Source organism: Oscillatoria nigro-viridis PCC 7112 (genome assembly GCF_000317475.1).
In the GTDB taxonomy this organism is placed as follows: domain Bacteria; phylum Cyanobacteriota; class Cyanobacteriia; order Cyanobacteriales; family Microcoleaceae; genus Microcoleus; species Microcoleus nigroviridis.
This window is the reverse complement of sequence record NC_019729.1, coordinates 7,203,970-7,319,312: the sequence shown is the minus strand read 5'-3', so window position 1 is coordinate 7,319,312 and position 115,343 is coordinate 7,203,970. Positions and strand designations below refer to the sequence as shown.

Here is a 115,343-nt window from a genome sequence, read left to right as displayed (position 1 = left end):
TATGAGGACTTGCATTCCTCGCTGCGTACCCATAATGCTTAAATTACTTGACATGATATTACGCGATCGCGATCGCACAAACCTAGTTTTTTTACCCGGTTCAAGAACTGCAACGAGGTCTTTTCGTTCATCAAACCCCGTTTCTGTCTCCAACACGCCTAAGCGAGATTGATATTACTACAGCAACGGCCCAAATGGTTCCTGTTCAGTTTTTTCCTTCTTCCTTCTTCTTTCTTCCTTCTTCCTTCTTCCTTCTTCCTTCCGTCGTTATTAATTACTGCCGCTATGGCGAGTGCGTAACTTTCGTCCAGCAGCCAGCATAGCGCCTCCCGCCATCAAACCCCCCACAGTCATCGGTTCGGGAACTGGCTCAGGTTGAACTGTCCCCACAGAACCGCCTTTAATAAATACAGCAGAATCTAAATTGCCATCGCCCACATCTTTAATGCGGATGCTGAGAACATTCGTCTGATTTTGCTTGAGCAAACCCTCAAAACCTAAAACTTTAGTAAAACCGTCGAGCTTAACGATGTTAGCAGCAATACCTGTCAAACTGGGGTTGTCAATATAGTCTGGGTGATCCTTAGAGCGATTATATGGATCTGGAACAAGATTATTAATCGTAACTGTTTTTCCGTCGCTCAATTTAGCCAAATTAGTGCCGTTCAGCAGCAGTTCAAAATCGTCATTATATTGAGAACCGCCGAACTCAGGAAACTCCTCAGAAGCAAATACATATTCAAAGAACAACTTTTGAACCGTGCTATCAGCAAAAAAGCTGAGATTTAGCTGAGTCAAATCCCCCTGTTCACCCTTAGCCCCAAAGTCCGTGTTTAAATCGCTGTCCTTTGTCGTGAAGTTATCTTTCCGATTTTTACCCGGTATATCGGCGACTTTACCAGTGCTCAGAACAACACCCGAGCTCAAACCGAAGGGATCATTAGTGAAAGTACCAAAAGCAGCAGAATTACCCGTAATTGAAACAGAGAAATTACTCAACCCCGCTGTTTTAGCACCCAATAAATTATTTTTTAAAGTCTCGATGTTATTAGTTGCCCCTACCGAAAATGCCATTGCTGGCGCTGCCAACAAACTCAGAGCAGTAGTTAATGTAGCTGTTAAGGCAGCATTTTTGTGAGTAATTATCATAAATTTTTCCTGGAAGATACAAACCTGATTCTATGCACAACTTAATTTTTACATGATATAACTATTAATGTCTAGTGCCTTTACAATAACTTTACACATAAGTGTATCTACGCTTTTTGTGGTTAACTTTTTTGGTAGTTCTTGGCAATTAGTCAGCCGATAAACCTCAGCGCAAAAATACGGAGGCAAAAATACACGTACAGAGACTAATAATTTCAGGACTTACGCAGTGGAGACAAAATAAACCGGGTTTTGATACCGTTGGCCATCTCCAAAATGACTAATGACTAATAGCTAATGACTAACGACTAATGACTAATGACTAATGACTAATGACCTACCCCAAAAAAACCCTACAAACCCCCGATTCCTGTGGTAGAGGGATCAAAATTTTTGACCCTAGTTCAACATCCCAGATTCATCTCTGGAGTAAATCTAAAATTTTTCGACTGAGGGCGACTCGACGGATCGCCGAAGTCTAAAATCTAAAATCTCTAATCGACTGACTGTTGACTAAAACCCCCTTGCTTCTCCTTCGCCGCGCCGATCGGCAGCCGCTTCTAACCAACCGTCTGCAGTCAGGACGATCGCATTGGCATTGCCCCAGCCGTCACCTTCGACAATCAGGTGTCCCCGCCGCCGCAACTCCGAAAGCGTCGCAGCCTCAAAACCCCCCCGTTCCACCATCAGGCGATCGGGCTGCCACTGGTGGTGTACGCGAGGTGCAGACACAGCATCGCCGACATTCATGTCGTAAACCAATACGTTCAGTACAATTTGCAACACCGTGGTAATAATCGTGCTGCCTCCGGGAGCCCCCGCAGCGAGGCGAAATTTGCCATTTTCTGTCACGATGACCGGCGTCATGCTCGATAAAGGAGTTTTCCCCGGGGCGATCGAATTTGCCTCAGAGCCCACCAAACCAAACAAGTTCGGCACTCCCGGCGCCGCTGCAAAATCATCCATCTCGTTGTTGAGCAAAATTCCCGTACCCGCAGCCACGACTCCAGCCCCAAAACCCCCATTCACCGTAAACGTCAAAGATACCACATTGCGCTCTTTGTCAACTACCGTGAGGTGGGTAGTTTCGGGAGACTCCCACAGGAGACGGCTCAAAGTTTCAGCGTCAACAGCTTTTACCTCGCTGGAAGGTCTGGCTTTTGACATTTGGATTTGCGATCGTCTCAATTTGACATAATTGCTGCTAGTCAGAGCTTTGACCGGTACACTCACAAAATCCGGGTCGCCCAAATACTCAGCCCGATCGGCATAAGCAATCCTCATGCTCTCCGCCAGCAAGTGCAAAGTATCTGGACTTTGCCTCCCCAACCTTTTGAGATCCGTATCTCCCAAAATATTTAAGATTTGCAACAAATGAACGCCGCCGGAAGAAGGAGGCGACATGGCGCAAATTTCGTAGGTGCGAAAGTTGCCGCAAACCGGATTTCGCCAAATCGGCGTATAGTTTTTCAAATCTTCGAGAGTGATAATGCCGCCGTTTTTAGCCATGTCGGCGGCGATCGCCCGCGCAATTTCCCCGGTATAAAAACTTTGCGGATTTTGTGCAATCTGCCGCAAAGTCCGCGCCAAATCCCGCTGCACCAAAAGCTCACCCGGCTGGTATAAAATGCCACCGCGAGTAAAAACCTCCCGCGCCGCCCGGTTTTTTTTGAACACATCCTGTCGTCGCCCGGTAGCCGTGGTAAAGCGCGAACTTACCGGAAAGCCTTTTTCAGCCAGGGCGATCGCCGGCGCCACCACCGCAGCCCAAGGCAACTTACCATACTCGCGGTGCACCGTATAAAGTCCAGCAACAGTACCCGGAATACCCGCCGCCAAATGCCCGTCCAGACTTGCCCTTGGGCGCACCTTCCCTTGCTTGTCGAGGTACATATCCCGCGCCGCCCGTTTCGGAGCTCGTTCGCGGAAATCCAGCGCTTGCACAGTACCCGTTTCCGCCCGCCGCAGCAGCAAAAAACCCCCGCCGCCGATACCCGCCGAAAAAGGCTCCACCACCGAAATCGCCAAAGCCGTAGCAGCCGCCGCATCCACTGCATTGCCCCCCTGTTGCAGCAGGGCCAGCCCCGCAGCGCTCGCCAGAGGGTGAGCCGAAACTGCCATCCCCTGTTTGCTGCGCTGCTGTTGCAAATTTGGCTGTAGCTGCTGCTGGCAGCCACCCAACACCAAGACTGTTAGGCAACAAGTAGAAATTTGCACTTTGCTCGAGAACTTTGGCAACATTTTTTTACGGGTGAGGATTTTTTACAGTATAATTTTACGATCGTCTTCCCTAAAACCTAGCGCTACTAAGTTCAACCGCAGATAAATTACCTGTTATGGCAGACGAAAAAACGATTTGACCCTAAGAGGCTCTCGCGGTACAATAGCAAGAGAGAAATCAGGGAGAGCTTATGGCAATTTAATAATTAAACAAGTTTGAAAAAGCATCTTTTTTGAGAAAATACAGATTTCAAAAAAGCTGATGAACGCAGAAAAACGGTGTTGCCGATCTACGGTAGGAAAAACTAAAGACGCAAATCATATAAACCCAAATTCACAAAGCTTCTGAATTTTCACATTATTTTTGTTTCATAGCCCGATCGAGCAACAGCAAAACAATCAGTATTTTAGGTGATGGCTATGGTAATGCAACACATATAGCAATCCTTGCAGGAGCCGTAAATTTTTTACCCCACCCCAACCCTCCCCGAACCCGCTCGGAGTCCGTAAGAAATTCACCAATGATGCGAGGATTGCTATGGCAGACTTATTAAGTTTTTTGGCAGGGGTTTCATTCGATCTAGGGGCAATCCCCCGTGGCTGCCCCCATGTCTGAAACTTGTGAAATCGTCTGTGGGGGGTAGGTACGGGCACTACCCCTACAAATTCGCGATTTTCGTGAGAATTAAACCGCCCTGCCTTTTTGGGTAGTTGTTCGACTGGTTAGTCGATCGATAGAACAGGATTTACTGACTCTTAATATTGAGGTTGATTAAATAATTATAATTAGGTTTGTCATAAATTATCAAACTCCTCACTCCACGGTTTTGGCGCACTAAAAACCATTTTATGATAAGCGATTAACCGGAAGAGAACTGAGTCACAAACCATTTTTTTATAGCTGTATAGCGATCGAACCAATAATTTTGGGTGATTCCGGGTTTTTCTAGGTAAGTCCTATTTAAGTAAAAAGATGCGATCGAATTTAGGACAACTCCAGTCCCCGGAAAAAACCCTCAATCCCTCGCAGCCGTCGCCTTTGTTTTATAAAAATTGCCCGCGAAATAATAGTCTGCACTCCGGTTGCTAACGGCTGTCCCCTCCTTACGGTAGATAACACAGAGGTCGGTAAACCTGTTATAGTGGCAGTATTTAGGCAAGTTTCCTGACTGCAGGTACTTGCACGTAAAGGAGTCAGAGTGTCTGCTTAGAGACTGTACTTCGGCGAACAACTACCAAACCACACCTAATGCAAGTTATGAACAGCCAAAAAGTCAGCGTCATCATTCCTGCATTCAATGCTGCCGACACTCTGGCCGAGACAGTTGCCTCCGTACTCAACGGCACCCACAAGAATCTAGAAATTTTAATTGTTGATGACTGCTCTACTGACGCTACTGAAAAAGTTGCTGCTAAGCTGGTCGAGCAAGATTCGAGAATTCAATACTTCAGGAATCCCCAAAATTACGGGGTTTCTAAGTCGAGAAATTTAATGATATATCGCGCCACAGGCGAGTATGTAGCGTTTATCGACAGCGACGATACCTGGGAACCCAATAAGTTAGAAGTTTGTTTGAAGATGCTCGCAGACAATCCCGAAGTCAAAGCTGTCGCTCACGCTTTGCGATATTTAGACAAGCACGGTAAGAAGTTGAGTTATATTCCCACCTATCCTACAACTAAAGCAGAAATGCAGGCGATTAAGGAGACAGGCGAAAGCCCTTGGGTTTTCCCGTCTTCTGTTGTAGTCGATCGTTCCATTCTTGTCGAAGAAGGCGGGTTTGCAGAAGATTGGCAGGTAGGAGAAGATACAGAGTTATTTACCAAACTTGCTCAAAAGTATGGCTTGCTAGCGGCGACAGAACCTTTGGGAAATTATCGAATTAGAGGGAACTCTCTCACAGATAAGCACTGGCTGAAGAAGCGCATAGCTTCAGATTGTGTCAAGGAAAACCAACTGCGGCGCTTGCGGGGAGAAAAAGAGTTATCACTCCAGGAGTACGAAGAGTTATGTTTTAAGAATTTGCCGCTTTTGCAAAGGCTTAACAAATTTCGAGAAGTTTTGGCAATGCACTACATGAGAAAGCTGGGACAAAGTTGGTTAAATCGGGAGGTTTTGCCTACTATTGTTTACGGCGTGGCTACCACGTTGCTCAATCCTCAAGCTACTGTGCACAAGTGGAAATGGATGAAGACTCACGAAAAGTTGAGTCATCAAACCGCAGAAGGTATCAGTCATTCGCCACAATTAAACCGCGAGCGATCGTCTGAAATCGGGGGGCTGCCCTAAAGGATGTTATAGTTGTATGCGGGTTGAGTCAAGAAATTAGGTGCTGCCAATAACGCCGAATCGAAGCCGATCGCCCTTGGGCGGATTAATACGCGATATTGTGGTTTTGAGGGGTATTTGACTGTTCATATTCTGTCGGGTCAATCACCCGCAAAACCAGCTACAGCCGCTTGCAGCCGTGCGGTAGGACAGTATATACAAATCTTTGAAACCTGCGATCGGATGTCAGCCTTGATTTATTCGGCCGCCAGCTTCAACCCTATACAGGGCGAAAACAGCAGCGATCGCCAGCCGTGCTATTTGCCTTCACAACAGTTAGAATAAATAATGTATAAGTAAAAAGGAAAGTTTTTTGAATGAAAAAATGGGTAGCAAACCCCTTTTTGAAGCAGAAAATAAAAGCAAAAATTTATAAAACATTCTGCCTCCTACCTTCCGAGGACGATCGCCTTTTTACTTTGAATTAGATTGAATTTATGGACTGGCAAGAAATTTCTGGCAATTGGGTATTCATTCCCTCTAAACCCATCGCGATCGTACATTTTCTCGGCGGCGCATTTGTGGCGACAGCACCGCAACTCACTTATCGCTGGCTGTTAGAGGCTTTGGGGAATCAAGGATATGTTGTAGTAGCAACGCCGTTTGTCAATACTTTGGATCATATTGCGATCGCCCGCGATGTCCTCAACAAATTTGAAAATGCCCTCGATCGCCTGCGGGCCACTAAATTGCTCAAATCTTCCTATCTCCCCATTTACGGCATGGGACACAGCATGGGATGCAAACTTCACTTGCTGATCGGTTCTGTTTTTGACGTAGAAAGGGCAGGCAATATTTTGATCTCTTTCAACAATTATGCAGCATCCGAAGCCATCCCGATCGTCGAGCAAATTTCCCCCGTCTTTAACGTCGAGTTTACCCCTTCCCCGCAAGAGACTAATCGCCTCGTCCAAAATAGCTATCAAATTCGGCGCAATCTTTTAGTCAAATTTAACGGCGACAACATCGACCAAACCCTGCTGTTGACCAAACTGCTAAAAGCACGATTTCCCGACATGATTACAGTTCAGACTCTGACTGGCAACCATCAAACGCCCTTGGGGCAAGATGTTAGCTGGCCTGTGGGTCAAATTTTTACACCCTTCGACGCGATCGGGCAATGGGTCAAACAAGAAGTGTATCGAGAATTAAATCAATTAAAACGGACAATTCTGCTGTGGCTTAATCCTCTGTCAAAGGATTTTAAATCTTAAAGTTCAGATTTTAGCTTGGTGACATTAAATTGAACAATTACGCATAAACACTATTTGTAGTGCTTAGGTTTTACCTAGTCGCTACCAATAGTGTTTAAAATTCGTTGGCGTAAGTCCTAAAACTGCCAAGGGATGTCTCAGCTATGCACTCATAGCGGCGACGATCCTACTTTTCCGACTTTTCCGACTAGAAAGATCCGACTTTTCCGACTGACTTGAGCCTGAGTGGTGAGTCAACATAGCGATAGGTGCATCTGAGGCTAGGTAAATTACTGCCTAAATTAATCGCAAGTAGTTTGTCCACTTAGAGTTTCAGGCTCCACTGATGTTAAATTGTAGTTCTGCATCAATTCCTTGCTCAGGCACTCAAGATATAGATTCAGCTTTTTGGAAAAAATGGCAGGATAATCAAGATTATCTTTACCGTTGCTGTCGCAAGTGGATGGGCAACCCAACCGATGCTGAAGATGCCCTCAGTCGGGCGATGCTGAAAGCTTGGGAGAAAGCAAGAGATGGTACGGATGATATCAAAAACTTTAAGGCTTGGTTAACCAAACTGACTTATAACCTGTGCGCCGATATCCATCGAGAGCGCAACAGGGGTACACTAGGAGTTGACAGTTTAGACACCATTGCTATAGGAAACGAGACCGAATTAATTAGCCAAGAGGAAACACCTGTTCGCGCTGCTATGCGGAGAGAAGTCGAATTATTTTTTCGCGCCGCAATAGATGAGTTGTCTGATAGATTGCGCGAGACTTTTATTCTCCATTTTGAATCAGGGCTATCTTATCAAGATATTGCCGAACAGCTTGGTATATCTTACGATAACGTCCGCAAGCGCATTTCCCAAGCGCGGGCAATTTTGCGTCAGCGGTTCCATGAAAATTTCGGGGAAAATGGGACTGACTCTAATTTGTCTAATCCTAAGTCGAGGGTTTCTCCTCAGTCCATAAAAGGGAAAAAGTCTCAGAATATTGTTGAAAAAAAACCGGTTACAGAGGAGATTGAAGAAAGAGAAATTGTTGCCGGTCGGGAAATTCAAGAGCCGGTTTTAGTGAATGCTCAATCAGATGGGGACATAGGAGAAAGAGAAATTGTTGCCGGCGGGGAAGTTCTAGAAGCGGCGGTGTGTGTTTTGCATCTAGGTGCGAACGATGATTCGCCGCTACGTATCTTGGCAAATAGTCTGGGGGATGACAGCGAAAAATCGATCGCGCCTAACGCCTACAGCGGATTGCTTTCGGAGTCTTGGGAAAGCCAAAAAGCTCTTGGTGTGCAGGCATCATTAATGCAGCCCTCACAGGGCTGTTGTACCATCAGCGACTGCAATCCGCTGTATTCCCAGTTTCTTAACAGAGAAAACCCATACTTGACCGATGTTCGATCGCCAGAAATGCGATCGGGCCAGCGTGCAGGAGGCATATCGCGCAGCGTTGCCTCTTATGTATCGCTTTTTCTACTGTACTGGAGGATGTGGGCAGACAGTGGCGGCTGCTGGCTTTGTTCCATCTGAAAAATAGGCAGGCAGAAAATCGCTTTAAATCAGTAGTGCGTAGGTTGGGCCCGTGGAACGAACCCTCCGTTTCACTCCGCCCAACATTTTCCTTAACCCAAGCGTATTGGGCATTAATGCTGCCGCGAGCTGCAATCCCCTATATTCCCGCTTTCTCTATGACCCAGCCCAAAAACTGATACCGTGCCACGTACTTAAGTCCTGGAAACATAAAAATTTTAGACCCTAGTTCAAGATCCCAGATTTATCTGTGGGGTAAATCTAAAATCTAAAATCTAAAATCTAAAATCGATTGACTGGCGCTGGGCGCGATATGGCGCTAGGCAGAATTTGGCATGGAAAAATTCGGCATCCCTGGTTTCGTCAATCTAGATTTTCAGGAAGAGATAGACCAATACGCTTGGGTTAAAACTATTTATTGCTCGGAGATCCCCTTAAATCCCCCGAATCGTTGCGGGGACGCAAGAGTAAGTTCTTGTCCCCCCCTTTGTAGGGGCGGTGCCCCCGTGCCCGCCCTAGGCGCCAGGGGGATCGAGCTTAACTGAACCGTATTGAGAGATCGACTGCGTAGCAGGAATTGGTCAAATCCTCCCTCGAACCGCGTCACCTCCCAAAAGTCAGATATGTCATCTATCTAAAGACTGAATTATTCACAAATCGCCTTCGGGAAACGTCTAACTAATAGAACACAAAAAACCAACCCTGGAGTTGAAAAATGATGATTCGTCGTATTGCTTTCGTTAGTGGTCTCGTTATTCTCAATGCTTTTGGTTTCGCTACCGTAGCCCGTGCCGGTGAAGGTGGTGTGGCAGGTTCTGCGGCTTTCACTGTTACCAACAATGCGGTTACAGGTGTGGCTGTCTCGGCTGCTGTCGGTAAAGAAAACGCTTCTGCTGCTGCTTTCAACTATGGTAATAACTTCTTTGGTAATAGTAATCTACAGAACTCAGCTTGGGCTCTGGGTAGTGCAGGGACACAGAATTTTCAGGCTGTCGGCGACCCGAATGGTTTCAACGTTACGCCCAATGCTGACGGCAACAGAGGTCTTGCACAAACCAATACATTTAGTGCTGGAACTGTCACCGTGCAGCTTGGTACCGCTACTGGCAATGCTGTTGTTAAGTCTCCCACTCCCTAGAACGGTTGTGAAAGGTTAGCAGGCTAGCTAACCTCGCCCATCAATCAATTTGATCTCGTTTCAGATATCTGATCAGGATCTCAGCGACCCTCCAGCCAGTTAGTCAGCCGAGATCCTTATTATTAATAGGGTGTTTTTATCCGCAATACCTTGTGATGAATAACAGGACACTCCCCAGAGGAAACCCCATGCTCAATACTTCAAAAACTATCAATCCAGCCACCAGAATTGTTTTTATCGATGCCGGAGTAGAAAACGCCGATCTACTCATTGAGGGTGTCATTTCCACTACTGAAGTTTTTGTCCTAGATGGGACGGCCGATGGCATGGAGCAAATTAGCCTGGTTTTACAACACCGTCAGAATATCGATGCCGTTCATATTATTTCCCACGGTTCCCCCGGTTGCTTGTATCTGGGAAATAGCCAACTGAGTTTAGATACCCTCAACGGCTACGCGACTCAACTGCAACAGTGGAATGTTGCCAACCTCGTCTTCTATGGCTGTAAGGTTGCAGCCGGAGATGCTGGCCAAGAGTTCATCGCACGACTCCACAAACTAACAGGCGCTCAAATCGCTGCCTCTGCCCTACCCATTGGCAGTGCCGCAGGACTCGGCGATCGTCTGTTGCTCAATAGCGCTGTGGTGAGGACGAACGGTATTAGCTTCCGTAACAATTCAGCAATTGGCGGCCACGGCGGCAACTTCTGCGACTTTTTTGCACGCTGACCTCTGTAACTATTTCACCGCCAAGTTTTCAGGTGTGTATGGAGGTAAATTATCTCTTCGCTACTTTGACGCAAATTCACTATTTTCAGGAGAAATTATTTCATGGAAGGCAATAGCGGCTCACTAGACCCAATAATCAAGCACCCCTTTTATAATCCAATCTCCGGTACACCCAATAACGACATTCTGCGGGGTACTGCGACTGATGACCAAATCGACGGTTTTGCAGGGAGCGATGCCCTCTATGGTAACGCCGGAAACGATGCCATTGATGGCGGCGACGGCAACGATATTGTCTATGGTGGCAATGATAACGATGTGCTGTTGGGGGGTAATGGCAGCGATCGCCTTTATGGAGATGCCGGTAATGACGAACTCCTCGGTGGTGACGGTGATGACATCCTCTATGGGGGTGATGGAAATGATATCCTCAATGGCGGTGCAGGAAGCGATCGGCTTTATGGTAATGCAGGGTTTGATACCTTTGTTTTGGCATCGGGAATGGGTCTGGATTCCATCTACAATTTCCAAGATGGCGTAGACAGAATCCGATTAGATGGAGGTTTAACTTTCGGCGCTTTACAGATTGCCCAAAGTGGCACTTCCACCTTAATTAAAATTGCATCAACAGGAGAAACCCTCGCTTCTTTAATTAACACGAATTCCGCCTTGATTGGGGCGGCTGATTTTAGCAGCGCTAGCGCGATAGACGTTACCTAATTGTCTCTATTCTGAAATTATCAGGTGCGTTAACTTCCGTTAGCGCACCTTTGATTATAATTTTAGAATTATTAAAAATTCAAAATATTCATGCAATAAACATTTTTTTATTGCATCTATAGCGAGCCTAAATAAATTGTGTAATTCTTGTAGGGGCAAACCCCCCGTGGTTGCCCCGATCGGTGGGTAGGCACGGGGGCGCTACGCCTACATATTTGTACCAATGATTTAGATGCACTATAACAATATTAAAGCCAGAAATTTAATTGTTATTAAATCATCAGGATCTCAGAGTTAAATCACTGTATTAACTCATATATTTCATCCCTACTTGCCGCGCTTTTAATGATGATTAACCTCCTCAAATTTATCGTTAACCCTACTGCGCTCCTCTCAACAGCATACAATGGTAGTATTGTCGGTTTGACTCTCCTGAGCATCGCTTACTCAACCCCAGCTATAGCAGAAACTCGCTCCAATTTACTCGACACATCCAATCAACTGGAGTCCTCTGCTGCGAGTGTTTCCGACCTTCCAGAAACCAGCCCTTTATCAGAAATACCCAACTGGTTTACTTCTGCTACAAAATTGGAACCCTCATCCCAAAATTTAGCCTCTGAACCTCAACCCACAGAACCCCAATCAACTAACAATCCTAGCGGATTGCCCCAACATTCAGCGCCATCTACTGACTCCGATTACATTATTCCACCACGAATTGCTCCCAGTGTTTCCCACCTTCCAGAAGCCAGCCCTTTATCAGAAACACCCAACAGGTCTACTGATGCGACAAACCTGGAACCCTCATCCCCAAATTTAGCCCCTGAACCTGAACCCAAAGAACTCCAATCAACTAACAATCCTACCGGATTGCCCCAACCTTCTGCGCCATCTACTGACCCCGATTACATTATTCCACCTCGAATCGCTCCAAGTGTTTCCGACCTTCCACAAGCCACCCCTTTATCAGAAACACCAAACTGGTCTACTTCTGCTACAAACCTAGAACCCTCATCCCCAAATTTAGCCTCTGAACCTGAACCCACAAAACCCTCATCAACTAATAATCCTAACGGATTGCCCCAACCTTCTGCGCCATCTACTGACCCCGATTACATTATTCCACCTCGAATCGCTCCAGACGAAAAAATTAGCCCATTCACGACTACTTTACCTCTCAATGACATTCCTATCAGCCATCTAACTGAATGGGAGTTTAGTGGTTTCCATACTTTTGCTGACACCACAGACAGCGATATTTTTTTTAATGGCACTCTCAAACTTAACAGTCGAGTCAGTGAAAGCTTAAGCCGAAATAATATTTATAGAGTAGACCAAAAAGGCACTTATTTTCAACTGCGGACTGTTCCCCTAGAACGAACAATTACAACCACAACTACCGCACCCCAAACCATGACGGGGTTAGAAATTCAAATGAGTTTAACGGGGGCTTGTATTTTTCCCAATACTCCCAGTGACCAACAATGTACTTATACCCCAGGTTTAGTTATCGATCGCAATAGTATAGATCCAGAGTTTTTCGTACCTACCCGCGTCTTTCAAACGTCTCAGGTTGGGGAGGTTGTCAAACCGGAAACTTTGGCTTTTATGCAGCTTCCAGGCTTTCAAGGGGGAACCAGCAGTCAACCGATTGGCGTCGATTTTTATTTTCCCAATTCTGGTGCTTATCCGGGAAACAGCCAATCCCAAAAAACAAAAGTTGAGAGAAAAGAAGAAGTTGACTATACGATTGCAGGTACTGTTTCCCGAGTTCGTCAAGTTGTTAAAGCCAACGATCGAGAAGCCGTTTTAGGACGAACGATTCGAGGCTTTACTCTCTTTGTTGATGATGAAAATCGCTGGCTCAATACGGCAATTCAAGCGGGGGCGCAAATTTTACCCGATGTCATTCCTAACCTACAAGGCAGTAAAAATCCGGTCAATACTAATATCAACCGCAACTTATTTCTAGCGGCTAATAATACTCGTTTACCCAGCAGTAGTTTTACGATATATTCCGCCGGAGTCGGACGGGCAGAAAGTTTAACGCCTAATGTCACCAGCTTAAATCAAGTTCCTAGAGCCAATTATAACAGCCTTTGGCTCGGTCTTTCTCCCGTGATCGATCGCAATATTGAAGATGGTCGAATCTTTTACGATCCAACAGGGCCACAAGTCACCCTTGTGGATGCTGGTGCAGAAGGTGGAGCAAATACCAATGTACAGTTATTCTCTGCGGTTAACCAAAATCAGTATTCTACTGCCAATTTGCAGAATTTTTATGCCCAAGTTTATTTAGGTTTTTTACAGCAAGATGTCAATTTTGTTAGAGAAAGTATCTATCGGGAAAAAAGCCGTTACTATCCTCATCTCAGCTTTACCGGAAACTGGACGGGAGGTGAAGATATCCTGCGATACTATACGGGTGTGATTGCTTCAGAAAAGCCCAAACTCTACCTCGGTGCTGATTACACGAGAAACACGCTAAACAATTGGAGTTTTCGGGGCGGTGCGATTGGTTATCTCAACCCCGATCGCGATTATTACAGCCAACTTTGGGGGAGTGTCGCCAAAACCTTTCGCTTCAGTAGGCGGGCAAATTTAACCTTATCAACTGGCTTCAATTATGCTCTCGATCGAGAAACAAGAATTGGTGATGTAGTTAGTATTTCACCAGCTAGTGAAGTAGCCCTTAGCGCTCGCCTGAATTGGGGAATTTTTTCTCTGGGTTTGACCAACTATTTTGGTGATATCCTACCCAATTCCTACGACGATCGGTTACTGGCTGAATTAACCATCCGTCCTCTAAGCACTCTCACTCTGTCTGGTTATATCGCCCCCATCGATAAAAACTCAACTCGCTCTCTCTACGGTGCTAGTGTAAGTTGGCAACTGGAAAATAACTACAACAGTCCTACCCTATCCCTCAATTGGCAAAATAAGCAATATGATTATGGTGATGATGTTTTTGGGAATCGTTTATTATTGAATGATAATGTTTTTACGATCCTTTTTCGCATTGGTTCTCCAGCTAATCCACTCTCTCGTTAATGTTACCCATATTAGAAGCCAACTAATTTGCTAAAATAAAAAATCAGACTTCTGCCTCATCCCCGCCTCTGAAACGTTTGAGAACATCTAGACCAATATAAATTCTCACCGAGATTACCTCATTTGCGAGTTAATCTGCTTCGGACGGCAGAACCATAATGTTTTAGCACACTAAGTACGGAAGAACCGGAAATACCGATGCTATGGGAATTGCCAGTATCTAGGGAAGGAGTCAAATCAAAATATAATCAAGTGCTACGCAGCTTTAAAGTCGCGCACTGTTCTTAGGGGGCGGGAAGATGGGCTACCCTCAACCCTTCCCCGCTAAAAATATTAGTGTTATTTTCGATCGTCGATACAGGGCGAATAATTTTTGACCATCGACAAACAGTTCCGTCCATCAGCCGTTCTCTCGTAACTAATACTGTCTGCGATGTCTTTGATCAATTTTAGACCCCGCCCGCCCGGAGAATGAATATCGACTTTTTCCGAAATATCTTGGATTTTTTTCTCTAAATCAAACGGATCGCCCCAGTCCCAAATTTTAATCTCTAAAGATTCAGCTAACACCGCCACCTGAATGTCAACAGGCAAATCCGCTGGTTTGCCCTTGTGGGCGTGACGCACCGCATTCGTAAAGCCCTCAGCCAAAGCTAACTGACACCGTATCCACACACTTGTAGGAATTCGCGAGTCGTACAATTGTGCAAACCACGACAAAACCCAGCTTAATCCATTCAGACCTGTATTGACTTGAAGATCCGCTTTTTTTAGCATCGGCAACTTTTCGGAACCCTTTAATTCAATCACGCTCACCACAGAAGTTCTTCATCGGCCAGCGGGCAAAATACAACGAGACACAATACAAGCAGATAAAATACAACGAAGCCAAGTATAACTGCGGCAAAATTGAACGGTAGTTTGAGGATACTAGCTTTGGAGGGCCGTGGATCGATGTCTAATCCACTAATCGGTTAGCCACTATACCATAAATAGCACTTCCATGTCAACCAGCGCCTGTGGCAAATAAAAGTCTATAAAAATTTATATTCTGAGTATAAACTGAGTGAAGTTCGATCGCGCCAAATTTCCATCAAATTTTAACGTAAATTGAACTCAACGACCCGCCCTCAAAAGCAATTACCTCGAAAGCGATGTCAATAAACTATACTCAATCTCAGACAAGGGCGCTGACAGGATATATTTTAAATGGCCCCCAGACCTTGAAAAACTTGTAGTACCTAAGTGCCCATGTTTCAAATTCTGGTTATTGACGATGATACGGCTGTTCAAGAACTGCTGAGAAGAACCCTGAAAAAACAGGGTTACGAAGTAACAGTAGCAAGCAATGGCGAAGACGGTGTAGCCCAGGCGCAAAAATTGCGTCCGGCCCTGATAATTTGCGATTGGATCATGCCGCGCTTGACCGGCATAGATGTCTGCCGTCGAGTTAAGGCAGATCCGGATCTGTCAACTACACAATTCTTTTTGTTGACTTCTTTGGGTTCGATCGCCGATCGAGTCAAAGGGCTCGACGCCGGTGCCGACGACTTTATCTCCAAGCCGATCGAACTCAACGAATTACAAGCGAGAGTACGCGCCGGATTGCGGCTGCACCAACTCAGCCGAGATTTGAAAATAGCCAAGCAAAGTCTGGAAGCAGAGTTAGCCGAGGCCGCCGAGTACGTACAATCGCTGCTGCCAGATCCGATGACGGAACCTATCAGCATCGAAGCAAAATTCATTCCCTCCCGGCAGTTGGGGGGAGATTGCTTTGACTACAACTGGCTGGATGCCGATTATTTGGCGATTTACTTGCTCGACGTAGCCGGTCACGGTTTGCGGGCGGCGCTGCCTTCGGTGGCAGTTTTGAATTTGCTGCGATCGCGCGCGCTCCCCAACATAGACTACTACAAACCCAGCGACGTTTTGCGAGCCCTGAACACCACCTTCCAGATGAGCTACCAAAACGACAAGTATTTCACCATCTGGTATGGCGTTTACAACCGCATTTCTCGCCAGCTAGTTTATGCTAGCGCCGGTCATCCACCGGCCGTGTTGATTTCCCAGTCCCCTGCGAGCACCGCTAAAATCCAGCGATTAAAAACCCCCGGAATGCCGGTCGGGATGTTCCCCGACGCCCCCTATGTCGATAATTGCTGCGATGTCGAGGATTTGAGCACTCTCTACATCTTTAGCGACGGGGTATACGAGATCCACCAACCTGACGGCAATATCTGGGGGCTTGACCCTTTCATCGACCTGTTAGCAGCTTACAACGGTGCAAGTGCCGACCAGTTAGAGCTGGTTTTGAACTACATTCAAAAGTTGAACGCTAAAGCAGTTTTTGATGATGATTGGTCTTTACTGAAGGTAAACTTTGGCTAGCTGACCTCTTGCAGCACATCTGCGACAAAATAGCAAGAAGGCAGCCGCCAAAAGATTTAGTTAGTTGAGAGAATTTTGCTATTAAAAGCATCGCGGGTTTGAAATATCTCGAAAACTCGATCCATGCTGGTGAGTTCAAATAAGATGCGGATTTGCTCGTTGATAGAACAGACAACTAATTGACTCCCAGCGGCCCGGACTGTTTTGAGTGCCAAGACTAAAGCGCCCAAACCAGAACTATCCATAAATGTCACATCAGTGAAGTCTATCAATACCACATCGGCTCCCGCTTCCACTAGGTCGCTAATCTCTTGGCGGAATTGACTTGCCTTGGTGCCGTCTAAAATGCCAGAGGGCTGAATAATTTTAACTACAGGACTCATATTTTGCGGTGGGAATGTCAGAATTTCTAGCCAGACTAGGCTAGTATAGCTGCGAGATGGACTCCGAGCCAAATAAGAGAGGGGGAAAGTGCCAGAGCCTGAGAGCGGGAGAATTGTTTTGAGTGCAAAAGATGGCGATCGTCGCGGATCGTAACGCCGATCGCAGTCGCAGCGCTTCGCCGGGAGTGAATTTTGAGAGAGGGACAATATTTGTTCTGCCGAATGCCTTCTGGTATTCATCAAACTGGGCTAACTTTGGCGCGGTAGAGCAGTTTGTCGCCTTGTCTGTAGCCTGTGTAGCGGACTTTGACGGGTTCTCCGGGATCGGCTGTTCCTTCCATGAGCTGGTGCTGTTGGGGGTTGTAGGGAATCTGGGCTCCGACTGGGGCGATCGACTCCACTCCCCAATGCTCTAATAACTGCTCGACGGGCCGCAGCAAGGGCAGTAGTTTCTGAGCCCGCAAGTTGTGATTTTCCTGAGCTTTGCTCGCAGCAGTCGGCCACTGCAACATCCAAGATTCTAAAATTTGCACGCTAGATAGCTGGAATTCCTGCATCAAAGATTCTCGCTGCTGTTCGATCGAAGCTTGCAGGCGCTGATATTCTTGTTCTAGGGCTGTCGGTGGTGTCTTTTCTAACTCTACATAATTTGGCGCCAAGGTTGCGAGCAGTTCGGGTAAGGAAATTTGCAAAGCTTGACTAATTTTGAGGAGGATGTCGGCTCTGGTTTGCAGGGCTAAACCGCGACGCAGGCGACTTAGCTGGATCTCGGAAACTCCTGCTTTGTTGCTGAGTTCTCGATCGCTCGAAAGCCCCGCCTGTTGCATCAGGCGTTGCAGTTGAGGAGCATAATCTGGAGTATTGGCAGTCACGAAAAATTCATCCAAATTAATAAATGGACATATTCTCGATCGTAAACTGTCACGAGCCTTAAGGAAATACATCTGTGGGGCGGGCTCGGGCGCCCACCCCACAACTTTTTATGTGGCTATTTGACGGCAACTTTTTCGGCTGCGGCTGTTGCAGTTGTCGCAGAAGCTTGCAAATGGGCTTCTAGGAACCACAAACGCTTGTCAATTGTCCGCGAAATTTCGGTGTACAGATCCGCTGTATCGGCATCGCCGAGTTCGCCTGTTTTGTTGATGGCGACTCGCAGGTGTTGGGCGTAGGGTGCGTAGCGATCGGCTAAAGCCGTCACGTATTCTTTCCCGTCTAAAATGTCGAAAGGAAATTCTGGCAAAATCGAATCTGCGGCGGCTGTGCGGGCTGTTCCTACAGCCAAACCGCCCAAAGCTGTAACCCGTTCGGCAACCGTATCAACGTATTCTTCGAGTTCTGTTGCCATTTCGTCAAACAGCAAGTGCAACTGGTAGAAGTCCATGCCTTTAACGTTCCAGTGAGCTTGCTTGACTTGAGTTTTTAAGTCCAGAGTCGTTGCCAGCGTGGCGTTGAGCAGCCCGACTACTTGAGAGCGGGTGGCGGCTGACATATCGATGCGGGTGGGGTAAAGATGTTGTTTGTGGTTGTTGGCAGTCATAGGTTTTTAGCTTGTTATTAGTGATTGTCGATCGAATATCTTTGCCTGTCGTGAATTTCTGTTGAGAGGCTCAGGCTAAGTGCATCTGCAACACGGCACGGGTAGCTCGGCGTACTTTACAGCGGATAGTTTCTAAACCGAGACGCTGGCAAGCTTCGTATCGGTGGCAGCCCGAAAATCCGTAATACCGACCATCTACTTCTAGCACGTCGATGGGTTCGTTTAAACCTACCTCGCGGATGGATTCCATGAGGGCGGCTACTTTAGTTTGGTCGTTGACTCGCGGCAGGGGGCGGCGAATCTGGTTGAGGGGTATTTCTTCAATCCTCATGGCGTTGGTCTGTTTTGCTTCTTATTAAATCATACTCGTAATGACTTCGACTTGGCAACAAAAATTAGGAATTACGCAAAAACCTGCTTTCGAGATGATTACTCAGTAAGATGGAGACGAACAAAGCAACTTACAGGCAACCCCTGATGAACTCAACGACTGGCTTGTTAACTCGCATTACCCAAACCCCCGGTCAGTGTGGTGGTCGTCCCTGCATTCGAGGAATGCGAATTCGAGTCACCGACATCTTAGAAATGCTGGCTGAGAACGTCAGCGTTACTGAGATTTTAGAAGATTTCCCGGACTTGGAGCTTGCAGATATTCAAGCTTGCTTACTGTTTGCTGCACGACGTACCGATTTCCCAAGACTGACGGCATGAAAATGCGGTCTACACTTTTCAATTTTCGAGCTTTCAAACTATATTTTCCCTTGTCAATTGTCTATTGACTAAAAAGCGTTCTCATCTTCATTGAGATGCCAGGCAGCTACACTGTATGGATAATCATTTTGCTCAACATCTACCCCAATAACCACAACTCGGCTCACATGAGAAATGCTCCTAGCTTCATCCACAGCATTTTCCATTGTTCGATTTCTTTTTTCTTCATCAATACGCTTATAGGCGAAGCCAGCCACTACGGCGCGCTCGGGACTTGCTTCACTAATGAATATACAAGTATTATTGTGATCGGGTAGTTGCCAAAACTTATTGACAATTTTTTTAATTCGTTTGAACTGTTCTTCAAACTTTATTTGCTCATCATGAGTAAAATTGAGAAGTACACAACCAATTTCAGTCCAACGCTCAGGCTGCTGTGCTTCAATATGCTGGATAATGCTTCTCCACCAATGTGTTAATTTAGGCTTCGGTTTAGGAGTTTCACTTTTAGGTAATTCTCTCAGAAAAAATGGATTAAAAATGTTTGACAGTCCACGTAAGCGAAGACGCTGTTGAGCGAACTCAGTATTTAAGATATTAAACCCTGTATCAAGATAGAAGGCAAGTAAATCAATCTCCTCACCACTATAATTAGAATTTTTCTCAAATTCTGTACGCTGCCCTAAGTAGTGTAGTTTGTCGCAATTTCCCTCTAAAATTTCAAAGATAATTTCGAGATCAGCAAGAGACATAGTTGGAGACATTTCAAGATCAGATGCAATTAAACCCGCTTGTTTCAGGTCGGTTGAACGACAAAAAAGAGTACCTAATGACTCTAAAGTAATACTCAATCGAACCACCTCACGTACTTGGGAACAGTCAACTTCATTTAATTCGCCTTTGCGATTCTTCAACTGATGCAAACCTGGATTTTTTATCAGGTAATCACAAAATCTTTTCGATTGAATGGAGGGTTCTACCATTAATTTTTTGACAATCTTCTTTAGGCTCTCAAATGCCCCACGCTTTGTCGCTTCAGTCACTCTACCTGATTTAGCCTCCACAACTAGCAAATAGGAGTCGAGTAAAACCAGAAGGTCAGTTTCAAAAGTCTGCTTGGTTGTAGGATCGAACCATTCGCTACCTTGATAAACCTTGGCAGATGGGAAAGCTTTTTGGAAAAGCTGATAAATCTCTTGCTCCAAAAAATTTCCCCTACGCTCTTCATATTTTTTATAAATGTCAGCATGAGGTTTAATAATAGCTTCCATAATATCTATGAAATAATTTAAGAATAGTGTTATAATTGGGCAGAAATAAGTTCCAACCTCAAGCTTGATGAGAGGTTTATGCCAAACAGGATTGCCAAGAAATAAATGTTCTGGATTCCAGTCTGATAAATCTCCGAAAGATAGCGACCATGCATTCAGGACATCTTTTAATGCTTCTGGATTAACAGCTTTTGGGTAAGCATCTACAAACGTATCGAGTGTTAATGTGTAAATATGTTTTAGTCGTAGATCACTTTGACTGAAAATCATAGCTCTTAAGCCGTCAAGAGTTAAACCTTCCTCTTGAACATAGGCTGAGAGGTCTTCTGGAGATGAAGTAAGATCGGGAAAAGCTTGATAATATTTTTTGATAGCAATTTTGATACTTTTGGCTCGGAGTGAAGGCAGAGTTAAATTCCGATGCTGATTAATTCTGTACTCAACAATATCGAGTATTTGGAACCACATTTCAACTAAACAACCAACTCGAACTCCAATTCTTTGCTCGATCGTATCATCCAGGCTTGAGAATAAATCCGAAACAATCCGCTTAACTTGTTGCGGATATCCCCAGTTACGTACAGCTTGAGTATCTGCCCTGATCCCTTCTACTGTGATAAGCTTCTGATGCTGCTCTATGGTTGTCGATGGATCTGCTAGGGATAAAGATTTCATGTTAAATCCCCGTGTGACATCCTGAACCAGTTGGCGAAATTCAACAAAGTCTTGTGGTAGAGCCGGTCTGAAATCAAATGAATCTTGTGAATGCTGAAGAAGAAGACCTTGTAGAAATTCTACATGATGTTGAAGGATTGGATTTTTTTCAGTCCATTCACGATTTATACCGGGTGAAGTAGTTAAATCGTAGTAGGCAAAAAACGATAGTAAAGAACAAGGCTCAACCTGAAAAATTTGTTTTTGCAATGTTTCAAAAGAGGTCTCAAATTGTTGCTCGAAGTTTTCACCTAATTTCTTAATAAATTCAACTCTTTCGTCTTCAGTCATTCCCTCCAACGGTGATGACATCTTGTGATAAGTGAATCCAGTAAATTCTTTTTCGACGCGACGAGTGGCAAAACCTTTAGACTGGTTTTTATTATTGGCTTGGGCAGAGGTTTTCTCTTTCTTCCGTTTCTTCTTACTCACTGTAAAACTCACCTAAACCATGATACTTAGTTCTCCATCCCAATGATAGCAGGACTTTATTAAAATACTCAACTCGGACAGATAACTTGGATAGACCGCCCCGATCTAATCTAAGCAGTCGAACTATTATTAGCGTGAAACTTTCCGCTGCGACAGAATCATCTCAACTCAATCCCGCAATAATATTGACGCTCATAGCCAGAATAGCGGTGTTAAAAAAAAACGACAGCACGCTGTGAAAAAGCACGAGATACCTCGTGGAACGAGAAGTGATCTGCACGTCTGCAACTTGGCAAGTCATGCCAATACCAAAAGAGAAATATAAAAAATCTTTGTAATCTGGTTCCTCGTCGCCCGGAAAATCCAAACCCCCCGCCTGCGAGTAGCTGCCGTGCTGCTTGCTGCGGTTTTTGTAGTAGCTGCGGGCATAGTGCATGGTGAAGATAGTGTGTACCTGCATCCAAGACCCAACAATTGTGAGGACAGAAAGCCCCAAGTGCAGAAAAAGCAAATTAGGCGACAGGCCTTTGGTGTCGCGCAGCAGGAAGAAGATAGCTAACAAGCTAGCACAAGCGGCTGCCACGATCGTACTTAAGATTGTTAAGCGGCCAGCATCCAACTGCTGAGCGTGGTGGCGCATCATTTCGGGAGTGCCTTGCAGCATCAGCATCCAAGTCAAAATCAGAAAACTGACCGCGCCCGCGTTCCAAATGCACAGCGTCCGAGTCAGGGGGAGATAATCAGGCGGCAGCAACACAGCAACTGCCATAGCAAACAGAACAGAGACAAACAGGCGGTGCCGGACGCTCCAGATCCAGTGCATTTTAGGTTGGGAAACATTTTTCACAGTAATCTAGTGTAATTTAGGCACAGTCAGGGTTAGAAAATCTCAACTACTGCCATCTTCGCAGGAAATTCCATAGAAATAGCTATGAATTGGCAACACTCAGCACAGGCAGGATTTTTCATGCCTTTCGATAGATCGATCGACCTCAACCTTCTAGGTAAAGTGGGAGAAAAGATAAATTGCGGTTTGAAATTATGGCATCCTCCCAACCCCTCAAAGGCATTGAATTGATCGACTGCGCCAAAGCAAACGCCCAACAAGGAATCGCCACAGCCGCGAAGTTTTGCGGCTACGGAGGCGACCTCAACACCTTCGAGCGGGAACTGAAACAGGCTTGCCAAGACATCGGCGTCGAAGTCAAGGAGTTAAACGACTTGATTACGAATCAGCAGATGATGAAACAAGGAATGGGCATTGAAATCGCTCCAGATACTCCCTCAGAACTCTAGCCTCAATCTCCACCGCACCAGTTTTAGAGCTAAGATTGCCCTGAGACCCGTATTTTGAGTCTGCTAGCTGAGGCAGGCTAGAATGTTTTGCATGGGAGCTTCCGACTCTGGGCAGGAGTCGCGTTTTCTCCCGCGAACAGGGTGCTTTCTGGAGGGTGCACAGATTGTTAGGAGGACTGTCGTGTCAGATCAGCAAGACCGAATTATGCGTTTGTTTATAGAGGAGGCTAAGGAGCACCTCGATACTCTAGAAAATGGTTTAGTGGATTTGAAGTCCACGATGAAAGACCCCGAAAGCGTCCAAGAGATGTTTCGAGCCGCCCATTCCGTGAAAGGAGGGGCGGCTATGCTCGGCTTAGATAGTATTAAAACAACCGCTCACCGCTTGGAAGATTGTTTTAAGGTGCTCAAGGACGGGCCCGTCAAGCAGGTTGACCAAACGGCAGAATCCCTATTTTTAAAGGGAGTTGATACGCTTAAGGACTTGCTGGGGCGACTGGAGGGGCCTTTCGGCTTGAGGAATGAGGAGGGAGAAAAACTCGTGCACCAGGTTATGCCTGTTTTTGCTCAACTGGAAACTCACCTCAATAAATTGGCGTCGGGCAAAGTGCAGGCTGCTGGGTCTGGTACCCCCGCCGCTCCAACAGCGGGCGCCGTACCGGCGAATTTTGCTGTTGAAGTGATGACTTTACTCAAAGAAATGTTGCAGGTGTTCAAGCAGAAAGAATCGGCTGCTAGTCGCTCTGAGTTGACGGCTGTGTGCGTTCGCCTCTATAAGTTGGGAGGTAAAATAGAGACTTGGCAAAATTTAGTAAAAACCGCTAGAGCGGCGATCGTCAATCCCAAAAACTCTTATAAAGTCTTAGCTCCGCTGATTATCAAAGAACTCAAGGAAGCTGGCGATTTAGTACAAGTGGGGAAAGTCAAGACGATCGTTCCGAGTAAAAATTTGCTACTTTTGGCAGCAAGCCCAAAACCAGCAGAGGCAAGCCCCGCAGCAGCCCCAGCCGCAGCGTCGAAGCAAGTAGCACTTCCCGCCGAACCGAAGGCGGTAGTCAAGCTTTTGCTCAAAACTTTCAACAAAAAGCAACTCTCGGAAATCGCCAAGTTACTGGTTAACGCCATCAAATCCTCGAACTAGGAGTTTTGGCAGTAGAAGATAGATTGACACTCCTGGGCCTAAAGGCGTGAGGATTCTTCGTTCATTGACTCAACTTGCCCAGACAAGATTTCTCCAGCCTGAGTAGAGGTCGAATCTCCCGAAGCGTTCGGATTTAAAATCCAGGTTCCTACATGACCTGTAGTACCCAAGGCTAGATTCAGGATATTTCTAGCCGCATTCCAATCTCTATCTAATTCAAGTCCACATTCGCAAATGTGGGTTCTAGTAGATAGAGATTTTTTTACGACCGTGCCACAGTTAGAGCAGTTTTGAGTAGTGTACGCAGGGTTAACAGCTACCGTTATTTTCCCAAGTTTAATTCCAAAATGCTCTAACCATTTCCTGAATTGATACCAACCTGCATCATTAATCGACTTGGCAAGACAATGGTTTTTAACCAGGTTTCTAATCCTCAAGTCGACCTAGGCGACCAAATCGTTAGATTGGATTACGCAACGCGCTATTTTCTTAGCGTGTTCTTGACGCTGCCTACTTATTTTGAGGTGTGCTCGCCCTAATCGATTAATGGCTTTCTTTCGATTGGTAGAACCTTTCTTTTTGCGAGAAACCCGGCGCTGTCGAGACTTCAACCGCTTCTCACTTTTTCTGTAAAATCTAGGGTTCGGTTCGCTATGACCGTTGCTATCGGTATAGAATTCTTTGAGTCCAACATCTAAACCGATTGTTCTACCTGTGGAATTTGTATCGACCTGGAAATCGAGCCTTATTACAAATTGGACGTAGTAACCGTCAGCACGGCGAACTAATCTCACCCTCTTGATTTGGTCTATTTGGTAGAAGTTTAAATCCCAAGTCCCTTTCAGTTTCAACTTGCCAATACCCTTTTTGTCGGTAAAGGTAATTTGCTTGCGCGTCTCAGAAAGCGCCCACCCCGAAGTTTTGTACTCAACTGAACGAAAGTTTTTCTTAAACTTTGGATAGCCTTTTTGACCGGGAACCTGGCGCTTGCAATTGTCGTAAAACCGAGCAATTGAATTATAAGCCCGCTCAACCGAGGCTTGACAAGCATGGGAATTCAAAGTTTTGACAAACGGAAATTCAGCCCTCAGCGCTGTATTGTAGCGATAAAGCTCTTTCTGCCCAATGCCTCTGTTGTCCATCCAGTAACGGATGCACTTGTTGTCGGGTAGGAGAGCATACGTCGCCGCATCTCTCCCCCCTAAGAACCGTACTTGACACTTTCGCATCATACGGCTCAAGCCTCCAGAACCTCAGAACTTTTACCCGTATGTACGTGCTTGTGGCAGGTGAGGTGTAGGTGGACTAGGTTGTTTTCCCTATTAGTTCCCCCATCTTTCACTTGCATTTTGTGGTGGGTGTGTAGCTTTTCTCCATTGAACAGGTGTTCACCGCATACGGGGCATCTCCAGCTTTGGCTCTGGGCTACATTGAATAGCTTTGAACCTTTGGCAAAATATGTTTTTCCGTAGTTAGTTCTACGTTTTTCCCAGTATTCGGTAAGGTTGGGGTCATCAGGGGACGCCGTTCCTTTGATTTTGACGTGGCGGGTTATTGGTAAGTCTCCGAGTTTCGTTAGGATTAGGTTTTTCTTCCTCCCATTTCTGTCTTCAACTGCTGCATGAAAGTTCCATTTCCTGCCATTGACAGTGATGAAATACTTTCCTGCCACCCACTTCTTCCCCTTGTTTGGATGTCTGCTTAGTGACCATTTCCAGATTGCCTGAAAAATTTGGTGGTCAACATAGCTGAACACTTCGCTACTTACCCCGTGCTTATAGTAGTTTCCCCACCCCCTGATTCGGGGGTTTAGGTATTGGATAACTGCTTCCGGGCTGGCGTGTTTATTGGTTTTTAGCCATTCCCGAATTTCTCTAAGGAATAGTTTGACTTTTTCCTTTTGAGGTTTTACTAGACAGCTTTCCTGGAAGTGTCGGACATTAAATCCCAGAAAGTTGAATCCTTGTTCTATATGAACAATATTGGTTTTGTCCTCATTTAATTCCAGTCCTCTTGTCTTGAGGAGTTCCTTTACCGAGGGAATTATTTCCTCAATATCCTCTTTTGTTTCGGCGGTGATAATTAAGTCGTCAGCGTATCTGACAAATCCATATTTAGGCGCTCTAGGAGACTTGTTCTTCCCTTGCCTTTTCTTAAATTGACTTAGGAATTGTTCTATTCCGTCCAGCGCTATATTAGCTAAAAGGGGTGAGATTATCCCCCCTTGTGGTGTTCCGCTTTTCGTTTCGTGGAATATCTCAGATTCTACATAACCTGCTTTCAGCCACTGTTTAATTAACTCTCTGCCTGGTATTTCTCCAATAGTTTTGAGTATGAAGTTGTGGCTGATGTTGTCGAATGCGCCTTTGATATCTGCGTCTAATACCCACCTGTCATTCCCTTGTTTATTAAGGCGAATCCAAGAGTGTTCTATGGCATCATGACAGCTTCTACCTGGTCTGAAACCGTAGCTGCTACCCTCCATTCGGGCTTCCCAACTAGGTTCCAGTGCATTCTTGATTACTGCTTGTGCTATACGGTTTTTAACTGTTGGAATCCCTAATGGTCTTTGTTTTCCATTGGCTTTTGGAATATATACCCTTCTAGCGGGTTGAGCTTTCCACAGGGTGTAATCCTTCATTTCTTTGACGAGTTTTACTCTTTCGGAGGGGGTGGTTGCCGTCTGACCGTCTATGCCAGCCGTCTTTTTCCCCTCGTTTTCTTGAGTTACTCTCCGCACTGACAGTAGTAGGTTGGAGTAGCTACATATCATCAGTTTCATAAGGCTGCGAACCTTATTCCACTGTCCGTTCTGGGTTGCTCGATAAATTCTCCGTCTCAGGTTTTTAATCCGTCTATTCACAAGTTTCCAGTTGATGGATTCCCATGTTCTCAACGGTTCCTTCGTTCCGATGTCATTACTGACCCTATCTTTCACGTCGGTTCAATTCCTTTACTTTGATTTATCGCTGAAGACCTACCAGAAGTCTGCCACCTTTTGGTGAGAGGCAAATTTTGAACCCCTATCCAGGGCGTTACCCTTGGCTTTCGCTTTTTCTGGCATCCTTTACCCCCTCGGCAGTTCCGTCTTCCTTACGGTTGACCTACTTGGGCTTTCGACCTTACCCAAGAGCTAGTGGGGTTTACCGTGTTTCGTGTATGTGACCTGCGAGAGGTTCGGGTTCCATCTATACTCCGACAGGGGTTTTACTCCTTCATCGTTGATGTCCGAACTTCAACGACTTACCTGCTTGCCTTTTGGCATGGCGTATCAGCTCATTTCGCCATTGTCATTTCACGGAGCTTACGATGATTCACTTTCGTTAACCCTTACCTCCCTTTCCCTTGCCGGATATATCAAACGAGCTGTCCGTATTCCAGCTTTTGTGCCTTGCATTCCCTTAGTTTCATTACTTACTATCTCGGTAGGCGGGGTACTTGACCCTTTTACATGGGAATATGGGGAAGGAGTCCCATAGAGGAGACGGCTCCTCAGTCTTTAGTGCTGATGCACCTACACACGACTTTCACGTCGCACGCGGACAAACTGAGCCGTTCTAATCGCCTCATCTATTGCAGCGTATTGAGTTGTTTTTCCTTTGACTTTAAATTCCAGAACGATCGTTTGACGTGGAAAAACTCTACGGCAATAGTCTAGCACAAAAAAGTCGCCCGCTTATGGGCGAGGCTTGAAACCCATTTTTTGGTCAAAGCAATATTTCTGAGGGGGAGAAATTTATGGTGGGTGCTGGCAGCCGCCCGCCCTCGCAGCAACTCGAAAAAATTCACTCATTCGAGATTTTTGCCCTCTACCTTCTACTGTTGGGCAACCCTGCGTTAGAATTAGTGGATATGTAGGCGTGCAATATTGTACCAGAATTAAAAATCGAGCAGGCTTTATAAGGCGGTAGCTGTGAAACAAATTCGTTCATTAGAAGATGCTTTAAACCGCTGTCAGGCGATAGGAATGCGCTTGAGCCGCCAGCGTCGATTGATTCTAGAACTTTTGTGGGAGGCAAAAGAACACCTCTCCGCTCGCGAAATTTACGATCGCCTCAACAAACAAGCGCATTCGATCGGTCATACTTCTGTGTATCAAAATCTAGAAGCTTTGTCGAGAGAAAGGATTATTGAGTGCATAGAACGCTCGGAGGGACGCTTGTACGGCAATGTCAGCGACTCTCACTCTCACGTCAATTGTCTTGATACGGCTCAGATTCTGGACGTTCATGTGGAACTGCCGATCGACTTGATCGAGCTCATCCAAGAGCAAACAGGTGTCAAAATTGTAGACTACCGGATAGATTTCTACGGATATCGAGCGGCAGAGTCCGCCACGCAAGAAGCATCGAGTGTCAGCGATGCGCCAAAGGCTTCGTAACGGATACAGCACCGGCTGTTGGAAGCAAAACCGATCTTTGCGCTCGGCCTGTCGGTCGTATAAAATGATTTAAGTATTTAGCTGCGCTCGATCGGTTTTTTTGCCGTCGCCAGCCGGAATTCGGCACAGTCTAAAAAAATGAAAACAGAAAAATGAAACTCGATCGGCAAGTTTGGCGATCGGGAATAAAATTTACGACTAAACCCAAAAAATCAATCCTACCCCCTCCAGGTACAAAGTGTAGACCAAATCCGGCTTTAATACCCCCTTTATTTTTTAATCGGCTTGGAGTGGAGCAAAGTTTGTGTAATTGGGGTTTCAACCGCTGAGTCCGATCGGGGAATTTCAGACCCGGATTTAATAGGAGAGCTTAGTTGAATCCCTCCCCCAATTCATGTGCAGAGTCAATTCTAAAATCTAAAATCTAAAATCTAAAATCTAAAATCGATCGACAGACGGGGCTTTATACTGTTTTTTCTGCTAAACGGCCCCGGGATCTGTCAATAACTGTTTGATAACTGGTATGATTTACGTGCTTCGAGAGCCTAAAATACTCGGAAGCAACCAGTGGGGCCAGACACAAACCTCACTATAAAACGCCGTAGAGGGAAAGATTGCCAGTACCTTGAAGGAAGTTCTCGATCTCCTTAACAGGAGTTAGAAGCCGACATCACAATCTATGATTTGATGTGGGAGTGTCACGTGAAGAGTGCGCATTACAGGACAGGCTGAAGTAATGGCGAGACGACAATCTGACCAATTCCACACACCACCGCAATACAACCCATCCCCCAAACCGACGGCACAGTTCAGTGCAGAGGCGACAGGCGATGCGAGTTCCTTCGTAACGGCCGGGCCGACCGAGGGAAAAAGAACTTTTTGGCAGTGGCAGCTTATCTGGCTGAGTCTCCTGGTGGGATTTGGAGTAACCGGTGCCGCTGCATTTCTGTGGTTGCTGACGATGCCGCCACCGCCGAATTGCCAGCAACTGTCGCCGCTGGCGGCGGATGGAGAGCGACTTTACTGCGCTCAACAAGCTGCTAAGTCGGGCAAGCTAGAACAGCTAGAATCGGCAATGGCATTGGTGCAGGCTTGGCCGAAAGAACATCCGCTATACTCGCAAGGTCAACATTTGATAGGGGAATGGTCGAAAGCCATTCTGGCATTTGCGAGGGCAAAAATTGAACTGGGCGATTTGAAAGGCGCTCTGGAGATTGTGGCGAAAATTCCGAAAACCAGTCCGTCTTACCCCGAGGTAGAAGAGGCTGTGACTGCTTGGGAAAAAAATTGGCAGGAGGGCCAAAAACTCTACGATACAGCCCTAGCAGCTTTGAAAAGTGAGGATTTAAGGAAAGCCTGGGATTATGCTCAAGCTCTATTTAAGCTGGAAAATATTTTCTGGAGTCAGAAGCGTTACAACGAGCTGATCCAGCAGATTTCTTTGGAAAGAAACGGCTGGCAGCGCTTGCAAGAGGCTAGAGATTTGGCGAAGGACGGAACTCCGCAAAAGTTCGCTGAGGCGATCGTCCTGGCTCGTAAAATAGACTCGCAGCTTTTTGCCCGTGCTAAAGCTGAGAAGGAAATTGAGGGCTGGAGCCGGACTTTGCTGGCAATGGCTACTAAGCGGTTGGGGGCGAAAGACCTGCCGGGGGCGATCGAGGCTGCTTCTGTTGTGCCGCAGGATTCGCTACTGTTTGCGGAAGCTCAAGATTTGATGCAGTTGGGTAGGGCTCAGGCAGTGACGTGGAACCAGTCGATATCAACTCCGCTGCCGCAACACATTTTTAGCTTGCTTGAAGGGCAGGGGGCGGCTAGCCAAATTGCTCCGGGTCGCCCTCTGTACAAGCAAGCTCAAGTTCAAATTGAAAATTTGCAGGTGCAGTTTCAAGATCTCGTGCGGCTGCAAGTGGCGAGTACGATCGCTAGTTTCGGTCAGATAGGGACGTTTAGACTCGCGATCGAGCAAGCGCAAACCATCGGACTCAAGCAGCCGCGGCGGATTCACGCTCAAACTTTGGTGGCTTCTTGGCGCCGGGAAATTCAGCGGATCGAAGACGAATCTTTTCTGACTCTGGCCAAGCAGTTGGCAGAACCGCAAACCGTTGAAGGACTGAAGGCGGGCATCGCTCAGGTAGTTTTGATTGCTCAAAACCGCCCCCGCAGGATAGAAGCGCAAACTCTCTTGGCTCAGTGGACGAAACGCATAGAAGTTATTGAAGATCAGCCTTTTTTAGATGAAGCGATCGCGCTGGCGAAGCAAGGAAAACTTAGTGCTGCTATTGAAAAAGCTTCGGCAATTAAGAGCGGTAGGACTTTGTACGCGAAAGCTCAGGATAATGTTTATCAGTGGGTGAGCGAACTGCAAGTGGCTCAAGACCGACCGATTCTCGATCGAGCTGCGGAATTGGCATCTCAAGGCAGTCTAGGAGCGGCGATCGATACGGCTTCCCAAATCGGTTACGGTAGGGCGCTGTATTCAGAGGCCGCAGGTGCGATCGGGCGCTGGAGTGCTGAACTCAGAGCAAACAGTGCGCCGCCGCCGGAACCCGCTCGCGAATATGCGCCGGAACCCGCTCGCGATTACGCGCCAGCTCCCAGACAGGAGGAGTACGCGCCAGCTCCCAGACAGGAGGAGTACGCGCCAGCTCCCAGACAGGAGGATTACGCGCCAGCTCCCGAGCCTTACTATCCGCCTGCGAGACAAGAGGCCCCGGCTCCGGAACCTTACTATCCGCCTGCTAGGGAGCCGGAACCTTACAATCCGCCCGCGAGGGAACCGGAACCTTACTATCCGCCCGCGAGGGAACCGGAACCTTACAATCCGCCCGCGAGAGAAGAGGCCCCGGCTCCGGCTCCGGAACCTGCTCCTCCTCCGGCTCCGGCTCCGGAACCCGCACCCCCCTCGATTCCTGAATCGGCTGGGCCTCCTGATGCTAATTTGATCCCCGAGTAATTGGGTTTTCGCGCGATCGAGCTCTAAAATCTCCAATCTAAAATCGAGTGAGTAACTTTCAACTGCTGTCGATCGATGCCGACCCCATTTTCCGGCTGGGGCTGAGAGTCGCTTGCGAGCAGTATCCAGACTTGCAAGTTGTTGCAGAGGTTTCAACGGGAAACGAGGCTTTGCGGGTTCTAGAGGCTCGCTCGATCGGCTCTGAAACAGCCAAGAAGCCTTCTGATTTGGTCATTTTGGCTGTTGAGACCTTAAATTGGCGATCGGGTCAAATAGAGGCGCTGGCATTTTGTCGCGAACTCAAAAGTTTGTACCCCAATCTGCCCCTGTTGCTGCTAGGCGGGCCGCTGACACCGGAGCTGTTGGCGGAATTACAGGCTGCGGGCGCTAATGGCTATTGTCCTAAAGGTAGAGATATTTCCGTGACCATCGAAGCTATTCGCGCGGTGGCATCTGGTTGCACTTATTGGGCGGCAGATACGGCAGCTAACTCCGGAATAGAAATAAATGCAGCGGGGGTTCAAACAGTAGAAAACTCCGCAGCAATTGCAGATAAAAATGCAGATGAGCCGACAGTTGATACGCCAGTACACAAAAAAATGCTGGCTTATTTTTGTGTTTCTGGACTGCGGGAAATAGATGCAGCTTTGGCGGTTGTTCAAGGTGATTTACAAGCACTCAGAGCCACAGATCCGACTGATTTGCCCTCTATTTTAGATGGCGTTGTACTCAGCGGGCGCCGCAGAGAATTGCTGGCAGCTCGCTGGATTGTCAGTCAGTTATTATTTGAAGGCAGAAGGCAGAAGGCAGAAGGCAGAGAAGAAAGGGGAGAAGGCCGAGGGGAGAAAGAAGAAATTAGAGGGGAGAATTTGTTAAATAATTCTCAATCGCAGTTAGCGAATTCCCAAGTTTCGGCTGAATCTTTGGTGGTTGCAACTAATTGGCAAGGTAGCTTGTTTGACTCGGTGGCGGCTAAATTGCAGTTTGAGTTGGTGAATGTGACTGGTTTGCCTTTGGAAATCGATATTTTGCGATCGCCCAAAAAGCGCGAGTTGATGAGTTCCATCCTGCGGAAGTTAAAGGATTTGCTGGAGGAATTGCGCTTTTCGCAAGTGCAGCAAACTCAATTGTCGCAAAAAATGCCTGCTATTTTACGGGATTTGTGGGAGGCGACAATCATAGATTTTTTTGGCAGATACTATACACTGCAAACGGGAGAAAATCTGGTTTTTGAGGGCAGTCAAACAAGCTTGAACTTGGGAGAAAGTCAAGGGGGAAGCGCTGCTTATATCTTGGCAGGCAGCGGCGTCGAAGTTGTGCCGATGCTGCTGGCAGATGCTGATGTAGTTGCAGCAGAAATCCTTGACAAAATACCGATGACAGTTGATTTTTTTGCACATTTGCTATTTGAAATTCCGCTAACAGTTGACAATATTTCTTGTGTTGCTGGCAGCCCGGAAGCGATGCAGCGAGCTGAAGCTTTGTTAGAAAATTTAGCAATTCAAGTTGCTAGCGGAGTTGTACAGCCTCTGCTAAATAATTTGGCTAATATTGAGGAAATCAAGCAAATTTTTTACGATGGTAAGTTGATTTCGACGCGAGAAATTGAGCGGTTTCGGAATGATTTGTCGTGGAGATATAGCTGGGATAGATATTTTGTGGAACCGAAAGCTATTTTTGAAAGCAGGTTTTGGCTGTTTGTTTTGGGCGATTCTGGAATTAAGAGAATTTCTATTTATGCTCCGAGAAATCTGGAGCTAGCACAGTTGTCTGGGTGGCAGTTAGCCTTGACGTTGGTGCTGGAAACCAGAGATGCGATCGCACCTAGAGTGCGCGCGGTTATTTCGCTGTTGGGGACTGCTGTTGTTTACGTTTTGACGCAGGTTATAGGGCGGGGAATTGGTTTGATCGGGCGGGGAATTATCCAGGGGATTGGCAATTCTTTGCAGGATAGCAAGTTTGGGAAAAATGGGTAATTGGGAATTGGGCATCGGCCAAACAGGGCATCGGGCATTGCTAATTGATAATATTGATAATTGGACATTGGTAGTGATATTATAGGTGGGATATATATGAGATGTGATACCATTCTCAATAACCTGTAGGGGCGGGTTTTTCCAACAATATTTGGTTGAGATCGATAGTCTCATAAACCCGCCCCTGCTGCCCAACGGTAAATCGCGGTCGATCGACCGGATTTGATATAAATTACTGCTATAGGGTTGACTTTTTATGAGTATTATGATATCGATAGATGCCGATCGCATAAACAGTTTAGATTTGTCTCCGGTGCGGACTGCGATTGAAAAGTGGCTGGCCGAAGGAGCGATCGCCCAAAACGAACAACAGCTAAAATTTGAAATTGAGTATCCGCGCGAAGAGTTAGATCCGCGAGAAATTTCGGAAATTCCCGAAGTGCGGCTGTGGTTTATTCGCTTGGATGCTTGTTATCCTTGGCTGCCATTTTTGCTGGATTGGAAAGCGGGAGAATTGGCGCGCTATGCCGCCATGTTGGTGCCGCACCAGTTTCACCCCACCCAAGGTATTCAGTACAATCCTGAAGCTTTGGAAATGTTTTTGATGAACAAAATTTTTGTGTTGACTGATTGGTTGAATCAGCAGGGAATTCCCAGTAAATCGAAGTTGATGGCGATGTCGCAGATGTTTGGTTATGATTTGGAGGATGCTTTTTTTGATGTGATTGTGCCGCACAAATAAGCATCGCACTCAAATTAACATACTCCTAATTAGGTAGGCGACTCTATACCTAAAGACTAAGTAGAAAGGTAGAAATCCGGTTTCTTCCCTTGTGGGGCGGGCTTTCCAGTCCGCCTCCGAAGCTGTAAGTTCGATCGGCAACAGGTTAATTAACCTTAACAGCAACCGGAATCAGACTTTAATACAGTCATTAAACCAGCGCGCCTCAAAAAATTGTTGGTGGACTTCAGAATTTTCTCAGAATTGAGAGTTAGTTTAAATAGACAACGATCGCCCGATTCAATCGATCGAGGAAATTTCCCATGCAAACAGATTACCTCATCGTCGGCAGTGGTTTATCAGCACTGGTTTTCGGAGCTTTGATGGCAAACTCCGGCAAAACCGTACACATCCTCGAAGCTCACGAGCATCCCGGAGGCTTTGGTCACACCTTTACGATGGCCGACAAATACACCTTTAATGCCCAATTCCACTACGTTTGGGACTGCGGCGAAGGACATACAGTCAATCGAGTTCTCAAAAAACTCGGCCTCGATCGAGATGTCACCTTTGAACGGTACGATCCGAATGGCTACGACCACATGAGAATGCCTGGATATGCACTGGATATTCCCTCGGAACCAGAGGAACTGATCCGCAGATTGTCGGCGCTGTTTCCCGAAGCGGGCGAGAGAATTCGCCAATTCGTCAACGAAGTCGAGAAAACAGGCGAGGGACTCAGAAAACTCGCTCCTCCCGTCAAACCAATTGAATTGCTCAAAAATTTCGGTGACGTATTCTGTGCCGTCCAACACCTCAACAGTACACTTCAGGACGTTTTCGACAAGTTCCAACTCCCGCAAGCCGCCCAAACCCTATTAGCCCTGCAATGGCCGGACTTTTTGCTGCCCCCAAATCAGCTTTCTTTCTATGCTTGGATTGCCTTGTTTAGAGGCTATCAAGAAGGCGCATTTTACCCGACGCAGCATTTTGAAGATGTCATCAATTCTTTAGTTAATGTCATTGAATCCAACGGGGGGAAAGTTCTATTAAACCATGAAGTCACGAATTTTAGGGTGACAAACAGAACAGTAACTGGTGTTGAAGCGATGGATTTGACCACCCATCAAACCCGTGAATTCACGGGCGACACGGTGATTTGCAACCTCGACCCGAAAAGAGCGGCCAAGATGATTGGAGAGGAACTGTTCTCTAAAAAAGTGCGGCGGAAACTCAACTATGAGTATTCTGCATCTAACTACATGGTGTACTGCGTTGTCAAAGATATCGATCTCCGAGACTATGGATTTGGCAAGTGGAATACGTTTCATTCCGAACATCTGGATCTGAATGAAGCCTTTGCTCAAATGTACGATCGAAATGATTTTTCTCGTCCTAGTTTTGCAATTACAACGCCAACTTTACTGACGGAAGCGCGGCGGGATTGTCCAGAAGATTGTCAAATTGTAGAATTTCTGACAGTTGCTAATTACAGCTATTTTAAACAACTTTGGGAGAGCGATCGCAAAGCTTACAGACAGAAGAAACAAGAGATTCTGGACTCGATTTTAGATGTTGTTGAAAAAGACTATGTTCCGAATTTCCGCAAACACATGGTCTTTCATATTACCGGAAGTCCGACGACTAACGAGCGCTTCTGCTGGTGTCCTAACGGTAATTCCTACGGTTCCAGCCTGACGCCGCGCAACATGGGGGTCGATCGGCTAAATCATGAAACATCCCTCAACAATTTCTATTTCTGCAACGCCTCCTCGGGCTATCCAGGCTTTGCGCCGACATTTTGGACGGGGGCGCTGCTTTATCAACGTTTATCCGGCGATGCGATTTTAGGCTAGGAGGAATTGGTTACTCGGCGATTGAAATCGCTACTACAGAAACGAAGTCTGCCTCCGCAGACTAAAAAATAAAAAGGGCATCACATCCAACCTGGCAACGAGAGAAAGCTAGAAAAAGGTTCTTGTCCCCCCCTTATTAAGGGGGGTTAGGGGGGATCGGATCGTTTCTCCAACAGCTCTTAAGCATTCGATGATTAATGTTCCATTCTATCAATCTAGGAGTGAACTATGAGAATTGCAATTGTTGGGGGCGGAGCCAGTGGTATGGCAGCAGCCTACTGGCTCAATAAACAGGGGCATCACGTCACTGTGTTGGAAAGTCAGCCAATTTTAGGCGGACACATTCGGACGCTGAACAAAAATGTTGTACCCAATCAATCTGAGTGCAATGAAATATTAGAAAATGGGGTGCTGGAATTTCCCACTGTATTTTACAATTTCGTGGCTTTGATGCAGGAACTCGGCGTTGAATTAGAACCTGTGCAGATTGGTTCCGCGCTGTTTTTTAAAGATGGCACTCACTTTTTGTCTGCGGTATCTATCCGAAAAAATTTCACCGGAATCCAACGCCTGCTCGAGTATTTGCGGCTGGATAGTCTCTACGCTCGTTCGGCTGGATTTATTTTAAAGATGCGGTTTGCTAAACAGCACGATTTCTACGATGTGTCGCTTTCTGAGTCTTTGAAAAGCTCGTGCGTCCGCAATTATTGGCTGAAGTTGCTGACGATGTACAGCTACTCGATACCGTTTGAATTGCTCGACAATTTTCCGGCGGAATTAGCGATGCCTGTTTTGCGCGAATATGCCTCGGTCAACTGGGTGAGGATTAAAGGCGGGGTGTATTCTTACATTGAAAAGATTTTGGAACGGTTTAAGGGCAATATACTGCTGAATGTGGAGATTGCCAATATTTCTAGAAGTGCGGATTCTGTAAAAATTGTGCTTTCTGATGGGGAAATCCAGGAATTTGATAAGGTGGTTTTTGCGATGCCACCAGATCGAGTTATGAGGTTACTGTCAGATCCGACTGATGCGGAAAGGAAGCGGTTTTCGGCGTGGAAAGCCAATTATGCAACCACTGTACTGCATTCTGATACATCAATGTACGATCGCTACGGTATCCGCAAGTTATCAGAATTTGATTTTTTCGAGACGGACAAGGGATGGGGATATAATGCGAGCTTGAATCAGCTTTGCGGCATCTCCTCGCCACGAGAGTACAGTTTAGCTTTTCAACTGGAGGAGTCGATCGACAAAAAGCACATTATTCACATTCAGAAACATCACACGCCGCTGTACACTGTCGAGTCTTTTCGATATCGAGATGAAGTTATAGAGACTAATGGCGAGAACAACACTTATCATGCGGGAGCTTATTTGGGGGATGGTTTGCACGAAGGAGCAATTACCTCTGCTTTGCGAGTCGCGAAATTAATCGGGTAAGTTCAATTGTGATGCTACAAACTCTCGCAAATATCAGTAAATTTCTTGCCGGTGCAGCACTCTCACAAAAGTAATGATGTCTGCATCAAAAGTTAAACCAATGCGAGAGTCGTCCACTCGGATGCGACATTAATTTTTGGCGTTGCCTAAGCTGCGACACCACCTGCTGCAGTTAAGTAGACATCATTGCTCAAAGATGGTGGCATTGTCGATCCGGCTAACTGAGTACCCTCAAAGTTGGTTCCCGTCAATGTTGCCCCGCTCAAGTCGGCTTCGCTCAAGTCTGCATAGCACAGCCTAGCCCAATCGAGGTTTGCCTGCACCAAAGAAACTCCCACCAGATTTGCCCTGGTTAAATCTGCTCCCATCAACTTGACGCCCCGCAACTGAGCCCCGCTGAGATTGGCAGCTAACAAGTTCGAGCCTTCCAGGTTTACCCCGTTCAGTTTGGCTTCGCTCAGGTTGACGCCATTGAGATCCGTCCTGCTCAGGTCGATGCCGTTGATGTAAGCTTTCCTGAGATAGATGCCTGTTAGTTGAGTGCCAAAAAGCTTTGCACCGCTGAGTTTTGCCCCTCCACAGTTTGCCCAGTTGAGGTTGGCTCCCGTGAGGTTGGCGCCCCGCAGGTTGATGAATTGCATGTCGGCTGTACACAAATTGGCGTTCCAGAGGATGGCGCTCCGCAGGTTGCTACCGATGAGTTGGGCGCCGCTCAACTTTGCCCTCGGCAGTTTTGCTTTGACGAGGAAAGCTCCGCTGAGATTGGCTTTTGTCAGTTCTGCGTCGGCTAGTCTGGCTTGGCCCATTTTGGCAAAACTCAGATTTGCCCTGTAAAGGTTTGCGCCGTTGAGTTCTGCTTTGGTCAGATGCGCCCGACTCAGGTTAGCTCCCGACAGGTTAGCCCTCGAAAGGTTTACGCCAACTAATATAGCTCCGCTGAGGTTTGCTCCGCTGAGGTTTGCGTCAGCAAAGTCTCTGTTTCCATTTTCGTATTCTTTGAGCAGCTCGGTTACTTCCATACGGGTCACATTCCTTATAGCGGAAATTAATCTAGAAATAAACACTCTTTATAAGTATTTTATCTCAAACGGAGCGGACTGGATCGCACTTTCAAGAAAGCTGAGAATCAACTTTATATTTATACATATACTTTGTGCTTTTTCCATAGTCCCGATCGTTTTGAGATCATAGTCTGAAACCCTTGATTTATCGTGGGTCTCTAGTGGGCTTCGGCAACCGTTGCGATCGTACTGAGATCAGTGAAACCGTTATTCTCGGTAGGTAAGCCATCAAACACTGTCCGAAGTGGTGATTAATAGTAAAATCAATATTCTTATTGTCCACTGTGGTTAACAGCTTTTTTAAACCGAGACTGCAAATTTGTTGTTGTTTTTGCGCCCGGTGTCCCGAAGGCTGGCATGGTCATAGCTGCATATTTTATCTACTGTCATTTTTCATGAAAATTAGATGTGGAACAACAGCTTAATCAGCGATAATTTTTCTCGATTGTCTCGCAGCAGTTAGACGATCGCGCTTTTGCATATTTCCTTGAGTCGATCGGGGTGAAAAGTAATTTCAGACATTGTACTTCTGAGGAATTTATCGATATGCCTAACGGTAGAGGGGATTCGTTCAAAACCTAGTGGATAATATATTGCAGATTGTACAAAACTAACAGCGAGTAATATCTGTATAAAATCACCCCCTCTACTGGCAGTTAGGCAAATGTGTCAATCTATGTTATGCTGAGTCAAAATTGAGGAATAATCATGTCAAAAGAAAGAAAAAGCAATAAAGAAATCAAAAAGCCAAAGAAACAACCTGATGGTGTTGCTAAGCCGAAGGATGACAAAAAAAATTATGGTAGCACCGAGGGCCGCAAGTAGAGATAGCTGCCACTCTCGGAATTGCGATTAATTTTGTTTAATTGTCATTACTATCGATTTTTAACATCTTTAACTATCCTATTTTGGGATTATCCGAAAACAGGTTTATTATATCTAGGGAATATGCAGTGCTAAACCCAAAGTATAATGAAATCTGTTTTTAGTCATGAATATGAAACATTCTGTCGCCGATCGAATTTAAGACCGTCTATTTAGACTTTATTGAAAAAAAATATAGTTCGATCGCCCAAATCCACCAAATCCATCAAATCCCATCACAGCGATATCTCAGTCACTGCAATATTACCCTCAAAACACACGTCCACATCAGTCCCAGGCGCCCGATCGCGCGAGCCATATTCTCCGGCATAATAAAAGTATTCTCCCGACCTCCGGTAAACGACTGGCAGCGGCTGCGTCGAAGGCTGGCAAAACACAATTTCCGGTTCCGCACTTCCGGGCGCTAAATGCGGCAAATTCACATTCCAGAAACACCCCGACTTTGGTTCCCGGTTCAGCAAATGGGCCAACACTCGCGATGTCCAGCGAGTAGCGACATCCCAGTCTATTTCAAGCGGCCTTTTAATCCGGTGGGAAATTGCGATTCCCGGAATACCGTGCATGGCTGCTTCGCGCACAGCCGCCACCGTACCCGAAATATAAACGTCAACCCCCAAATTGCCGCCCGCGTTAATACCCGAAAGCACCAAATCCGGCTTCGCACAAACGTGATGAAGAGCAATACGCACGCAATCGGCCGGTGTTCCCCCTACAGCATATTCCACGGACGATCGCCGATCGACATGAATCCGACTGTGAGCCGTCACTTGATGCCCGCAGCCGGACAATTGCCCCTGCGGAGCCACCATAATTGTTTTGCCGCTTACTGCTTGCAAAAGTGCTTGAATGCCCGGAGCATCGATGCCGTCGTCGTTGGTTAAAATTATCGTCATTAAAAATGTGTCGGTTTTATAGAACCGATTTGAGAGCGCAGATGCTGGCAACCTTCTGGTAGCTCTAGCCCAAATTGGTTGTTAGTTGGTGGCGATCGTCAGTATGAGCATTGCCACACATTTATATCATGGCATTAATTGAACAGTTGCCGCAGAAATGTGGCGCCCCACATTTTAGCCGAGTCGCACCTTGATATGACAGCTAAAGCGACTTGTTACGCTTGTCCCAGTGCAGCATTCATGACATCAGTGTCGATGCAAACATCAATTAATCACATAATTTTTTCCTCGGCTCTCCCCGATGCTTGGTGTTAAAAGTAGCAGATGATACTAACTATCTGAGACTGAACGTTGAAACCCTCGATCGTGCTAAATTATTAGCTTACGTTATCACCATAAGTACGAGAGAGCCACACTGGAGAAGAAAATATATGATATAATTATAATTCACTATTTAAGTCGAGTTGATTTTCGCTGAATCGCTTACGGTGACTAATAACGCAAGTTTCTAGTTATAAACTGCGGTGTTGCTAATTGCCAGCTTGCTAATCAAGTTTTTGACTCGAATTAGCCATTAGCAGCCTGTTTGAGATAACTAGCAACTTAAGTTAAGAGCAATTAGTGCAGGTGTTATTCATCTCAAATTTAACCCCTATAAAAACTATGAACCAATCTGTACAAAACGAGGATAAGGTTGAAAAAAAATAGTAGTTTTCCCAGATCAATATTGTCAGTTAGTCGAGTAGAATTTGGGCTAAAACAAGATAATCCAGAAGCCAAGTATCCCCCGCTAAAACTGCTAGTAAAGGACGGAAAACAAATACCGTCAGGATTGCAAGGCCACGTATTTATTATTTCAGCTACAGGCTCTGTAGACTCTAAATCTCGCGATGATAACAAAGATATTGTATTTCCTTCCAGTGATGGTTTCACGCCATTCTACAACGGCGACGGGATGGTTTATCGCTTTGATTTTGACAATCTTGAGGAAGGAGTATTTCTCACAACTAGAATTGCTAAAACCCCCTGTTACTATGCCGACGCAGCCACAAATAAGTGCAAGCCTAACCTGAGATTTAAAAATCGCGGCATCATGCGAATGTCTGACCAGTTAGGGATTCGCAATCAGCTAAACACCGGCTTTCTGCCCATGAAATTTCTTCAGGAAGACAACGAAAGACTGCTGATAACTTGGGATATAGGGCGTCCCTACGAAATTGATACAAAAACGCTGGAAGCAGTCACGCCCGTGGGTTGGGATCGAGATTGGAGAGCCTTTAATCCGCTATTAGCTAAGCTTCCCTTACAACCGCCTTTTCCGTTTAAATTAGTTCAGACTTCAGCCCATCCTTGTTTTGACGAGAACACAGGGGAAATGTTTACTGTCAACAGCGGGCGATCGCTCTCCACTTTTATTGCTCAATTGTGTCCAGTCCTCTATTGGGCTTTTGGTTTAATTGACAGCATCAGAAATCGATCCCAGCGACGATTTCAGCAAGTTCCCGACCAAAAAAACTTTTTCCAAAAATTAGCAGACGCCTTGAAAAAAACAATTCATTTATTCTGGAGTCTGCTGCAAAGATTTAATATAGCGGTTCTCGTGCGAGTGAGGTACAGACAGGTCTTGCGGAGCAAGGATTTCAGTCCTCAATCTGCACCTCATCTACTTGAGAAACGCGATATATTTGCCAACTTTGTCTATGTGATTTCCTGGGATGGCAAAGAAAAGATTAATAAATGGCAGGTAACGCACCCCAATGGTTGCCCGATCGCAATTAAACAGAGTATGCACCAGATAGGATTGACTGAAGACTACGTGGTGCTGATGGACACGGCCTTTAAATTCTTACTAGAAGAAATACTTCCGGCGCCAAACGAGCCAAAATATGAAGAAATAGAAAAATGGCTGAGAAACTTAATCGATCGCCCGCAATTACCCGACAGTACCATCTACATTGTCCGCCGCACTGACCTGAAATCAGATGTCAAGAAAGTGGTAGCGCGACAGGTTGTCATTCCCCGCGAAACCACGCACTTTCTCACAGACTATAAAAATCCGAACGATCAAATCACGCTGCACTTAGCGCACGTATGCGCTTGGGATGTAGCTGAATGGATTCGCAAGATCGATTTCAGCAACTCAGACAACAATGGAGGCTTACCCCATATGTTTGGGATGACAGTAGGGCCATTAGATATTAGTCGCATAGGATGCTACGTACTCGATGCTAAGGATGCCAAACTAATCGAAGTTGTCAGAAGCGATTTGACCGGAGTTTATGCAGACAACCAGCCTAACAAATATTGCCAGGACACTCAGAGCAACGGTAAAGAATATTGCAAATACACTTGGGGACCAGCACTTTATGCTTACCGTGAAAATCCGCCTTCTGGACACTTTGACAATATCTACTGGAGCTTTTTTGGATGCTGGGAAGATATTTTCACCGAACAAGGATTCAAAATGTATCAAAACTATAAATATCGGGAAATACCAGCCGATGAAGTGCGCCTGTTGACCAAAAAAGGCATCAAATCTAACTTGTTACGACTGCACATAGCAGATCTGGATACCCTTGAAGCAAATGAAAATCGGTTGCAGATTCAAGACGCATACGAATTTGACACAGGTTATTTCGGCAACTCGCCGCAATTTGTCCCCCGCGCGGGTTCAACAGGCGGCTCAACAGACGGCTATATTGTATGTGTAGTTTATAATGGTACAGATGAGCAACCTGACAACGGCAATGAAATCTGGATTTTCGACGCTGCGGATTTGAAGAGCGGCCCCCTATGCAAACTCTGGCATCCACAACTTAATTTTGGGATTTCCGTACACACGACTTGGTTGTCCAAGATTGGCAAACGGACGGCTAGTTATAATATTCCGGTGAAACAAGATTACGAATATTTAGTCAAACAGCAACCTCAAGAAATTCAGGAGTTCTTTAACGAGTGGGTATATCCGAAGCGAGAACCAAAAGACAGCGGTGACTGTAGCGTTAGTTAGCTCCGCAAGTCAGATTGCTAACTCAAAAGCGATCGCTGTTTCAACTGACTAGCAGTTGGCGCGATCGCTATATTGTATTTTATATATGATGGCACTGATATCACTTCAAGATTAAGACACCTATGTTAGCAATTCGCGGATATAAAATTACTTCACAAATTTACCAAGGGTTTAATACTGTTATTTATCGAGGGATCAAAGAGTCAGACGGACAGCCAGCGATATTTAAAATCCTCAAAAACGAGTATCCTCATCTAGAAGAAATTACCCGTTTAAGACAGGAATATGAAGTTTCCAAAAACCTTAATATAGAGGGTATAGTTAAACCTTTAGAACTACAAGAATTGGGGAACCGCAAATTTATCCTAATTGTGGAAGATTTTGGCGGAATTGCTCTCTCAGATAGCGAAAAATTTAAGCAGCCACAAATACGAGATTTTCTAGCGATCGCGATTCAGCTAGCATCTACCCTCGCTCAGTTGCACGATCTTTGCATTATTCACAAAGATATCAAACCCCAAAATATCATCGTCAATTTTACCACAAATCAAGTAAAAATTACCGATTTTGGGATTGCCACCCGCCTGTCTAAAGAGAATCAATCCCTCAGCCACCCCAACTTATTAGAAGGAACTCTTGCCTATCTATCCCCAGAACAAACAGGTCGGATGAATCGAGCAATCGACTACCGAACGGATTTCTACTCTTTAGGCGTCACGTTTTATGAAATGCTAACAGGGAAACTGCCCTTTCCGACCACTGACGTCCTCGAATTAATTTACTCCCACATTGCCATTCAACCCGTACCACCAGCAAAAATTAACAGCCAGATTCCTCAAGCAATTTCTGAAATTGTGATGAAATTGATGGCTAAAACTGCTGAAGAACGCTATCAAAGTGCTGAAGGTTTGAAATTCGATCTAGAACAGTGTTTAACTCAATTAGAAACTACAGGGAAAATTGACAACTTTCAAATTGGTCAAGAAGATTTATCAAGTCAATTGCAAATTCCGCAGAAACTCTACGGTCGATTTGAACAAGTTCAGACACTCCTAGCCGCCTTCGACCGCATCAGTAATGGGACAGCGGAAATGATGCTAGTAGCGGGCTATTCAGGCATTGGGAAAACTGCTGTAGTTAATGAAGTTCACAAACCGATTGTCCGGCAGCATGGCTATTTCATTTCGGGTAAATTTGACCAATTTAAGCGCAACATTCCCTACGCTTCTCTGATAGAAGCTTTCTCGGATCTGATGCGCCAACTATTAACTGATAGTCCGCAACAGATAGAGAATTGGAAACAAAAACTCTTATACGCGTTAGGCCAGCAAGGCCGAATTATTACAGAAGTTATTCCCGAAGTTGAACTGATCGTTGGCGAACAGCCGCCCGTGCCAGAAGTGGGAGCAACTGAAGCTCAAAATCGATTTAATCGGGTGTTTGCCAGCTTTATTCAAGTTTTTACTCAACCAGAACACCCGCTGGTTATTTTTCTAGATGATTTGCAGTGGGCTGATTTATCGTCGCTCAAGTTAATTCAACTGCTAGTGACTAACCCCGACAGCCAATATCTACTGATGATTGGTGCTTATCGAGATAATGAAGTTAGTCCGACGCATCCTTTGATGCAAACTTTGAAAAATAATCAAGAAAATTCAGCTAATTTAACAACAATTACTCTCGCACCTTTGAGTAGTACAGATGTCAATCAAATAGTTGCCGACACTCTCAAGGAAAGCCAAAAATCCCAAAGTCTATCCGCTCTGCTATTTAACAAAACTCAAGGCAATCCTTTCTTTTTAAATCAACTGCTAAAATATATTTATGAAGAAAAGCTGTTAGCTTACAATTTTAATAGTCGCCAATGGGAGTGGGAAATAGATGAAATTCAAGCGGTAGGAATTGCGGATTATAACGTTGTCGAGTTAATGGTAAAGCAGATTCAAAGGCTGCCGGAAGCAAGTCAAAAGATTTTGCAGTTAGCAGCTTGTATCGGCAGCAGATTTTATTTAGATGTTTTGGCGATCGTCAATGAAGAATCTCCTATAGAAACGGCAAATCAACTGTGGTCTGCCCTAAAGGCAGGTTTGATTCTCCCCTTGAACGACGCCTACAAAATTCCGCTCTTTTTTGACCGCGAACTGGCAGAGAATTTGCACCTTGACGATATCGCCAGCCGTCAAACTGCATCTGTGCAAATTCCTTACAAGTTTTTGCACGATCGCGTACAGCAAGCAGCTTATTCTCTCATTGCCGAAGACCAAAAAAAATTAACTCACCTCAAAATTGGTCAACTGCTGCTGAAAAATACGACCCCATCTCAGCAAGAAGAAAACATTTTTGCGATCGTCAATCAACTGAATATCGGCAGCGAGTTCATCACCGAGCAGTCAGAAAAAAACCAACTCGCTGCCCTGAATCTCGCCGCAGGTCGGAAAGCTAAAGCAGCAACAGCCTCCGAAGCGGCTGCCAATTATTTTAATGCGGGCATGGAACTCCTGGCAGCTTCTAGCTGGCAAAGCAATTACGAACTCACGCTCAACCTCTATATAGAAGCTGTAGAAGCAGAATACTTGTGTACCAACTTCGAGAGAGCTGCTGCACTGGCAGAAATAGCGCTGCAACAGGCAACAACCCTGCTCGAAAAGGTGAAAGTTTACGAGCTAAAAGTTGAATTTTATATCGCTCAAAACCAGCTATCCAAAGCCCTTGAAACCGGACTGCAAGCGGTAGAGATGCTCGGAGTTTCCCTAGCTCCTCTTCCCAGCGAGGGCAGCAGTTCCGTGCAGATGCCGAGATTAGAAGAGTTAGAAAACCTTCCCGAAATGACCGATCCCTATTTGCTAGCAGCTCTGCGAATCTTGATAACGGCAACGGCAGCGGCTTCGATCTCAGCGCCTTCAACCTTTGTTCAGATAGTTTTAACGAAGGTCAATCTTTGTGTGGAACAGGGTTATTCAGCTCTGGCAGCGATCGCTTACGCAAATTACGGCATAATTTTGTGCGGGCCGATGGCAGACTTGGACGCGGGATATTACTGCGGGCAGTTGGCGATTAAACTCCTAGATATTTTTCCTGACAACAAACTCAAATGTCGAGTTTATGCGCCATTTTACGGTTTGATATCCCATTGGAAAGAGCAGGCTAAGGAAAGTATTGCACCGTTAGAAGAGGCGATTCAAGCCGGTTTGGAAACGGGAGATTACCAATATGCAGGCTATTGCGTACTCCACTATTGTACCAACCTATTATTGAGCGGCGAATGCTTAGAAATTGTCGATGTAAACATTAGGGAATATATCAAACTTTTAAATAAAATCAAACAGGAATTTCCGCTCAATTTCATTAAGGTATGGCATCAACTGACCTTAAATTTGCAAGGATTATCATCAGATAAAATGCTGCTGCAAGGCAAAAGTTTTGATGAAGCAGCGATGCTGGTATATTTGCAGGAAACCAAAAATGCAACAACGCTGTTATTAGTTTACCAGGCCAAAGCCTTTCTCTGTTATTTATTTAAAGATTATTCCCAGGCTCTTGCCTGCATTTTGGCAGCTCACGAACACCTCAGAGGCGATAGCGGCATGATGACGTTTCCCGCTCACCACTTCTATTATTCGCTGATCCTGCTCGCTAATTACAACACCGCTGCGCCGAGGGAGCAACAGCAATATCTGGAATTAGTAGAATCTCATCAGGAAAAAATGAAACGCTGGGCGCAAGACGCGCCGATGAACTATCAGCACAAGTACGACCTGATCGAGGCAGAAAAAGCGCGGATTTTAGGGCAAAATGAGCAAGCAATTAACTTGTACGAAAGAGCGATATCGGGAGCGATAGAGTACGAACGCCGGGAAGATGAAGCTATTGCTAAAGAACTGGCTGGAGAATTTCATTTTGCTTGCGGTCGCGAACATATGAGTCGGTTCTATCTGAACGAATCCTACTACGCTTATATTCGCTGGGGAGCTACGGCAAAAGCCCAAGATTTAGAGTCAAGGTATCCAAAAATATTTGGGAGAATAACAGCTCAAAAAAATCTCGGTCTTGATTTTAATACCACGACATTAACAATAGGAGGTAGCTTGGAAGGATTAGAGCTACTTTCTGTGCTTAAATTTTCCAAAATCATCTCTGGGGAAATTGTTTTAAGCGAACTGATTTTACAATTTATGAAAATTGCGTTCCATAATGCTGGCGCTCAAAAAGGATTTCTGATTTTGAATCAGTCAGAAGGTTTTGCGATCGCAGCCGCTGGGGAAGTTGAGGACAGCGATATTAATGTGTTGTTATCTCCCCAGATTGAACTAGAGCAAGTTGTTCCCTTAAGCGTTATTTATTATGTGGAAAAGACTCTCACAACTGTCGTTTTAAATAATGCTAAGGCTGAAGGAGCTTTTAGAACCGACCCTTATATCAGGACGCATCAACCCAAGTCAGTCTTATGTATTCCCATCATCAATCAAGGCAAAATGATGGGTTTACTTTACTTTGAAAATAATTTGGCAACTAGCGCTTTCACTCCGACGCGGCTGGAAGTTTTAAAACTGATCTCTTCTCAAGCAGCAATCTCGCTAGAAAATGCCTTCCTTTACCACACGCAGGAACAAAAAGTAGAAGAGCGCACCGCCCAACTCGCCCAAGCAAACCAGGAAATTAGCAGCCTCAATAACAAACTTAAAGCCGAAAACATCCGCCTCAGTGCTGAGTTAGAAGTCACGAAACGACTGCAACAAATGATCTTGCCCAAACAATCAGAACTCGATAAAATTAAAGGATTAGAAATAGCTGGATATATGCAACCTGCCGATGAAGTTGGTGGCGACTACTACGACGTGCTAACCCAAAATGATAAGGTAAAAATTAGCATCGGCGATGTTACGGGACATGGTTTAGAAAGTGGCGTATTGATGATTATGGCGCAAACCGCAGTCCGCACTCTCCAACAAATGAACGAAACCGATCCGGTGAAGTTTCTTGATGTGTTAAACCGCACCCTTTATGCCAATATCGAGCGCATCGACTCGTCTAAAAACATGACCTTGGCTTTGTTAGATTATCAAGATAGTAACTTTACCATCAGCGGTCAACATGAAGAAATAATAGTAGTCCGTACTGATGGTAACATCGAACGGATCGATACAATGGAACTCGGCTTTCCTGTGGGATTAGAGGAAGATATTGCTGATTTTGTTTCCCAAGTTCAAGTGCATCTTAATCCAGGGGATGTAGTAGTGATTTACACAGATGGAATTACCGAAGCTGTAAATATAAATAAAGTGTATTACGGCATAGAAAGATTGTGCCAAGTGGCCAAAGAAAATCGCCACAAAACGGCTGAAGAAATTCGACAAGCAGTAATCGATCATCTGCGGCAACATATTGACAAACATAAAGTTTTTGACGACATTACGTTGGTAGTCCTAAAACAGAAATAACGCAAGTTGGTAATTGGTAATTGGTAATTGGTAAATTGTTTGAACGTCCGACGATCGAAACTCACATCTTGCACCATTCTCAATTACTTTTTTAGGAACAGGCTTTCCGGGCTGTGAAGCGAGAAAACTCATTCTTCGCTTCACGGGCCCCAGAGCCCGTTCTTGACAATGGTGCAAGATATCAGTCGAAACCGACTTCACGCTCAACAATTTTGGCAATGGTGCGCGGACTCAGGAAAGTGCGATCGGCAAACAGATTTGCCATCTATTTGTATAAAAACAAACTTTTACATTAGTAAAATTACGTAAATACGGGTTGTAACAGCGGATGGTACCGAAAGTTGCAATAACGGATAGTTAGCCGTGGAATGCCTCAGCAACAGTCATCCTAGCGTTTGCGGTACAACCGAGTTTACGAAAACTTTAAGAATAAACCTGGAAGCATATTGTTTTGGTAAAGGTATCAAAAATGTATAGACAAACACTTTTAAATGAGCGATGTTGTAAATAGCTACCAGAAGAAATCAATAAAGTCAATCCCCCCCACGATATAAACAAGGTATTACTCTTATGAAAACCAACTTCGCCCAACCACTAACTGCCTGTATAGCTACCGCTGGTTTAGCCATTGCTTCTTCATTACTAACTGCAACGCAAGCCCAAGCATTCGCTTTATCCGTCGATCCTCAGTACGGTACCACCAACGGCATCGGTACCGGCGCTACTGCAACATTGGACTTCAACTTTGTCCAAAGTGGAGCCGATTTGCTCCTGAATTTGGGCATCACCAATACCACTGGCACTCAGGCTACAGCCGGTGGTGCCACAAACTCTTCTCTCGTTGCCGTGGCATTTGACGTATTGAGCGGCGTTAGTGCATCGGTTAAATCGACTGCTGGCAGCACTTTTACAAAGTTTTGGCAAAACGTTGATATTAGCGGTTTGTCCAACGGTTTCGACTATGGCATTAGCACTCCGCGCAATAGCTTTAATGGTGGCAACGCTAATGGAGGCTTATATAAAAATCAGTCTACTTTGGTTAGCTTTTTGCTAACTGGCAGCAGTCTGAGTGCGGCTCAGGCAGAAAATGCTTTCTTGACGGGATTCCAGAATGGTACGCTCAAGGCAGGAGTTCGCTTCCAACAGGTAGCTGGGTCTAGTGTTGGTACCAGCGACAAAGTTATGGCCGGAGTTGCGGCTGATGCTGAGCCAGTACCCGAACCAACTACTATCGCAGGTATGGTGATGGGGTTGGGAAGCTTAGTAGCAGCCCGCCGCAAGCAGGCAAAAAAAGCTCTTGCTTAAATTTTCTCAGGGGTGCAGGCCATCCATCGGCAGAAAAGCTTGTAGCATTTCGAGTGAATTCAGGTTAACTTCTAGTATCAACTCATAAGAGCCAGGGCAGCTATCCCGCCTCTGGCTCTTATTTTTGCTTTGGAATTACAAAATGTAGATTTTGTCAAGGTGAAAAACAAAAAATTTGCGATGCCCGAATTTCCGCAAAAATTGACCTAAAATCCCCCAATCCCCAGAAAATATCAACCAACTTGTGGTAAGGTTTTTTGTCGGTTGCTATGTGGCAATCTCTGCAAGTTCAGTTAAACGCTCTCTCAGCAATGTTTTTGCCAATTTTCCCCTTAGCTCAAACAATCCCCGCACCTCCCGCCCAACAACAACTGATCGTAGACCCAGAAGTCCCCGTACCCGAAAACGAACTGGACTTGCCGCCACAGCCAAGCCGCAGCCCGCTGAAAACCCTGATGGTGCCTCAGCAAGTGCGGGTTTTGCCCGGAAAACTCGACAACATCCCGGTTTTCAACAGCAACAGCCCCGAAGTCGTGCAAACCGAAGGCATTTTGCTCTCCACATTTCCCCCGGAAGGAAAACAAGTACCTTCTGCACACTTAAACTTTCCCTTCAAAGGCCGATTTGACATCTTTGCCCACCACATCGCTAAAGCTAAAAATCGCGCCGAAACTCGCACCTTATTTCAAGGAATAATTGTCCACAATCCCAACTCGGAACCTGTTACTTTAAAAGTATTGCAAGGAGCGACTTATTTAACTCGGCCCGATGCCTTGTTTGTTGATTTGCCGTCGTATTTAGAAAATCGATTCGGCACTGTGTTTGCGGGGCCTGGAAGCCGCATCACGAGCGATGTGCTGCGGGGATACAGACAAGCCATTTTGCCGGCTGCGATCGAGATTCCGGCGAATGAAAGCCGAATGCTGATGAATTTGCCGATACCTGTGGGGAATGTCGCGCCTTCTTCCAACGGTCGATCGACCTTGATGCGAATGTCGAGCAGCAATTCGGTTTATGTAGCGTCGTTAGCAATGTTTGCTCCCACAAATCCAGGAGGAGTCGAGCAATCTCCCACATTAGAACAGTGGGAAAATATTTTAAATACCCAAGGTTTAGCGGGGCCGAGAGATTTAGCACCAACTCCCAGAGGCGAAAATCCGGTGCAAAAAATTTACGGCCGCGTGGCGGGAGTAGCTGAAGGTTCCCAGTGGCAAGCTAAAATTACGGACAATTCGAGAACCGATTATTTAACTATTCCCAAGCGGGGCGAGTCCTTTTCTTATGCTTTGAGCACAACCGATACGGGTACTTTTGGAACTGGTCAAGTTCAAAGCGCTAAAATGTTAGCTCGCTATCCCGATACTGCTTACTTAGCTAACGGTAATTACGGGATTCAATACAACTTAACTTTTCCGCTTTACAACAAATCTCGCGAGTCCCAATCTGTTAGTATTAAAATGCAAACACCGATTAAAGCAAATACAGAATTGGGGGGATTGATGTTTTACGATCCTCCAGAAAATCGGATCTTTTTCCGAGGGACGGTGCGGGTGATGTTTAATGATGATACGGGCAAGACTTTGACGCGCTACATTCACATCGTGCAGCGCCGGGGACAGCAAGGGGAACCTTTGGTGAATGTGAATATGAAGCCGGGGGAACGCCGTTTGGTGCAGGTGGATTTCTTGTATCCGCCGGATGCGACGCCGCCGCAAGTTTTGACTGTGCGATCGAGTAATTAGTCAGTTGACGGTTGACGGTTGACGGTTGACGGTTGACGGTTGACATTGGTTATGAGTTGTTGTGATATCAAATGGGTTGACATCGGAATGATATTTAAGTGCGAGAGTCCGCGCTCGCGAGTTCAATGATACCGAATTCGAGCGTCCCCGCTCTGATTGAACTCGCAAAATTATCATGCCTTAACTCTTAGCTAAAAACTAATGACAACTGACAACTGACAACCCAACAACCGGCACAGCGAACAAGCTGTCAACTGATAACTGACAACTGACAACTGTCAACTGTCAACTGTCAACTGACTCGTGACTAAAGCGTCAAAGACTGAGGATTTGTCTCAAGCAATTTTGCTAAATCTTGCAAGAATGCCGCAGCGTCAGCACCGTAAATAATCCGGTGATCGCAAGTAATATTCACCTGCATTTGGCGCTTCACTCCCATCAAACCTTCCTCGTTTGCCACTACTTGCGGCCGCGAAGAGCCGATCGCCAAAATCGAGCCTTGATTCGGCGGCAAAATCGCGTCAAACTTGTCTACTCCAAACATTCCCAGATTGGAAAGAGTAAAAGTTCCCGTGCTGTATTCATCAGGCTTCAACTGCTTGGTGCGGGCGCGATCGACTAAATCCTTCCAAGTGCGCGAGAGCGAATAAATATCGAGGCGATCGGCATTTTGCAGCACCGGCGTAATCAAACCGCCGCCGTCCATCGCCACCGCTACCGCCACATTAATATCAGCGCGGTATTGAATTCCCGACTCCACATAACAAGCATTCAGCAGAGGATGTTTTTGTAAAGTTACTGCTACAGCCTTCGCCAGCATACCCGTCATCGTGACGCCCTTGGACTTAATTTGTTTGTAGAGTTTGTCCAGATTATCAGTAGTAATTGTGTAACCGACGCGGAAAGACGGCACGCTCAAACTTGCTTCCATATTCCGCACCACCGCATTTTGCAGCGCGTTCATCGGTACTGTTTGGCCCGAAAGTGCGATCGCCGGGACTGGTGCGGGTGCGGGTTTTGCTGCGGCGGGGGCGGGTGCCGCAGGGACTGGTGCGGGTGCTGCGGGGACTGTTACCTGTTGCTGAACCGGAACGGGTTGGGCTTTGCCGGCTGCTGCTTCCACATCCTCTGCGACAATGCGACCGTTGGGCCCGCTGCCTTTGATAGAATTCAAATCTACTTTAAACTCTTTGGCTAACTTGCGAGCGCGGGGAGAAACGACGCTGCGGCCGTTTTGGCGGCTGACATTTTGCTGCAAACCTGCTGACGATGTAGCTGCGCTGACAGGAGCGGGGCTGGGAGCGGGGGCGGCGGCTGCGGTTGGGGCGGCGGCTCCTTGCTGCTGAGCGACGGCGATTTCGGCTTCTGTTTCTGCTACGAGGGCGATTGCCGCCCCCACCGGAGCAACTTCGCCGGCAGGTACGATAATTATTGCTAAATAGCCTTCGTAGAAAGACTCCACGTCCATGTCGGCTTTGTCGGATTCAACGACTACCACCGTTTCGCCTTTTTCTACTTTGTCTCCGGCGGATTTGACCCAGGAAACAATTTTGCCCTCTGTCATTGTCGAACTCAGGGCTGGCATGAAAACTTCGCGAATCATCTGTAAAAAGTCCTTTTGTGTTGGTAATAGGTAATCGGTATTTGGCAATTGATAATTGGCGATCGGCCACCGGCAATACTTATTATTATGCCAGTTTCTCGCATTCTTGATGTGTGAATGTTGACTCAAAATCAATTGCCCAATACCGATCGCCAATTACCACTTACCAATTTCTAAATATCACCTCGAATTTCTTCGACTATGCCGTCGCGGAGGAGAATTTCTACTTGCATTTTTTGAATCAAGTTTTCTCCGAGCCCGACAGTGAACGTGCCGTCAATTTGACCTTGACTCACTTCTTGTTCCAGGTCTAGCACCTGCACTTGCTGAAGCTGTTGCAGGTTTTGGTTTTTCTGTTCTAGCAGTTCGCTTTTTCTTTGATTCACCTGCACTTGAATGTTTTCTATTTGCTGCATTACTTGCGGGCCTGGGGGCTGCAGATTTTGCTTTTGGATTTCTGAAATCATCCGCTGCCCTTGCATTTCTAACTGTTGTAGCTGAGAGTCTATTTGGTTGATTTGGGCTTGGAGTTGCTGTTGAGCTTCTTCTTTCCAGCGGGGAGTAACGACGACTTTAACGTTAATCGATCGTTTCAAGAGTAATTGTGGTTCCATAAAGTTGTTGCTTGTCAATTAGGAATTAGGCATTAGTCATTAGTCATTAGTTGGTAAACATGAACTAATGGCTCAGGACTGAGGACTCGGACTCGGGACTCGGGTGTTGGGATAATTTTTTCTTTTCCATTCCCCAAGTCCTGCGAAGATTTCAAAACATCCCGTCAATCATATCGCGGTAGTGTTGCGTCACAACCGGGCGCTTAATTTTCAGGGTCTGGGTCAACATTCCATTTTCGATCGAAAATGGCTCCTGAATCAACCGGAACGGGCCGATGCGATCGTCCGCGCGGTATCCAGGGCGATTTTGCACCTCTCGGTTCAATTCTTTGCGGAATAAATCTTGAATAGTCTTGCTATTCCAGTCAATTTCGTGTAAAGGGGGATTCTGAGTTTCTGCCCATTTCTGCACGGCTTCTGCATTGGGGACAATTAAGGCGCCGACGGATTTCTGGTCTTGACCTACTAGCATAATTTGGTCGATGTAGGGGCTGCGGACGCAGGCGTCTTCTATGGGCTGGGGTTCGATGTTTTCGCCGTTGCTGAGGACGATCGTATCTTTGGCCCGCCCGGTCAAGATTAAGTCGTTTCCCGGTGTCAGCCAGCCCAAGTCGCCGGTATCGAACCAGCCTTCGGGGTCTATGACTTTGGCAGTCGCTTGGGGATTGAGATAGTAGCCCTGCATGATTTGCGGCCCCCGCGCCAATACTAAGCCGCGCTGGCCTGCGGGCAGTTGCTGTCTGGTTTCCGGATCTACGATTTTAATTTCCGTTTGGGCGATCGGCTGACCTGCGGAACCTTTAAGATTGTGCCAAGGACGGCGCACAGTTAAAACCGGCGAAGTTTCGGTTAAACCGTATCCCACCAACAAGCCGATATTCGCTATTTCAAAGAAATTGTCTAAATGCGTTGCCAAAGAACCGCCGCCGCTAATCGCCCACTTAAAACGTCCTCCCGTAGCTTCCCTGACTTTTTGATAAACCAATTTTTCGGCGAGGGCGTGGACGGGCCACAACAGGATGCTTTTGATGCGGGCGATGAGTTTTTCGGAAGCAGAAGCCGGTTTCAAACTGAGAGTTAATCCTTGGAAAATGCGGCGGTTCTCGATGTATTGCTGGCTGGCAGATAACAGGAAATTCACCAATTTTTGTTTGTTGGCTGGCTGTTCCCGAAATTGCTTTTGTACTGCCTCGTAAATCGATTCCCAGATGCGCGGAACGCTAATCATGTACTGGGGTTTGTAGGCTTTAAAGTCTTGTTTGAAATAGCGAATACTGGTGTAAATTTGGGTGCATCCTTGGGAAAGCAGGAAGTATTCGACGGTGCGTTCGTAGGCGTGCCAACTGGGCAGAATGCTGAGGGCAGATTCGCCGATTTCGGGCTGGAGAATTGTGCCGAAGGTGGTGACTTGGTGCAGCAGGTTCCCGTGAGTCAGCATGACGCCTTTGGGTTTACCTGTGGTGCCGCTGGTGTAGAGGAGGGTGGCGAGGGTTTGAGGCTTGTGGTTGGAGGGTTTGAGGGGGCGGTTGGCCCCTGTGGTCATGACTTGGGAAAATTTGACTGTGTTGAGGGTTGGGCTGGCTTCGGGTTCTTCGTCGGAGAGGAGGACGATGAGTTGGATGGGCAAATCCGGGAGGCGGTGTTGCAGTTTTTTGAGTAATGCCCGGTTTTCGACTACCAAGGCGGTGCTGCCGCTGTCTTGGATGATGTACAAAAGTTCTTCGGGGTCGGCGGTGGCACCTCGAACGGCGTTGGCGGCCCCGGCCATCATGATACCTTGGTCGGCTATCAGCCAGCGGGGGCTGTTGTCTGCGAAGAGGGCGACGCGGGGAGGGACTGCTTCTCCTGGATCTGGTTCGATGCCGAGGGCTTGGAGGCCGGCGGCGAATTGCTGGATTTGTTGGTAGAGGTCGGTGTAGGTGAGTTTGATTTCTGGCTGGCTGTGGGGATCGTGGAGGGCGACGGTTTGACCGAATTTTTGTTTGACGATCGCCCAAATTTCGGGTATCGATCGAATGGAAGTGTAATCGATTAGCTTGCTGAGGTTAGCGCGATCGCGATCGGTCAGTTGAGATGATGTATGGGATGCTGGGTTGTTCATAGGGTATTTTCCTGAGTTTAGGGAGATAAAATTATTGGCTATAAGTTTAATATCACAGTTATTTTATAACTATGTGGCAGTGTCGTGACAGTTTACCAACCTGCCATTGTCTATTCAGGAAATTAGAGATGCAAGATGATGAAAATTATAGTTGCACAGAAACACATGAATTTAGCAAGTTTGATAGTAGTTACTTTTAGTGCGATCGGTCTAATATCATGTGGAAATAAGCCTTCCAAGTTAGTCGCCGCTCCGCAACTGGGAAACAGTGGACGAACATTTGCCGATTGGTGTCGCCAAAAAGCTGATTTGAGTCCCGAAGCTAAACATACTGTTGAGGAGCTGTTGAAGATAGCCGGGACTACTGAGTGCGATGCCGCCGATCGAAAACTTTCGAGTCTCCCGGGACTCGGACTGATTGATGACCATAAAATCAGCGATATCAAACCGCTAGAATCCTTGACTAACCTGACTGTGCTCATCCTCATTGGCAATAAAATCAGCGACATCAAACCCCTAGAATCCTTGACTAACCTGAAGCATCTTGTCCTCAGCAACAATCAAATCAGCGACATCAAACCCCTAGAATCTTTGACTAACCTGAAGGAGCTTGGTCTCAACAATAATCAAATCAGCGACATCAAACCGCTAGAATCTTTGACTAATCTGACTGTGCTCAACCTCGATAGCAATCAAATCAGAGACATCAAACCCTTACAATCCTTGACTAAACTGACTCGGCTCCACATCAGGGGAAACCCGATCGCTCCCAAGACTTGTCCTCTCAAGCCAGAGTCTATCTGTAAGTGGGAACCACAACCCAAATCATAAAACTTGACAGTTTAGAAAAAGCCGATCGAGTAAGATCGCCAATTGTATCCGCACATCGGCTTCAGTCAGGGGGAGGTTGTCGGGAAGGTCGATCGTAATTTGCATGATTTAAGGTAATTTTTAATTTTGATCGTCTTTTAAGTGCGATCGATAATGTCTCGAATTTGATTTGCTGGGATGTCATCTTGGTCTGACTTGGAGTAGATAACGACGAGTAAGATGTAGGTATCGCCCCTGAGTTGATAGATAACTCGGTAGCCGCCACTTTTGCCTTTTTGGATGTCGCTGTTTTTGAGGCGGACTTTGAAAACAGTGTAGCCAGTGCCGGGGATTTGGTCGCCAATTAAATTGCCAGACTGTAGCTCATCAAGTAGCGGTTTTAGGTCGGTGCGGATACTGCGGTAGCGTTTAATTAAGGTGCGAAGTCGTGTTTTGAACTCATCGGAAAATAGAATCTGGATTTGGGGTGTCTCGTCAGTCATCAATCCCCTCCCACAGTTCGGAAATAGGATGCAATTTGCCTTCTTTAATTTGCTGGAGGGAGGTGCGGAGGCTGGCTAAGACGAGTTCGGCGGGCTCGTCATCGGGATCTGCGGGCGCGGTGACAATATGGCGGCTGATTAATAGTTGGTAGAAGTCGTCCACAGACATTACAGCGAGTTGAGCGGCTTTATCGAGACGGAGGCTGTGCTGCTGATAAAGTACGATCGCCAATTCTATCCGCACATCGGCTTCAGTCAGGGGGAGGTTGTCGGGAAGGTCGATCGTAATTTGCATGATTTATAGTACCTTTTAATTTCGATTGTCTCTGAAGTGCGATCGTTACAGATTCATTAAACTTTGATTCATGCGCTGTATTCTTCAAGATTAAAACGAGTAGATATGTCAGCACTTTAACATAGCTGGGTGCTTAGGGCACACCTTACCCCACAATAAAATTGAACTATGAGTGGAACAGGCATCTTGCCTGTTCATGAAACTCGTGCAATATCTCAGATTTAAGCGACACGGCGCGGTGCATCAACCATCGGCGCAGTACCAAACAAATGTCTGAGATAACTGCGACTGAGCTCGCGGTTCCAGCGCCGCAGACGCACCATCACTCGCGTGAATGTAAAAGTCAATTCCAACACCAAAGAAAGCTGTTTGAGACTGAGTGAAGTGTTAAACACATCGTTGCCGTGCGTGCGTTCAATCTGATGGTGTTTCAGCAAAGCAATCAGGTTTTTGGTAGACCCTTTGAGTTGATTGAAATAACTCTGGGAGAATGCCCAGCGGCTGAAACCCCAAAACTTAGCCAAATGATTGATTTCATCCTGTAAAGGCTGGGAAATTGCCTGTTGCAGGGCTCCTGTTGAATGTACCATCAGCCATAAATAAACAGAAGTAGCTCCCCACTCGGTACTCAGGCGACTAATCACGTGTTTGTAGGTATCTTGCCAAGCGTCACCTGTGGATTGACAACCATTCACAGAGTTGGGTTTAACTTGCAGTTTTTCGGCTGTAAGTTGCTGGTAAATTTTCCTAAAAGTCGGGCAATGTTGGCGTTCTTCTTTTTCCCAAACACCTATCTCTAAAATGTTGCCGTTGTCATCAAAAATTCCTCCCATAAACCGCGCCATTTGCGGGTAAATATGGTGTAAGTAACACCAACTTTCTCTACCGTAGCTGCGGATGGGAGCTTCAATTTCTGCCGCACTTGCCAAAATTTGTAAAAAGATTTCTGGCTTGACACCAATAATTTGGTCGCGATTGATTCCTTGCCAATCTATGGGTTCCCAAGGGCGGGGATGCGGGGCGGAAAATTGCTGGGGGAGGTCGGAAAGTCGATCGCTCAAAACTTCCAATGACATATAATGGTCGATGAGGGAATTAATCCTGGCCCGACTTTGCAAGTAGCGAGGGCTTTGATACTGATTTCCAGCCAAATCAATTGTATGCACCTTACCAGTAGCTTTCATTGTTTCTGCCTGTTCCTAACTTTTACAGATATTGTGCAAAAGGCGTTTGGGAAGTCGCAATGAGTAACGTGCAGGCTGCTCAATTACTAGCAGTTGCCTTGATTGAGCCGAACTCAGGTGAAACGGCATGAAGTAGGGTGAACTAAACAACAGATGATACGGCTAAGATGTGCCGAAGAGTAGCCTTTCTCCCATCAATCGTCTATACTTCAGTCTTGACCAATTCCATAAGTAGAAAGTTGGTGGTGCTGGTCTTGCAAAAATTTTTGATTTTTAGAACCGCGCAGCACGTCTATAGCAATCCTCGCATCATTTGTGAATTTCTTACGGACTCCCAGCGGGTTGGGGGAGAGTTGGGGTGGGGTAAAAAATTTACGGCTCCTGCAAGGATTGCTATATAATGCGATTGATGCCACAATTTTCTTGGCACAGCGCCACGCCAGAAAGAAATTTTCTAGCCTCAATTGTCAAGTCTTCTACTGGTATTTGATGGCAAAAGTTGTCGCAATTGGCACAATTTCCTGGGAATGAATCCCCAAAATAATTTAACTGGATTGTGCAGCGGCAATCGCTGAATTCTGCTGAGTTAATTACTCGCCGCAACTGTCTGACCTTGCATCACAGCAATTAACGGCGAAACCACCACCGTCAATCCGGGTTTCAACAGTGCCGGTAATTAAAAATACAAAGACTTGGGACTGCCCGTCGGCATGACAATCATCATATCGGGTTTTTGTAAAGCAGCTTCGACAATTTCCTGCTGCCCCGGGATCAAAGAGTCATAGCCAAAAAAATGTTTGAGAAGTTGTTCCAGGGACAGCGGTACAGCAGATGTTGGCGGATTCGACCCGGACATTTGCAGTAGTTGGTTATTGGATTTTACACTATGCCATGCTTTTGGAGAACAAATACACTGAGTGCGATCGCACAAAATTCGTTAAGCAGAGAAACCGATATTTTTAATTGGGGTTTAGACCGATATAGCGCTTCTCATAAAGATGAGGTATTTACTAATTAATTAACAATTCCTCAATCCCCCAATCTAAAATCTAAAATCTAAAATCTAAAATCTAAACTTGTACCTCATCTATCTGAAAAAGGCTATAGTGATGGGTATCCATAGTGATGGGTTTGGGCTCTCACAGAAGTCACCCCCAAATGAAAGGCCGTTATCAACCGGAGAATTTTCCACTTTACTTTAATCCGTTACATACCGAGATTAGATGGTGAATTATTTGCTTTAATTGCTGCTACAAACTAACAGCAATCAATATTTCTTTACAATGTTCGGAATCTGGACTTCACAAACAAGCGTCGAAAATTGATGGTTTTTGAATCCTGAATGTAAATTTTTGCGTAGATATACGTATGCCTGGTACAACACCTGCCTAGCCCCGCTTCACAGAATCTTCACAAAAATTCCGTATAATTACGGTAAATTTATAAAGATTAGGTAAAGATTGTCCTTAAAGGTAGCCAAAACCACGATTCTGTAAGTTAAACTGGGAGCCAGCCAAAACCATACTTACGTAATCACCGCCCAATCCTGAAAGAACGCAATTTTATATATCCTAAAGGCGTTGAGGGGATGTGGTAACTAAGGGGTATTCGTCTGAGATATCGACAAACAGTTTTTAAGCCAACTAAATTGCAACTAAAAAAATAAAAATTGCTCATAACTGGGTTAGTTGTAATTCAAAAAAATTGAAACACTTTTTTTACAGGGTAAGCTATGAAAAAAAAATTAGGGGTTGAAAATTACATTTTTAAAACCCGAGAAGCCTTGGAAAATTTCCCGGCAATTCAGAATTTTTTCGAGGAAGTCGGTGCAGAACCGACATTAGTAGCGAAATTAAATACAGCCTGTGAAATTTGCGAGTTTCAGCTTGGAGATGAAATCACTCAATATCAAACATCAGATAATAGCAACAATTTCGTTGAAATAGAACAGAGCGATTCCCTACGGGATAGCTTCGCTTCACGCAATTTTTATTTAGTTTGCGAGGGAAGAGTCAGGCTGCTAGCGGTAGAAGCGTCTCAACAGCAGGAGATTTCGGCGGTGGTACTGGAAGTCGGAGCAATATTTGGCACAGATAACCTATTTATTGAAAACGTACTTCCTTACAGAGCAATTGCGGCAGGCACTTGCAAAATCGGTCGAATTGCGGCCACCACATTGGAGCTTATTTTAGAAGAATTCCCGCAACTGCAACAGCACTTGCAGCAAGAATTTCAAGAGCAACAGCGGTTAATATTTTTCAAGACGCAAACAGATTTGCGATCGCTCCCTCCCCACGAACAACAGCTTCTGTGGCCGCACTTACTGCCTTACATAGAAGAAAGCCTAATTCCTGCCGGAGTTTCCCTCGCTGAGCATTGTCAAAACTCTACCAATCATTTTTGGCTCCGCTGCGGTCAAATTCAAGGTCAAGCACCGCCAAGTCTCGGCAGTAACTGGGAACATTCAGACATAAAGAGCGACTGGATAGCGGTAACAGATCTGCTAATTTACCAGCTTAGCAGCCAACAGTGGAAAAGCGCCAAAGCCCGAATTAGTTCCGAAAGCAATTCCCGCCCTAAAATCATCCGCAAACCTCCAATTTTAAGCTTAGTAACGCCGCCCCAGGATGCGAGATCTACCTCACAAACCGAGCCATCAAAATTAACCCCAGTTGCTAAGCAAAAACCCGCAGACGGAATCATCAGCTTTCCCAAACCCAAGCAGCGGCGCTGGTTGAGCCGCAAATACCCATTCGTTCAACAACAGAGCGCAGCAGATTGTGGAGCTACTTGCTTAGCGATGATTAGCGAATATTGGGGTAAAAAATTCAGCCTAAATTACTTGCGCGAATTGGCAGAAATCGGTCGCAGCGGCGCGTCGCTCAAGAGTCTGGCAAAAGCAGCGGAAAGGATGGGATTTCAAACCCGTCCCGTGCGAGCTTCTTTAACTCCGCTGCGAAATCAAAATCCCTGGATTGCTCACTGGCAAGGCAATCACTACGTGGCAGTTTACCGCTTTAAAAATCAACAGGTTTTAGTTGCCGATCCGGCGGCAGGCAAGCGGTGGATGAGCATTAAAAATTTTACCGAAAATTGGACTGGGTACGCCCTAATTTTAGACCCGACAGCGGAACTATACCGCAATCACACTGCCGAACATCAAGGCATCAAAGTTAAAGATTTTGTTGGCATAGTCTGGCCCTACCGCGCTGCGATCGCCCAAATTCTGCTCCTCTCCTTGTTGCTCCAAATATTTGGTTTAGTTACTCCCCTATTTACCCAAGTAATTCTCGACCAAGTGGTGGTCAGCAAAAGCATAGTAACTCTGCACGTTTTTGCGATCGGACTGCTGCTGTTTAGTGTTTGGCGAACGCTGTTGGGTGCAACGAGACAGTATTTGCTGGATTATTTGTCGAACCGCATTGACGTGACTTTAATTAGCGGCTTTATCAGTCACGCTCTCAGTTTGCCGATCGAGTTTTTTGAATCTCGTCAGGTGGGCGATATCTTGACGCGGGTTCAGGAGAATCAAAAAATTCAGGCATTTTTAACTCGCCAAGCTATTACGGCTTGGTTGGATGCTTTGATGGCTGTAGTTTACATCGGACTGATGGTTTACTATAACTGGCGTCTGGCGTTGTTGGTGCTGGCGTTGATTCCGCCGATCGTGATTTTGACTTTAGTGGCAACTCCCTTTCTGCGAAAATTGTCCCGGGAGATTTTTACCGAAAGTGCCAAGCAAAATTCATCTTTGGTGGAAATGATTACTGGGGTGGCGACGGTTAAGGCAACTGCTGCTGAGCGAGAAATGCGCTGGCGCTGGGAAGACCAATTAACTTGCATGATTAATGCTAAATTTCGCGGGCAGAAGTTGGCTAATTCTTTGCAGGTGATCGGGGGTGGGATTAATACTTTGGGGAGCACGGCTTTGCTGTGGTACGGGGCAATGCTGGTGATTCAAGACCAGTTGACGATCGGTCAATTTGTGGCTTTTAATATGATGATTGGGAGCGTGATTTCTCCTGTGCTTTCAGTGGTGGGACTTTGGGACGAGTTTCAAGAAGTGCTGGTTTCGATCGAGCGTTTGGATGATGTATTCTCTGCCCAACCGGAAGAAAGCCCTTACAAGCCAATGCTGGTGCTGCCTCGCATTCAGGGAAACGTCAAGTTTGACAATGTTTCTTTCCGTTATTCTCAGGATGAGGAACGCAATACGCTGCAAAATCTTTCCTTTGAGGTGCAAGCTGGAGAAACTGTGGCAATTGTCGGCCGCAGCGGTTCCGGTAAGAGCACTTTGGTCAAGCTGCTGCAAGGTTTCTATTATCCAGAAAAGGGGCGGCTGACAATTGACGGCCACGATATTCGGCACATTTCTTTGCAGTCGCTGCGAGTTCAGTTGGGTGTTGTTCCTCAAGATTGTTTCTTGTTTTCGGGAACGATTTTGGAAAATATTACGCTGTATAAAAACGGAAACGATGCGGCTTCTGCAACCTTGGAACAGGCGATAGAAGTGGCGAAGCTAGCAGAAGCTCACGCTTTTATTCAAGATATGCCGCTGGGTTATCAAACTCCTGTGGGGGAAAGGGGAACGAGTTTGTCTGGGGGCCAGCGACAACGAATTGCGATCGCCCGCGCTCTTTTGGGCGATCCGCGAATTTTGGTTTTGGATGAAGCAACTTCTTCCCTGGATACCGAATCTGAGCGCAGGTTTCAGCAAAATCTCGCCCGCATTAGCCGCGATCGCACTGCGTTTATTATCGCTCATCGGTTGTCTACGGTGCGTAATGCCGATCGCATTTTGGTTCTAGACAAAGGCATTTTAGCCGAACAAGGCAACCACGACGAATTGATGGCTGAACGCGGACTTTACTATCACCTCGCTCAGCAACAACTCGATATTTAAGTCATTAGTCATCGATCATTAGTCATTGGTCATCGATCATTGGTCATTAGTCATTGGTCATTAGTCATTAGTCATTGGTCATTAGTCATTGGTCATTGGTCATTAGTCATTGGTCATTAGTCATTGGTCATTGGTCATTAGCAACCAACACAAGGCTAAAGATATAGCCTTTCTCAAAAAGTGAAATATGCCCTATGCCCTATGCCCACGGAGGCCTATGCCCTATGCCCAGTCGTACCTCATATGAGAGCTCAAAAGGCTATAGTTTTCAATTACTCCTGACTTCTGACTTCTGACTGATAGCTCCTAAAAACTGCAAACTGCCAACAGTCAACAGACTAATTTGGAGGAAATACAATGTTTTCAGAAGATGCCAAAGAATTAGGCCACGCTCCTAACGAAATAGGTGAAGTCTATGGGGGCGTAGCTTCTAGGCAAGAAAACGAAACCCGACAAAAAGACCGCTCTTTAGAAGTTGTAGAATCTCAAAATCGCTCTTCTCAAACTAATAACGGTATCAATATTGCCAACTTCCGGCAGCCTGATGCTAATAATTGGTCTACTTCTTTGCACTCGGTACTCGACCAGCCATCAGTATCTTTCCCCCAGCGGCTGATATTAGGAGGAATGGTTTTTTTCGTAGCTTTTGGAGCGTGGGCAACGTTGGGAAAAATCGATCAAGTCGGTCACGCTCAGGGCAAATTAGTTCCCAAAGGTGCTGTTTACAAAATTCACCCGACGGACACGGGAAAAATTATTAACCTTCCTATCAAAGAAGGTCAAAAAATCAAAGCTGGACAATTATTGGCCGAATTAGACCCGTCGAATGCCCAGAGCGAGGTGGAGCGTCTTGAGAAAATTCTGGGCGCCGATCGAATTCAATTGATGCAAGAGATGAGTTCGATCGAGAGAACTCGACTGGAAGTTGAAGCGAGCCAAGCTATTGCTGCTGCTGACCAGCGGGGGGCTGAAGCTGCGATCGCCCGCGCTCGCGCTTCAGCCGCCACCACGCAGTCTCAAATCGAGCAATTGCAAGCAGATTTAGTGTCTCAGCAAGCGCGCAAGCAACAGCTCAAACCTCTGGAAAAGAATGTGCAAGACTTGCTCTCGCAACTGAAAACAGATATTAATTCCCAGCAAGGGCGGCGCGAGCAGGTGAAACCTTTGCAACGCAAGACTCAAGAATTGCTGGTGCAATTGCAAGCAAAAGTAGCGGCTCACAAAGAGCGGATCGCGCGTCTCAAACCTTTGGTAGATGAGGGAGCGCTGTCAAAAGACGTATTGTTTGAAGCTGAGGAAGCTCTGCGAGAAAGTGAAAATGCGGTGATTAGAAGCCAGTTGGGCGAGAAAACTCAGGCTGACGATCGCGCCTTTGAAGTCGAGCAAACCGTTCGCGACAGGCAAAGTGCTGCCATCAGGGGTCAACTGTCTGATGCAACTGGGGTTAAGGAAAGGTTGTTTGAAGTCGAGCAAAATTTACGCGATCGAACTAGCGCCATTTCTAAAGCCCAAGGTGAATTAGCCGAACAACTGGCAGAAGTCGATCGACTGCAAGCCGAAGCCGCCAGCAAACAAGCCGCAGCGCGCCAAATGCAGTTAGAAAAAGAGCAAAAAATTCAGCAGTTGGAAATGGAATTAAATCAACTCAAATCCAAAATTGCCGAAACCCAAACCCTGCTCGATCAAGCAAAAAATAAGCTCAAACAAAGATTTCTCTACGCACCCGTCAGCGGAGTGATTTCCGCACTCAACATTTACAACATCGGCGAAGTAGTTCAACCGGGTCAAACTATTGCAGAAATGACTCCGAATCATGCTCCGCTAGTGCTGGAAGTCAGTTTGCCGAACCGAGAAGCGGGATTTGTCAAAACCGGAATGCCGGTGCAAGTCAAATTCGATGCTTTTCCCTATCAAAATTACGGCGTGATTCAGGGAAAAGTTTTATCTATTTCACCGGATGCCAAAACAGACGAGCGATTGGGTGTTTTTTACCGGGTGGAAGTGAGTATCGATCGAGACTCAGTGAAAGCCAAAAATCAAACCTGGAAACTCAAAGCTGGCCAAACAGCTACTGCGGAAATAGTCATTCGCCAGCGCAGCATAGCCGACATTTTGCTTGACCCTCTCAAGCAGCTACAAAAGGGCGGCATGAGTTTGTAGAAATTAGTCATTAGTCAACTGTCAACAGCCAACAGTCAACTGTCAACAGCCAACAGCCAACAGTCCACAGTCTACCAATTTACACAAAACAGGATAAAATAATGAATTCCCAATTTCACCATTCTGCCAATCATTCCCAAGTTGGAATCAAACCCGAACAATTGGATGAGATAATTGCAGCGATTCTGGCAGGAAAGTATTCTTGGGCTTGTTTTTTACTTTTGCGGTGCACCGGTTACAACCCCCTCGACTATATCCCTTACCGTACTTCCAACCGCTTGCTTAAGGAAAACAGTCAAATCAGCAAGTCGAGTAAATCGGAAACTAAGCCTGCATTGGGGAAAATTGCGGATTTAGATTATGTGGAAGTGGTGAGGGAAAAACGAGCCGGAGTTCGAGGGGGTGGTGCAATTGAGATTGGTAGCGATTTGCACTCGGATACCGCAGGTTTTGTAGCTGAAGTCGCAGGCGCAGGTTCAAATATCTTGGCGCCGGGAGTTGATGTTCACAATCAAGGATTTTTTGCGGGATTTAAGACGCGCTGGTTTAATTGGGCGGGTAAGTAATTTAGTCGAGCGATCGACAACCCGATTGCGGGCGTTGGGTGTACCAGTTTTTTGGTTGACTCACCGCGGGCGATCGGGTTTTTCAGTATCGAAAATCCGCGCTTTCAATAAATCTGCCAAAATGGCAACCTTAGCCAAATTAATTACTTTATACTCAGAAACCCGATTTTAGCTATTGTGGATTTATACTGCTTTGCGATCCAAGCTAATACAGTTATTCCTCTGTTTTGGCAATGCCCGTCCTGCTCAAGTTGATTGAGTAGCCTACATTTTTCGTCTTCAGTCCCTGTCAAAATTAATCTGCCAAAATGGCAACACAGGTCTGATTCTCCTAGCTATATTAATTACATAACAACCCAAGGTTGCTTCCAGCAGCCAACTCACAAATAAAAAGGAAAAAACCAATGATTATTTCTGACCTGAATTACTTGGAAACCGCTGAAACTTCTGCTGTTGTTGGTGGTATCTTTTTCGGCAAACTAGACTCCGATGTTGATGCCAGCCTCAATGTTAAGGAACGCTTTGACGTGCAGAAGATTTACAAGCAGTATGTTGACGTTAAGGGCAATCTAGCGACAGCTCAATCTGAAGCTTTTGGGAAAAATACCTCCACCCAAATCTTTACTACTGTTGTAGAAGGTAAGTATTCGGCTTCTACTGGATTTTCGGCTGCTAGCTAGCAGATAAATCCAATTCATACAGAACAACCCAAGGTTGCTTCCAGCAGCCAACTCACAAACAAAAAGGAAAAACCAATGATTATTTCTGACCTGAATTACTTGGAAACCGCTGAAACTTCTGCTGTTGTTGGTGGTATCTTTTTCGGCCAACTAGACTCCGATGTTGATGCCAAACTCAATGTTAAGGAACGCTTTGACGTGCAGAAGATTTACAAGCAGTATGTTGACGTTAAGGGCAATCTAGCGACAGCTCAATCTGAAGCTTTTGGGAAAAATACCTCCACCCAAATCTTTACTACTGTTGTAGAAGGTAAGTATTCGGCCTCCACTGGATTTTCGGCTGCTAGCTAGCAGATAACTCCAATTCATCAAGTCACTTGGTAATTGGAATAAGTAGGTCGGCAGAAACAATTTCAACTATTTAGTAGTAGGGCTTCAGAGCTCAAGCCCTACTAATAACTTAATACAGAGACTTGAGGTTTCCTTAGATAGTTGGGTTGATTCTGACCGCCTTACTTAGATGATTTACGTAGTTGATTAATTTGCTTTAAAACAAGTGATTAACTACTGACGAAATCTTGTTTTAAATGGAGCCGTAGGCAATTACCATCTACGACTCACAAATTTAGGATTCATCCAATTTTATAATCAACAAAAATCGGTGTTAAACTCATGACTGACTATAAAGTTGTTGTCAAACGCATAGTCTCACCCGATGGTAAAGTTATTGCTGAGGCGAAAAGCGTAGTCGAAGCATCTGGCGACGATCGAGGTGAAATTAGTCAAAGCGTTTCTGTAAATGTTTCATCTGCTAATAGCTCCAGCAGTTACGCCAAATCGAGTTCTAGTAGTTCTTCTTCATCTAGTTTTAGCAGCACTTCATCAACATCTGGTTGAGCTAATAGATATTCAATAGAATCATGAATTTAGTCTGCTAAAAACTTATCGTGATACTGCCATGAAATATTGCTTAATCATCTCTGACTTAAGTTATTTAGAACCCATTAACGAAAGCGAAAGCACAGTTGTAGTAGGCGGTGGCAATGTTTACGCTGATACATTCGCCACAACAACAGCGGGTCCTGGATATGCGGTCGCTGTTGCAGGTGGAGTTGCCATTGGTAATCAAACTTATACAAATACTGTAACCAACACAACGGTTAAAGACTTCGGTAGTCTTGAGTATAGTAGAGCCAATGCAACAGCCACAGCCTATGCAAGGACTGGAAACCAAACTGCTTCATCTACAATTCGCAGCACTTCAATTTCATTTTTTGGGCGTTAATAGTCTCACCCGATAGGAAGACGATCGATACTGCTGGGTTTCAGACATTCTTTCAGGAGGGTTAGGGAGGTTCTGGTCTTAACCGACAAGTATGGGGAATATAATGGGTGAGGACAAAATTATATGCAGATTGACAAAATTGAGAATTTTGAAACATTTAAGAAAATCAGAGAAAATTGGGATTCTGTATACGAATCAGATCCTCATGCTCAGTTTTTCCTCTCCTGGGTTTGGCTATCTAGATGGTTGCAGATGGTGTATGATCCGTGGTTCGTATTAGCTGCAAAACGAGATACCCACGATTCATCCTATGTGGCTTTTTTTCCTCTAAAAACTTTATTGACCCACCAGGATGGAGGCGGCTTTGAAACTGAAATCTGCATGGCAGGAAATAGCATGGCAGATTACACAGGACTTATTTGCCTGCCTGGTTATGAAGAAGAGGTAATTCCTGCTTTTGCTGCTTACATCCAGCAAAAGTTAGTATGGTCTAGTTTCAATGTAAAAAGTATTCTAGAAACAGATACACGGATGTCTCTCTTCTTGAGTAATTTCTCTGGCGATAGTTTTGAACTCAGTCAACTCCGCATTCAAAGTGTGAATGGAGAAGATCCCGATATTTATCTGGCTCCTTATGTTTCATTACCAGATGACTGGGAGCAATATCTGCAAAACTACGTCGGTGTCAATACTCGTCAAAAAATCAGACGATTTTTAAGGAAAGTTGACAGCTCTGATGAGTTTTATATCACCCACGTTGACGCAGACAATTTGGAATCTCATATTGAGATACTACTCAAATTATGGGAGTCGAGATGGAAAAAGCAAAAAGGGGATACCTTTGAGGTAATCATGGGTTACAATCGCCTTATTTTACGTCATTGTTTTGAAAATAACTGTCTGTATCTTTCGGTTCTGTGGAAAGGAGACAGACCTTTAGGGGCGATCGCTAACTTTGTTGATTTTCAGCAAAAATCCATGCTATTTGTGATTACAGGTCGCGATCAAACCTTTAAAAATCCTCCACCTGGGCTTATCCTCCATGCTGATGCAATCAGATACGCGATTCAAAATGGATTTAAAGTGTACGACTTTTTAATGGGCAATGAGGAATATAAGTATTCTTTTGGAGCTAAAGATCGGCACATTCAGCATATCGTAGTCAAAGACAAGAATCGCGAGAACAGACAAGAGGATGTTAGGGATCTTCTTCCTTTAGCACTTCAGCTCGCTGTTCGAGATCATCGATTGAACCGACTCACCAAAGCTGAGCAGGGATATCACCAGATTCTGGAAGCTCAATCAAATCACCCAGAGGCACTCTATGGACTGGGGGTGTTGATGAGGCAAAAAGGCGAGTACCAAACGGCCGAAAATTTACTGAAAAACCTGCTTCAGGTGCAGCCAAATTCTATCAAGGCTCTATTTGGTTTGGGGAATTTATATCAAACTCAAGATCGGTTATCCGACGCGATAGAAGCCTATCATCAAGTCTTAGCTCTACAGCCTGATGCGATCGCCGCATACAATAACCTTGGCTATGCTCTACAGCAGCAAGGCAAATGGGAAGATGCGATCGCCTACTATCAAAAAGCACTAGAACTAAAGCCTGATTTCGTGGAAGCTGAGGTTAACTTCGCCAATGCACTTCATGCTCAGGGAAAGCTCTCCTTGGAGAAACAGGCTCATTACGCGGCAATGAACAATGATTTAGGCTCCAAATGCAAACAGGCAGGCGATTTGAAAACAGCGATCGCCTACTATCGCCAGTCCCTCTCTATGAAACCAGATTTAGCAGAGGCTCACTATAATTTGGATCTGGTGCTGCAAGAACAAGGTGAACATCAAACCGCAACTATCTGCGATCAAAAAACTCCCATGCCAGCCTAGTAGTCCCCCAAGTTACTTTTGATTAGTTTAAAAACAAGGAGCATTATGTTGATATCTGATTTGTCCTACCTCGAAAATGTTTCAGAAAACGACTTGATTTTAGGTGGTGCTGCATTGGGATTGGATGCCTTTTCATCAGTGGACAGCGGAAACACTTTGACTGCTACAGACATTATTTTGAGAAACCAAGGTCAAGTTACGAAAGCAACGGGTACAGGAACAGCTATAGCGATTGGCACCGATCCTCTAGCTGGTGTTGATGTTTACTACGCAGGCTTTGATAAAGTCAAAGTAAAAATTAAATCTGGATCGGGAGCAAACTATGCTTATGAAACTGTTACTGTAAAGGCGATGGACTTGCCACACTAACTTTCAGGGCTTGTAGTAAGGGCTTAAGCCCTTTTTAGCTTTTAATTATTGACCGCTACGTCAGGGGTACGAGCGGGTTTCAGCCGAGGAAAAAGCCGATCGCCCTAACTCGCTGAATGCCAATTCTAATTACTTCCGCATCATGGCAGGTGCAGGGCGATCGCGATCGCCCTGCACCTGCCATGACTCCGCATCTATTCGACCGCGATCGTATTCAAATCGGCCAAATCCGTCGCCTTCCAGGCTGATGCAAGCCCCTCCAACCGCCCTGCCAAGTCCCCTCCCATCCGCTCAACCACAGTCATCAAACTGCGGCCAAACCCCGCTCTGTCAATCACAATTCAGGAACGGGAGCAGCGGTGTGTCGATCGGCCCTCAACACCAGCAAGCGCGCGCCCGGATACAAAGAGTGTAAAAATTGAAAACTTGCGTAAGTCTGATAATTTCAAACAAATCTGCCAAATTGGCAACATACCTCTAATTAGTCCAGATATATTTAGGTAAATCGAAATAAAACACGGTTTTTGCTCATCTTTAGCAGTCCGCCCTCATATTTTTTGAGTACGGGCGAGTGCAAGGAAGGTGCAGTTTAAATTTATACAAGTCTTTTGAGAGTGATGGTGATGGCTAAATCAAATGCGATTGGCAATCAGTACCGATAGCCAAAATTAATATTGGTAACAGTTTTGTCCCGTCCTATTTTCGGGATGCACCAAGGTTCATTTATTAATGATATTTCAGTCTTTAGTCTGAAGTCAAAAGCACTTGTTTCACACTCTTTAAAATCCTACATTGACATTCATTGAGATTCGCAATGTCGGCGATCGTGCAAGTGATTTTCGTCTTTACATACAGGTAAAAGGAGATAAATCGCGATGCCTCCATTAGATTCATTAGCTCCTGAGCTCTTAAATAATATTGTTGGAAACAGCAATAGTTTAAACACTTTGAATTCGTTGGCTAATGACCCTGGTGCTGACAGCAGCAGCAGTTCCAGCACATCTAGTGCCTTCGTAAATGAAAGTGGTGCCGGCAGTACCAGCAGCGCAACAGCTACTACTCCTACAGAAACCATTACCAGCACTCAGACAGCCTATACTCCGGGAGCTACTTCTGGCAGTGCAGAAGCAACCGCTGCTACAGGCGCTCCACCAACAACTAACATCACAACTAACATCGCAACACCAGCGCCCGCACCAGCGCCAACACCCTCAAATAATGAGAATGCGATCGGTACGGGTGGTGGTGACAGCAGCGCGATCGCTTCTAATCCCACAGATAACAATAACAGCAATAATTCGATCGCACTTCCCAATGAGAATACCAACAACAGCAATGCTGACACAACCCCGCCTCCAGAAATGGTCGCCCCAGAAAACTATCCTGGGGCATTAACTATCAGCTACGACAGCAACGGCGAGGGATATTGGCTCGGCACCAGCGACAGCGATGTGATTATTTGCGGTAGCAGGAGCGATCGAATTTTTGCAGGAAGCGGCAACGATATTGTCACAGGTAACAGAGGTGAGGATGCGATCGATGGAGGCGATGGAAACGACACTTTGCGGGGAGGAAAAGGTCAAGATTGGCTCAGTGGCGGCAACGGCGACGATTTTCTTTGCGGCGACTTCGGCAGCGATACATTGATTGGAGGTAGCGGCGCTGATACCTTTGCCTTTAGACCCGAAACAGAGAGTGCAGCAGCTAATCCATTGTTAGCAGATCGAGTCGTTGATTTCAATCCCGCTGAAGGCGATAAAATTGGGCTGATAGGGGGACTTTCGGTAACAGACTTGACACTCGTCGCGTTTGATACTGACGGTGACGGTACGGCAGACGCGACTCTGGTCAAGTTTAGTTCAAATAATGGCGATCGAATTTTAGCTGTTGTTTTGGGAACAGTCAACGCAGCGGGAGCAACAACTTTGAGCAATGCTGATTTTATTAGTTTGCCAAATGACATCTTGTAGCTAACCGTTAACCCCAACTACCCCGCAGGAAGCGTCGGGGAATGAAGTTAATAAAGTTATATAATTTGAGAGAAAGATGAAGGACTTTTACGGGCCATTGATAGAAGCAAGTGAAATCATCGAACTACTCAGACAACAGCAGCAAATAAAGACATTTAGTCAAAAGGTTTTGCAGAAAAAAGTTATTGAGAAAGCCGCCCGGGAACGGGGGTTAACTGTGACTCCCGAAGAAATTCAAGCAGAGGGCGACCAACTCCGCCGCGAGAAGCGGTTGGAGAAAGCGGCGGATACGATTGCTTGGCTGGTCGATCAGATGATTTCCGTAGAAGATTTAGAGGCCGGAATTTGCGATCGGCTCCTCCGCCAAAAACTAGCAGAACACTTGTTTAGCAAAGAAGTAGAAAAAACCTTTTTTCAAAACAAATTGCAATTCGACCAAATAATTCTTTATCAAATAGTTGTTGCCAACCCCCAGCTTGCTCAGGAACTATTTTATCAAATTCAAGAAGGAGAAATCAGCTTTTTTGATGCCGCTCATCTTTACGATATTGACGAAAATCGCCGGCATTTATGCGGTTGCCAAGGCAAGGTTTATCGGTGGGGTTTAAAACCAGACATAGCCGTCGCCGTATTTAGCGCTAAACCCGGAGAAGTAATTCGTCCAATTGAAACAGAGCTAGGATATCACTTGTTCCTGGTTGAAAAGTTTCTCCCGGCGGAATTAACCCCTGAACGGTATCAAGAAATATTGCACAATCTGTTTAACGAATGGTTGGCTAACGAAGTAAACTATTTATTGTACAATACTAAAGTATAGAAACTTAATTTATCGCCATCAAAAACCCATTATATAGAGCAATCCTAAATGAGTTGTAAAATTTTTACCCCACCCCAACCCTCCCCAAGGCATCGGGGAGGGAGTAAGAAATTCACAAATGATTTAGGATTGCTATATAATTTTGCCACAACCACATACAACGCTAAAATTTAGGGTGCTTCTGGCTACACAGAGAGACTTAATATCGTTTCCAACTGCATCAATATTATTCACTCCTTGGGGCGGGGCATGAGTGTAAATAGTCTCATGCTTGTGGATTTAAATATTGCGCCCTCTCAGGCCCCCTATTACTTACCTAAAAAGTGGTTGGATGAGGTACTTATAGCTCAATAATGTTCAGTTAAAAAGTAATTGATCGCCCTCGCAACTGCGCGAAGCATAGCGAACAATGAGACGCTTAGCCAACCCAAGCTTACTGACTTATAGCACTTTAAAAATTACTTTTAAAATTTGAGCTTTGCCAACCCCATATACGCCAGCTAGCAAAGCCAAATGGAAAAAATATATCGGTTAAAAACGCCACTTTAATATATTATCCAAAACCTACTTGTTTAATTCTCATTTTTCCCTCCTATCTATTAATTATCTGCGTCCATCAGCGTTCATCAGCATACATCTGCGGTTAAAAACCGACATAATTTTGCCGCCACCAAGCGCGCACAAACTTAATCTCCTCAAACGTATAACGTTCTTCCAAAAACTCATAAATGGCTCTCAGTTTTTCATCTCCCATAACTTCAATAGCGTACACTATCGCCTGCTGGCGTTCCGATTCAACCAACAAATTTATATCAACTTCCCTGCCCATTTCCATCAATTCTATCAGATGCCCAGAAATAGTATTAGGACTCATACCCCGCGCATTGGCTATTCCTTGAACTGTCAAACCTTGTCGGTATAATTCCCAGGTTTGCATCTGCGAATAAGACGCAACGTTAGAAAGATTGGGAAGATTAGCGACATCAGAAGATGCACCACCAGTTGGCAATCCTTGTTCTTGGCAAAAACTGCGAATTGCCTCCAAGAAAACCTTGCCGTACTTATCTCGCTTGTTGCTACCAACCCCGTAAACTTCCTCGAATTCTCTGAGATTTTGCGGGCGTTTTTCTGCCATATCTCGCAAGCTTTTATCGGCAAAAACTACGTAAGGTGGCACAAATTGTTCGTCGGCAATTTGTTTGCGTAGCGTCCGCAGTATGGTAAATAAAGCTTCTACTTCTACTGCCAAAGACCGAACTTTTCCTTGTACTTCCCGCTGGGGTTCAATGGCGATTTCAACGGTGCGCTGACGTTTCATAATTTCCCAACTTTTTTCATTCAGTTTCAAAATGGGAAAGCCGTCTGTTTTTTCGTCTAAAAAACCTTGATTTAACAGCGAACGACTCAATTTTTTCCAATCTTCGGCACTTCTATCTTTGCCAATTCCGTAAGTAGAAAGTTTGTGGTGCTGGTATTGCAATATTTTTTGATTTTTTGAACCGCGCAGCACGTCAATAATGTGATTCATGCCGAATTTTTCTTGGCATCGGGCGACGCAAGAAAGAAATTTCATTGCCTCAATCGTCCAATCTTCTACTGGTTTTTGGTTGCAACAGTTATCGCAAGTACCGCAGTTTCCGGGGAATGAATCGCCAAAATAACTTAACTGGATTGTGCGGCGGCAATCGGTGGATTCTGCATAGTTGATTACTCGACGCAACTGTTGGCGGGCAATTCGCTGTTCTTGCGGATCGGGTTTTTGCTCGATGATGTAGTCGATCATTTTGACATCGCCGTAGCCGAAAAATAAGCTGCAATGGGCGGGTTCGTTGTCTCGGCCTGCGCGGCCGGATTCTTGATAGTATCCTTCGAGATTCTTGGGTAAGTCGTAGTGAATTACAAACCGCACGTCGGGTTTGTTGATGCCCATACCGAAGGCTATTGTGGCTACCATTACTTGCACGTCGTCGCGAATGAAGCGGGTTTGATTGGTGGCGCGATCGACATCGTTCATGCCGGCATGGTATGGTAAAGCTGCGATGCCACTTTGCTGCAATTTGTAAGCTACTTCTTCAACTTTTTTGCGGCTGAGACAGTAGATTATTCCCGAACCGCCTTTTTTTTGGATAATTTGCAAAACTTCGGCAAAACTGTGTTTGGTTTTGGGGCGAACTTCGTAGTATAAATTGGGGCGGTTGAAGCTGGCGACGTGGATGTAGGGATTTCGCAGAGTTAGCTGCTGGATGATGTCTTGGCGGACGCGCTCGGTGGCGGTGGCGGTTAGTGCCATAATGGGAATGTCGGGATATCGATCGCGCACTCGCTGCATTTGCCTGTATTCTGGTCGAAAGTCGTGTCCCCATTCCGAAACGCAGTGGGCTTCGTCGATCGCAAATGCCGAAATTCCTAACTTATTTGCTACTATATCTAAAAATGGTAAAAATCTCTCACCGAGCAAGCGTTCGGGTGCAACATAAAGCAATTTAATCTTACCTTCGAGAATCGCAGTTTCGCGCGATCGGGTTTCCTGAGTGCTCAAAGTGCTGTTGAGAAAAGTCGCCCCAATTCCATTATCCTGCAAAGCTTCCACCTGGTCTTGCATCAAAGCAATTAACGGCGAAACAACCACAGTCAATCCCGGTTTCAACAGTGCCGGTAATTGAAAACACAAAGACTTGCCACCGCCCGTCGGCATGACTATCATCATATCCCGTTTTTGTAAAGCAGCTTCGACAATTTCCTGCTGCCCCGGGCGGAAAGAGTCATAGCCAAAAAAATGTTTGAGTGCTTGTTCCAGGGACAGCGGCACAGAAGATATTGGCGGATTAGACGCTGACATTTGCAGTAGTTGGTTGTTGGCTTCTCAACTATTCTATGCCTTTTGAGCACAAATACAGTTACAATAATTGAGAATCTCAATTTAAGCAGAGAAACTGATGCCGAAAGCAATTTGGAATGGTGCCGTTTTGGCCGAGAGCGACAAGTGCGAAATCGTAGAAAACAACTATTATTTCCCCCCGGATGCCATCAAACGCGAGTTTTTCAAGGACAGCAGCACTCACACTACTTGCGGTTGGAAAGGTGTCGCTAGTTACTACAGTGTCGAAGTGGACGGACAAGTTAATAAAGATGCTGCTTGGTACTATCCTACTCCCAAAGATGCTGCTAAAAATATTGCGGGATATATTGCTTTTTGGAAAGGAGTTAAGGTAGAGGCTTAGGTTTTTTCCGCAGGTTTGTTAGCTGGCGATTCCGACAGGCCGCCAGGGAATTAATTCCCTGGCTCATAGCTGAAGTCGTCTTAAGACGACTGTGGAAATTAGGGAGGAATAACATATAGCCTTTCTCGGAAAGATGAGGTACTCTCGGCCTCTCGGCCTCCGTGGGAATAGGGCATAGGGAATAGGGCATAGGGCATACCTCACTTTTTTGAGAACCGCTGTAAGTTGCGATGAGTTCAAATAAAAATAATATCTAATATCTACTGATAGCGATTGCTCCTCTGATAATTGTCAATCCTTTAAAATATAGGATAGAGCTTAATTAAATTCAATACCATAACCGCTATATTTAACAGTCCTCTTTGAGAGGACTTTCGCTATGAGACGGGGGTTTTGAACCCCCGGCGGACTGTTGGAGAAGCGAAAGCATCCTCAAATTTTAATTTTCCCAAGCGGTGGCAGCTTCCCATCCCAAACCGCGACGAACAACAATCGGTTCGCTTTCTGTTAAATCGAGAATGGTAGAAACTTGATATCCCGGATCGGAACCGTCATCGACAATGACATCTACTAACTTTGACAAACAGTCAAAAAGTTCAGCTTTGCCAAAGCTTTCTGCTTTTGCTGCCGACACCGGTGCTGCACCTTCATCGTCAGTGGTAATGTGAGCGGAAGTTGAAATAATCGGATTTCCCAAGGATTCCAACAGTGTAAAACAAAGCCGCTGGTCGGGAACGCGAATTCCCGTAGTTTTCCGTTTTGGGTTCATTACCAACCGCGGCACTAATTTGGTAGCTGGCAGCAAAAATGTGTAAGGCCCGGGAATTAATCGCTTGATAATTCTGTATGCTTCATCAGTGACGACAGCATACTCTGCGATATTTGACAGAGAAGAACACAGGAACGTTAAAGGCTTATCATTGGATAGTTGCTTGATCTGCCTGACTCGTTCTACGGCAGATTTGGAGTTGAGATCGCAGCCGATCGCGTAAACTGTATCTGTCGGATAAAGCATCACTGCCCCATCTTTCAGAGCTTTTGTAATCTTCTCGATCCGGTCTTTTTGCGGTGCAACTGGATGCACTTCGTAAATAGTTGCCATGTTAAGCTATTGCAGGCTAAGTGGGCGATCGAAATATCGAATGAAACAATCAATGCTGAAAATTAATTGTTAATAATGAATAAAATAGCTTATTTTGACTGTCCCACCGGCATTGCTGGCGATATGTGCATCGGAGCTCTCCTCCACGCCGGCGTTCCTTTAGACTACCTAATCGAAAAACTCAATTTGCTCGGCATTTCGACAGAGTACCAGTTGCGGACGGAATTAGTCCACCGGAATACTCAACAAGCAACTAAATTTTATGTAGATTTAGCTGCGGATTTGTGGTTAAAACCAGAAAATTCCGCTACACAACTCGATCCCTCGGAAACGGAATCCCCGACTTTTGACGCCCGCCACCACCACCATCACGGGGAAGAACATTCTCACAGTCACGGCGAAGCAGATGCCGAAATTAACCACACTCATCACCGCCATTTGCCAGAAATCAAGCAGATTATCGTCTCTGCAAAATTGCCTCCGCGCGTGGAAGCCTGGAGTTTGGCCGTATTTGGCAAATTAGCAGAGGCAGAAGGTGCCGTACACGGTATCTCCGCAAGCGAGGTTCACTTTCACGAGGTGGGGGCGACGGATGCAATTATTGATATTGTCGGTACTTGTTTGGGTTTGGATTGGTTGGATATTGACGAATTTTACTTTTCGGCGATGCCGACTGGTGGCGGTACGGTGAAGGCGGCCCACGGTAAGTTAGCGGTGCCGACGCCGGCGGTGATGCGGTTGTGGGAAACGCACCGAGTGCCGGTTTACAGCAACGGGATCGATCGCGAATTGTGCACTCCTACGGGAACTGCGATCGCCTGTACTCTCGCCGCTGGTTTCGGCCCGCCACCGCCGATGCAAATTCAGGCGATCGGTTTGGGTGCAGGTTCTCGAATGCTGGCAATTCCTAATATTTTGCGCCTCTGGATTGGGGAGAAGTCAGAAGGGGAGAGGGGGAGAGTGGGAGAGTGGGAGAGTGGGAGAAAGACGGCTACTAATTCCCCATTCCCGATGCCCGATGCCCAATGCCCAATGCCCAATTCCATAGAAACTATTACGGTACTGGAAACGCAAATTGATGATTTGAGTCCGCAGGCGATCGGCTATGTTTTTGATGCTTTGTTTGCCGCCGGAGCTCTGGATGTTTTTACTGCGCCAATTGTGATGAAAAAGTCGCGGCTGGGGGTTTTGTTAACTGCGATTTGTCATCCCGAATTTGAGGATGCTTGCGAAGCAGTTATCTTTCGCGAGACAACTACTTTGGGAATTAGGCGATCGACTCAACAGAGAACTATTTTGCACCGGGAAATCCAGACTGTTCAAACAGAATACGGCGAAGTCAAGATCAAAGTTGCGAAGTCTGGACAAACGATTGTTAATGTACAGCCGGAATACGAAGATTGCGCGGAAATTGCCCGACTTAAAAATATTAGCTGGCGGGAAGTTCACCGCTTGGCGCTGCACAGTTGGTACGATCGCCCTTAATCAATTACAGTGACTTACCAGAGGAATTTAGTCCCTGACGGGCTGACAATCGGTCAGATCCAGCAGGCTTGAGGAATATCTAAATCAGAGCAATCAAAACCTCTGATATCATCTCCGGTCGATGACCTCTAATACGGTAGGGGCGGGTTCACGAAAAATATCTGCCAATAATTGACAATATCAAAAACCCGCCCTTTTAATCGCTTTTTCTTCAAGCTATTATAGAAACATACTTGATTCCCGATCGCATTATGGTTGCCTTACCCGATCGCCCATCGATGAGTGCAGAAGAATACCTGGCTTGGGAACCCACCCAAGAGGAACGCTACGAGTATTGGGATGGCGAAGTAGTCGCCATAGGAGGCGAAACCCGCAATCACAATCGAATTACCATAAACTTTTTCAAGCTATTAGACGATCGCCTTAATCTCCCCTACGAAATTTACATTATAGATGTAAAAGTTCAAGTGCAACCAGGAAAAAACTATTTTTATCCTGATGTTGTAGTAACTTGCGACGAGCATGATAACGATCCGCAATTAGTGCAATTTCCTGCCTTAATTATCGAAGTTTTATCGCCTTCCACAGAAGCAGCAGATCGCGGCATTAAATTTGCTAAATACCGCCAATTTTCAACACTGCAAGAGTATGTCTTGGTGCAAGTTGAACAGCCCGGAGTAGAGATATTTCGGCGCAATCAACAGGGGCAATGGGTTCTCTCCGAGTATGGTTTGGGCGATTCCTTGCAACTTGAATCGGTGAATCTAGAAATTGCGATCGCCGATTTATATCGCCAAGTACAATTTTCTGAATAATTTTGCTGTCAAAGGATTTGATATTAATTATGCTAGCGATTTTTTTAAGTATTGGAACGAATCGCGAAGACGATAAGAGCGCGAAGAAAGAACAGTATCTTATTCTTTCTCTTTCTTCGCTTCCGCGTGCCTCGCGGTTCATTTAATCTTACTCCAGATTCGTAAAAACCCGGTTTTTGGGCCCCGATGCGTAAGTCCAATTTAAACTGAGATGTTGCACCATGCTCAATAAACTTTTTATGAACAGGCTTTCCGGCCTGTTCCACAAAAAAATTTACTCTTTGTGGAACAGGCCGGAAAGCCTGTTCTTGATAATGGTGCAAGATGTGAGATTTAAACAAACTGACCAGTTGGAGTCGATCGCACCCGACGAATTCCAATCACCGACGGCATCGGCGATCGCCTGCGATCGTTCTCAATATTGCTCGGCCACAAACTGCCGCGAGACACACTGCGATTCTGATTAAAAACAGCACCGTTCAAATCCAACATTTCAATTTGTCGGCGCAACACAGTACCATCATCGATCGGGCAATCTTCCCCCGGATGCTGCACCGAAATCACCAGCGTATCTCCCACAAAAGTCGGCCCCGTCATTTCGCAGCGGTTCGGGCCGTGAGCAAACGGAACTACACTTCCCGCATTCGGCCCGGATGTCGGAATGTAAAACAGCCAATTGTTGCCGAAAACACCCGTAAAATCCGAGACATTTCCAGTTTTCGTGTGGTCGATCGCAGTAGGTTTCCCAGCAGCACCGACATCAAAACCGTTGTGCGTGCCCGTAGACATATCAGTGACACCCCAAATATTGCCTTGAGTGTCAAAAACCAAATTGTCAACACTAGCAAATCCCGCCCCAGCTACTGCACCAGCTTCTCCACCTTGAACAAAACGCTGCCAGCGGAAATTCAAACCAGCACCGTCGGGACGATCTTCAATTATTTTGTAAATTCCTCCCGACTGCTGGGTGCTATTGAGTCCGGCAGTGTATTTAGCAACAGTAAAAATGCGAGAATCTGGATAGCCATCGCTTCCCGGTGCGCCGTCTGTATAGGAAATGAAAACTTCCTTAGTAGTAGGATTAACTTCCAAATCTTCCGGCCGCGCCGTCGGAGTACCGCCAATCAAATTAGCAGCTAAGAAAGCATCAACTAAAACCGCACCTTGGCTGCTGTAGAAATTAGCCAGAGTTTTATTTTGGTAGCCCGGAAGTGCTGTTGCTTCATTAGTTGTGTCTACTACAAAAGAACCGCCGTCCTCGGTTTGACCGGCAATTCCGGTGCGTTTCGGCAAGCGAGTATTTCCATCTCTTTGAGCTTTGCCAAAACTTGCCAATTCGGCCTCGGCAACTTTAGAAGGACGCACCGGATTCGTCTGGCTATTTATAGTTAGTGGCAGCCATTTTCCAGTACCGTTGCGGTTGTATTGGGCGACGTACAAAGTGCCGTCTTCAAATAACCGGCTGTTGGTTTTATCTGCGGGATTGGTGACAGTACCGTTACTGACAAATTTCCAGGTGTGTCCGCCGCGCCGATCGTCCCCCATGTACACTACTAACTTGCGTCCCGCTTCGGCGCGAATCGCGACGTTTTCGTGGCGGAAACGGCCTAAAGCCGTGTGTTTGCGGGGGCGGAAACTCGGATCTTGAGGATCGACTTCTACCATCCAGCCGTATTTTTCGCCGACTAAGCCGAATTCCTCGCCGGTAGTGCCCTTGGCGTAGCCGGTTTGGCCGCCGTTGGGTTTGATGTTTTCCTGAACTCCCACGAAAAATAGTTCGCTGCCTTGGAAATTTTCTTCGGCGGAGAGGATTGTTCCCCAAGGGGTTGTGCCGCCGGAACAGTTGTAGGCTGTGCCGATGATGCGGTTGCCGAGTCCGTCGCTGTTGACTTGGGCGAAGACTTGGGTAGCTGCCGGGCCCGTGCCCGTGAGATAGTTATTGTCGCCTTGTCTGGTTCCCCAGGAGGTGACATCTTTGTATTTGTCGGTACGCTGGCTGTTGATTCCGAGGCCGGAAAGTCCGTGGATACGGCGGTTGAGGGGGTCGCCGGCGATCGCCCCAAAGCGTCCGTTGGCTTGTTTGGTGATGCGGACGATCGAACCGCCGAGGTTGTACAGGAATTCGCCGAAGCTGTCGCGATTTTTTACAGATAAGTCTATACCGAGTACGGCGCGATCGGTCGCCGGGAACGATGCCACATCTGACGGCGCTTCCGGCGCTACTTTCGACATCGGAAAGGATACGTACTCGTGGTTAACCCAGAGATAACCGTCGTCATTGCTGCCGCGAAGGGCTACAAAGCCGGTGTAGTCGTTGTTGTAGCCGAAATAGTCTGCCGGATCGGGGAAAACTCGATCGCCCCAGCGGAGAATCACGTACCGTTCGTATTCCGGCGGCACAACCACATCGTCAACAACGCTGTAACTCGTTAATTTAGTATCCTGGGAGGCAGCCATTACGGTTCCCTGTCCGTTTAAGCCCGTCGGCATGAAGCTAGACAATTCTTGATAAACTGGCAGCGGGTGGGGAAGTCTTAACGGAGTGAAAGATATCGGACTTATCACAGCTTCCGCCGAGATGGAATTGATACCGAATAGTGTTTTAGTTAGTTGAGGGGCAAGCACAGTGGTAGCTGCACTGCTGCCGAAGAAAATTAACAGTTGTCGGCGAGTTATTTTAGACATAAATTCCTTTTCAACCCAACATCCCTAATCTGATGATTCCGTATGAAACTCTATCACTGTTAAATTAAGGGGAGTTAAGCTGAAGGTTAATTAAAATAGGGAGAGATTGAGGTTAACAACAAGTTAAAAATTGTAATTGGCAACTGGTAATTGGGAAGAGAGAGAGAGAGATTCAGGAAAAAATATCTATCCGTGTATCCGTGATTTCCGTGTCGTGCTGTTGGTTATTTGTTACCAATGCCCGATGCCCTGCGCGGGCCGATGCCCCATGCCCCATTACCAATATTTCAATCATCTCGAAAACCCGGATCGTTTTCTCGGGATGTCGATCGACTGGCAGCAGGTACACCGATCGCTTGCGAAGACCCAGAATTTGCGGAAGTATTGCCGTCTCTGAATCCCAGCAGCAATTGAGCACCGGCAAAATATCTAGTCCACTGTTCGATTCTCGCATCTTTCTGCCAGTCGCGGCGGGATACTCTCGATCGCAAAACCGGAACTCTTTGTCGGCTGCGATCGGCTGTAATGATGACTGTAACTTCTGTTAATGCCGGATTTTCTTGAAACTCGCGGGCGATCGACTCTTTCGCTAAATCTTCCGCCTGCTGCACTAAACTTGCAAAAGATTGACTGCCGTTCGACTCTAGCGTAAGATAGCTTTCCTTAGTTTCAGCCAAACCTATCGATATACTTGCTGTTAAACTGATAATTGGTAGAATGACGGCAGACAATAAGCGTAGGTACAAATTCATTATGTTTGAAACTAAATACTAACACTTGTCAATCATAGTTAATATAATTTAACACTAAGTTAATATTTGATTAAAATAATATTTTGTGTCACCATATTTCCCTAAAAAAGTGTCCTGTAGGCTCAATTTACAACCAAAAATTAGGCTTTTAGGGGCGGGTTTTACTCGAAATATTTGTCGGTAGTAAAGGATATCGATCGACCAGCCCCCGCGTTAATCTTCTTCCTTCTTCTTTCAACATCAAAAGGAACGCTGGATAATTAATCCGTGTATCCGTGTCAAAATCCGTGTCGTGCCTTCCTTCTTCCCTCTTCCTTCTTCCTTCTTCCCTCTTCCTTCTTCTTTATGAAATTAACAAAATGCGCGATCGCCCTCGGTAGCAACTTAGGCGACTCCCTCGCCACACTCTCTAGCGCGATCGCAACCCTCAACAACACCCCAGAAATCGCAGTAAAATCCCATTCAAGCTGGTATCAAACCGCCGCCGTAGGGCCACCGCAACCCGATTACATCAACGCCTGCGCCATCCTAGAAGTGGCACTAGAACCCGAACAATTGCTAGCAGCTTTATTAGAAATTGAAATAAAATTTAATCGAATTCGCAGAGAAAAATGGGGGCCAAGAACCCTAGACCTAGATTTGCTGCTGTACGACAATTTAATCCTAGAAACTCCGACACTGACTCTACCTCATCCCCGGATGACCGAAAGAGCTTTTGTATTAGTACCTTTAGCAGAAATTGCTCCGGATTGGGTGCATCCGGTGACGAAAAGTGCGATCGTCCAACTGCTGCAAACAGCAGATTGTTCCGGAGTGCAAAAATTGTAACTGTAAATATTGAGCAAAATTCACGGATCGTACCAGGTTCAAAAAAAATGCAACCCTAGGTAAGCTGCCAAGTATGATAGTCATCAGTGATTCCCAATCTAAAATCTAAAATCTAAAATCTAAAATCCTATGAGATCGCCTATGATGTCTTAAATCGGTGCACGCTAACATTATTCGCTTGTCGCTTATGTCGATCGGTCAAGAACTACCCCAACTCCTCAAACAGCGCCTATTTTACCAAGGGCGCAAATTTAATTTTGACGTAGCCACCCTCCGTCTTCCCAACGGTTCCGAAGGCGAGTGGGAATGTATTCGCCACCCGGGCGGAGCACTTGCAGTTCCCGTCACACCCGAAGGTAAAGTCGTCTTGGTACGCCAATATCGCTTTGCCACAAAAGGGCGAATTTTAGAATTTCCCGCTGGTACGGTAGAAATCAATGAAAATCCCGCCGAAACTATCAAACGCGAAATCGAAGAAGAAACCGGATATCGCGCCGGAAAATGGCAGAAATTAGGGCAATTTTTTCTCGCGCCCGGTTATTCCGACGAAATCATTTATGCTTTCTTAGCCCAAGATTTGGAAAAACTGGAAAAGCCGCCAGCACAAGACGATGACGAAGACATGGAGACAGTTTTATTCACCCCGGAAGAATTAGAAAAAGCTATCTTAGCTGGGGAACCCATCGATGCCAAATCTATTTCTAGCTTTTTCTTGGCACGTCCCTTTTTGATGTAAATAGGACTGACGAAAACAACCCGGTTTCTTATAAAAATAGTGCATCAAACCGATAAATCTTAACTTAGAAACCGGGTTGTTGACCCCGCATCTGTCCAGGACTGTAAAATCTAAAATCTAAAATCTAAAATCTAAAATCGAATGTCCGATATATCCAATCTAATTTTATTTTGGCACCGCCGCGACTTGCGTATTTCTGACAACATCGGACTGGCAGCAGCGCGCCAGCAAAGCCCGAAAGTTGTCGGAATTTTTTGTCTCGATCGCAATATCCTAAATCGCGATGACGTAGCGCCAGCAAGAGTCACATACATGATCGGCTGCTTGCAAAAACTCTCCTCGCGTTACAGGGAAGCAGGCAGCCAATTGCTGATAATTCAAGATGACCCGATCCTAGGAATACCGAAATTAGCAACAGCTATAAATGCTCAAGCAGTATTTTGGAACTGGGATGTAGAACCCTACGCAAAACAGCGCGATCGATCCGTATCAAACGCCCTCCAACAAGCAGGAATTCAAGTTCAAAATTTCTGGGATCAAGTCCTGCACGCCCCAGATGAAATTCGCAGCGGTACAGGGACTCCCTACACAGTTTATACACCATTTTGGAAAAAATGGAACAGTAAACCCAAAGCCCAACCAGTAGAGACACTGCCGATAACTTATCTGGAATTAATGACCGGATTAACCGCCGAAGAACAAGCAATCGCCAACCAAGCAGGTGCAATGGAAACAGTGCCAACAGCCTTGAGTTTGGGATTTATTTGGGAAAATCCATTAGTAATAGAACCCGGAGAAGATGCAGCGCAACAAAAATTAGAAGAATTTTGCGATCGGGCAATTTACGAATATCAAGGACAGCGCAATTTCCCCGCCATTAACGGCACATCCCAACTCAGCGCAGCCCTCAAATTTGGTGCAATAGGCATCCGCACTGTTTGGCAAGCTACCCAGATAGTAATGGACACTTGCCGCAGCGAAGAAGCGTGCACAAGCATCCGCACTTGGCAACAGGAAATAGCGTGGCGGGAATTTTACCAACACGCCATGTATAACTTCCCAGAATTAGCAGACGGCCCCTACCGTCAAGCATTCAAAGACTTTCCCTGGGAGAACGATGAAAAGCTTTTTCAAGCTTGGTGTCGGGGCAAAACTGGCTATCCTATTATTGATGCGGCAATGCGGCAGTTAAATCAGACAGGTTGGATGCACAATCGCTGCCGCATGATAGTCGCCAGTTTCCTCACCAAAGACTTAATGATTAACTGGCAGTGGGGCGAAAAATACTTCATGCAAAAATTGATAGATGGCGACCTTTCTGCTAACAACGGCGGCTGGCAGTGGAGCGCATCGAGCGGCATGGACCCGAAACCTTTGCGAATATTCAATCCGGGAAGTCAAGCTCAGAAATTTGACCCGGAGGGGGAATATATTCGGCACTGGGTTCCAGAATTGCGCCGCGTTGATACTAAAGTTTTGCTAACAGGAAATATTTCGTCTTTAGAACGCCGACTTCTTCATTATCCCTCTCCGATCGTAGATCACAACGAGCAGCAGCGCAAGTTTAAGGAACTGTACGCGCAGCAAAAAAATTAAACCTCACACTCAGAACCCCGACTTGTTCAATAAGCCGGGGTTCTAGCTGACATTATGACATCTGACTTACGCAGTCATCCCAGGTATGGGGGCAACCACGGGGGGTTTGCCCCTACAAAACATATATATTGAGGCTGGGCCTAAGTCCTGTTACCTACCTAATTAATCTGTGATATCCAATACTTCGGACAGTTTTTGATTGCCAATTGTAGAATAAGGGTTTCAAGGATCTGCGGCAAGTTCGCTACCAACGGAAAATCAATGGTTTCAGACGCTAGATCTAAAAACAGTCCGGACTATTGATATCATGTTCTATTAATTACCATCAAAAAAGTTGTTTGTAGTAAGGACTTTAGTCCTATCCTCACTCTATTTGAGGGCGACCGTTCTCACTAACAAGTATTAATTCTTATATAATGGGAGAAATATTCATGATTCAAACCACAATCAAATCGATAACATTTGAAGAATTTTTAGAAGGGTATCCAGATGGAAAAGGACGTTTCGAGCTACGCAATGGAGTAATAGTTGAGATGAACCCAAATGGCGATCGTGAGGAAGTTACAGGTTTTCTCCTCAGAAAAATTAACGTAGAAATTGACCGTTTAAATCTTCCTTATGTAACACCGTCAACTTATTTTGTCAGACCTCCAGAAACAACCACGGGCTACCAGCCCGATCTCATAGTCTTAGACAAAACAGCCTTAATTTCAGAGCCACTCTGGAAAAAATCATCAGTTATTTCTCAAGGTAGCTCTGTCAAGCTTGTTGTCGAAGTAGTTAGCACTAACTGGCAAGATGATTACCTAGTAAAAGTGGCTGAGTATGAAAGATTGGGTATCCCGGAATACTGGGTTGTTGACTATGCTGCTTTGGGCGGCCGGCGGTTCATCGGTAATCCGAAACAACCTACTGTCTCTATTTACCAGTTGGTTGATGGGGAGTACCAGGTTAGCCAGTTCCGAGAGGGCGATACGATTATTTCGTCTGCCTTCGGAGAACTGAATCTGACTGTTGAGCAGGTTTTTAGCTCTATAACTTAAATAAATCGGAGGTTGAAATGGTAACGCTGCAATTAAGGCAAATCAGTGTACCCCCAGGACATAGAGTGCTGTTAAATGATGTCAACTGGCAGGAATTTGAAGCAATTTTAGAAGAGTTGGGAGAACACCGTGGCTCTAGAATAGCTTACAGTCAAGGAACTTTGGAGATTAGGATGCCACTACCAGAACATGAGAAAGCTAAAATCATTATTGGCTATTTAGTGAAAATTTTGTTTGAGGAACTAGAAATCGAATTTGAACCATTTGGTTCGACCACTTTCAAGCGAAAAAGTATGTTACAAGGAATTGAACCTGATGAATGTTTTTACATTCAGAATTATGCTCTAATGATTGGCAAAAAGCGGATCGACTTAACTGTCGATCCGCCGCCTGACTTAGCAATTGAAGTGGATCTAACTTCCCAAACTCAACTGGACGCTTACGAAGCTCTGGGAGTACCTGAAATCTGGCGCTATGAAAATAACAAGCTTCAGATTAATGTGCTTCAAGATGGGAAATATGTTGAATCTGAAATTAGTCCGACCTTTCCCAATCTGCCAATTATTGCAGCTATTTCTCAATATTGCGAACAAAGTCAAACAGCGGGTACGAGTCAAACTCTCAGATTGTTTCGCCAGTGGGTGAAAAACCAAATACAAAATTGATATGAAATCCCTATTCCCCGCACTTGCTGTCAGAAAATGGCTGATTTACGATCGCCAAAAAGCCATTTTCTGACCGCAATCATCCAGGATACAAGCCCCCGGATTCATTCCGAAAGCAGACTCAGGACGGAGAAATCAACAACGTGTATCCGATGAAAATTGCCCCCCGAATTTATCCGTGGGGTGAATGCTTCAATTCTTTAATCTAAAATCTAAAATCTAAAATCGATTGACAGCAAGCCTCCTAATTCCGCTGTATTTTTAATTTCGCTTTTGGGAAATAGAGAGAGAGTAAGGGTGTTGACCTTGAGCTCGATCGCCCACAAAAATAACATAAGTCCCCTTGTCCCCATAACCGGAAAATTCTACATTCCCCGCAGCAGCATTCGCCGGCAGCACGCAGAAACGCCCCCTCGGCCCCTGAATCATCAAACTCGGAGCTCCAGAGGTTTGTACTGCAATCCGCCAGTAAGGCAAATCCTGCGTTACTTCGATGACGTGGTTCGGTGCTTGGGAGACAAAACCGCAGTCGCCGCTATTGTTCGGGCCGCCGGAAACTCCTGAAACTCCCAGCGGTTCGGGAAATCCCGGAGCAATTTGTAGCGGTTGGCTCCGAAGGGCACCGGCATCCGCTAAAATCATTGCCAAGGCTAGGGTCACGATCGGGCTAAACCACAGTTGGCCGCGATCGCCCGGATAATGGATCTTCATGTTTCCTCACACAATGGCATTTGGTTATAGTTCTTTGACGGTAGGGGATAATGGCGGTTCCAAACACATTAATCTAAAATAACTTCCGAATTTTTTTATGAATCCTCAAAATAACTTCAATTGGCAGCAAGCGTTCGGAGAACTAAAAGCTAAAGTAGAACGATCGCCACTCATCACACAAAATTCAGACAGCTATCAAGCCGTCGGAACCTTATACAATCAATTACTGGACAAGTTTCAAAGACTCCCCAAACCGGGGCAGGTGGCAGCCTTTGCCGTCGCAGCCATAATTGTCCTGACAGTCTTCAATAGCATCGTACAGCTAATTTCAGCGCTGATGACTCTTGCCGTTCTCGGAGTGCTAATCTACATAGCGTATAAATTGGCAATTGCCCCCCAGTCCTCAAATACTAACGACAAATAATAGGAATTTCTAAATATGGCTAACCCCACCGCGCCCAGCGGCATCAATCAACCCGATCCGTCTTGGCAAACACAATCCAAGCAAATGCCACTGCTGGTTCGCAGGTGCGGCGCTTGGGCAGTGGAAATTTCCTTAATAGCGGCCAGCGCCCTCGTTCCCTTCAGTATCGGGGCATTGGTTAACAAGGAAACTCAAACCGTGCCGCTCAATTCCTCAGTAGCAGCAGCATCCGAAACCGTCGCCCGCACTTTGGGCATACCCGTGCGCGATCGCAGCCCCAGAGTCGCACCCCTAACTAATCTATTCTGGTCAGGGGCGCTGCTGGCACCGGCAGTTTTAGCGGGGTGGCAACTGTTTTTGCTCGCCAGAACCGGTCAAACTCTCCCCAAACGCTGGTTCGGGGTCAAAGTTGTCACAGCGTCGGGTACTCCTCCGGGTTTTGGGCAAGTGCTAATTCGCGAAAGTTTGGGGCGTTGGGGAGTGCCTCTGGGCGTCGCTTACGGCATTTGGCGCTTGAGCGGTGCGTTTCCGGATTTGCTGATTTTAGGGGGGCTCAGCGGCTTGGCAGTGCTCGCAGACGGCGCTTTTGCATGGCGCTACAAACGGCAATCCGGACACGATCGCCTCGCGAATACTTTGGTGGTCAACGCTCGATCGAATCAACTGTCTGACAATCCTGTCAAGACTCCAGATTGGACTGAGGAAGACGCGCAGATTGCGGCTTTGGTTGTGACTCCACAAAGCAGCCTGAAAGCAAATGCCAGTTTGTGGAATTGGATGCGCCAACACCCGGGCACAACTTTAGTGATAGTTACCGTCGGCAGCGCGGGATTGATTTTAACTTTGTTTGTCGGCACTCTCATCTACACTCAAAGTCAAGCAAATATGCGGGATTCCCGGCAGCGGAACGACGAATTATTTGTGGCTTTAGTCAGCAAATTGTCTCCCACATCGGCTAGCGGGGCATCGGGCAGGCGATCGGCCATTTTGGCTTTGGGGGCGGTGGAAGACTCCCGCGCCGTACCCCTGCTAGCGGATTTGCTCGCTCAAGAAGACAACCGCGCCATGCTGGACGCGATCCAGCAAGCTTTAGTCAGTAGCGGGCCGAAAGCTTTGCCTGAGTTGCAGCGGTTGAATCAGGCCCTCAGCAACGACCTCGATTCCCTGCGGTTTGGCGGCAAGGCCCCGGAACGCGAGTTAGCGGCCGCCCGACAGCGAACAGTACAAAGGGCGATCGGCAAAATTCTCACAGTGTATAGCAGCCAACTCAACGGCGCGGATCTCAGCCGCACGGATTTAGCTCAAAGTCCTGCCGGCCCGTCTCAGTTTACTTTAGTATTAAACAAAGTTGACTTGTCGGGAATTAAGCTGAGAAATGCCAATTTAACCAATGCCAGCTTGCAGGGATCTCGCTTTTACGGCACCGGCGAAGACAGGCGTCCGGGTACATTTGACGATTGGATTTCTGACTTGAGCGGCGCTAATTTGGAAGGAGTAAATTTGACTGGGGCGTCTTTGAACAGTGCTGTAATGAACCGGACTAATTTTGTGCGCGCTGTCATGAACAAAGCTAATTTGTCAAACAGCAATTTGAATTCAGCTAATTTCAGCAGTGCTATTTTAATTGGAGCAAATTTACAGGAAGCACTGTTAAAAAATGCAATTTTTACCGGAGCCGATATAGGAAGCGCGAATTTGTCAGGAGCGGATTTGTCAGGTGCGCGTTTGGCCAAAGTGAAGGCTCAAGGCGCTCAGTTGTCCTTGACAAATTTGTCTAAATCGGAATGGCAAGGTGCTGATTTGTCCGGTGCTGATTTGAGCGGCGCCAACTTACAAAATGCCGATTTTAGTTCGACTAAACTCGCCAACGTGAATTTAAAAGATGCTCGGTTGCAAGATGCGAATTTTCGGAATGCGGAGGTGAGTTCGGTTGATTTTAGGGGCGCGAATTTAGCGGGAGCGAATTTTAAAGGCGCTGTGTTTCTGGGGAAAACAGCTTCGGATCAATTTATTCAAAGTCCGACTGGTAGTAAATCCGGTCGATTCCTAGGAATTGATTTTGCGGAGGCTAAGAATTTAGATAAAAGTCAAATTGCTTACATTTGTTTGCAGGGCGGGATTCATCCGAAGTGCCCGCAGAAGAAGTAAGGATTGGTTGTTAACGAGTAGGCTAATACAGTCGATCGACGAACAGGTATGATAATTATGAGCGTTAAGCGAATCATTTATCTCATCCTAGCAATTCTGGGGCTTGTACTGCCTTGGTACTATAACTTGCAGTTTTTTAGCAATGCTGGCTTGCTCGACTTTGTAAACGAGAGTTCGGCTAATCTTGCTGCGAAATCGGTAAGTTTAGATTTGTCGATCGCAACTGTAGCAGGAAGCACTTGGATGTACGCTGAGTCAAAACGATTGGATATAAGTTTTGTAGGGCTGTACATACTTCTGGGTGTGCTTGTTTCGTTTTCATGTGCTTTCCCGCTTTTCTTGTTTGTGCGGGAAACCAAGCTGGAAACATCAAGCGAAGTCTCAAGTTGAAAAGTTGCTTAACAGGTTAATGCCGCGCAGCACAATAATTCGGTGCAGGCGATCGAGGTATTGTATAATTTCCGGTAAAATCACCGTTATAGGTTTGTAGTGACGACGGAAGTGCTCAGAATTTTATGAGGATTAAATTCCTCACTACAAACCAACTTAATGGTTGTCATTCGAAGTAGCATAATACTAATAGCAATTTCACTCATTTTTTGCTAAAAACTTTTGGCTTGAGTTTCATTCCCCCTGCCCAACCTACTACTGCATTGTTTATTGAAAGTGCTATTATATCGTTTCCGGTTGCATCGGTATTTGTTCAAATTCCAAACAGCTAGTTGTCAGGAAAGCATAATTTTAGTCAACAGCCAACAGCCAACAATCAACAGCCAACAGTCATCAGGAATGCAACCGGAATTGATATTACGCAATAGCATCCGAACTGACAAGATTCTCAAATTGCGCCAATAGCATTCCATCACTCTTATTTGGAATTCCAAAAATTTTAGGTAGCTGACCTGTTTCAGCGAGAACTTGTCTCACTTCTCGGTTAGATACATCGGCTAGATTTTTGTTACTTAGAATGGCATTAACCGCAGCGATACCCACACCTTGACCAACTGCAGCGTTGAATTCAACTATTCTGCCGACAGAACAGGCCAACCCTTCAAATCCAGAACACGGACTGACTACTGCCAGGTTAGGAACGTTTTTAATTAATGCGTGGCGGATGCCAATATTAAAGATAGGCTGTTTAAAACTCAGACTTTTAAACCATCCTAGATTATTTGCTTTATCGCGAATACCCTGGATACCTCCGCGTATATCAAAATGATAGCTAAATGTTCCCAGTGCCTCATTAGCAGGTACGCCACCTAACAGCATTTGTGCGCCTGTTAAAGGTTCTACAACTCCCGTCACATTGCCGGCGTGTCTGATATAAAGTTCTGAGGCATAAGTAACAGAAGTAGCCCCCAAACTCCTCAGCCAACTTGTAACAAATAACATCTCTTTTTGCATATTAGCCGTGGGTTTGCTCCCGCTTCTAGCTAAGGCTTCCGCTTCGCTGGCGGTGACGGCAAATAAAAGCGCATTCCACGAATGTCTTTCATTTGGAAGTATTGCTATATTTCCCCGATCTAAAATTACGCCGGTTTCAGGAAAAGATAGCTTTATTCCTCTAAAGGAGTGGTACGCTACAGACAGAGCCAGCGACCGAACATCGATGTAATCGTTTCCCACCCACAGAGTTTTGAGATTGCCTTTAGTGTCCCTCATTTCCCGCCGAAGTTCTTCTGCTAGTTGGGCATCCTTGCCTGCAGCGTACAGCAAAAATTTTTGACTCTCTGAATCGGCCAGGTTTGTGAAGCGTTTTAGATAAATATAATCGAATTCTTTCAGTGCTCTTGCACTGAGTCCTTGGGTTTCAAAAACGAGGGTGACTGGAAGTTCTGAGTTAGGTAGACCAAATGTTTCAAATCCCTTCAGCTTTCTCACACCGGCAGCTTGAGCTAATTCGGCATTGACAGTGGCATCAATAAATTGCTTGCCGGCATAAACTACGCCTTTAGAGGTGGTTATACTGGCAATTTTTTGGCCTTCTTTACTGACTGATTGAATTTCTACTTTGCTGAGGAGATCTGCCCCAGCTTGTACCAGCATTTCTTTCAGCGCTGCACTGGCTTTGCGCGGGTCAAGTGCAATTGCCTTAACGCCGGATTTTTGCAGGAACTCTTTATAGATTGTCGCCGGTGAACCAAAGGTATCTAACTTTAAAGATTGTTGAAGTTCTTCACTAATCTGGCTTCTATCTAAATAAGCAAGGCCGCCTCTTACCAAATGCCCGCCAATTCCTTCTTGCAAGCTTCCTTTAGACATCAGCAGAACTTGCGGATAACGCTTTGTGCGGCGACGATATTCTCTGGCCGCCGAGATAACAGCTAGAACTCCTGGAACTTCATCGCCAAAACAGATGACATCGTAAGAACGCAGATCCGTGACCATTATTTAATAACCTCTGCTGATTTTCATGTTTTCGAGCTAGATCTCAATGTAGGTTGTCAAACTCTCTGTTTTTCCCAAATCTACCTCGCTCTTTCCTGATTTTTGCGATAAATATTCACATATTTCTGGACGCAGAAACCGGGTTTTTTCTATAAAATTCTCCGTTGAGGACGATCGATCTCTGTTGAAAAACCCGGTTTCTGAGCGTCTAGAGTCGGTCAGTCTGGTACTCTTGATTGCCATCAGGTCAGATTATCGGGATCTATCCCCAACTCCCGCAATCGCTGAGCTAGTCGATCGGAACGTTGGGCCAATCGATCGGCGCGCTGCGATTCCTGTTGGGCGCGCTGCGATTCCTGTTGGGCGCGCTGCGATTCCTGTTGGGCGCGCTGCGATTCCTGTTGGGCGCGCTGCGATTCCTGTTGGGCGCGCTGCGCTGATTGTTTCACCTGTTCTTCAGGAGTCAGATAACGTTTTCCACCGGCATCATACCAATACAACCACTCCCTTGTCACCCCAGAATAACTTCCCCTTTCACAACCAATCCCCAAACCAATTTCTGGCATCCAAACTGGATTTCCTGGCTGCAACTCGTACTTCCCATTGACTAACTTGTGTACTTCCAAACGGGGTTTACGGCGGCGGCGGGAAGAATAAATGACGTAATAAAGTACGCCTAAAGCTTGATATTCCTCCAACTTTGTGGTGTATTCCTTGCGATAAGTTGGGGAAACTACTTCCAGCACAAAAGTCGGCAAAACATTTTCATCCCACAGCACGTAACTGGGACGCAATTCTTCATCATAAAACCTTTCTACACCTAAACTTAAGAAAGCATCTGGCACAATGGCAGGTTTATCGGGGTGATAATAGATACCCATATCTATGCCAAAAAACCAGTCCATGCGTTCTGCCCAAAGTATCAGCAATATTGCTTTTAACAACCCTGGTATTAGTTCTTGCAGTTCGTTATCCACAGGCGTTTCATCTGAGTCTGGTAGTTCATCGGCTGAGGGCCAGTGCCTCGGAAATTTGTAATCTAACATGGCGGCTTTCCTCAAAACTCATTAATATTATACCGTTGATTTGTTTGGCGATAGTATTGATTGAACGAATCGCGAAGACGCGAAGGAAAAGAAGAAAATATGATAGGTAATTTTGACTGAGTTAATCTGAATGAATTTTTGTAAAATATTTGCTGAGACTTACGCGATCGACTAAACTATGTCTAACCAGTCGGTTCTAATGGGGAGCAGCCGTTAGAGGAAACGGGGAAAGTTCGGTGCAAGTCCGGCGCTGTCCCGCAACTGTAATGAGAGTCATGTCGCTTTCTGAGTCAGGATGCCCGCCGATGTGTTAGTTTACATAGTCTCATCTGCGAGGTTCAGCGTGAAGGCCAGAAATCGGAAATTGGTCAGCTTGGGATTGATGGCTGGCTTGAGTTGTTATATTGTCCTGGGTTCGGCAACGCCCGCCGCAGCTATGCACATTTCGGAAGGTTTTTTGCCGGTGCAGTGGGCTGCGTTTTGGTGGATGGTGGCGTTGCCTTTTTTTGCAGTAGGTTTGCGATCGATTGCTCGGATTACAAAAGAACACCCGGAACTTAAACTATTGCTTGCTTTGGCGGGTGCGTTTACTTTTGTGCTTTCTGCTTTAAAAATTCCCTCGGTAACTGGCAGTTGTTCTCACCCGACGGGTACGGGTTTGGGTGCAATTTTGTTCGGCCCTTCGGTGATGGCGGTACTGGGGGCTTTAGTTCTGTTGTTTCAGACGTTACTGTTAGCGCACGGTGGCTTGACAACGCTGGGAGCGAATATGTTTTCGATGGCGATTGTCGGCCCTTTCGCTGCCTATTTTATCTATCAATTGCTGTTGCGAACTGGTAGCCAGCGGGCGGCAATTTTTTGTGCGGCGGCTTTGGCAGATTTGCTGACTTATGTAACTACTTCGATTCAATTAGCGTTAGCTTTTCCGGCAGCAAGCGGCGGTTTTATGGCTTCGTTTCTCAAGTTTGTTGGCATCTTTGCTATCACTCAAGTACCCCTAGCCATCAGTGAGGGATTGCTGACTCTATTGGTTTGGAATTGGCTGCATTCTTACGGGAAGCCTGAGTTGGAAACTTTGAAATTATTGAGAGAGGAGTCATAAACCGTGAATCAAAAGCCTACAAAAAATCACCAATCTACTTCGCGGCAAAATTGGCTTTTGGCTGGCGCGGTGATTGTTCTGGCAGCGTTTCCTCTCGTTTTTGTGCGGGGTAAATACGGGGGATCTGATGACCAAGCTAAGAAAGCAATTACGGAAATTCAACCGGGTTATCAACCTTGGTTCAATCACTTGTTTGAGCCCGCTAGCGGAGAAATTTCAAGTCTATTGTTTGCGTCTCAAGCGGCAATGGGGGCTGGCGTAGTTGGGTATGTCATTGGGTTGTATAAAGGCCGATCGCAATCTCGGCAGCAGTCTGATAATAAATCGTCGGAATGAACCATCAGATTGATAGTCTGGCTTATACAAATCGCTTGCGGGGGTTGCCGCCATCTCACAAGTTATCCTTTGCGATCGCCCTTTTAATTCTGTCTCTGGTTTCTGGGGCGATCGTCCAATTGTCGATCGCCCTGTGGTTGGCCGTGTGGATCGTCGTCTATGCGGGTATTCCGGGGAAACTGTATTTGCGGTTGCTGTCGCTACCGTTGATGTTTTTGCTGACAAGTTTGCCTGCTTTGGCGATGGGTGCGGTTGCGGGCGATCGTATCCCTGCAATTGGGTGGGATATTTGGCAAGGTTGGGGCATTAGCACCGGCACTTTTTATCTCTATGTGAGCCGCACTGGAATATACCAAGTGAGCTTGCTGTTTGCCCGCGCCTTCGCATCGACAAGCTGTATGTATTTCATCCTTTTGACGGTTCCATTTACCGAAATCTTGCAAATTCTCAGACAATTACGCTGTCCAGAGTTAGTCACAGAACTGCTATTACTAATGTATCGGTTTATTTTTAGCTTATTGGCGATCGCCGATGAACTTTGGATTGCTCAAAACTCGCGCTGCGGCTACCGCACTTGGAAGCTGGGAATGCACAGTTTAGGCATTTTAATCGGGCAATTGCTTCAGCGAACTTTGGAAAACTACCGTCAAGTATCGCTGAGTTTAGCCTCGCGCGGCTTTAATGGAGAATTGCGCGTTTGGAATTCTTACCCTTACAAACCTTCGCGCAGATATACATTGGAAGCTTTGTTTGGTTGTACAGTTTTAACTTTGTTAAGCGCGGCATTTCAACATTAAATTACTCGTTCCCAGGCTTTGCCTATTAGTCCGCCAGGGGTTGAAACCCCTGGCGGACTACTCGATTGTCCGACTACTGGACTAAACCTATGACTTTTATGAACATAATTAATGAATTTAATGAATTGACCTTAAAAGAAACCTGTTGAATAATTGTAATCAACAGTTGTCCCGTACAAATTATATGAGAAATCAACGCCTCCTCAAAAAAATAATTTATTTCTTAATGACCTCCTTGACCGTATTTATGGTCACAGTCACTCATGCAGCAGCCCAACAATTACCGTTTTACTGGGATAATATTAACGTCATCATCGACGTTCAGACGAACGGAGATATGTTAGTTACCGAAACCCAAAAATATGTGTTCACAGCCGACTACAACACTGAACGATATCGCTATATTCCTCTAAGTAAGGTAGATGAAATTAAAGATGTCACCGTTCAAGAAAATAATCAAATAATTCCGAGTAGCACGGGGATTGAAAACAATGAACTTTGGATTCGTTGGCAACATCGATTAAAAGCGCCAGAATCACATACTTTTGTCATCAAATATCGCGTGGTAGGCGGATTGCAGTTAGATGGTGAGAATACTCAAGTTTATTGGAAAGCGATTGCAGCGGGTCGAAAAGCACCAGTTAATACTGGAAAAGTTACGGTGAAATTACCCGATGCTTTGTCAGGAAAAGTTCTCTCGTTTACGAATTTTGGTGCAGCAGCAGTTCCCCGTCAAGTAGATCCTAAAACATTTGAATTTGTGGCAAGTCAGCCTATTCCACCGGAACAAGAATTAGAAGTGCAGATTGCATTTCCCCAGGTGATTCTGAATATACCTCAACCTGGCTGGCAACAAACTGGCAACCAATCTCAAACTGCTTCGGGAACAGGAAACTTTTTTCTAGACATCTTCTTAATGATTGTATTATTCATAGCAGCAATGACATTCCCGATATGGATATCTTTGCTTTACTTAATCTTACTGACGATTTACATCTATCTTATAACATTCTGTTTTAGATGTAAAAAGTTCACGCTAGACAAAAATAGACAAGTAATCTCTACAGCTACCCCAAAGACTAAAGGGAAAGATAAAGTTATCTATCACTGTAATAATTGCGGTTATCACCATGAAAAAATAGTTGTGACGACTTACATAGATCCGAGTAGTGATGGTGGTGGCGGTGGTGGCGGTGGTGGCGGTGGTGGCGGTGGCGGTGGCGGTGGCGGCGGTGGCGGTGGTGGCGGTGGTGGCGGTGGCGGTGGTTAATATCAACGGGGCTTACGCATCACAATTAAAGAAACCCGGTTTTTACTGAATCTGTGGGTTGTAACCAAGTATTCTCGCAAAAAACCCGGTTTCTGAGCACCCGCGCCTCCAAGACTATTGTTGATAATTCTCGTATTCTCGTTAGTTTAGCGGGCCGGATTTTCATAAGGGCGATCGCACTTCCTGCAACAGCTATTACAAATATGACTTTTATGAACTTAATTAATGAATTATATGAATTGACGTGAACAGTAGTTGCATGAATAATTACAGTATCAAAATACCGAGAACAAATTATGTATCAAGATACTAACAAAAAAAACAGCCCGCCGCCCATTGTTTTTATTATTGCCATCGGCTTAATTGGGTTTGGCGCATACAAGTTCCTTCCCGGTTTATTGAGTGCCAAAACTTCAAATACACCTACATCTACATCTACATCTACAGCGGCACCGACACCGATCGCACCCGGAGCGATCGCAACTCGCATGAGTTTAGGAAATCAGATATTGCTGACATCGCAAACAACAGCCGAAAAGCAAGCAGGCGTTACAGCTTTTGCCAAAGGAGATTACAAAGAAGCTGTTCAAAAATTTCAGGCTTCGCTGCAACAAAATCGCAACGACCCGGAAACGGTAATCTATTTGAATAATGCGAGAGTAAGCGATCGCACTTCTCTGAAAATTGCCGTCAGCGTGCCAAGCGGCAGCAACCCCAATGTTGCCCAAGAAATCCTCCGAGGTGTCGCCCAAGCTCAAGATGAAATCAACGCTAGAGGAGGAATTAACGGTGTCGGTTTGCAAGTTGAAATTGTCAATGACAACAACCGTCCAGAAGTTGCAAAAGAAGTTGCAGCAGCCTTAGCAAATGATCCGAAAATTCTAGCGGTAATCGGACATAATGACAGCAATGCCTCTTTAGCAGCCGCTCCAATTTATCAGGAAAAGAAACTGGTAATGATCACACCTACCAGCAGTACGAATAATTTGTCAGGTTTTGGCAGCTATATTTTTCGGACAGTCCCCAATACTCGATCGATGACGGCTCCTTTAGCAGAGTATATCGTCAAACAAGTCGGCAAAAGCAATATTGCCTTCTGCTACGACTCTCAAGCTGCTGGTAAAGCTTCGTTTAAGGATGAATTTATTGCCTCTCTTTTAGCATCAGGTGGCAGATTAGTTCCTATTGTCTGCGACTTGTCAGCGCCGACATTTAATCCTAACACTGTGATCGCGGATGCTGTTAGCCAAGGTGCACAAGGATTGATGCTAGCATCCCACGTAGATCGCATCGATCGCGCGATCGATCTAGCCCGTGCAAATCAAGGCAAATTGGCGCTTTACAGCAGTTCAACTCTTTACACCTTTGAAACTTTAAAAGACGGGCAAAAGGACGTTGATGGGCTTGTTTTGCCCGTTCCCTGGCATCCTGAAACTAATCCCAACAATCCATTTCCTAAAAATGCCAGTCAGCGCTGGGGAGGAGTAGTAAATTGGCGAACAGCAACGAGTTTTGACGCGACTCAAGCTGTCATCGCTGGCTTGCGACAAAGCAATACGCGGTTCGGATTGCAACAAGCACTCAGAAATCCGAATTTTTCGGCAGCAGGATCGAGCGAGGATGTGAAGTTTTTGTCCACGGGCGATCGGGCCGGTAAGCCGATTTTAGTGCAAGTTAAACAAGGAGGAAGCACTGGCTATAACTTTGTCCCGCTGCGGTAAGTTTGTTAAGTGCGATCGCACTCACATCTTGCACGTTCTCAATCAGCCTTCCAGGGGTTGGCATCCTGCCCGCCCCACAAGAAAATGCACTCTTCGCGGAACGGGCCGGAAAGCCTGTTTCTTAGCATGATTAAATTCTCCTTTTCTGTTGAATTAGCAGAATTTTAAAGATATAGCAGTTCTCAATCTTAGTGAGGTATGCCCTGTGCCCGCGGAGGTCTATGCCCTATCCCTATCCCCGCTTATCGAGCGTGTACCTCATCTTACTGAGAAAGGCTATAAACTAAAATAAGTAGATTAAAGGAGAGCGTTGTATATGATCGCGCCAGTTGAAACCAAAACCTACACGGCCCAGGAATATCTAGAATTGGAAATCAATTCTCTGGATCGGCATGAATTTATCAATGGGGAGATTGTTCTGATGGCTGGTGGCACACCGAATCACAATGAAATTACCACTAATTTAGTTGTTGCGCTGAAACTGGCGTTAAAAGGGAAACCATATCGGACTTTTAGTTCGGAGCAGCGGCTGTGGATTCCCCAGCTTAATAATTATACTTACCCGGATGTGATGGTGGTAGCGCGCCCGATCGAGCTGCAATCTGGACGGACGGATACAATTACCAATCCGCTGCTAATTGCTGAGGTGCTGTCTAAAGGTACTAAAGCTTATGACCGCGATGAAAAGTTTGCTGCTTATCGCAGTATTCCTAGTTTTCAGGAGTATTTATTAATCGACCAATATCGGCTGCGGGTGGAGCAATATTCTAAAACTGATACCAATAAGTGGATTTTTTCGGAATATAGCTGTATGGGCGATCGGCTCAGTTTAACATCTGTTGCTGTGGAAATTTCGCTGGCCGATTTGTATGAAAATATTGAGTTTGGTGAATAGACGGACGGTTTTTTGTCAAATGTTCCAAATAGTGGTAATATTCCCGTATATCGATCGGCTCTGATGGAGAACAGCCATCAGACGCAAGGGGGAAAGTTCGGTGCGAATCCGGCGCTGTCCCGCAACTGTAATGAGATAATTGCATCTCTGAGTCAGGATGCCCGCCGATTTGTTTGCAATCATGTTTTTCATCTGCGAGGTATGGATGATGGTGAGTTTATTATTTTTAAAATTATTGGATTGGGTTTTTTTTACCGCAGATGTCAGCAGATAAACACAGATGAACGCTGATGTAATTTGAGCTGGGTTCTGAAGGGTATCTTATTTTAATGGAAATGAAAAGAAATGCGAGTTGAAGATAGTGTTTGGCAGGGTAGTTTTGGCTACTGGCAAAACTTGTTTATTCATCAGAATATTTTGCCGATCGGACATACTGCTTGGAATGGTTTTTTGCATAGAGGACGAGGCTTGGTTGCTTGCAAAATCAATACTCCGATTAATGGCTATGTGAATTGGAGCGTAGATACTATAAAGTACGATCTGCAATTTATTTCCGACTTGGAGGCAACCGTTTATTTGCAGCAACTAGAAATAGAGGAAAATATTGTTTCCAATTTGCTGCAAATCATTGCTGGCTACGAACCCAAGGCAGCAATTATATTTTTGTCGATCGCCAACGGTCAGATTGATATCAATTTGTTGCAAAAGTTGGCAATTTCTCCTGTTGAGTGCTATGAACAAGTATGCAAGCGCTGGGAAGAATTTCAACTCTGCCCTAAATCCTAAAACTTACTAAATTTTCCGAATGCCGCAGCCAAAATCAATCGAAATTTCCAAGGTAACTCGCTACCAAAATGCAGCGCTTAATTACTATTTGGGGCTGACAGATTCGCCCTACCTTCACTACGGCTATTGGGAAACCCTACCCGTGCCCGCTGACGAACTCACGATCGCGCGATTGCGCGTCGCTCAGCAAGCTTATACTGTAAAACTGTTGGATGCAATCCCCAAAGGCACTCATACGATACTGGATGTGGGCTGCGGGATTGGCGGAAATGCGGCTTATTTGCTCGATCGAGGTTTTGCAGTCGAAGGGCTCGCACCCGATCCGTTCCAACAACAGCGCTTTCTCAAGTGTACGGGCGATCGGGCAATCTTCCACCTCACGAGGTTTGAAGACTTCAAAGCAACCCGTTTCTACGATCTTATTCTCTTTAGCGAAAGTAGCCAGTATATGTCGGCTGTTGATATTGCTAACGGTGCCGCCAAAATCCTCAATCAGGGCGGTTACATTGTGCTGGCAGATATGCTGCGATCTGATGCTAATTATCAAGAGGGAATGTTCTCTAATTGTCATGTTGTTACGGAACTTCATGCAGCATTAAAGCAGGCTGGATTCACTTTAGTAAAAACTGAGGACATTTCCGCTCATATTGTACCGACAATCGATTTGTATGTCGATACTTTCCGCCGCTATGGACTAAATACAATGATTTATGTTGCGGATTTGATTGCGATCGCAGTTCCCCCCGTCCACAAATTCCTGCGCTGGATATTTCGTCGCTGGTTCAAGAAGCTCGTGGTTGAAGGATTGGAGGCAAGTCAAATTTTTGAGCAACATCTCTGTTATGAAATGCAACTTTGGCAGTTGTCAAAATCCGATCGAGGCTGACACAAATACAATGGAAATCGGTAATCGGTAATTGGAGGCATAGCCTCCGGGTATTTATTCCCAGGCAGAGCCTGGGAACAAGGCTATAAAAAATCAAAAATAACGAATATGTCTGAATGGATTCTCGAATTCGCTGCCACTTCCTACTCCTATCCCTGCGGTTCGCGAGTGGCAATTCAGGGTTTAAATCTCAAAGTTCCCGCTGGGAAACGGTGCGGGCTGATCGGTCAAAATGGCTGCGGCAAAACTACCTTTTTTCTGTTAGCAAATGGCTTATATCAACCGCAACAGGGAATCATTAGCTGGCAAGGTGAACCCTTTCGCTACGATCGCAAATCTTTGATGCAACTGCGCCAACAAATCGGACTCGTCTTTCAAAATCCCGAACATCAATTAGTAGCTTCGACGGTAGAAGAAGATATTTCCTATGGATTGTACAATTTAGGCTTAAGAGAATCCGAAATTGCTCAACAGGTACAGCAGGCGATCGAGCAATTCGATCTAAGCGAACTCGCCCGCGAACCAATTCACAATCTCAGTTTGGGCCAGAAAAAGCGGGTTTCCATCGCCGATATCATGGTTCTCAAGCCCAAACTGCTGCTGTTAGATGAACCTACCGCCTATCTCGATCCGCGTCACACCCGACAACTGATCGGTTTACTTCAACAAATTCACAGCGCCGGAACCACCATCCTTTTAGCAAGTCACGACCTCGATTTCATCTACCGCTGGGCTGATTGGGTGTTTGTAATGGATCGAGGAAAATTGATTTTAGAAGGAACACCGGAAACCGTTTTTGCTCAGCGGGATGTGTTGGAACAATTGCAGCTTGGCGTACCGCTGGCGATCGAGCTGATGGAGCAAATAAGGGCGATGTTTCTAACAGACGATCGCTCAAAAATCCCCGCTTTCGAGCAATGGGAACAACAAATTTTACAAGCGCGCCGGCTGCTGTAACGGGACTTAGACCATTGATAATTGGCGTTGCTGATTAACGGTATGAATCAACTTTTATCGGAAGTTACAAAACTCACCATACTTGGCTTATAGCAGCGAAATCTTGAATTCATACCTGTATCCAGCCACGCCCCCGTGGGGGGAAGTTCAGATTACACATTACCAATTATCAAAAATTGATTTAGGAAAAAGGCGATCGCCCCACTGCAGATCGGCACAGTCAGATTGTCAATTCCCACCTTGGAAACCGACTCCAAAGTAGCAGCAACCAAAGCTACAACAGCCGACACAGCCCAAGTTTGCCAAACTGCGCCTTGAACCGCCAGCAAAATCAAACTGCTAACAGCAAAACTTACCAAATACATAGTTGCAGAACCTTCCCAACTCTTCTTCATTCCCCAAACTCGATAAATATGTTTCCCGTATTTCTGGCCGATGACAGCAGCCAATCCGTCGCCCCAAGTCATGACTAAAATGCCCAAAGCAGCGTATTCCTGATGTTGCAGCGGCCAAAACCAAGCCACGAGAACGCTGATACTAACAGCATAGAAAAAAGTTCCCCAACTGTGCCGATTGATACTGTTAAGACTGGGCAAAATCGGAACTTGGTAAGAAATTAGGGCGATCGCACCTGCTAAAACCCCCGCCGAAATCCCCACCCAACCGGGTATTTCCAGCCACCAAGCCAGCAAAATCACATTTCCAGTACCGATGTGAACAACCTTCCGCGATACCTCAGCATCGACGGAAGTAAAGCGATTTAAGCCCTCAGCTACCAGTAAAATCACACCCAACCAGACTCCCACGAGGGAAATTTGCAACCACACAGTCGGAATTTCAGCAAATATAGACACGATATTTAGGAAACACTTATTTACATCAGGCACTATTTACTACTTTACAGTCCTGGACGCATAACCTCTATATGTAGGATGTAGGGTGCGTTGTGCGTGGAGTCTTACCGCTATAATTTGCGCGTCCAACCACTTGTTACGTAAGTCCTGATACATAAGTATCTCATTGCGACTGAAGGGAAGCAATCGCTTCCATTGATGACAGGTTTGCATTTTGGACGTGGGGCGATCGCAATTTATGGAAAAAAATGTGCGATCGTCTGTTATAATTCGCAGCATCACAAACTTAAAGTTCCAATAAACTTTATTGCTATGCAGTATGTCTTAATTATTCATGAAGTAGAAAATTATGAAGCTTGGAAACAGGTATTCGATCGTGCTGAAAGCATCCGAAAAGAAGCTGGAGAGCGCTCCTATCAAGTCTTGAAGTATGAAAATGAACCCAATAAAATAGTTCATTTCTCCGCGTGGACATCAATCGCAGATGCTAGGGCGTTTTTTGAGTCGCCTAGACTGGTTAAAATTAGAGAAGAAGCCGGAGTTAAAGCTCCTGAGTTTATTTATCTAGACCAATTAGAGTCAGGAGTATTGTGAAAGACCTATTTGTATAATGTAAGTTGTTTAAACTATGTAGTTAAGTTTTGAGTATGTACGACGGTAGCTACTACCAGCTAATGGCCGAGTACAATTGCTGGATGAACCAAAAGATATATTCTGTATGCTCGGCAATTCCTGACGAACAGCGCAAACAGGATATGGGTGCCTTTTTCAAGTCGATTCATGGGACTTTGAATCACTTACTGTATGGTGACAAAGCATGGATGGGGCGTTTCACTCTTCACCCATTTTATGTCACCGCTATCGGGCAAGAACTGTATGCTGAATTTGAGGCTTTGAGAGCCGAACGGGAGACAACGGATCGGCAAATTATAGAATGGTCTAGACACCTGAATTCTGACTGGTTGAGTCAACCGTTTGAGTACACCAGCAATGTAGATGGTAAATGCCGCGTGCTACCGACTTGGGTTTTGGTGACACATATGTTCAATCATCAAACTCACCATAGAGGGCAAATTACCACACTCCTCAAACAACTTGGCTACGACCCAGGCGTTACAGATATTCCGTGGCTACCCGCTATATCAATCGGATAATTTCTGGTTGTAAACCGACACGCCTGAAGACTCGGCGCTTAAAACATCGCCTACACTTGCCTCTCGTCCGCCTGCGCTGACAGAAGAAAATCAATAATTCAAACCTGTGTCGGTGGGTTTTGTCTGTATAAACTGAGATGTTGCACCATTCTCAATAAGCCTTTTATGAACAGGCTTTCCGGCCTGTTCCACAAAGAGTGAATTTTCTCGCTTCACAGGCCGGAAAGCCTGTTAAGCGAGAATGGTGCAAGATGTGAGTATAAATGTGATTTATACCGCCGACTATTCAACCCTTGCCTTGCGGGTTTTGTGTGTATAGACGCAGTTGAAACCGCCCGGTATGCTGTCGAAATCCTCCGCATTCACAACTCCCGTTTTAACAACCCCCGCACAAACTCAAACGCCCTCCTCCGCCACTCCACGGGCAGCAACGACAATCCCAAACCCGCCCACATTTTCGCCGGAGAAACAGACTTTCCTGCCCGCACCATCAGGCGCCCTTTTGCAGTTTCACCCACCTCAATCAGTCGCAAACCTAGCGCTAATTGAGTTTCTGCAATCCTTTTGAGCCTGAATGTTTCCAACTTCTCGGAATCAAATTCGTAGCCGAGTAAATAGCGCAATTTATCGCTCAAATACGGAATTGCCCGATCGACTCCTTGCTGTCCTGCATGAACTCGATACTCCATCAACAGCTCCGGCAAGTAATAGCATTTTTTGTCCGCAATCGCAAGTCTCACAAACAAATCGTTATCTTCGCAATTTTGCAAATTCGGCCGCAGAAATCCGACTTCTTCCAGGGCCCGGCGCCGAAACAAAGTCGCCCCTATTTGCAAACTTTGTCTGAGAAACACTGCAGATAGCAAATCTTCAATAATTCCAGCCGACAACTCGGTGCGCCCCCACCGCTGCGAATTGAGTTTTGTCTGGTTTTCGTCAATATAATTGTTAATGTCGATCACCCAGTGATCTGTACTGACAAAATCGATGCTGGGGTCTTTATCTAAAATAGCAGATGTCCGCTCTAGAAATTGCGCGCTCAGGCGATCGTCATCGTCAAACTTGATAAAATATTCGCCCTTTGCTGCCGCAAAGCCCGATCGCATATTATTACTCTTGCCGATATTCTGCGGGTGGCGAATGTAGCGAATCCCGCGATCGACAAATTCCGACATCAACAGAGGAGTGCTGTCAGTAGAACCGTCATCGCAGACAATTAATTCAAAGTCTGTATAACTTTGATCTAACACGCTGGCGATCGCACAAGCCAGCAGATGCACTCGATTGCAAGTAGGAATGCAAACGCTAATTTTTGGCACTAACTTAGACTATTTTAGATTTTGAACTTGGGATTTTAGATTGCGGACAAATGAAGACAATCATTGATTTTATTGTATTTTTAAGATCTCGCGACGATAACTAAAGCCTTCTCTCGCGACGATAACTAAAGCCTTATTACTTCCTCCTTCTTACTTCTTCCATCCGTTACATCCCGTACATTGCTCGTTGCCGAACTTCCTTTTTTAACTCAAACGAGCCGTACATTCGAGAATTAACTTTTGATTTACCAAAGCAAACGGTTGAATTTCCAAAGCGCGGCGAAAAGCTTGAATAGCATTTATGTATTCTCCCAAGGCAGCGTAGCACAAGCCCAGACCGTGCAACGCCCCAAAATGCACCGGGTTCAGTTTGAGGACGATTTTGCAGTCGTCGATCGACTTTTTATAATTTCCTTGGGTATAGTGAAGTACGGCGCGTCGGTTCCAAGCTTCCGCAAAATCCGGCGCTTCCGCAATCAGTTTCGTCAGCAAATCCAAGGCGCGGCTAACATCGCCGGCATCTAGTAAAACTTGCGATCGCCTGAGAATTTGCATCCCATAGTCACCCTTCTGGTTAAACCAAGTGCGCCAGAGTTCTGTAGTTGCCCGATCGCGCACACTTTCGTCGGGCTTTTTCAGGTCTTCGAGCAGCGCCTTAACAGATAATTCGTCCATAGGTGCGAAGATTGTTAAAAAGATTTTATCAATCAATTTTATCGCGCAAGCGGCAACTTTATTTATCCCACATCCCATGAAGATTTTGATGCTTTCCTCGACTTTTCCCTATCCGCCAAGTCGCGGAGGAACTCAGGTAAGGACGTTTAATTTATTACAATACTTGAGCCGGCGGCATCATGTAATTCTCGGCACTGTAAGATCGCCCGATGTCACCGATGCACAAATCGACACATTGCGCCAGCAAGTTGCAGAATTGGCAGTTTTTCCCAACCCGCAATTACCCCCCCTTGTCAAGGGGGGGCTAACTCTGCACCAGGGGCTTGAGGAGGGCTTCTTGCCTCCCCCCCTTAATAAGGGGGGGACTGAGGGGGGGTTCTCTGAAATAATAGGAAAATTCCACAGATTCGGTCGATTTTTGTTGTCCGGGACGCCTCCGAACGTACTCTCAAGCTACTCCCAAGCAATGCAGAATTGGGCAGACGAATTGGTAACAGCAGGCAAATGCGATGCTGTCACCTGCGAGCACAGCGTTAACGAGATTTACGTGCGTCCAGAATGGCGGCAAAAACTGCTGACAGTGGCAAACATTCACAGTTCCGTTTGGGGAACTTGCAGGGAAATGCTAGCAACCGGTACCTCGGAAAAACCCCTGCGCGATCGACTAAATTTACCGCTACTCGCCCGCTACGAAAAACGCTACTGTTCCAAATTCTCCCGCATTGTTGCGACAACATCCACAGACAGAGAGCAACTCCTAGAATTGCTGTTGTCTCCGGTTCGGGTGCGAGGAAAACAAGATTTTTTTGTACCTCCCATTGATGTAATTCCTAACGGCGTGGATTTGGCCGCATTTCCGTACCGGTCGATCGATCCGGGAGGACACACCTTAATTTTTGCAGGCGCAATGAACAATTTGCCCAATATTGACGCGGCGCGGTTTCTCAGTTTGCAAATACTGCCGCCTTTGCAGCAGCGCTATCCCGATGCTACCCTCACCTTAGTAGGGGCTTCGCCAGTCCCGGAAGTGCTCGCCTTGGGGAAACTCCCCGGAATTCAAGTAGTAGGTCGGGTGCAAAGGGTGGCAGAATATTTGCATCAAGCTGCTGTGTGTGTGGTGCCGATGCGGATTGGTTTTGGAATTAAAAATAAAACTTTGGAGGCGATGGCTGCGGGAACCCCCGTCGTTGCTAGCGATCGAGGTTTGGAGGGTTTAGCCGTCGATGGCGGCCCGCAACTGATAAGGGCCTTGCGGGCGAACAAAGTTCAGGAGTATGTTGAGGCGATTACCAGTTTGTTTGAAAATCAGCAGCTAAGACAGGAGCTCTCTGCCAGCGCTCGATCGCTCGTTGAAAGCCAATACACTTGGGATATCATAGGTCGGCAGTACGATCGGCTATTGCAATTTTAAACTCTAAATTCTAAAATCTAAATTCTAAAATGGCATGATGGAACACAAAATTAACCCCTCAAAAAATCGAGCCAAACCCCCAGAAAATCGCAAAGTTGCTCCTCCTCCGACAAGGCGCCGTCGCCAAACCCGACGCCCCAAAAATCTTCAAGAGTCCCAGATTCCAATACCTACTCCCCGAACTCGCGCCAGATATCCCTGGAAAAGACTGATAGCTAATTTGACAGCCCTCAGCATCTTGGGTGGCTGTGCAGCTTTGATGGGAGGCGGCGCTTGGCTGAGTTATCAGCTAATTGTCGATCCCAATGGCAACAAGTTGATTTCTCAGTTTGTGCCCGAATGGTCGCGCCTGCCTACAGGTAGCAGAGATTCGATCCAAACTCTCGATCAAATCAAAGCCAGCATCCGCAAATTGGGATTCGTAACCGGAGAACCCCTGCCGCTTCCCGTCGATCGAGCCCGCGATAATTCTATTTCCGATTTGCTATTGCCGGTGATGGTAGAAAGAACTGTTAAGGCTTCTACTGTTTGCAAAAATCCTTGCCGTCAAATTGTCGAACTTCGGGTGTACAAGCGGGTTCAACTTCCCGATCGCAGTTCCGATAAAGAGCAGTATTTTCAGCTAGCAAGTTCTGTGAATTTAGAAGGCCCTGCGGAATCTTTTGTCATTGCTTCTTTAGCTGACTCTACATCTGACAATCAAGCCTCGAATCAGTCGTTACCCCTAACAGAACTGCGCCGCTTTGACGGAAAGCCCCCCGCTTCGGGCATTTGGTTTAATGTCAGCGGTAAACTGGTGCGGGGCGACAAGAAAATTCCCTACGGACAAGTCGTTCGCTACAACCCCAGCCAAAATCATTTAATGTCGCTGTTGGATTGGGCGAGTGCGGCCGGACAACCGCCGAATTGGCAGCAAATTGTTAAGGGCGAAAACCCGCAGTTGGCGATCGACCAAACAGTTGGTTTAGAGCCCCAATTTACCCTTTATCAAATTAGCCCGCGCAAATTTTTGCCGAACCCCGTTCAGTTAACGGCGATTTCTTTAGAAGAAATTGCTTTCAATGACGAGACTTACAAAAATGGGCTGCGACTGGCAAAAAGCGGGCTGTGGTCTCCAGCATTAAATGTCATGCGTGTGGCGAAGGGGAAAGCCGGCAAAAATTGGCCCGCAGTCGCGCAAGCTCAGCTAGAAACGATCGAATTTCACGCTAAAATTACTCGGGCTCAGGCGATCGCATCTTGGGCCAGTCCCGGTCAACAAGTTCTCGCAGAATTGATCGACGGTCGCTGGACTGAAGCTTTGCAAGTATTTGAAGCCGATCCGAGCAACACTAACGAAATAGCCACCACCCTCAAAAATGACAGCGGGCGGATCTGGAACCGCATAGACGCCGCCTTGAGAGTGAATGCCGCTGACGCCGATGTCAAGGCTTGGGGCGCCCTCATTGTAGCGTCTCAAGACGGAACTCGCGAGGCGATGAATTGGCTCGACCAGCAATCAGATACTGACAGCGAAACAAGAAATCGAATTCGGAATTTGGTCAACAAACTTCAGGAAGCAGTTTCTCAGGCTGAAAATTTAGAAGCCCACAAAAGTCAAATTATGGGTTCTGCTACTTTAATTAACAGTGTCAATCCCGCTGAGTGGCTGGAACCCGAACCCAACAATGACTTAAAATTGGCCGCGGAACAAGTTTGGTATCAGGTACAGGTAGCGAGTTTTTACGACGGTAGCCGCTGGGTTAATTCGCCCTTTTCTGATGTAGAAGTGCGCTCTTTTCCTGCTACTCAAGTCAAGTGGCTGTGGGGGCGGCTGGGATTACAGGCTGACCCCAAGATTAAAATTGAGGTAGCGATGGCTAACGGTCAACAAAGAGTTGCTGTGGGAACGGTGAAAGCAGTGCAGGTTCAAGACGGAAGTCTGCGCTTGCTGGCCGCGGTTGACAAGCGATCGTAATCTGGCAGAAAGCATTCGGCAGATAGAACAGTCCCGGAGGCACTCTTGACACAAAGAAACCGGGTTTTTTTACCATTTCTGCCGATTGCAACAGAAGTATTTTCGTAAAAAAACCCGGTTTCCTTCCACCCGTGCGTCCAAAACTAGGAATAAGGAAAATGCTTTCTTCTCCCCCTCCCGCAACTCCGAAAGAGGCGCAATCTCAAAACTCTTCCCCTCCCCACTTATCGCTCTTGGACCACAATGCAGACAAAAATTTTGTTAATTTAATTAACACAAGTTGCACACAAAAAACCCAGAGATGTCAAATCGCGCCCTTTTTAGAGAGTGCTGCAATCATCTGCCGTTTCACCGCTTTAGCCCAAAGCTCAAACTCCAAACTGTTGATATTGTTGATTTTCATTTCCTCAACAGGCTGAGTAGGGGCTTCTTTCTGCGCTGTAGTCTCCATTGTTTTTTTCCTCGTCCAAAAAATGTTATTAGTCGATCGCAAACGGTTAGCATCATACATCTATCTTATGAACTAATTCCTGCGATTAATTACACTAAAGGCAGAAATTTTACTCATAAAATGCAGTAAATACATCTAGATAATGCAATTTACGAATTTAATCTAAGAAAATCCTACAACCCTTGCTCTATATAGGCTTTTCCTGACATTAAAATCTTACAATTTACATTGTATGGCACTATCAAACCACTACTTATGTTAGTAAACTTATTTTTTAATGAATGTATTGGCATATACAGCTCAAAATCATTTTATAAATAAAACCCTGAAAACCCCGCGACTTTAGTCAGGGGATGAAAGGGGTAAGGAGGCTTTAGCCTCCCAGTCTATTTTCTGAGCTCTCAGGATGGCGCTGTCAAGTAAAACCATGTAAATCTTTGTGAACAACTAGAGGGATATTAAGCCGACTCTGGTAGCATAAGACTATCGTGATGAGGTCGAAGTCATGTTAGTTTTTGAGTTCAAAGCATACGGGAAAAAACAGCAATTTGACGCTGTAGACGAAGCAATTAGAACGGTGCAGTTCATCCGCAACAAAGCATTGCGCTTTTGGATGGAAAACGAAAAAGTTGATAAATACGACTTGAATAAATACAGCGCCATTCTAGCGAAGGAATTCCCGTTTTGCGACGACTTAAACAGCATGGCCAGACAATCGAGTTCAGAAAGAGCGTGGTCGGCAATCTCCCGATTCTACGACAACTGTAAAAAGAAAGTCCCAGGAAAAAAGGATTCCCGCAATTCCAGAAACACAACCGCTCCGTCGAATACAAGACTACAGGCTGGCGTCTGGCAGACGACAGAAAATCCATTACTTTTACCGACAAGCAAGGAATCGGAAAGCTCAAGTTAAAAGGAACGCGCGACTTACATTTCTCTCAGCGCAGTCAAATCAAACGAGTACGTTTGGTGAGGCGAGCAGACGGATATTACGTCCAGTTTTGCATTCAAGTTGACCGTTCTGAAAAGATTGAAATCACGGGTAACGCCATCGGGTTAGATGTAGGACTTAAAGAGTTTTACACTGACTCAAATGGCATTGCAGTTGATAACCCGCGTTTCCTCCGCAAGGGAGAACGCAGGTTGAAGAAATCCCAAAAACGAGTTTCAAAACGAGTCAAGGGTTCGCAAAACAGAAAAAAAGCTAGAGCAATTCTAGGGAAGCGCCACCTCAAAATAAGCAGACAGCGTAAAGATTTTGCCGTGAAGTTGGCAAGATGCGTCATCCAGTCTAACGACTGCGTAGTCTACGAAGACTTGAGGATCAAAAATATGGTGAAGAATCACTCTCTAGCAAAATCGATTAACGACGCTTCTTGGTATATGTTCCGAATTTGGCTGGAATATTTTGGCAAAGTATTCGGAAGAATTACGATTGCCGTACCAGCTAACGGAACAAGTCAAGAATGCTCTAGTTGCGGAACAATTGTTAAGAAAAGTCTCTCAACGCGAACCCACGCTTGTCGGTGTGGATGCGTATTAGATCGTGACTGGAACGCAGCTAAAAATATCCTGAGTCGGGGATTGAGTACGGCGGGGCACGTCGGAACTTGGATCTTAGATCCGAACTCTTGTGGAGAATTGACCGCTACCGATGTTGAAGTAATTCTGCACCGGCAAGTCGATTCTGCGAATCAAGAATCTCCTCGGCTTTAGCCAGGAGAGTGTCAATGAATTCACAGAGTGCCGTAAAGTCGATCGCCCGCATCTCCCAGTCCGGGTACAATATAGCCGTGCTCGTCCAAACACTCGTCAACTGCAGCCGTATAAATCTGCACGTCAGGGTGATGTTCGTGAAAGTGCCCCACTCCCTCCGGTGCCGCCAGCAAGCACAAAAATTTAATAGACTTCGGATTAACCTCTTTCAGCCTATCCACTGCAGCGACTGCTGAATTACCAGTAGCCAGCATCGGATCGACAATTAAAACATCTCGCTGTTCGATATCCTGGGGAACTTTGAAATAATATTCGATCGCCATCCGAGTTGTCGGATCGCGGTACAAACCAATATGTCCTACCCTCGCAGACGGAATCAGCTCTAAAATACTATCTAACAGTCCCTGACCTGCCCGCATAATCGAAATAATAACAATTTTCTTTTCTGCAGCCAGCACCGGTGCATTCATTTTGGCGATCGGCGTTTCTATTTGTTCGTATTTTAGCGGCAAATCTCGCGTCACTTCATAAGCTAGCAGCATTCCAATCTCTTTCAGCAGTTGGCGAAATTTCGCCGTGCTCGTTTGAGTTTGCCGCATGAGAGTTAACTTGTGCTGTATCAAAGGATGGTCGATGACAGTAACTTTAGCACTCATTTTTTTGTGAAAAGTTAATCTACCTTATTATAATAATCTCTTCTTGCCTAGCTCGGGCTGAGAATACATATCTCGTCTTGTTTTCCCCGTTCCCCGCTACCATACCGATCCTTTTACTACAGCAAAGCCGCCTCCGGTTCCCGAATTCAAGCAGCTTTTCTGAACAAATACCGACCGCCGAAAATTCGCCCGCCGACAAACATTTGCCCGCGCAGCGGCAGACAAAAACAAACCGAGATTTGTTCCCGAAAAAGCCTGCAAAAAAATATCGATATTTTCCCATCGAATCCTCCGGAACAGTCTATAAATGCCATGAATCTTAGAAAGTATCAGGACAAAACAGGCATTATTCACTGAATTAATGCTACTGGAAAAAGCCACGAGCCAGGTACAGGTATCTAGCTCCCAGTCAAAGTCTGACTGCCTTTTCAGTAAAGGTCTGCCATCTCCTAATTGGAAGGGCATCGCCTCAATCTTCCTTGAATTATTCAGGGTTGTCCTAACAAAAAAACATTAAGGAGAACCTCCATGAAGTTCGTAAAACTATTGCTAGCCACAGCATTAATGACTGCTTCTATCAGCCCCGCCTTGGCTAATCCTGCCGTTCAAATTTTAGGTGCAAGCTACGGCGGTAGCGGTTGCCCCGATCGCTCCGCCAGCGTCAGCGTCAGCCCCGACGGTCAAGAACTCACCATCCTATTTGATAAGTTTGCAGCCCTAGGAAATGTCTCAGCAGAAAGCCGAAAAAGCTGCAATCTGAGCATTCCCATCAAAGTACCCCAAGGCTTCCAAATTTCTATCTACGATGCTGATTACCGCGGCTACGTTGCTCCCAAAACCACAGGCAACCTGCGAGCAGAATACTTTTTCGCTGGAACTCGCGGCCCAGTTTTTAATCGGAATTTCAGTGGCGAAACTAACTACAATGTTAGAGATAGCTTAGCCACTGTAGCGAATGTTTGGTCTCGCTGTGGCGACAGTGTAAATATGCGAGTAAATGCTGCGATGACAGCCCGCGGTGCCGGCATGGCCACCGTTGACTCCTTCGATTTGGCTCATCGCGGCTTAGTTTATCACGTCAAATATCGCACTTGCCGCTAAGCAGCTTGTGGGAGTGTAGTGTGAGGTATAGTTTTCAGGTTTAAATTTTGAATTTTGAGTTTTAAGTTGGAAGAGGGAATAATTTTCCCTCTTCCTTCTTTTTCGCTCAGCTTCGCCGCTATAGCCCTCTTCCCCCTAAAACACCGTCCCGTCACTTTCAATCTGAATTGGCGGCACTCCACCAGCCCTCAATTCGGAGGCAATCTTCCGCCCCGCCGCCCAAGTTCCTCCTTGCAAAATCTTCACTAGCGGCAATTGTTCCGCACTCAAATGCAGCTTTTCTCGAATAGCTGCGGCAATTT

The 115,343-nt window shown here is 45.8% G+C and carries 93 protein-coding genes, 4 pseudogenes and 2 riboswitches (1 of these 99 running past the window's edge); of the genes and pseudogenes, 60 read left to right on the top strand and 37 right to left on the bottom strand.

What is annotated here, in order from left to right; all coding sequences use genetic code 11:
• Positions 1 to 270 precede the first annotated feature (270 nt).
• Positions 271 to 1,149, bottom strand: a complete 879-nt coding sequence (locus tag OSC7112_RS30320) for a choice-of-anchor L family PEP-CTERM protein (protein WP_015179502.1) — start codon at positions 1,147 to 1,149, stop codon at positions 271 to 273.
• 513 nt (positions 1,150 to 1,662) lie between these two features.
• Positions 1,663 to 3,390 carry a gamma-glutamyltransferase gene (gene ggt / locus OSC7112_RS30315; protein ID WP_015179501.1) on the bottom strand — a complete coding sequence of 576 codons (1,728 nt, stop codon included), beginning with the start codon at positions 3,388 to 3,390 and terminating at the stop codon, positions 1,663 to 1,665.
• A 1,228-nt stretch (positions 3,391 to 4,618) separates the two neighbouring features.
• Here ggt and OSC7112_RS30310 point away from each other — a divergent pair.
• From OSC7112_RS30310 to OSC7112_RS30280, 8 genes are all read left to right on the top strand, one after another.
• On the top strand, positions 4,619 to 5,659 hold the full coding sequence (locus OSC7112_RS30310; RefSeq protein WP_015179500.1) for a glycosyltransferase family 2 protein: 1,041 nt from the start codon (positions 4,619 to 4,621) through the stop codon (positions 5,657 to 5,659).
• A 117-nt stretch (positions 5,660 to 5,776) separates the two neighbouring features.
• Complete coding sequence (locus OSC7112_RS38775; RefSeq protein WP_150111633.1) at positions 5,777 to 5,983, top strand: hypothetical protein; 207 nt, start codon at positions 5,777 to 5,779, stop codon at positions 5,981 to 5,983.
• Between the two features lie 152 nt (positions 5,984 to 6,135).
• Positions 6,136 to 6,912 (top strand): DUF1350 family protein, encoded by a 777-nt coding sequence (locus OSC7112_RS30305; protein ID WP_015179499.1) that lies wholly within the window; start codon positions 6,136 to 6,138, stop codon positions 6,910 to 6,912.
• A gap of 325 nt (positions 6,913 to 7,237) precedes the next feature.
• Positions 7,238 to 8,428 (top strand): RNA polymerase sigma factor, encoded by a 1,191-nt coding sequence (locus OSC7112_RS36460; protein WP_015179498.1) that lies wholly within the window; start codon positions 7,238 to 7,240, stop codon positions 8,426 to 8,428.
• Between the two features lie 718 nt (positions 8,429 to 9,146).
• The gene (locus OSC7112_RS30295; RefSeq protein WP_041622809.1) at positions 9,147 to 9,566 is read left to right on the top strand and encodes a hypothetical protein; all 420 of its coding nucleotides are present in this window, start codon (positions 9,147 to 9,149) and stop codon (positions 9,564 to 9,566) included.
• Between the two features lie 188 nt (positions 9,567 to 9,754).
• Positions 9,755 to 10,294, top strand: coding sequence for a DUF4347 domain-containing protein (locus OSC7112_RS30290; RefSeq protein ID WP_015179496.1), 540 nt, complete (start codon positions 9,755 to 9,757; stop codon positions 10,292 to 10,294).
• A gap of 102 nt (positions 10,295 to 10,396) precedes the next feature.
• Positions 10,397 to 11,014, top strand: a complete 618-nt coding sequence (locus tag OSC7112_RS30285; RefSeq protein WP_015179495.1) for a calcium-binding protein — start codon at positions 10,397 to 10,399, stop codon at positions 11,012 to 11,014.
• A 345-nt stretch (positions 11,015 to 11,359) separates the two neighbouring features.
• Positions 11,360 to 14,065 (top strand): hypothetical protein, encoded by a 2,706-nt coding sequence (locus OSC7112_RS30280; RefSeq protein ID WP_015179494.1) that lies wholly within the window; start codon positions 11,360 to 11,362, stop codon positions 14,063 to 14,065.
• Between the two features lie 339 nt (positions 14,066 to 14,404).
• Here OSC7112_RS30280 and OSC7112_RS30275 read toward each other — a convergent pair whose 3' ends face one another.
• The gene (locus OSC7112_RS30275; protein WP_015179493.1) at positions 14,405 to 14,884 is read right to left on the bottom strand and encodes an ATP-binding protein; all 480 of its coding nucleotides are present in this window, start codon (positions 14,882 to 14,884) and stop codon (positions 14,405 to 14,407) included.
• A 432-nt stretch (positions 14,885 to 15,316) separates the two neighbouring features.
• Here OSC7112_RS30275 and OSC7112_RS30270 point away from each other — a divergent pair, with 432 nt between their 5' ends.
• Entirely contained in the window at positions 15,317 to 16,453 is a 1,137-nt protein-coding gene (locus OSC7112_RS30270; protein WP_015179492.1) for a PP2C family protein-serine/threonine phosphatase, read from the top strand.
• A gap of 56 nt (positions 16,454 to 16,509) precedes the next feature.
• On the opposite strand, the gene OSC7112_RS30265 is transcribed toward OSC7112_RS30270, so the two are convergent.
• From OSC7112_RS30265 to OSC7112_RS30250, 4 genes and pseudogenes are all read right to left on the bottom strand, one after another.
• Positions 16,510 to 16,836 (bottom strand): STAS domain-containing protein, encoded by a 327-nt coding sequence (locus OSC7112_RS30265; RefSeq protein WP_041623653.1) that lies wholly within the window; start codon positions 16,834 to 16,836, stop codon positions 16,510 to 16,512.
• Between the two features lie 239 nt (positions 16,837 to 17,075).
• Positions 17,076 to 17,780, bottom strand: coding sequence for a helix-turn-helix domain-containing protein (locus tag OSC7112_RS30260; protein ID WP_015179490.1), 705 nt, complete (start codon positions 17,778 to 17,780; stop codon positions 17,076 to 17,078).
• A 44-nt stretch (positions 17,781 to 17,824) separates the two neighbouring features.
• Positions 17,825 to 18,373 (bottom strand): DNA starvation/stationary phase protection protein Dps, encoded by a 549-nt coding sequence (gene dps, locus OSC7112_RS30255; protein ID WP_015179489.1) that lies wholly within the window; start codon positions 18,371 to 18,373, stop codon positions 17,825 to 17,827.
• Between the two features lie 70 nt (positions 18,374 to 18,443).
• A pseudogene (locus OSC7112_RS30250) lies at positions 18,444 to 18,710 on the bottom strand (ParB N-terminal domain-containing protein); the annotation flags it as partial.
• Between the two features lie 140 nt (positions 18,711 to 18,850).
• Here OSC7112_RS30250 and OSC7112_RS30245 point away from each other — a divergent pair.
• Positions 18,851 to 19,084: a DUF433 domain-containing protein gene (locus tag OSC7112_RS30245; protein ID WP_006632006.1), complete on the top strand. Its 234-nt coding sequence runs from the start codon at positions 18,851 to 18,853 to the stop codon at positions 19,082 to 19,084.
• 68 nt (positions 19,085 to 19,152) lie between these two features.
• Here OSC7112_RS30245 and OSC7112_RS30240 read toward each other — a convergent pair whose 3' ends face one another.
• Positions 19,153 to 21,501 carry a hypothetical protein gene (locus OSC7112_RS30240; protein WP_015179487.1) on the bottom strand — a complete coding sequence of 783 codons (2,349 nt, stop codon included), beginning with the start codon at positions 21,499 to 21,501 and terminating at the stop codon, positions 19,153 to 19,155.
• Between the two features lie 163 nt (positions 21,502 to 21,664).
• Entirely contained in the window at positions 21,665 to 22,348 is a 684-nt protein-coding gene (locus OSC7112_RS30235; RefSeq protein WP_223300718.1) for a DUF1345 domain-containing protein, read from the bottom strand.
• 194 nt (positions 22,349 to 22,542) lie between these two features.
• Between OSC7112_RS30235 and OSC7112_RS30230 the strand changes: the two genes are divergently transcribed.
• A complete protein-coding gene (locus OSC7112_RS30230; protein ID WP_015179485.1) occupies positions 22,543 to 22,797 on the top strand; it encodes a hypothetical protein in 255 nt (84 codons plus the stop codon).
• An 82-nt stretch (positions 22,798 to 22,879) separates the two neighbouring features.
• Positions 22,880 to 23,938 (top strand): Hpt domain-containing protein, encoded by a 1,059-nt coding sequence (locus OSC7112_RS30225; protein ID WP_015179484.1) that lies wholly within the window; start codon positions 22,880 to 22,882, stop codon positions 23,936 to 23,938.
• A gap of 38 nt (positions 23,939 to 23,976) precedes the next feature.
• Here OSC7112_RS30225 and OSC7112_RS40370 read toward each other — a convergent pair.
• From OSC7112_RS40370 to OSC7112_RS42660, 3 genes and pseudogenes are all read right to left on the bottom strand, one after another.
• Positions 23,977 to 25,170, bottom strand: a pseudogene (locus tag OSC7112_RS40370) (RNA-guided endonuclease InsQ/TnpB family protein).
• Between the two features lie 5 nt (positions 25,171 to 25,175).
• Positions 25,176 to 26,876, bottom strand: coding sequence for a group II intron reverse transcriptase/maturase (gene ltrA, locus OSC7112_RS30215; protein ID WP_015179483.1), 1,701 nt, complete (start codon positions 26,874 to 26,876; stop codon positions 25,176 to 25,178).
• A gap of 576 nt (positions 26,877 to 27,452) precedes the next feature.
• Positions 27,453 to 27,599, bottom strand: coding sequence for a hypothetical protein (locus OSC7112_RS42660; RefSeq protein WP_223300717.1), 147 nt, complete (start codon positions 27,597 to 27,599; stop codon positions 27,453 to 27,455).
• Between the two features lie 252 nt (positions 27,600 to 27,851).
• On the opposite strand from OSC7112_RS42660, the gene OSC7112_RS30210 reads away from it, so the two are divergent.
• The 6 genes from OSC7112_RS30210 (at position 27,852) to OSC7112_RS30185 (ending at position 37,268) form a co-directional block, all read left to right on the top strand.
• A complete protein-coding gene (locus tag OSC7112_RS30210) occupies positions 27,852 to 28,319 on the top strand; it encodes a Fur family transcriptional regulator (RefSeq protein WP_015179481.1) in 468 nt (155 codons plus the stop codon).
• A 736-nt stretch (positions 28,320 to 29,055) separates the two neighbouring features.
• Positions 29,056 to 31,272 carry a DUF3824 domain-containing protein gene (locus OSC7112_RS30205; protein WP_015179480.1) on the top strand — a complete coding sequence of 739 codons (2,217 nt, stop codon included), beginning with the start codon at positions 29,056 to 29,058 and terminating at the stop codon, positions 31,270 to 31,272.
• 47 nt (positions 31,273 to 31,319) lie between these two features.
• Entirely contained in the window at positions 31,320 to 33,248 is a 1,929-nt protein-coding gene (locus OSC7112_RS30200) for a DUF3685 domain-containing protein (RefSeq protein ID WP_015179479.1), read from the top strand.
• A gap of 256 nt (positions 33,249 to 33,504) precedes the next feature.
• Positions 33,505 to 33,990 carry a CRR6 family NdhI maturation factor gene (locus tag OSC7112_RS30195; protein WP_015179478.1) on the top strand — a complete coding sequence of 162 codons (486 nt, stop codon included), beginning with the start codon at positions 33,505 to 33,507 and terminating at the stop codon, positions 33,988 to 33,990.
• 302 nt (positions 33,991 to 34,292) lie between these two features.
• Complete coding sequence (locus OSC7112_RS30190) at positions 34,293 to 35,825, top strand: phytoene desaturase family protein (RefSeq protein ID WP_015179477.1); 1,533 nt, start codon at positions 34,293 to 34,295, stop codon at positions 35,823 to 35,825.
• 228 nt (positions 35,826 to 36,053) lie between these two features.
• Positions 36,054 to 37,268, top strand: coding sequence for an FAD-dependent oxidoreductase (locus tag OSC7112_RS30185; protein WP_015179476.1), 1,215 nt, complete (start codon positions 36,054 to 36,056; stop codon positions 37,266 to 37,268).
• A 146-nt stretch (positions 37,269 to 37,414) separates the two neighbouring features.
• Here OSC7112_RS30185 and OSC7112_RS30180 read toward each other — a convergent pair whose 3' ends face one another.
• Both OSC7112_RS30180 and surE read right to left on the bottom strand, forming a co-directional pair.
• Positions 37,415 to 38,287, bottom strand: a complete 873-nt coding sequence (locus tag OSC7112_RS30180; protein WP_015179475.1) for a pentapeptide repeat-containing protein — start codon at positions 38,285 to 38,287, stop codon at positions 37,415 to 37,417.
• Positions 38,288 to 39,429: 1,142 nt separating this feature from the next.
• Positions 39,430 to 40,107, bottom strand: coding sequence for a 5'/3'-nucleotidase SurE (surE, locus tag OSC7112_RS30175; protein ID WP_015179473.1), 678 nt, complete (start codon positions 40,105 to 40,107; stop codon positions 39,430 to 39,432).
• A 727-nt stretch (positions 40,108 to 40,834) separates the two neighbouring features.
• Between surE and OSC7112_RS30170 the strand changes: the two genes are divergently transcribed.
• The 4 genes from OSC7112_RS30170 (at position 40,835) to OSC7112_RS30155 (ending at position 51,602) form a co-directional block, all read left to right on the top strand.
• The gene (locus OSC7112_RS30170) at positions 40,835 to 43,117 is read left to right on the top strand and encodes a carotenoid oxygenase family protein (protein WP_051041568.1); all 2,283 of its coding nucleotides are present in this window, start codon (positions 40,835 to 40,837) and stop codon (positions 43,115 to 43,117) included.
• Between the two features lie 122 nt (positions 43,118 to 43,239).
• Positions 43,240 to 48,555: an AAA family ATPase gene (locus OSC7112_RS30165; protein ID WP_015179471.1), complete on the top strand. Its 5,316-nt coding sequence runs from the start codon at positions 43,240 to 43,242 to the stop codon at positions 48,553 to 48,555.
• Positions 48,556 to 49,125: 570 nt separating this feature from the next.
• Entirely contained in the window at positions 49,126 to 49,860 is a 735-nt protein-coding gene (locus OSC7112_RS40360; RefSeq protein ID WP_015179470.1) for a PEP-CTERM sorting domain-containing protein, read from the top strand.
• A gap of 269 nt (positions 49,861 to 50,129) precedes the next feature.
• Complete coding sequence (locus tag OSC7112_RS30155) at positions 50,130 to 51,602, top strand: DUF3370 domain-containing protein (protein ID WP_015179469.1); 1,473 nt, start codon at positions 50,130 to 50,132, stop codon at positions 51,600 to 51,602.
• A 307-nt stretch (positions 51,603 to 51,909) separates the two neighbouring features.
• Here the strand turns inward: OSC7112_RS30155 and OSC7112_RS30150 are convergent, their stop codons facing one another.
• The 3 genes from OSC7112_RS30150 to OSC7112_RS30140 all read right to left on the bottom strand — a co-directional run bounded on the left by OSC7112_RS30150 (position 51,910) and on the right by OSC7112_RS30140 (position 55,920).
• Positions 51,910 to 53,205 carry a dihydrolipoamide acetyltransferase family protein gene (locus OSC7112_RS30150; RefSeq protein ID WP_015179468.1) on the bottom strand — a complete coding sequence of 432 codons (1,296 nt, stop codon included), beginning with the start codon at positions 53,203 to 53,205 and terminating at the stop codon, positions 51,910 to 51,912.
• 173 nt (positions 53,206 to 53,378) lie between these two features.
• Positions 53,379 to 53,819 (bottom strand): YlqD family protein, encoded by a 441-nt coding sequence (locus OSC7112_RS30145; RefSeq protein WP_015179467.1) that lies wholly within the window; start codon positions 53,817 to 53,819, stop codon positions 53,379 to 53,381.
• Between the two features lie 151 nt (positions 53,820 to 53,970).
• On the bottom strand, positions 53,971 to 55,920 hold the full coding sequence (locus tag OSC7112_RS30140) for an AMP-dependent synthetase/ligase (RefSeq protein ID WP_015179466.1): 1,950 nt from the start codon (positions 55,918 to 55,920) through the stop codon (positions 53,971 to 53,973).
• A gap of 135 nt (positions 55,921 to 56,055) precedes the next feature.
• Between OSC7112_RS30140 and OSC7112_RS30135 the strand changes: the two genes are divergently transcribed.
• The gene (locus tag OSC7112_RS30135) at positions 56,056 to 56,751 is read left to right on the top strand and encodes a leucine-rich repeat domain-containing protein (RefSeq protein ID WP_223300716.1); all 696 of its coding nucleotides are present in this window, start codon (positions 56,056 to 56,058) and stop codon (positions 56,749 to 56,751) included.
• 137 nt (positions 56,752 to 56,888) lie between these two features.
• On the opposite strand, the gene OSC7112_RS30130 is transcribed toward OSC7112_RS30135, so the two are convergent.
• From OSC7112_RS30130 to OSC7112_RS30110, 6 genes and pseudogenes are all read right to left on the bottom strand, one after another.
• On the bottom strand, positions 56,889 to 57,233 hold the full coding sequence (locus OSC7112_RS30130; RefSeq protein ID WP_015179463.1) for a type II toxin-antitoxin system RelE/ParE family toxin: 345 nt from the start codon (positions 57,231 to 57,233) through the stop codon (positions 56,889 to 56,891).
• The gene (locus tag OSC7112_RS30125; protein ID WP_015179462.1) at positions 57,226 to 57,528 is read right to left on the bottom strand and encodes a UPF0175 family protein; all 303 of its coding nucleotides are present in this window, start codon (positions 57,526 to 57,528) and stop codon (positions 57,226 to 57,228) included. The genes OSC7112_RS30130 and OSC7112_RS30125 overlap by 8 nt, the downstream gene beginning before the upstream one ends.
• Before the next feature lie 221 nt (positions 57,529 to 57,749).
• Complete coding sequence (locus OSC7112_RS30120) at positions 57,750 to 58,712, bottom strand: hypothetical protein (protein ID WP_015179461.1); 963 nt, start codon at positions 58,710 to 58,712, stop codon at positions 57,750 to 57,752.
• 209 nt (positions 58,713 to 58,921) lie between these two features.
• A complete protein-coding gene (locus OSC7112_RS36445; RefSeq protein ID WP_071884012.1) occupies positions 58,922 to 59,128 on the bottom strand; it encodes an RQC domain-containing protein in 207 nt (68 codons plus the stop codon).
• Positions 59,106 to 59,315 carry a RecQ family zinc-binding domain-containing protein gene (locus tag OSC7112_RS42495; RefSeq protein ID WP_071884011.1) on the bottom strand — a complete coding sequence of 70 codons (210 nt, stop codon included), beginning with the start codon at positions 59,313 to 59,315 and terminating at the stop codon, positions 59,106 to 59,108. The genes OSC7112_RS36445 and OSC7112_RS42495 overlap by 23 nt, the downstream gene beginning before the upstream one ends.
• Positions 59,311 to 59,568, bottom strand: a pseudogene (locus OSC7112_RS30110) (DEAD/DEAH box helicase); the annotation flags it as partial. The pseudogene OSC7112_RS30110 and the gene OSC7112_RS42495, both read right to left, overlap by 5 nt.
• Before the next feature lie 876 nt (positions 59,569 to 60,444).
• Between OSC7112_RS30110 and OSC7112_RS30105 the strand changes: the two are divergent.
• From OSC7112_RS30105 to OSC7112_RS30065, 9 genes are all read left to right on the top strand, one after another.
• A complete protein-coding gene (locus OSC7112_RS30105) occupies positions 60,445 to 63,615 on the top strand; it encodes a peptidase domain-containing ABC transporter (protein WP_015179460.1) in 3,171 nt (1,056 codons plus the stop codon).
• Between the two features lie 357 nt (positions 63,616 to 63,972).
• Positions 63,973 to 65,775: a beta-barrel domain-containing protein gene (locus tag OSC7112_RS30100; protein WP_015179459.1), complete on the top strand. Its 1,803-nt coding sequence runs from the start codon at positions 63,973 to 63,975 to the stop codon at positions 65,773 to 65,775.
• 101 nt (positions 65,776 to 65,876) lie between these two features.
• Positions 65,877 to 66,341 (top strand): HetP family heterocyst commitment protein, encoded by a 465-nt coding sequence (locus OSC7112_RS30095; protein WP_015179458.1) that lies wholly within the window; start codon positions 65,877 to 65,879, stop codon positions 66,339 to 66,341.
• A gap of 404 nt (positions 66,342 to 66,745) precedes the next feature.
• Entirely contained in the window at positions 66,746 to 67,021 is a 276-nt protein-coding gene (locus OSC7112_RS30090) for a hypothetical protein (protein WP_015179457.1), read from the top strand.
• A gap of 75 nt (positions 67,022 to 67,096) precedes the next feature.
• Positions 67,097 to 67,372, top strand: a complete 276-nt coding sequence (locus tag OSC7112_RS30085) for a hypothetical protein (RefSeq protein ID WP_015179456.1) — start codon at positions 67,097 to 67,099, stop codon at positions 67,370 to 67,372.
• A 321-nt stretch (positions 67,373 to 67,693) separates the two neighbouring features.
• Positions 67,694 to 67,918 (top strand): hypothetical protein, encoded by a 225-nt coding sequence (locus OSC7112_RS30080; RefSeq protein WP_015179455.1) that lies wholly within the window; start codon positions 67,694 to 67,696, stop codon positions 67,916 to 67,918.
• 61 nt (positions 67,919 to 67,979) lie between these two features.
• Positions 67,980 to 68,306, top strand: coding sequence for a hypothetical protein (locus OSC7112_RS30075; RefSeq protein ID WP_015179454.1), 327 nt, complete (start codon positions 67,980 to 67,982; stop codon positions 68,304 to 68,306).
• Positions 68,307 to 68,429: 123 nt separating this feature from the next.
• Positions 68,430 to 70,196, top strand: a complete 1,767-nt coding sequence (locus OSC7112_RS30070) for a GNAT family N-acetyltransferase (protein ID WP_015179453.1) — start codon at positions 68,430 to 68,432, stop codon at positions 70,194 to 70,196.
• Positions 70,197 to 70,241: 45 nt separating this feature from the next.
• Positions 70,242 to 70,565, top strand: coding sequence for a hypothetical protein (locus OSC7112_RS30065; RefSeq protein ID WP_015179452.1), 324 nt, complete (start codon positions 70,242 to 70,244; stop codon positions 70,563 to 70,565).
• A 194-nt stretch (positions 70,566 to 70,759) separates the two neighbouring features.
• Here the strand turns inward: OSC7112_RS30065 and OSC7112_RS40355 are convergent, their stop codons facing one another.
• The gene (locus tag OSC7112_RS40355; RefSeq protein ID WP_190274297.1) at positions 70,760 to 70,903 is read right to left on the bottom strand and encodes a hypothetical protein; all 144 of its coding nucleotides are present in this window, start codon (positions 70,901 to 70,903) and stop codon (positions 70,760 to 70,762) included.
• A gap of 537 nt (positions 70,904 to 71,440) precedes the next feature.
• Here OSC7112_RS40355 and OSC7112_RS34845 point away from each other — a divergent pair.
• Together OSC7112_RS34845 and OSC7112_RS30055 are read left to right on the top strand one after the other, a co-directional pair.
• The gene (locus OSC7112_RS34845) at positions 71,441 to 72,535 is read left to right on the top strand and encodes a calcium-binding protein (RefSeq protein WP_015179451.1); all 1,095 of its coding nucleotides are present in this window, start codon (positions 71,441 to 71,443) and stop codon (positions 72,533 to 72,535) included.
• Positions 72,536 to 72,611: 76 nt separating this feature from the next.
• A complete protein-coding gene (locus OSC7112_RS30055) occupies positions 72,612 to 73,352 on the top strand; it encodes a peptidylprolyl isomerase (protein ID WP_015179450.1) in 741 nt (246 codons plus the stop codon).
• A gap of 643 nt (positions 73,353 to 73,995) precedes the next feature.
• Here OSC7112_RS30055 and recQ read toward each other — a convergent pair.
• The gene (recQ, locus tag OSC7112_RS30050) at positions 73,996 to 76,191 is read right to left on the bottom strand and encodes a DNA helicase RecQ (RefSeq protein WP_015179449.1); all 2,196 of its coding nucleotides are present in this window, start codon (positions 76,189 to 76,191) and stop codon (positions 73,996 to 73,998) included.
• A gap of 97 nt (positions 76,192 to 76,288) precedes the next feature.
• Between recQ and OSC7112_RS30045 the strand changes: the two genes are divergently transcribed.
• Entirely contained in the window at positions 76,289 to 76,573 is a 285-nt protein-coding gene (locus OSC7112_RS30045) for a DUF427 domain-containing protein (protein ID WP_015179448.1), read from the top strand.
• A 439-nt stretch (positions 76,574 to 77,012) separates the two neighbouring features.
• Here OSC7112_RS30045 and OSC7112_RS30040 read toward each other — a convergent pair whose 3' ends face one another.
• Positions 77,013 to 77,675 (bottom strand): L-threonylcarbamoyladenylate synthase, encoded by a 663-nt coding sequence (locus OSC7112_RS30040; protein ID WP_015179446.1) that lies wholly within the window; start codon positions 77,673 to 77,675, stop codon positions 77,013 to 77,015.
• Positions 77,676 to 77,750: 75 nt separating this feature from the next.
• Here OSC7112_RS30040 and larC point away from each other — a divergent pair, with 75 nt between their 5' ends.
• Positions 77,751 to 79,160: a nickel pincer cofactor biosynthesis protein LarC gene (larC, locus tag OSC7112_RS30035; protein WP_015179445.1), complete on the top strand. Its 1,410-nt coding sequence runs from the start codon at positions 77,751 to 77,753 to the stop codon at positions 79,158 to 79,160.
• 251 nt (positions 79,161 to 79,411) lie between these two features.
• The gene (locus OSC7112_RS30030; RefSeq protein WP_015179444.1) at positions 79,412 to 79,975 is read left to right on the top strand and encodes a Uma2 family endonuclease; all 564 of its coding nucleotides are present in this window, start codon (positions 79,412 to 79,414) and stop codon (positions 79,973 to 79,975) included.
• A 333-nt stretch (positions 79,976 to 80,308) separates the two neighbouring features.
• Here OSC7112_RS30030 and OSC7112_RS30020 read toward each other — a convergent pair whose 3' ends face one another.
• Positions 80,309 to 82,660, bottom strand: coding sequence for a PhoX family protein (locus tag OSC7112_RS30020; RefSeq protein WP_015179443.1), 2,352 nt, complete (start codon positions 82,658 to 82,660; stop codon positions 80,309 to 80,311).
• A 287-nt stretch (positions 82,661 to 82,947) separates the two neighbouring features.
• Positions 82,948 to 83,412 carry a hypothetical protein gene (locus OSC7112_RS30015; RefSeq protein WP_015179442.1) on the bottom strand — a complete coding sequence of 155 codons (465 nt, stop codon included), beginning with the start codon at positions 83,410 to 83,412 and terminating at the stop codon, positions 82,948 to 82,950.
• Positions 83,413 to 83,757: 345 nt separating this feature from the next.
• On the opposite strand from OSC7112_RS30015, the gene folK reads away from it, so the two are divergent.
• From folK to OSC7112_RS29990, 5 genes are all read left to right on the top strand, one after another.
• Complete coding sequence (gene folK, locus OSC7112_RS30010) at positions 83,758 to 84,240, top strand: 2-amino-4-hydroxy-6-hydroxymethyldihydropteridine diphosphokinase (protein ID WP_015179441.1); 483 nt, start codon at positions 83,758 to 83,760, stop codon at positions 84,238 to 84,240.
• Positions 84,241 to 84,427: 187 nt separating this feature from the next.
• Complete coding sequence (locus OSC7112_RS30005; RefSeq protein ID WP_015179440.1) at positions 84,428 to 84,976, top strand: NUDIX hydrolase; 549 nt, start codon at positions 84,428 to 84,430, stop codon at positions 84,974 to 84,976.
• 150 nt (positions 84,977 to 85,126) lie between these two features.
• Positions 85,127 to 86,572, top strand: coding sequence for an FAD-binding domain-containing protein (locus OSC7112_RS30000; protein WP_041623646.1), 1,446 nt, complete (start codon positions 85,127 to 85,129; stop codon positions 86,570 to 86,572).
• Between the two features lie 431 nt (positions 86,573 to 87,003).
• On the top strand, positions 87,004 to 87,615 hold the full coding sequence (locus OSC7112_RS29995) for a Uma2 family endonuclease (RefSeq protein ID WP_015179438.1): 612 nt from the start codon (positions 87,004 to 87,006) through the stop codon (positions 87,613 to 87,615).
• Between the two features lie 17 nt (positions 87,616 to 87,632).
• Complete coding sequence (locus OSC7112_RS29990; RefSeq protein WP_015179437.1) at positions 87,633 to 88,280, top strand: Uma2 family endonuclease; 648 nt, start codon at positions 87,633 to 87,635, stop codon at positions 88,278 to 88,280.
• Between the two features lie 261 nt (positions 88,281 to 88,541).
• On the opposite strand, the gene OSC7112_RS29985 is transcribed toward OSC7112_RS29990, so the two are convergent.
• Positions 88,542 to 88,991, bottom strand: coding sequence for a hypothetical protein (locus OSC7112_RS29985; protein ID WP_015179436.1), 450 nt, complete (start codon positions 88,989 to 88,991; stop codon positions 88,542 to 88,544).
• Positions 88,992 to 89,088: 97 nt separating this feature from the next.
• Between OSC7112_RS29985 and OSC7112_RS29980 the strand changes: the two genes are divergently transcribed.
• Genes OSC7112_RS29980 through OSC7112_RS29970 form a run of 3 tightly spaced genes read left to right on the top strand, consistent with a single transcriptional unit; the run spans position 89,089 to position 91,953 of the window.
• Positions 89,089 to 89,415, top strand: coding sequence for a hypothetical protein (locus tag OSC7112_RS29980; RefSeq protein ID WP_015179435.1), 327 nt, complete (start codon positions 89,089 to 89,091; stop codon positions 89,413 to 89,415).
• Between the two features lie 15 nt (positions 89,416 to 89,430).
• Positions 89,431 to 91,563 carry a pentapeptide repeat-containing protein gene (locus OSC7112_RS29975; protein ID WP_015179434.1) on the top strand — a complete coding sequence of 711 codons (2,133 nt, stop codon included), beginning with the start codon at positions 89,431 to 89,433 and terminating at the stop codon, positions 91,561 to 91,563.
• Between the two features lie 57 nt (positions 91,564 to 91,620).
• Entirely contained in the window at positions 91,621 to 91,953 is a 333-nt protein-coding gene (locus OSC7112_RS29970; RefSeq protein ID WP_015179433.1) for a DUF2834 domain-containing protein, read from the top strand.
• A 417-nt stretch (positions 91,954 to 92,370) separates the two neighbouring features.
• Here OSC7112_RS29970 and OSC7112_RS29965 read toward each other — a convergent pair whose 3' ends face one another.
• Both OSC7112_RS29965 and OSC7112_RS29960 read right to left on the bottom strand, forming a co-directional pair.
• Positions 92,371 to 93,951, bottom strand: a complete 1,581-nt coding sequence (locus tag OSC7112_RS29965) for an FAD-dependent oxidoreductase (protein WP_015179432.1) — start codon at positions 93,949 to 93,951, stop codon at positions 92,371 to 92,373.
• Between the two features lie 242 nt (positions 93,952 to 94,193).
• Positions 94,194 to 94,997: a Uma2 family endonuclease gene (locus tag OSC7112_RS29960; protein WP_015179430.1), complete on the bottom strand. Its 804-nt coding sequence runs from the start codon at positions 94,995 to 94,997 to the stop codon at positions 94,194 to 94,196.
• A gap of 174 nt (positions 94,998 to 95,171) precedes the next feature.
• A riboswitch (cobalamin riboswitch) is annotated at positions 95,172 to 95,318 on the top strand.
• A 61-nt stretch (positions 95,319 to 95,379) separates the two neighbouring features.
• On the opposite strand from OSC7112_RS29960, the gene OSC7112_RS29955 reads away from it, so the two are divergent.
• From OSC7112_RS29955 to OSC7112_RS29910, 9 genes are all read left to right on the top strand, one after another.
• On the top strand, positions 95,380 to 96,099 hold the full coding sequence (locus OSC7112_RS29955; RefSeq protein WP_015179429.1) for an energy-coupling factor ABC transporter permease: 720 nt from the start codon (positions 95,380 to 95,382) through the stop codon (positions 96,097 to 96,099).
• A 3-nt stretch (positions 96,100 to 96,102) separates the two neighbouring features.
• Entirely contained in the window at positions 96,103 to 96,435 is a 333-nt protein-coding gene (locus tag OSC7112_RS29950) for an energy-coupling factor ABC transporter substrate-binding protein (RefSeq protein ID WP_015179428.1), read from the top strand.
• Positions 96,432 to 97,232, top strand: coding sequence for a cobalt ECF transporter T component CbiQ (gene cbiQ, locus OSC7112_RS29945; protein ID WP_015179427.1), 801 nt, complete (start codon positions 96,432 to 96,434; stop codon positions 97,230 to 97,232). The genes OSC7112_RS29950 and cbiQ overlap by 4 nt, the downstream gene beginning before the upstream one ends.
• A gap of 184 nt (positions 97,233 to 97,416) precedes the next feature.
• Positions 97,417 to 98,502, top strand: coding sequence for a DUF2207 domain-containing protein (locus OSC7112_RS40350; RefSeq protein ID WP_015179426.1), 1,086 nt, complete (start codon positions 97,417 to 97,419; stop codon positions 98,500 to 98,502).
• Positions 98,503 to 98,798: 296 nt separating this feature from the next.
• On the top strand, positions 98,799 to 100,223 hold the full coding sequence (locus tag OSC7112_RS29935) for an ABC transporter substrate-binding protein (protein WP_015179425.1): 1,425 nt from the start codon (positions 98,799 to 98,801) through the stop codon (positions 100,221 to 100,223).
• A 316-nt stretch (positions 100,224 to 100,539) separates the two neighbouring features.
• Entirely contained in the window at positions 100,540 to 101,118 is a 579-nt protein-coding gene (locus OSC7112_RS29930) for a Uma2 family endonuclease (RefSeq protein ID WP_015179424.1), read from the top strand.
• 38 nt (positions 101,119 to 101,156) lie between these two features.
• Positions 101,157 to 101,301, top strand: a riboswitch (cobalamin riboswitch).
• A 162-nt stretch (positions 101,302 to 101,463) separates the two neighbouring features.
• Positions 101,464 to 101,904 carry a hypothetical protein gene (locus OSC7112_RS29920; protein ID WP_015179423.1) on the top strand — a complete coding sequence of 147 codons (441 nt, stop codon included), beginning with the start codon at positions 101,464 to 101,466 and terminating at the stop codon, positions 101,902 to 101,904.
• Between the two features lie 19 nt (positions 101,905 to 101,923).
• On the top strand, positions 101,924 to 102,790 hold the full coding sequence (locus OSC7112_RS29915; RefSeq protein ID WP_015179422.1) for an SAM-dependent methyltransferase: 867 nt from the start codon (positions 101,924 to 101,926) through the stop codon (positions 102,788 to 102,790).
• A 108-nt stretch (positions 102,791 to 102,898) separates the two neighbouring features.
• On the top strand, positions 102,899 to 103,747 hold the full coding sequence (locus OSC7112_RS29910) for an energy-coupling factor ABC transporter ATP-binding protein (protein WP_015179421.1): 849 nt from the start codon (positions 102,899 to 102,901) through the stop codon (positions 103,745 to 103,747).
• Between the two features lie 152 nt (positions 103,748 to 103,899).
• Here OSC7112_RS29910 and OSC7112_RS29905 read toward each other — a convergent pair whose 3' ends face one another.
• On the bottom strand, positions 103,900 to 104,601 hold the full coding sequence (locus tag OSC7112_RS29905; RefSeq protein WP_015179420.1) for a diacylglycerol/polyprenol kinase family protein: 702 nt from the start codon (positions 104,599 to 104,601) through the stop codon (positions 103,900 to 103,902).
• Positions 104,602 to 104,799: 198 nt separating this feature from the next.
• Here OSC7112_RS29905 and OSC7112_RS29900 point away from each other — a divergent pair, with 198 nt between their 5' ends.
• On the top strand, positions 104,800 to 105,195 hold the full coding sequence (locus OSC7112_RS29900; protein WP_223300715.1) for a putative quinol monooxygenase: 396 nt from the start codon (positions 104,800 to 104,802) through the stop codon (positions 105,193 to 105,195).
• Between the two features lie 53 nt (positions 105,196 to 105,248).
• Positions 105,249 to 105,755, top strand: a complete 507-nt coding sequence (locus OSC7112_RS29895) for a DinB family protein (protein ID WP_015179418.1) — start codon at positions 105,249 to 105,251, stop codon at positions 105,753 to 105,755.
• Between the two features lie 362 nt (positions 105,756 to 106,117).
• On the opposite strand, the gene OSC7112_RS29890 is transcribed toward OSC7112_RS29895, so the two are convergent.
• Together OSC7112_RS29890 and OSC7112_RS29885 are read right to left on the bottom strand one after the other, a co-directional pair.
• Complete coding sequence (locus OSC7112_RS29890; RefSeq protein WP_015179417.1) at positions 106,118 to 107,074, bottom strand: glycosyltransferase family 2 protein; 957 nt, start codon at positions 107,072 to 107,074, stop codon at positions 106,118 to 106,120.
• A 204-nt stretch (positions 107,075 to 107,278) separates the two neighbouring features.
• Complete coding sequence (locus tag OSC7112_RS29885) at positions 107,279 to 107,749, bottom strand: tetratricopeptide repeat protein (protein WP_015179416.1); 471 nt, start codon at positions 107,747 to 107,749, stop codon at positions 107,279 to 107,281.
• 76 nt (positions 107,750 to 107,825) lie between these two features.
• Here OSC7112_RS29885 and OSC7112_RS29880 point away from each other — a divergent pair, with 76 nt between their 5' ends.
• Together OSC7112_RS29880 and OSC7112_RS29875 are read left to right on the top strand one after the other, a co-directional pair.
• The gene (locus OSC7112_RS29880) at positions 107,826 to 109,160 is read left to right on the top strand and encodes a glycosyltransferase family 4 protein (protein WP_015179415.1); all 1,335 of its coding nucleotides are present in this window, start codon (positions 107,826 to 107,828) and stop codon (positions 109,158 to 109,160) included.
• A gap of 34 nt (positions 109,161 to 109,194) precedes the next feature.
• Positions 109,195 to 111,117: a hypothetical protein gene (locus OSC7112_RS29875; RefSeq protein ID WP_015179414.1), complete on the top strand. Its 1,923-nt coding sequence runs from the start codon at positions 109,195 to 109,197 to the stop codon at positions 111,115 to 111,117.
• Positions 111,118 to 111,421: 304 nt separating this feature from the next.
• Here the strand turns inward: OSC7112_RS29875 and OSC7112_RS40345 are convergent, their stop codons facing one another.
• A complete protein-coding gene (locus tag OSC7112_RS40345; protein ID WP_015179413.1) occupies positions 111,422 to 111,568 on the bottom strand; it encodes a hypothetical protein in 147 nt (48 codons plus the stop codon).
• A 505-nt stretch (positions 111,569 to 112,073) separates the two neighbouring features.
• On the opposite strand from OSC7112_RS40345, the pseudogene OSC7112_RS29865 reads away from it, so the two are divergent.
• Positions 112,074 to 113,284 (top strand): annotated as a pseudogene (locus tag OSC7112_RS29865) (RNA-guided endonuclease InsQ/TnpB family protein).
• Positions 113,285 to 113,304: 20 nt separating this feature from the next.
• On the opposite strand, the gene upp reads toward OSC7112_RS29865, so the two are convergent.
• Positions 113,305 to 113,940, bottom strand: a complete 636-nt coding sequence (gene upp / locus OSC7112_RS29860; RefSeq protein WP_015179412.1) for a uracil phosphoribosyltransferase — start codon at positions 113,938 to 113,940, stop codon at positions 113,305 to 113,307.
• 528 nt (positions 113,941 to 114,468) lie between these two features.
• On the opposite strand from upp, the gene OSC7112_RS29850 reads away from it, so the two are divergent.
• The gene (locus OSC7112_RS29850; RefSeq protein WP_015179410.1) at positions 114,469 to 115,041 is read left to right on the top strand and encodes a DUF4360 domain-containing protein; all 573 of its coding nucleotides are present in this window, start codon (positions 114,469 to 114,471) and stop codon (positions 115,039 to 115,041) included.
• A gap of 135 nt (positions 115,042 to 115,176) precedes the next feature.
• Here the strand turns inward: OSC7112_RS29850 and OSC7112_RS29845 are convergent, their stop codons facing one another.
• Positions 115,177 to 115,343, bottom strand: partial view of a URC4/urg3 family protein gene (locus OSC7112_RS29845; RefSeq protein WP_015179409.1) — the 3' end only. The gene runs 1,081 nt beyond the window's last position; only the last 167 of its 1,248 coding nucleotides appear in the window; its start codon lies beyond the right edge, outside the window; it ends in the stop codon at positions 115,177 to 115,179.

What these genes read in the sequence shown, in the direction of transcription:
- OSC7112_RS30320 (WP_015179502.1), bottom strand. Translation starts at nt 1,149, where the DNA reads ATGATAATTACTCACAAAAATGCTGCCTTAACAGCTACATTAACTACT.
- ggt (WP_015179501.1), bottom strand. Translation starts at nt 3,390, where the DNA reads ATGTTGCCAAAGTTCTCGAGCAAAGTGCAAATTTCTACTTGTTGCCTA.
- OSC7112_RS30310 (WP_015179500.1), top strand. Translation starts at nt 4,619, where the DNA reads ATGCAAGTTATGAACAGCCAAAAAGTCAGCGTCATCATTCCTGCATTC.
- OSC7112_RS30305 (WP_015179499.1), top strand. Translation starts at nt 6,136, where the DNA reads ATGGACTGGCAAGAAATTTCTGGCAATTGGGTATTCATTCCCTCTAAA.
- OSC7112_RS36460 (WP_015179498.1), top strand. Translation starts at nt 7,238, where the DNA reads ATGTTAAATTGTAGTTCTGCATCAATTCCTTGCTCAGGCACTCAAGAT.
- OSC7112_RS30295 (WP_041622809.1), top strand. Translation starts at nt 9,147, where the DNA reads ATGATTCGTCGTATTGCTTTCGTTAGTGGTCTCGTTATTCTCAATGCT.
- OSC7112_RS30290 (WP_015179496.1), top strand. Translation starts at nt 9,755, where the DNA reads ATGCTCAATACTTCAAAAACTATCAATCCAGCCACCAGAATTGTTTTT.
- OSC7112_RS30285 (WP_015179495.1), top strand. Translation starts at nt 10,397, where the DNA reads ATGGAAGGCAATAGCGGCTCACTAGACCCAATAATCAAGCACCCCTTT.
- OSC7112_RS30280 (WP_015179494.1), top strand. Translation starts at nt 11,360, where the DNA reads ATGATGATTAACCTCCTCAAATTTATCGTTAACCCTACTGCGCTCCTC.
- OSC7112_RS30270 (WP_015179492.1), top strand. Translation starts at nt 15,317, where the DNA reads ATGTTTCAAATTCTGGTTATTGACGATGATACGGCTGTTCAAGAACTG.
- OSC7112_RS30265 (WP_041623653.1), bottom strand. Translation starts at nt 16,836, where the DNA reads ATGAGTCCTGTAGTTAAAATTATTCAGCCCTCTGGCATTTTAGACGGC.
- OSC7112_RS30260 (WP_015179490.1), bottom strand. Translation starts at nt 17,780, where the DNA reads ATGTATTTCCTTAAGGCTCGTGACAGTTTACGATCGAGAATATGTCCA.
- dps (WP_015179489.1), bottom strand. Translation starts at nt 18,373, where the DNA reads ATGACTGCCAACAACCACAAACAACATCTTTACCCCACCCGCATCGAT.
- OSC7112_RS30245 (WP_006632006.1), top strand. Translation starts at nt 18,851, where the DNA reads ATGAACTCAACGACTGGCTTGTTAACTCGCATTACCCAAACCCCCGGT.
- OSC7112_RS30230 (WP_015179485.1), top strand. Translation starts at nt 22,543, where the DNA reads ATGGCATCCTCCCAACCCCTCAAAGGCATTGAATTGATCGACTGCGCC.
- OSC7112_RS30225 (WP_015179484.1), top strand. Translation starts at nt 22,880, where the DNA reads ATGTTTTGCATGGGAGCTTCCGACTCTGGGCAGGAGTCGCGTTTTCTC.
- OSC7112_RS30205 (WP_015179480.1), top strand. Translation starts at nt 29,056, where the DNA reads ATGGCGAGACGACAATCTGACCAATTCCACACACCACCGCAATACAAC.
- OSC7112_RS30195 (WP_015179478.1), top strand. Translation starts at nt 33,505, where the DNA reads ATGAGTATTATGATATCGATAGATGCCGATCGCATAAACAGTTTAGAT.
- OSC7112_RS30190 (WP_015179477.1), top strand. Translation starts at nt 34,293, where the DNA reads ATGCAAACAGATTACCTCATCGTCGGCAGTGGTTTATCAGCACTGGTT.
- OSC7112_RS30185 (WP_015179476.1), top strand. Translation starts at nt 36,054, where the DNA reads ATGAGAATTGCAATTGTTGGGGGCGGAGCCAGTGGTATGGCAGCAGCC.
- OSC7112_RS30180 (WP_015179475.1), bottom strand. Translation starts at nt 38,287, where the DNA reads ATGGAAGTAACCGAGCTGCTCAAAGAATACGAAAATGGAAACAGAGAC.
- surE (WP_015179473.1), bottom strand. Translation starts at nt 40,107, where the DNA reads ATGACGATAATTTTAACCAACGACGACGGCATCGATGCTCCGGGCATT.
- OSC7112_RS30165 (WP_015179471.1), top strand. Translation starts at nt 43,240, where the DNA reads ATGTTAGCAATTCGCGGATATAAAATTACTTCACAAATTTACCAAGGG.
- OSC7112_RS40360 (WP_015179470.1), top strand. Translation starts at nt 49,126, where the DNA reads ATGAAAACCAACTTCGCCCAACCACTAACTGCCTGTATAGCTACCGCT.
- OSC7112_RS30155 (WP_015179469.1), top strand. Translation starts at nt 50,130, where the DNA reads ATGTGGCAATCTCTGCAAGTTCAGTTAAACGCTCTCTCAGCAATGTTT.
- OSC7112_RS30150 (WP_015179468.1), bottom strand. Translation starts at nt 53,205, where the DNA reads ATGATTCGCGAAGTTTTCATGCCAGCCCTGAGTTCGACAATGACAGAG.
- OSC7112_RS30145 (WP_015179467.1), bottom strand. Translation starts at nt 53,819, where the DNA reads ATGGAACCACAATTACTCTTGAAACGATCGATTAACGTTAAAGTCGTC.
- OSC7112_RS30140 (WP_015179466.1), bottom strand. Translation starts at nt 55,920, where the DNA reads ATGAACAACCCAGCATCCCATACATCATCTCAACTGACCGATCGCGAT.
- OSC7112_RS30135 (WP_223300716.1), top strand. Translation starts at nt 56,056, where the DNA reads ATGATGAAAATTATAGTTGCACAGAAACACATGAATTTAGCAAGTTTG.
- OSC7112_RS30130 (WP_015179463.1), bottom strand. Translation starts at nt 57,233, where the DNA reads ATGACTGACGAGACACCCCAAATCCAGATTCTATTTTCCGATGAGTTC.
- OSC7112_RS30125 (WP_015179462.1), bottom strand. Translation starts at nt 57,528, where the DNA reads ATGCAAATTACGATCGACCTTCCCGACAACCTCCCCCTGACTGAAGCC.
- OSC7112_RS30120 (WP_015179461.1), bottom strand. Translation starts at nt 58,712, where the DNA reads ATGAAAGCTACTGGTAAGGTGCATACAATTGATTTGGCTGGAAATCAG.
- OSC7112_RS30105 (WP_015179460.1), top strand. Translation starts at nt 60,445, where the DNA reads ATGAAAAAAAAATTAGGGGTTGAAAATTACATTTTTAAAACCCGAGAA.
- OSC7112_RS30100 (WP_015179459.1), top strand. Translation starts at nt 63,973, where the DNA reads ATGTTTTCAGAAGATGCCAAAGAATTAGGCCACGCTCCTAACGAAATA.
- OSC7112_RS30095 (WP_015179458.1), top strand. Translation starts at nt 65,877, where the DNA reads ATGAATTCCCAATTTCACCATTCTGCCAATCATTCCCAAGTTGGAATC.
- OSC7112_RS30090 (WP_015179457.1), top strand. Translation starts at nt 66,746, where the DNA reads ATGATTATTTCTGACCTGAATTACTTGGAAACCGCTGAAACTTCTGCT.
- OSC7112_RS30085 (WP_015179456.1), top strand. Translation starts at nt 67,097, where the DNA reads ATGATTATTTCTGACCTGAATTACTTGGAAACCGCTGAAACTTCTGCT.
- OSC7112_RS30080 (WP_015179455.1), top strand. Translation starts at nt 67,694, where the DNA reads ATGACTGACTATAAAGTTGTTGTCAAACGCATAGTCTCACCCGATGGT.
- OSC7112_RS30075 (WP_015179454.1), top strand. Translation starts at nt 67,980, where the DNA reads ATGAAATATTGCTTAATCATCTCTGACTTAAGTTATTTAGAACCCATT.
- OSC7112_RS30070 (WP_015179453.1), top strand. Translation starts at nt 68,430, where the DNA reads ATGCAGATTGACAAAATTGAGAATTTTGAAACATTTAAGAAAATCAGA.
- OSC7112_RS30065 (WP_015179452.1), top strand. Translation starts at nt 70,242, where the DNA reads ATGTTGATATCTGATTTGTCCTACCTCGAAAATGTTTCAGAAAACGAC.
- OSC7112_RS34845 (WP_015179451.1), top strand. Translation starts at nt 71,441, where the DNA reads ATGCCTCCATTAGATTCATTAGCTCCTGAGCTCTTAAATAATATTGTT.
- OSC7112_RS30055 (WP_015179450.1), top strand. Translation starts at nt 72,612, where the DNA reads ATGAAGGACTTTTACGGGCCATTGATAGAAGCAAGTGAAATCATCGAA.
- recQ (WP_015179449.1), bottom strand. Translation starts at nt 76,191, where the DNA reads ATGTCAGCGTCTAATCCGCCAATATCTTCTGTGCCGCTGTCCCTGGAA.
- OSC7112_RS30045 (WP_015179448.1), top strand. Translation starts at nt 76,289, where the DNA reads ATGCCGAAAGCAATTTGGAATGGTGCCGTTTTGGCCGAGAGCGACAAG.
- OSC7112_RS30040 (WP_015179446.1), bottom strand. Translation starts at nt 77,675, where the DNA reads ATGGCAACTATTTACGAAGTGCATCCAGTTGCACCGCAAAAAGACCGG.
- larC (WP_015179445.1), top strand. Translation starts at nt 77,751, where the DNA reads ATGAATAAAATAGCTTATTTTGACTGTCCCACCGGCATTGCTGGCGAT.
- OSC7112_RS30030 (WP_015179444.1), top strand. Translation starts at nt 79,412, where the DNA reads ATGGTTGCCTTACCCGATCGCCCATCGATGAGTGCAGAAGAATACCTG.
- OSC7112_RS30020 (WP_015179443.1), bottom strand. Translation starts at nt 82,660, where the DNA reads ATGTCTAAAATAACTCGCCGACAACTGTTAATTTTCTTCGGCAGCAGT.
- OSC7112_RS30015 (WP_015179442.1), bottom strand. Translation starts at nt 83,412, where the DNA reads ATGAATTTGTACCTACGCTTATTGTCTGCCGTCATTCTACCAATTATC.
- folK (WP_015179441.1), top strand. Translation starts at nt 83,758, where the DNA reads ATGAAATTAACAAAATGCGCGATCGCCCTCGGTAGCAACTTAGGCGAC.
- OSC7112_RS30005 (WP_015179440.1), top strand. Translation starts at nt 84,428, where the DNA reads ATGTCGATCGGTCAAGAACTACCCCAACTCCTCAAACAGCGCCTATTT.
- OSC7112_RS29995 (WP_015179438.1), top strand. Translation starts at nt 87,004, where the DNA reads ATGATTCAAACCACAATCAAATCGATAACATTTGAAGAATTTTTAGAA.
- OSC7112_RS29990 (WP_015179437.1), top strand. Translation starts at nt 87,633, where the DNA reads ATGGTAACGCTGCAATTAAGGCAAATCAGTGTACCCCCAGGACATAGA.
- OSC7112_RS29985 (WP_015179436.1), bottom strand. Translation starts at nt 88,991, where the DNA reads ATGAAGATCCATTATCCGGGCGATCGCGGCCAACTGTGGTTTAGCCCG.
- OSC7112_RS29980 (WP_015179435.1), top strand. Translation starts at nt 89,089, where the DNA reads ATGAATCCTCAAAATAACTTCAATTGGCAGCAAGCGTTCGGAGAACTA.
- OSC7112_RS29975 (WP_015179434.1), top strand. Translation starts at nt 89,431, where the DNA reads ATGGCTAACCCCACCGCGCCCAGCGGCATCAATCAACCCGATCCGTCT.
- OSC7112_RS29970 (WP_015179433.1), top strand. Translation starts at nt 91,621, where the DNA reads ATGAGCGTTAAGCGAATCATTTATCTCATCCTAGCAATTCTGGGGCTT.
- OSC7112_RS29965 (WP_015179432.1), bottom strand. Translation starts at nt 93,951, where the DNA reads ATGGTCACGGATCTGCGTTCTTACGATGTCATCTGTTTTGGCGATGAA.
- OSC7112_RS29960 (WP_015179430.1), bottom strand. Translation starts at nt 94,997, where the DNA reads ATGTTAGATTACAAATTTCCGAGGCACTGGCCCTCAGCCGATGAACTA.
- OSC7112_RS29955 (WP_015179429.1), top strand. Translation starts at nt 95,380, where the DNA reads ATGGCTGGCTTGAGTTGTTATATTGTCCTGGGTTCGGCAACGCCCGCC.
- cbiQ (WP_015179427.1), top strand. Translation starts at nt 96,432, where the DNA reads ATGAACCATCAGATTGATAGTCTGGCTTATACAAATCGCTTGCGGGGG.
- OSC7112_RS40350 (WP_015179426.1), top strand. Translation starts at nt 97,417, where the DNA reads ATGAGAAATCAACGCCTCCTCAAAAAAATAATTTATTTCTTAATGACC.
- OSC7112_RS29935 (WP_015179425.1), top strand. Translation starts at nt 98,799, where the DNA reads ATGTATCAAGATACTAACAAAAAAAACAGCCCGCCGCCCATTGTTTTT.
- OSC7112_RS29930 (WP_015179424.1), top strand. Translation starts at nt 100,540, where the DNA reads ATGATCGCGCCAGTTGAAACCAAAACCTACACGGCCCAGGAATATCTA.
- OSC7112_RS29920 (WP_015179423.1), top strand. Translation starts at nt 101,464, where the DNA reads ATGCGAGTTGAAGATAGTGTTTGGCAGGGTAGTTTTGGCTACTGGCAA.
- OSC7112_RS29915 (WP_015179422.1), top strand. Translation starts at nt 101,924, where the DNA reads ATGCCGCAGCCAAAATCAATCGAAATTTCCAAGGTAACTCGCTACCAA.
- OSC7112_RS29910 (WP_015179421.1), top strand. Translation starts at nt 102,899, where the DNA reads ATGTCTGAATGGATTCTCGAATTCGCTGCCACTTCCTACTCCTATCCC.
- OSC7112_RS29900 (WP_223300715.1), top strand. Translation starts at nt 104,800, where the DNA reads ATGACAGGTTTGCATTTTGGACGTGGGGCGATCGCAATTTATGGAAAA.
- OSC7112_RS29895 (WP_015179418.1), top strand. Translation starts at nt 105,249, where the DNA reads ATGTACGACGGTAGCTACTACCAGCTAATGGCCGAGTACAATTGCTGG.
- OSC7112_RS29885 (WP_015179416.1), bottom strand. Translation starts at nt 107,749, where the DNA reads ATGGACGAATTATCTGTTAAGGCGCTGCTCGAAGACCTGAAAAAGCCC.
- OSC7112_RS29880 (WP_015179415.1), top strand. Translation starts at nt 107,826, where the DNA reads ATGAAGATTTTGATGCTTTCCTCGACTTTTCCCTATCCGCCAAGTCGC.
- OSC7112_RS29875 (WP_015179414.1), top strand. Translation starts at nt 109,195, where the DNA reads ATGATGGAACACAAAATTAACCCCTCAAAAAATCGAGCCAAACCCCCA.
- OSC7112_RS40345 (WP_015179413.1), bottom strand. Translation starts at nt 111,568, where the DNA reads ATGGAGACTACAGCGCAGAAAGAAGCCCCTACTCAGCCTGTTGAGGAA.
- upp (WP_015179412.1), bottom strand. Translation starts at nt 113,940, where the DNA reads ATGAGTGCTAAAGTTACTGTCATCGACCATCCTTTGATACAGCACAAG.
- OSC7112_RS29850 (WP_015179410.1), top strand. Translation starts at nt 114,469, where the DNA reads ATGAAGTTCGTAAAACTATTGCTAGCCACAGCATTAATGACTGCTTCT.